Source organism: Nonomuraea sp. NPDC000554, from assembly GCF_040300065.1.
Lineage (GTDB): Bacteria > Actinomycetota > Actinomycetes > Streptosporangiales > Streptosporangiaceae > Nonomuraea.
Map to the genome: position 1 here is coordinate 1 of NZ_JBEPDC010000021.1, position 112612 is coordinate 112612.

Annotated in this window: 110 protein-coding genes and 2 pseudogenes (1 of these 112 cut by a window edge); 79 read left to right on the forward strand and 33 right to left on the reverse strand. The window is 70.9% G+C overall.

Annotated elements, in window-relative coordinates; genetic code table 11:
* Nucleotides 1-248, reverse strand: a 248-nt coding sequence (locus ABT294_RS33275; RefSeq protein WP_350810275.1) for a nuclear transport factor 2 family protein, incomplete at its 3' end; no start/stop codon positions are given.
* 683 nt (nucleotides 249-931) lie between these two features.
* Entirely contained in the window at nucleotides 932-2962 is a 2031-nt protein-coding gene (locus tag ABT294_RS33280) for a DUF1015 family protein (RefSeq protein WP_350810276.1), read from the reverse strand.
* 119 nt (nucleotides 2963-3081) lie between these two features.
* On the opposite strand from ABT294_RS33280, the gene ABT294_RS33285 reads away from it, so the two are divergent.
* A complete protein-coding gene (locus tag ABT294_RS33285; protein WP_502912183.1) occupies nucleotides 3082-3504 on the forward strand; it encodes a tetratricopeptide repeat protein in 423 nt (140 codons plus the stop codon).
* Nucleotides 3505-3727: 223 nt separating this feature from the next.
* On the opposite strand, the gene ABT294_RS33290 is transcribed toward ABT294_RS33285, so the two are convergent.
* Entirely contained in the window at nucleotides 3728-4654 is a 927-nt protein-coding gene (locus ABT294_RS33290; protein ID WP_350810278.1) for a LysR family transcriptional regulator, read from the reverse strand.
* 101 nt (nucleotides 4655-4755) lie between these two features.
* Here ABT294_RS33290 and ABT294_RS33295 point away from each other — a divergent pair, with 101 nt between their 5' ends.
* Nucleotides 4756-5157 carry a carboxymuconolactone decarboxylase family protein gene (locus ABT294_RS33295; RefSeq protein ID WP_350810279.1) on the forward strand — a complete coding sequence of 134 codons (402 nt, stop codon included), beginning with the start codon at nucleotides 4756-4758 and terminating at the stop codon, nucleotides 5155-5157.
* A gap of 136 nt (nucleotides 5158-5293) precedes the next feature.
* Here the strand turns inward: ABT294_RS33295 and ABT294_RS33300 are convergent, their stop codons facing one another.
* The 3 genes from ABT294_RS33300 to ABT294_RS33310 are packed head-to-tail and all read right to left on the reverse strand — an operon-like array spanning nucleotide 5294 to nucleotide 7354.
* Entirely contained in the window at nucleotides 5294-6154 is an 861-nt protein-coding gene (locus ABT294_RS33300) for a haloalkane dehalogenase (protein ID WP_350810280.1), read from the reverse strand.
* A 10-nt stretch (nucleotides 6155-6164) separates the two neighbouring features.
* On the reverse strand, nucleotides 6165-6542 hold the full coding sequence (locus tag ABT294_RS33305; RefSeq protein ID WP_350810281.1) for a pyridoxamine 5'-phosphate oxidase family protein: 378 nt from the start codon (nucleotides 6540-6542) through the stop codon (nucleotides 6165-6167).
* Nucleotides 6539-7354: an SDR family oxidoreductase gene (locus tag ABT294_RS33310; RefSeq protein WP_350810282.1), complete on the reverse strand. Its 816-nt coding sequence runs from the start codon at nucleotides 7352-7354 to the stop codon at nucleotides 6539-6541. Before ABT294_RS33310 ends, ABT294_RS33305 begins: the two co-directional genes overlap by 4 nt.
* 528 nt (nucleotides 7355-7882) lie before the next feature.
* Here ABT294_RS33310 and ABT294_RS33315 point away from each other — a divergent pair.
* Entirely contained in the window at nucleotides 7883-8887 is a 1005-nt protein-coding gene (locus ABT294_RS33315; protein WP_502912184.1) for an HAD-IIA family hydrolase, read from the forward strand.
* 216 nt (nucleotides 8888-9103) lie between these two features.
* Here ABT294_RS33315 and ABT294_RS33320 read toward each other — a convergent pair whose 3' ends face one another.
* Nucleotides 9104-9451 (reverse strand): SCP2 sterol-binding domain-containing protein, encoded by a 348-nt coding sequence (locus ABT294_RS33320; protein ID WP_350810284.1) that lies wholly within the window; start codon nucleotides 9449-9451, stop codon nucleotides 9104-9106.
* 130 nt (nucleotides 9452-9581) lie between these two features.
* Between ABT294_RS33320 and ABT294_RS33325 the strand changes: the two genes are divergently transcribed.
* The 15 genes from ABT294_RS33325 (at nucleotide 9582) to ABT294_RS33395 (ending at nucleotide 24789) form a co-directional block, all read left to right on the forward strand.
* The gene (locus tag ABT294_RS33325; protein WP_350810285.1) at nucleotides 9582-9740 is read left to right on the forward strand and encodes a hypothetical protein; all 159 of its coding nucleotides are present in this window, start codon (nucleotides 9582-9584) and stop codon (nucleotides 9738-9740) included.
* On the forward strand, nucleotides 9737-10549 hold the full coding sequence (locus ABT294_RS33330; protein ID WP_350810286.1) for a TlyA family RNA methyltransferase: 813 nt from the start codon (nucleotides 9737-9739) through the stop codon (nucleotides 10547-10549). Before ABT294_RS33325 ends, ABT294_RS33330 begins: the two co-directional genes overlap by 4 nt.
* Entirely contained in the window at nucleotides 10546-11445 is a 900-nt protein-coding gene (locus ABT294_RS33335) for an NAD kinase (protein ID WP_350810287.1), read from the forward strand. Before ABT294_RS33330 ends, ABT294_RS33335 begins: the two co-directional genes overlap by 4 nt.
* A 68-nt stretch (nucleotides 11446-11513) precedes the next feature.
* The gene (gene recN / locus ABT294_RS33340; RefSeq protein ID WP_350810288.1) at nucleotides 11514-13223 is read left to right on the forward strand and encodes a DNA repair protein RecN; all 1710 of its coding nucleotides are present in this window, start codon (nucleotides 11514-11516) and stop codon (nucleotides 13221-13223) included.
* A 73-nt stretch (nucleotides 13224-13296) separates the two neighbouring features.
* Entirely contained in the window at nucleotides 13297-14493 is a 1197-nt protein-coding gene (gene steA, locus ABT294_RS33345) for a putative cytokinetic ring protein SteA (RefSeq protein WP_350810289.1), read from the forward strand.
* Nucleotides 14490-15464, forward strand: a complete 975-nt coding sequence (locus tag ABT294_RS33350) for a copper transporter (RefSeq protein WP_350810290.1) — start codon at nucleotides 14490-14492, stop codon at nucleotides 15462-15464. The genes steA and ABT294_RS33350 overlap by 4 nt, the downstream gene beginning before the upstream one ends.
* 1 nt (nucleotide 15465) lies before the next feature.
* Nucleotides 15466-16326, forward strand: coding sequence for a hypothetical protein (locus ABT294_RS33355; protein ID WP_350810291.1), 861 nt, complete (start codon nucleotides 15466-15468; stop codon nucleotides 16324-16326).
* A 93-nt stretch (nucleotides 16327-16419) separates the two neighbouring features.
* Nucleotides 16420-18072 carry a murein biosynthesis integral membrane protein MurJ gene (murJ, locus tag ABT294_RS33360; RefSeq protein WP_350810292.1) on the forward strand — a complete coding sequence of 551 codons (1653 nt, stop codon included), beginning with the start codon at nucleotides 16420-16422 and terminating at the stop codon, nucleotides 18070-18072.
* A 61-nt stretch (nucleotides 18073-18133) separates the two neighbouring features.
* Complete coding sequence (locus tag ABT294_RS33365; protein ID WP_350810293.1) at nucleotides 18134-19240, forward strand: glycosyltransferase family 4 protein; 1107 nt, start codon at nucleotides 18134-18136, stop codon at nucleotides 19238-19240.
* A gap of 174 nt (nucleotides 19241-19414) precedes the next feature.
* Nucleotides 19415-20401, forward strand: coding sequence for a TerC family protein (locus ABT294_RS33370; protein WP_350810294.1), 987 nt, complete (start codon nucleotides 19415-19417; stop codon nucleotides 20399-20401).
* A 107-nt stretch (nucleotides 20402-20508) separates the two neighbouring features.
* Entirely contained in the window at nucleotides 20509-21153 is a 645-nt protein-coding gene (locus ABT294_RS33375) for a phosphatidylserine decarboxylase (RefSeq protein ID WP_502912185.1), read from the forward strand.
* The gene (pssA, locus tag ABT294_RS33380) at nucleotides 21140-21961 is read left to right on the forward strand and encodes a CDP-diacylglycerol--serine O-phosphatidyltransferase (RefSeq protein WP_350810296.1); all 822 of its coding nucleotides are present in this window, start codon (nucleotides 21140-21142) and stop codon (nucleotides 21959-21961) included. Before ABT294_RS33375 ends, pssA begins: the two co-directional genes overlap by 14 nt.
* A 37-nt stretch (nucleotides 21962-21998) precedes the next feature.
* Nucleotides 21999-22268, forward strand: a complete 270-nt coding sequence (locus ABT294_RS33385) for a hypothetical protein (protein ID WP_350810297.1) — start codon at nucleotides 21999-22001, stop codon at nucleotides 22266-22268.
* 117 nt (nucleotides 22269-22385) lie between these two features.
* A complete protein-coding gene (locus tag ABT294_RS33390) occupies nucleotides 22386-24029 on the forward strand; it encodes an IS1182 family transposase (RefSeq protein WP_350810298.1) in 1644 nt (547 codons plus the stop codon).
* A 199-nt stretch (nucleotides 24030-24228) separates the two neighbouring features.
* Nucleotides 24229-24789 (forward strand): GNAT family N-acetyltransferase, encoded by a 561-nt coding sequence (locus ABT294_RS33395; protein ID WP_350810299.1) that lies wholly within the window; start codon nucleotides 24229-24231, stop codon nucleotides 24787-24789.
* A 314-nt stretch (nucleotides 24790-25103) separates the two neighbouring features.
* On the opposite strand, the gene ABT294_RS33400 is transcribed toward ABT294_RS33395, so the two are convergent.
* The 4 genes and pseudogenes from ABT294_RS33400 to ABT294_RS33415 form a co-directional block, all read right to left on the reverse strand.
* Nucleotides 25104-25976, reverse strand: a complete 873-nt coding sequence (locus tag ABT294_RS33400; RefSeq protein ID WP_350810300.1) for a class I SAM-dependent methyltransferase — start codon at nucleotides 25974-25976, stop codon at nucleotides 25104-25106.
* 204 nt (nucleotides 25977-26180) lie between these two features.
* A pseudogene (locus ABT294_RS33405) lies at nucleotides 26181-27406 on the reverse strand (IS30 family transposase).
* 142 nt (nucleotides 27407-27548) lie between these two features.
* Nucleotides 27549-28205, reverse strand: coding sequence for an MBL fold metallo-hydrolase (locus ABT294_RS33410; RefSeq protein ID WP_350810301.1), 657 nt, complete (start codon nucleotides 28203-28205; stop codon nucleotides 27549-27551).
* A complete protein-coding gene (locus ABT294_RS33415) occupies nucleotides 28202-28978 on the reverse strand; it encodes a maleylpyruvate isomerase family mycothiol-dependent enzyme (protein ID WP_350810302.1) in 777 nt (258 codons plus the stop codon). The genes ABT294_RS33410 and ABT294_RS33415 overlap by 4 nt, the downstream gene beginning before the upstream one ends.
* A 218-nt stretch (nucleotides 28979-29196) precedes the next feature.
* Between ABT294_RS33415 and uvrA the strand changes: the two genes are divergently transcribed.
* Nucleotides 29197-32037, forward strand: a complete 2841-nt coding sequence (gene uvrA, locus ABT294_RS33420; protein WP_350810303.1) for an excinuclease ABC subunit UvrA — start codon at nucleotides 29197-29199, stop codon at nucleotides 32035-32037.
* A 59-nt stretch (nucleotides 32038-32096) separates the two neighbouring features.
* Here the strand turns inward: uvrA and ABT294_RS33425 are convergent, their stop codons facing one another.
* Nucleotides 32097-32852: a DUF2306 domain-containing protein gene (locus tag ABT294_RS33425; protein ID WP_350810304.1), complete on the reverse strand. Its 756-nt coding sequence runs from the start codon at nucleotides 32850-32852 to the stop codon at nucleotides 32097-32099.
* Between the two features lie 137 nt (nucleotides 32853-32989).
* Between ABT294_RS33425 and ABT294_RS33430 the strand changes: the two genes are divergently transcribed.
* From ABT294_RS33430 to whiA, 7 genes are all read left to right on the forward strand, one after another.
* Complete coding sequence (locus ABT294_RS33430) at nucleotides 32990-33424, forward strand: Rieske (2Fe-2S) protein (RefSeq protein WP_350810305.1); 435 nt, start codon at nucleotides 32990-32992, stop codon at nucleotides 33422-33424.
* Between the two features lie 106 nt (nucleotides 33425-33530).
* Entirely contained in the window at nucleotides 33531-33983 is a 453-nt protein-coding gene (locus ABT294_RS33435; RefSeq protein ID WP_350810306.1) for a Rieske (2Fe-2S) protein, read from the forward strand.
* A 44-nt stretch (nucleotides 33984-34027) separates the two neighbouring features.
* Complete coding sequence (locus tag ABT294_RS33440) at nucleotides 34028-34459, forward strand: Rieske (2Fe-2S) protein (RefSeq protein ID WP_350810307.1); 432 nt, start codon at nucleotides 34028-34030, stop codon at nucleotides 34457-34459.
* A 253-nt stretch (nucleotides 34460-34712) separates the two neighbouring features.
* Nucleotides 34713-36614: an excinuclease ABC subunit UvrC gene (gene uvrC / locus ABT294_RS33445; protein ID WP_350810465.1), complete on the forward strand. Its 1902-nt coding sequence runs from the start codon at nucleotides 34713-34715 to the stop codon at nucleotides 36612-36614.
* Between the two features lie 115 nt (nucleotides 36615-36729).
* A complete protein-coding gene (gene rapZ, locus ABT294_RS33450; RefSeq protein ID WP_350810308.1) occupies nucleotides 36730-37596 on the forward strand; it encodes an RNase adapter RapZ in 867 nt (288 codons plus the stop codon).
* A 53-nt stretch (nucleotides 37597-37649) separates the two neighbouring features.
* The gene (locus tag ABT294_RS33455) at nucleotides 37650-38618 is read left to right on the forward strand and encodes a gluconeogenesis factor YvcK family protein (protein WP_502912186.1); all 969 of its coding nucleotides are present in this window, start codon (nucleotides 37650-37652) and stop codon (nucleotides 38616-38618) included.
* 71 nt (nucleotides 38619-38689) lie between these two features.
* Nucleotides 38690-39670, forward strand: a complete 981-nt coding sequence (gene whiA, locus ABT294_RS33460; protein ID WP_350810309.1) for a DNA-binding protein WhiA — start codon at nucleotides 38690-38692, stop codon at nucleotides 39668-39670.
* 407 nt (nucleotides 39671-40077) lie between these two features.
* Here the strand turns inward: whiA and ABT294_RS33465 are convergent, their stop codons facing one another.
* Nucleotides 40078-40686, reverse strand: coding sequence for a hypothetical protein (locus ABT294_RS33465; protein ID WP_350810310.1), 609 nt, complete (start codon nucleotides 40684-40686; stop codon nucleotides 40078-40080).
* A gap of 184 nt (nucleotides 40687-40870) precedes the next feature.
* Between ABT294_RS33465 and gap the strand changes: the two genes are divergently transcribed.
* The 5 genes from gap to ABT294_RS33490 all read left to right on the forward strand — a co-directional run bounded on the left by gap (nucleotide 40871) and on the right by ABT294_RS33490 (nucleotide 44585).
* Nucleotides 40871-41875, forward strand: a complete 1005-nt coding sequence (gene gap, locus ABT294_RS33470; protein ID WP_350810311.1) for a type I glyceraldehyde-3-phosphate dehydrogenase — start codon at nucleotides 40871-40873, stop codon at nucleotides 41873-41875.
* Entirely contained in the window at nucleotides 41875-43062 is a 1188-nt protein-coding gene (locus ABT294_RS33475) for a phosphoglycerate kinase (protein ID WP_350810312.1), read from the forward strand. Before gap ends, ABT294_RS33475 begins: the two co-directional genes overlap by 1 nt.
* Complete coding sequence (tpiA, locus tag ABT294_RS33480; RefSeq protein ID WP_350810313.1) at nucleotides 43059-43841, forward strand: triose-phosphate isomerase; 783 nt, start codon at nucleotides 43059-43061, stop codon at nucleotides 43839-43841. Before ABT294_RS33475 ends, tpiA begins: the two co-directional genes overlap by 4 nt.
* Nucleotides 43842-43940: 99 nt before the next feature.
* Nucleotides 43941-44171, forward strand: a complete 231-nt coding sequence (gene secG, locus ABT294_RS33485; protein WP_350810314.1) for a preprotein translocase subunit SecG — start codon at nucleotides 43941-43943, stop codon at nucleotides 44169-44171.
* Between the two features lie 69 nt (nucleotides 44172-44240).
* Nucleotides 44241-44585, forward strand: a complete 345-nt coding sequence (locus tag ABT294_RS33490) for an RNA polymerase-binding protein RbpA (RefSeq protein ID WP_214636247.1) — start codon at nucleotides 44241-44243, stop codon at nucleotides 44583-44585.
* 260 nt (nucleotides 44586-44845) lie between these two features.
* Here the strand turns inward: ABT294_RS33490 and ABT294_RS33495 are convergent, their stop codons facing one another.
* On the reverse strand, nucleotides 44846-46450 hold the full coding sequence (locus ABT294_RS33495; protein WP_350810315.1) for an amidohydrolase: 1605 nt from the start codon (nucleotides 46448-46450) through the stop codon (nucleotides 44846-44848).
* A gap of 221 nt (nucleotides 46451-46671) precedes the next feature.
* Between ABT294_RS33495 and ABT294_RS33500 the strand changes: the two genes are divergently transcribed.
* The 4 genes from ABT294_RS33500 to ABT294_RS33515 all read left to right on the forward strand — a co-directional run bounded on the left by ABT294_RS33500 (nucleotide 46672) and on the right by ABT294_RS33515 (nucleotide 50370).
* On the forward strand, nucleotides 46672-47244 hold the full coding sequence (locus tag ABT294_RS33500) for an ACT domain-containing protein (protein ID WP_350810316.1): 573 nt from the start codon (nucleotides 46672-46674) through the stop codon (nucleotides 47242-47244).
* Between the two features lie 87 nt (nucleotides 47245-47331).
* Nucleotides 47332-48363 carry a GNAT family N-acetyltransferase gene (locus ABT294_RS33505; protein WP_350810317.1) on the forward strand — a complete coding sequence of 344 codons (1032 nt, stop codon included), beginning with the start codon at nucleotides 47332-47334 and terminating at the stop codon, nucleotides 48361-48363.
* 165 nt (nucleotides 48364-48528) lie between these two features.
* Complete coding sequence (locus tag ABT294_RS33510; protein WP_350810318.1) at nucleotides 48529-49089, forward strand: TetR/AcrR family transcriptional regulator; 561 nt, start codon at nucleotides 48529-48531, stop codon at nucleotides 49087-49089.
* Nucleotides 49090-49185: 96 nt separating this feature from the next.
* Entirely contained in the window at nucleotides 49186-50370 is a 1185-nt protein-coding gene (locus tag ABT294_RS33515; protein WP_350810319.1) for a cytochrome P450, read from the forward strand.
* A gap of 199 nt (nucleotides 50371-50569) precedes the next feature.
* On the opposite strand, the pseudogene ABT294_RS33520 reads toward ABT294_RS33515, so the two are convergent.
* Nucleotides 50570-50998: pseudogene (locus ABT294_RS33520) on the reverse strand (Clp protease N-terminal domain-containing protein); the annotation flags it as partial.
* A 72-nt stretch (nucleotides 50999-51070) separates the two neighbouring features.
* Here ABT294_RS33520 and ABT294_RS33525 point away from each other — a divergent pair.
* From ABT294_RS33525 to ABT294_RS33535, 3 genes are read left to right on the forward strand one after another with little or no spacing between them, the layout of a single operon-like run.
* Nucleotides 51071-51844, forward strand: coding sequence for a hypothetical protein (locus ABT294_RS33525; protein WP_350810320.1), 774 nt, complete (start codon nucleotides 51071-51073; stop codon nucleotides 51842-51844).
* Between the two features lie 44 nt (nucleotides 51845-51888).
* Nucleotides 51889-52758 carry an oxidoreductase gene (locus ABT294_RS33530; protein WP_350810321.1) on the forward strand — a complete coding sequence of 290 codons (870 nt, stop codon included), beginning with the start codon at nucleotides 51889-51891 and terminating at the stop codon, nucleotides 52756-52758.
* An 11-nt stretch (nucleotides 52759-52769) separates the two neighbouring features.
* On the forward strand, nucleotides 52770-53342 hold the full coding sequence (locus ABT294_RS33535; protein WP_350810322.1) for a TetR/AcrR family transcriptional regulator: 573 nt from the start codon (nucleotides 52770-52772) through the stop codon (nucleotides 53340-53342).
* On the opposite strand, the gene ABT294_RS33540 is transcribed toward ABT294_RS33535, so the two are convergent.
* A complete protein-coding gene (locus ABT294_RS33540) occupies nucleotides 53313-54083 on the reverse strand; it encodes a class I SAM-dependent methyltransferase (protein ID WP_350810323.1) in 771 nt (256 codons plus the stop codon). The two genes, ABT294_RS33535 and ABT294_RS33540, sit on opposite strands and share 30 nt — an antisense overlap.
* A 98-nt stretch (nucleotides 54084-54181) precedes the next feature.
* Between ABT294_RS33540 and add the strand changes: the two genes are divergently transcribed.
* Nucleotides 54182-55222 carry an adenosine deaminase gene (gene add / locus ABT294_RS33545; protein WP_350810324.1) on the forward strand — a complete coding sequence of 347 codons (1041 nt, stop codon included), beginning with the start codon at nucleotides 54182-54184 and terminating at the stop codon, nucleotides 55220-55222.
* Between the two features lie 16 nt (nucleotides 55223-55238).
* Here add and pgl read toward each other — a convergent pair whose 3' ends face one another.
* The 6 genes from pgl to tkt all read right to left on the reverse strand — a co-directional run bounded on the left by pgl (nucleotide 55239) and on the right by tkt (nucleotide 63449).
* Nucleotides 55239-56012 carry a 6-phosphogluconolactonase gene (gene pgl / locus ABT294_RS33550; protein ID WP_350810325.1) on the reverse strand — a complete coding sequence of 258 codons (774 nt, stop codon included), beginning with the start codon at nucleotides 56010-56012 and terminating at the stop codon, nucleotides 55239-55241.
* A gap of 159 nt (nucleotides 56013-56171) precedes the next feature.
* Nucleotides 56172-57086, reverse strand: coding sequence for a glucose-6-phosphate dehydrogenase assembly protein OpcA (gene opcA / locus ABT294_RS33555; RefSeq protein ID WP_350810326.1), 915 nt, complete (start codon nucleotides 57084-57086; stop codon nucleotides 56172-56174).
* Nucleotides 57086-58615 carry a glucose-6-phosphate dehydrogenase gene (zwf, locus tag ABT294_RS33560; protein WP_350810467.1) on the reverse strand — a complete coding sequence of 510 codons (1530 nt, stop codon included), beginning with the start codon at nucleotides 58613-58615 and terminating at the stop codon, nucleotides 57086-57088. The genes opcA and zwf overlap by 1 nt, the downstream gene beginning before the upstream one ends.
* Before the next feature lie 73 nt (nucleotides 58616-58688).
* A complete protein-coding gene (locus ABT294_RS33565; protein WP_350810327.1) occupies nucleotides 58689-60323 on the reverse strand; it encodes a phosphoglucose isomerase-related protein in 1635 nt (544 codons plus the stop codon).
* Entirely contained in the window at nucleotides 60323-61417 is a 1095-nt protein-coding gene (gene tal, locus ABT294_RS33570; RefSeq protein WP_350810328.1) for a transaldolase, read from the reverse strand. Before tal ends, ABT294_RS33565 begins: the two co-directional genes overlap by 1 nt.
* A gap of 1 nt (nucleotide 61418) precedes the next feature.
* Complete coding sequence (gene tkt, locus ABT294_RS33575) at nucleotides 61419-63449, reverse strand: transketolase (protein WP_502912188.1); 2031 nt, start codon at nucleotides 63447-63449, stop codon at nucleotides 61419-61421.
* Nucleotides 63450-63784: 335 nt separating this feature from the next.
* On the opposite strand from tkt, the gene ABT294_RS33580 reads away from it, so the two are divergent.
* Nucleotides 63785-64729 carry a heme o synthase gene (locus tag ABT294_RS33580; RefSeq protein ID WP_350810330.1) on the forward strand — a complete coding sequence of 315 codons (945 nt, stop codon included), beginning with the start codon at nucleotides 63785-63787 and terminating at the stop codon, nucleotides 64727-64729.
* A gap of 110 nt (nucleotides 64730-64839) precedes the next feature.
* Nucleotides 64840-66033 (forward strand): PrsW family intramembrane metalloprotease, encoded by a 1194-nt coding sequence (locus ABT294_RS33585; RefSeq protein WP_350810331.1) that lies wholly within the window; start codon nucleotides 64840-64842, stop codon nucleotides 66031-66033.
* Here ABT294_RS33585 and ABT294_RS33590 read toward each other — a convergent pair.
* Nucleotides 66009-66716, reverse strand: a complete 708-nt coding sequence (locus ABT294_RS33590; RefSeq protein ID WP_350810332.1) for a SanA/YdcF family protein — start codon at nucleotides 66714-66716, stop codon at nucleotides 66009-66011. The two genes, ABT294_RS33585 and ABT294_RS33590, sit on opposite strands and share 25 nt — an antisense overlap.
* Before the next feature lie 62 nt (nucleotides 66717-66778).
* Nucleotides 66779-67765, reverse strand: a complete 987-nt coding sequence (locus ABT294_RS33595; protein ID WP_350810333.1) for a COX15/CtaA family protein — start codon at nucleotides 67763-67765, stop codon at nucleotides 66779-66781.
* Between the two features lie 148 nt (nucleotides 67766-67913).
* Between ABT294_RS33595 and ABT294_RS33600 the strand changes: the two genes are divergently transcribed.
* From ABT294_RS33600 to ABT294_RS33635, 8 genes are read left to right on the forward strand one after another with little or no spacing between them, the layout of a single operon-like run.
* Nucleotides 67914-69053, forward strand: a complete 1140-nt coding sequence (locus tag ABT294_RS33600; RefSeq protein WP_350810334.1) for an NAD(P)/FAD-dependent oxidoreductase — start codon at nucleotides 67914-67916, stop codon at nucleotides 69051-69053.
* On the forward strand, nucleotides 69050-69331 hold the full coding sequence (locus tag ABT294_RS33605) for a (2Fe-2S)-binding protein (protein WP_350810335.1): 282 nt from the start codon (nucleotides 69050-69052) through the stop codon (nucleotides 69329-69331). Before ABT294_RS33600 ends, ABT294_RS33605 begins: the two co-directional genes overlap by 4 nt.
* Nucleotides 69328-70881: an FAD/NAD(P)-dependent oxidoreductase gene (locus tag ABT294_RS33610; protein ID WP_350810336.1), complete on the forward strand. Its 1554-nt coding sequence runs from the start codon at nucleotides 69328-69330 to the stop codon at nucleotides 70879-70881. The genes ABT294_RS33605 and ABT294_RS33610 overlap by 4 nt, the downstream gene beginning before the upstream one ends.
* Entirely contained in the window at nucleotides 70878-71771 is an 894-nt protein-coding gene (locus ABT294_RS33615; RefSeq protein WP_350810337.1) for a dihydrodipicolinate synthase family protein, read from the forward strand. The genes ABT294_RS33610 and ABT294_RS33615 overlap by 4 nt, the downstream gene beginning before the upstream one ends.
* Nucleotides 71768-72769, forward strand: a complete 1002-nt coding sequence (locus ABT294_RS33620; protein WP_350810338.1) for a proline racemase family protein — start codon at nucleotides 71768-71770, stop codon at nucleotides 72767-72769. Before ABT294_RS33615 ends, ABT294_RS33620 begins: the two co-directional genes overlap by 4 nt.
* Complete coding sequence (locus tag ABT294_RS33625) at nucleotides 72766-73737, forward strand: proline racemase family protein (protein WP_350810339.1); 972 nt, start codon at nucleotides 72766-72768, stop codon at nucleotides 73735-73737. The genes ABT294_RS33620 and ABT294_RS33625 overlap by 4 nt, the downstream gene beginning before the upstream one ends.
* Nucleotides 73738-73753: 16 nt before the next feature.
* Nucleotides 73754-74695 (forward strand): ornithine cyclodeaminase family protein, encoded by a 942-nt coding sequence (locus ABT294_RS33630; RefSeq protein ID WP_350810340.1) that lies wholly within the window; start codon nucleotides 73754-73756, stop codon nucleotides 74693-74695.
* 15 nt (nucleotides 74696-74710) lie between these two features.
* A complete protein-coding gene (locus ABT294_RS33635; protein ID WP_350810341.1) occupies nucleotides 74711-75388 on the forward strand; it encodes a GntR family transcriptional regulator in 678 nt (225 codons plus the stop codon).
* 6 nt (nucleotides 75389-75394) lie between these two features.
* Here ABT294_RS33635 and ABT294_RS33640 read toward each other — a convergent pair whose 3' ends face one another.
* The 3 genes from ABT294_RS33640 to ABT294_RS33650 form a co-directional block, all read right to left on the reverse strand.
* Nucleotides 75395-76312 carry an EamA family transporter gene (locus ABT294_RS33640; protein WP_350810342.1) on the reverse strand — a complete coding sequence of 306 codons (918 nt, stop codon included), beginning with the start codon at nucleotides 76310-76312 and terminating at the stop codon, nucleotides 75395-75397.
* Between the two features lie 138 nt (nucleotides 76313-76450).
* A complete protein-coding gene (locus tag ABT294_RS33645; protein WP_350810343.1) occupies nucleotides 76451-77218 on the reverse strand; it encodes an ABC transporter permease in 768 nt (255 codons plus the stop codon).
* A 58-nt stretch (nucleotides 77219-77276) separates the two neighbouring features.
* Nucleotides 77277-78185, reverse strand: a complete 909-nt coding sequence (locus ABT294_RS33650) for an ABC transporter ATP-binding protein (protein ID WP_350810344.1) — start codon at nucleotides 78183-78185, stop codon at nucleotides 77277-77279.
* Between the two features lie 205 nt (nucleotides 78186-78390).
* Here ABT294_RS33650 and ABT294_RS33655 point away from each other — a divergent pair, with 205 nt between their 5' ends.
* The 11 genes from ABT294_RS33655 (at nucleotide 78391) to ABT294_RS33705 (ending at nucleotide 89144) form a co-directional block, all read left to right on the forward strand.
* Entirely contained in the window at nucleotides 78391-79167 is a 777-nt protein-coding gene (locus tag ABT294_RS33655; RefSeq protein ID WP_350810345.1) for a VOC family protein, read from the forward strand.
* A 95-nt stretch (nucleotides 79168-79262) separates the two neighbouring features.
* Nucleotides 79263-80480 carry a multidrug effflux MFS transporter gene (locus ABT294_RS33660; protein ID WP_350810346.1) on the forward strand — a complete coding sequence of 406 codons (1218 nt, stop codon included), beginning with the start codon at nucleotides 79263-79265 and terminating at the stop codon, nucleotides 80478-80480.
* Nucleotides 80481-80571: 91 nt separating this feature from the next.
* Entirely contained in the window at nucleotides 80572-81273 is a 702-nt protein-coding gene (locus tag ABT294_RS33665; RefSeq protein WP_350810347.1) for a helix-turn-helix transcriptional regulator, read from the forward strand.
* Nucleotides 81270-82682: a Fe-S cluster assembly protein SufB gene (sufB, locus tag ABT294_RS33670; RefSeq protein WP_350810348.1), complete on the forward strand. Its 1413-nt coding sequence runs from the start codon at nucleotides 81270-81272 to the stop codon at nucleotides 82680-82682. The genes ABT294_RS33665 and sufB overlap by 4 nt, the downstream gene beginning before the upstream one ends.
* On the forward strand, nucleotides 82682-83803 hold the full coding sequence (sufD, locus tag ABT294_RS33675) for a Fe-S cluster assembly protein SufD (RefSeq protein ID WP_350810349.1): 1122 nt from the start codon (nucleotides 82682-82684) through the stop codon (nucleotides 83801-83803). The genes sufB and sufD overlap by 1 nt, the downstream gene beginning before the upstream one ends.
* The gene (locus ABT294_RS33680; RefSeq protein ID WP_350810350.1) at nucleotides 83800-84117 is read left to right on the forward strand and encodes a Rieske (2Fe-2S) protein; all 318 of its coding nucleotides are present in this window, start codon (nucleotides 83800-83802) and stop codon (nucleotides 84115-84117) included. Before sufD ends, ABT294_RS33680 begins: the two co-directional genes overlap by 4 nt.
* A 5-nt stretch (nucleotides 84118-84122) precedes the next feature.
* Nucleotides 84123-84869, forward strand: a complete 747-nt coding sequence (gene sufC, locus ABT294_RS33685; RefSeq protein WP_350810351.1) for a Fe-S cluster assembly ATPase SufC — start codon at nucleotides 84123-84125, stop codon at nucleotides 84867-84869.
* Nucleotides 84866-86140: a cysteine desulfurase gene (locus ABT294_RS33690; protein ID WP_350810352.1), complete on the forward strand. Its 1275-nt coding sequence runs from the start codon at nucleotides 84866-84868 to the stop codon at nucleotides 86138-86140. Before sufC ends, ABT294_RS33690 begins: the two co-directional genes overlap by 4 nt.
* A gap of 2 nt (nucleotides 86141-86142) precedes the next feature.
* Nucleotides 86143-86583, forward strand: coding sequence for a Fe-S cluster assembly sulfur transfer protein SufU (gene sufU, locus ABT294_RS33695; protein WP_350810353.1), 441 nt, complete (start codon nucleotides 86143-86145; stop codon nucleotides 86581-86583).
* Nucleotides 86580-86942 (forward strand): metal-sulfur cluster assembly factor, encoded by a 363-nt coding sequence (locus tag ABT294_RS33700; protein WP_350810354.1) that lies wholly within the window; start codon nucleotides 86580-86582, stop codon nucleotides 86940-86942. The genes sufU and ABT294_RS33700 overlap by 4 nt, the downstream gene beginning before the upstream one ends.
* A gap of 297 nt (nucleotides 86943-87239) precedes the next feature.
* Nucleotides 87240-89144: a DEAD/DEAH box helicase gene (locus ABT294_RS33705; protein WP_350810355.1), complete on the forward strand. Its 1905-nt coding sequence runs from the start codon at nucleotides 87240-87242 to the stop codon at nucleotides 89142-89144.
* Between the two features lie 333 nt (nucleotides 89145-89477).
* On the opposite strand, the gene ABT294_RS33710 is transcribed toward ABT294_RS33705, so the two are convergent.
* A complete protein-coding gene (locus tag ABT294_RS33710) occupies nucleotides 89478-90497 on the reverse strand; it encodes a LacI family DNA-binding transcriptional regulator (RefSeq protein ID WP_350810356.1) in 1020 nt (339 codons plus the stop codon).
* Nucleotides 90498-90683: 186 nt separating this feature from the next.
* Here ABT294_RS33710 and ABT294_RS33715 point away from each other — a divergent pair, with 186 nt between their 5' ends.
* From ABT294_RS33715 to ABT294_RS33755, 9 genes are all read left to right on the forward strand, one after another.
* Complete coding sequence (locus ABT294_RS33715; protein WP_502912187.1) at nucleotides 90684-90947, forward strand: phosphoribosyl-ATP diphosphatase; 264 nt, start codon at nucleotides 90684-90686, stop codon at nucleotides 90945-90947.
* A gap of 61 nt (nucleotides 90948-91008) precedes the next feature.
* Nucleotides 91009-91854, forward strand: coding sequence for an ATP phosphoribosyltransferase (hisG, locus tag ABT294_RS33720; protein WP_350810358.1), 846 nt, complete (start codon nucleotides 91009-91011; stop codon nucleotides 91852-91854).
* A gap of 123 nt (nucleotides 91855-91977) precedes the next feature.
* Nucleotides 91978-92553: a carbonic anhydrase gene (locus tag ABT294_RS33725; RefSeq protein ID WP_350810359.1), complete on the forward strand. Its 576-nt coding sequence runs from the start codon at nucleotides 91978-91980 to the stop codon at nucleotides 92551-92553.
* 69 nt (nucleotides 92554-92622) lie between these two features.
* Complete coding sequence (locus ABT294_RS33730) at nucleotides 92623-93507, forward strand: ABC transporter ATP-binding protein (RefSeq protein ID WP_350810360.1); 885 nt, start codon at nucleotides 92623-92625, stop codon at nucleotides 93505-93507.
* On the forward strand, nucleotides 93507-94241 hold the full coding sequence (locus ABT294_RS33735; protein WP_350810361.1) for an ABC transporter permease: 735 nt from the start codon (nucleotides 93507-93509) through the stop codon (nucleotides 94239-94241). The genes ABT294_RS33730 and ABT294_RS33735 overlap by 1 nt, the downstream gene beginning before the upstream one ends.
* The gene (locus ABT294_RS33740; protein WP_350810362.1) at nucleotides 94238-95383 is read left to right on the forward strand and encodes a sensor histidine kinase; all 1146 of its coding nucleotides are present in this window, start codon (nucleotides 94238-94240) and stop codon (nucleotides 95381-95383) included. Before ABT294_RS33735 ends, ABT294_RS33740 begins: the two co-directional genes overlap by 4 nt.
* A gap of 5 nt (nucleotides 95384-95388) precedes the next feature.
* On the forward strand, nucleotides 95389-95994 hold the full coding sequence (locus tag ABT294_RS33745) for a response regulator transcription factor (protein ID WP_350810469.1): 606 nt from the start codon (nucleotides 95389-95391) through the stop codon (nucleotides 95992-95994).
* Between the two features lie 58 nt (nucleotides 95995-96052).
* Nucleotides 96053-96634, forward strand: a complete 582-nt coding sequence (locus ABT294_RS33750; RefSeq protein WP_350810363.1) for a TetR/AcrR family transcriptional regulator — start codon at nucleotides 96053-96055, stop codon at nucleotides 96632-96634.
* Complete coding sequence (locus ABT294_RS33755; RefSeq protein WP_350810364.1) at nucleotides 96624-97016, forward strand: nuclear transport factor 2 family protein; 393 nt, start codon at nucleotides 96624-96626, stop codon at nucleotides 97014-97016. The genes ABT294_RS33750 and ABT294_RS33755 overlap by 11 nt, the downstream gene beginning before the upstream one ends.
* A gap of 25 nt (nucleotides 97017-97041) precedes the next feature.
* Here the strand turns inward: ABT294_RS33755 and ABT294_RS33760 are convergent, their stop codons facing one another.
* Nucleotides 97042-98058, reverse strand: coding sequence for an EAL domain-containing protein (locus ABT294_RS33760; RefSeq protein WP_350810365.1), 1017 nt, complete (start codon nucleotides 98056-98058; stop codon nucleotides 97042-97044).
* Between the two features lie 186 nt (nucleotides 98059-98244).
* Entirely contained in the window at nucleotides 98245-98805 is a 561-nt protein-coding gene (locus ABT294_RS33765; protein ID WP_350810366.1) for a helix-turn-helix domain-containing protein, read from the reverse strand.
* 62 nt (nucleotides 98806-98867) lie between these two features.
* On the opposite strand from ABT294_RS33765, the gene ABT294_RS33770 reads away from it, so the two are divergent.
* Complete coding sequence (locus tag ABT294_RS33770; RefSeq protein ID WP_350810367.1) at nucleotides 98868-100193, forward strand: erythromycin esterase family protein; 1326 nt, start codon at nucleotides 98868-98870, stop codon at nucleotides 100191-100193.
* A gap of 26 nt (nucleotides 100194-100219) precedes the next feature.
* On the forward strand, nucleotides 100220-100921 hold the full coding sequence (locus ABT294_RS33775) for an acVLRF1 family peptidyl-tRNA hydrolase (protein ID WP_350810368.1): 702 nt from the start codon (nucleotides 100220-100222) through the stop codon (nucleotides 100919-100921).
* 38 nt (nucleotides 100922-100959) lie between these two features.
* Here ABT294_RS33775 and ABT294_RS33780 read toward each other — a convergent pair whose 3' ends face one another.
* Entirely contained in the window at nucleotides 100960-101781 is an 822-nt protein-coding gene (locus tag ABT294_RS33780; protein WP_350810369.1) for an NAD(P)H-binding protein, read from the reverse strand.
* Nucleotides 101782-101862: 81 nt separating this feature from the next.
* On the opposite strand from ABT294_RS33780, the gene ABT294_RS33785 reads away from it, so the two are divergent.
* The 5 genes from ABT294_RS33785 (at nucleotide 101863) to ABT294_RS33805 (ending at nucleotide 107580) form a co-directional block, all read left to right on the forward strand.
* Nucleotides 101863-102459, forward strand: coding sequence for a TetR/AcrR family transcriptional regulator (locus ABT294_RS33785; protein WP_350810370.1), 597 nt, complete (start codon nucleotides 101863-101865; stop codon nucleotides 102457-102459).
* A 285-nt stretch (nucleotides 102460-102744) separates the two neighbouring features.
* Nucleotides 102745-104343 (forward strand): ABC-F family ATP-binding cassette domain-containing protein, encoded by a 1599-nt coding sequence (locus ABT294_RS33790; RefSeq protein ID WP_350810371.1) that lies wholly within the window; start codon nucleotides 102745-102747, stop codon nucleotides 104341-104343.
* Nucleotides 104344-104456: 113 nt separating this feature from the next.
* A complete protein-coding gene (locus tag ABT294_RS33795) occupies nucleotides 104457-104672 on the forward strand; it encodes a helix-turn-helix domain-containing protein (protein WP_020547488.1) in 216 nt (71 codons plus the stop codon).
* A 120-nt stretch (nucleotides 104673-104792) separates the two neighbouring features.
* Nucleotides 104793-105617, forward strand: coding sequence for an enoyl-CoA hydratase/isomerase family protein (locus tag ABT294_RS33800; RefSeq protein WP_350810372.1), 825 nt, complete (start codon nucleotides 104793-104795; stop codon nucleotides 105615-105617).
* A 76-nt stretch (nucleotides 105618-105693) separates the two neighbouring features.
* Complete coding sequence (locus ABT294_RS33805) at nucleotides 105694-107580, forward strand: ABC transporter ATP-binding protein (RefSeq protein ID WP_350810373.1); 1887 nt, start codon at nucleotides 105694-105696, stop codon at nucleotides 107578-107580.
* Here ABT294_RS33805 and ABT294_RS33810 read toward each other — a convergent pair.
* Entirely contained in the window at nucleotides 107552-108433 is an 882-nt protein-coding gene (locus tag ABT294_RS33810; RefSeq protein WP_350810374.1) for a sulfotransferase, read from the reverse strand. The genes ABT294_RS33805 and ABT294_RS33810 overlap by 29 nt on opposite strands.
* 30 nt (nucleotides 108434-108463) lie before the next feature.
* Between ABT294_RS33810 and ABT294_RS33815 the strand changes: the two genes are divergently transcribed.
* The 3 genes from ABT294_RS33815 to ABT294_RS33825 are packed head-to-tail and all read left to right on the forward strand — an operon-like array spanning nucleotide 108464 to nucleotide 111005.
* A complete protein-coding gene (locus ABT294_RS33815) occupies nucleotides 108464-109201 on the forward strand; it encodes an SIR2 family NAD-dependent protein deacylase (protein WP_350810375.1) in 738 nt (245 codons plus the stop codon).
* Nucleotides 109188-110081, forward strand: coding sequence for a S66 peptidase family protein (locus tag ABT294_RS33820; RefSeq protein ID WP_350810376.1), 894 nt, complete (start codon nucleotides 109188-109190; stop codon nucleotides 110079-110081). The genes ABT294_RS33815 and ABT294_RS33820 overlap by 14 nt, the downstream gene beginning before the upstream one ends.
* A 54-nt stretch (nucleotides 110082-110135) precedes the next feature.
* Nucleotides 110136-111005, forward strand: a complete 870-nt coding sequence (locus tag ABT294_RS33825) for a hypothetical protein (RefSeq protein WP_350810377.1) — start codon at nucleotides 110136-110138, stop codon at nucleotides 111003-111005.
* Here ABT294_RS33825 and ABT294_RS33830 read toward each other — a convergent pair.
* Nucleotides 111002-112612: the 3' portion of a glycoside hydrolase family 15 protein gene (locus tag ABT294_RS33830; protein WP_350810378.1), read on the reverse strand. 144 nt of this gene lie beyond the right edge of the window; the window shows 1611 of its 1755 coding nt (coding positions 145-1755); the start codon falls outside the window, past its right edge — the gene reads right to left on this strand; its stop codon occupies nucleotides 111002-111004. The genes ABT294_RS33825 and ABT294_RS33830 overlap by 4 nt on opposite strands.

A 112612-nucleotide genomic window follows, 5' to 3' on the forward strand; every position in this document is an offset into this window, starting at 1 on the left:
CGGGCCCACTCGTCAGGCATGTCTACCGCCGAGCAGCGCACCATCGTGCCGGTCCCCGCCGGGTGGCGCCGGATGTCCAGCACGAACCGCTCGACAGCCTCGATCCCTTCGCAGCGGCCCAACGGCCCCCAGAAGACCACGTCCGAGGTCAGGGCCTGGGAGAGCAGCGCAGTCACATAGCTGTCGTCCGAGGCGTTGAACGCGGAGATGAACGTGTCGATCGCGGACCGCGCGGTCTCTTCCTGCATATGCCAGTAATACCAGCCGCTTCGCGAAACGCGGTCGGCCCGTGAGCCGTCTCCCGATCACGGTGAACCATCCCGGTCACAGCACTAGCTGCCCCGCCGGCGCCAGCTTGGGGTGACCGATTCGCGATCATTTCGCCCGTACGGATGGTGCCCGTGTGCAAGGGGACAACCAGAGTGTCCGCTGGTTGACGCGGAAAGTGGCCTGCGAACGGGAAATGTCGTTGGCCCTCTGCGAGAACCGGGTTTCTGGGCGAGCGGCGGTCCAGTCACGGTCACTCCCGATGACGCTGGTGGTCGGCGCGAGTGTCCGTCGAACGTTGAAAGTGCTGGCGGACGTGGCGGTAAGGGGTCGGCAACCTGCGAGAACTCTCTTGTGAGTGAGCATCGGCGGATAGTCGGGCGGCCGGAGGGTCTTCACTCAGTCGGCTGCGCCTGCTGTGACGTCCGTAGGGCTGCTACGGACGCTGGCGCTACGGGTGCCGTCGGTGGGACGGCGCCGTTCGTGGATGTGTGGGCGTTGTCATGGGCCAGTGGAGTCATAGGCCGTTTACGGCCTCTGGAGAGGTGAAGGGCGGGGCGTTCGCTGTGCTCGGGAGGGAGACGGGGAGGTGTGAAGGGCGTTCGTGGTGGAACCGGGGTGAGGGGTCCGGTCGCGGGTGAACGGCTCAGCCGTGGGGAGGGGCTCAGTCGATTGCGAAGGTGCGCAGGACCAGGCCTGTTCGGGGCTTGGGGCCGAACGAAGTGGACTTGCGCGGTACCCGTTCCCCGCCCGCCGCGACTGCCAGCACGTCGTCAATGGCCAGCGGCTTGAGGATCACGGCGGTGCCGCCTGTCCGAACGGCCAGCTGTACGGCGGCTTCCGGGTCGTGGTGCACGATTCGTACGGTCTGCTCGTCGTCGTGCATCCCCCAGACCTTCGGCAGGACGAACTCACTCAGAATCGAGGTGTTCAGGGAGTTCCATTGGTCGGAGTGGTCGGCGGGCATGGCGTGGGCCAGCTGCACCGGGTCGGGGTCGGTGAGCAGGTGACTGCTGCTCTCACCGGCGAGCAGGAAGGCCGGCTCTGCGGCGTCGTGGAGCGCGGCCAGCCCTTCGGCGAGGTTGGCGTAGTCGTGCACACGCCAAGACCCCTTGGCCCGGGCGGTCGCCTCGGTGAGGGGCAGGCCCGGGATGACCCGGTGGATGGCTTTGAGGTCGGGTGGGTACGCGGTCGAGTCGACGAGCAGGGCGAGCCCGAAGTCCCACGGCCCGACCGGAGGCGCGGTGGGCTCTGTCAGCCTTGAGGAGATGCTTGGTGCTGCTGGTTCTTGAGGGGTGCCCGGGGTCGATGATCCTTCGACGATCTTCGGCCCAGTCGGTTCCGCGACCTCCCTCGGAGGCGTGGGTTGCTGCGCGCCTGCTGTCGGCTCTGTCGCCGTCTCTGGTGAAGTCGGGCTGAAGGTGGCGGCTGGAGAAGTTGGCCTGGGTGCGCCTGGTTCGAAGGCGGTGGCGTCCGATGGAGTCGGTCTTGGGGGCGTGACCGGTGTTGGTGGTTGCCCTGGAGTCTGCTGGGGCGTACTGGCGTCGCGGGCGGCGTGTTCCAGGCGTTGGAGCACACGGTACGTCGCGTAGCGATGGTGGCCGTCGGCGATCAGGGCCTGGCGGTCGTGAAGGTCGGCGTTGACGGCCTCGATCGCGGCCTGCTCCGTGACGGCCCACAGGCGGTGGGTGATGCCGTCCGCCGTGCGGGCGTTCACCAGCGGTGGCCATGTGGACGCGACGTCGTCCACCAGGCGGCTGGTACTGCCGTTGCCGCCGTCGTAGAGGAGGAAGATGGGCTCGAGGTTGGCTTGCGTCGTGCTCATGAGGGCCAGACGGTCAGCGATGGGGCCAGGGAGGACGTCCTCGTGGGGAAGGATGATCCGTTGGGCCGGGTCGGCGAGCCCGATGTCGCCGATGAGACCACGCTGTAGGACGTTTGGCCCGCTCTGCTCGTACACGTACAGCGCCGGGAGGTCGTCGGGTACCAGGACACCCGTCTCCAGCCAGGAACGCAGGGTCTCCCGGGCGTCGGCGTACCGCTCATCGGCCTGAATCTCGAAGGTCCAGGGGGTGTCGCCGATCGGCTTCCCGGGCGCTGCCGGCAAGTGACCGATCGTCGCCTTCGGCTGCTTCGAAGGTTCGGCGACGTGTTCGCTGGACGCCTGTGGGGGTTCGCCTCCCTGCGCTGGAGTCGCTGCAGGGCCGTCGACGCCTGGGGCTTCGGGGGATTCCAGGAGATCGTTCGCCCGTTCTGCGGACGTTCCGTGGATGTCCGCGGTCTCTGGGGTCTCGTGGGCGTTGCCATAAGGCTCGTCGGCGTTCGTGTCGGGGCGGCCCTGAGCAACGGGTGACGCGATGTGGACTTCGCCTGGCGAGTCGCTGGGTGCGGGGGGCTCGGTTGGCGCTGCGGGCTTGGTGAGCTCGGCAGGCGTGGTGAGCCCGGCGGGCTCGGTGGGTTCGGTGGATGCGTCGGGCTCGGTGGGCTCGATCGAAGGTGAGGGTGACGGCGCGCAGGGAAGGATGAGGCGGACGACGTTGTTGGGGTGGGTGTCCAAGAGGTCGCGGATGTCGCTGTTGCTGATCAGGTCGTAGGGCGGAGAGGTCACCTTGGCGGGGTCGTCCACAGCGAAACGGACGCCACGGAAGGGCCGCAGCACCAGTCCTTCGGGTACCGGCAGTTCAGGAGTCCCCATACCGGGCATGCTCCCATAAGTGGCCGAGTCTCCCGGAAGTCGCCCCAACGTCCCGGCGGTGCCCGAGCCCGTGACGGGTCGTGCGGAACCGTTGCCTGTCGATGAAGGAGCCCTCACGCATGGTCCAAGGTAGGAACGCCCACGATGATTCCCCCGGAACCCCTCGAGGCGACGTCTATGACTGGTATCAGCGAGGGGTGAAACTGCTGAAAGAGGGCAGTCCTGCGGCTGCGGCGGCGTTGCTGGAACGGGCCGCGGCGGCGGAGCCTGATTCCCGGAGTATCAGGGAGGCGCTGGCCAGGGCCCAGTTCAACTCGCGACAGTATGAGGAGGCCGCGGCCAGTTTCCGGCGGATCGTCGATGCGAATCCAGCCGAGGACTATGCCCATTTCGGCCTCGGTCTGTCGTTGTGGCGGACCGGAGACGTGGAGGGGGCGCAGGAGCCGCTCGCGATCGCGGTGGCCATGCGACCTGACGAGCGGCACTACGTGTCTGCCTTGAGGAACGTCCGAGCCACGTTGCGTGCTCGCCGCGAGATGTAGTCAGACGATTCGGATGCCGCCGCCACGCTGCGCGGCTGCTTCGTATCCGAGCGGAAGTGCATCCAGCCGCCCTTGGTGGAGGGAGTCGACACCAACCCGGGTCGGCTCGGTAGCTGCGTTGACAGCCGCGCACAGCGGTGCGGCTGGGTACGGCGGATCGCCGCACTGACCGGAGCGGCGTAGGCCACACCACGGGCGATGCGTCGGCAGCCCCGGCTGCCATTCAAGGATGGGCCTGCTCTGCGGCGCCGATGTGCTGCAGTTCGGCGACGACGTGGCGAACCCGTTCGAGCAGCGGGCTGGTGTCATCGGCTCGCCAGACCAGGTGCAGCACAGTTGAGGTGCCGGCCAGAGCCCGGGGTGTCACGCCGACGCGGCGCAGCGCGCGATGTGAGTCGGCCAGCACGGCTGCGCCGAATCCGGCCGCGACCAGTGCCAGCAGTGTCTGGACGCTGTGGCCTTCCGCGCCGACGCGCGGCACGACGCCGGCGTGGTGGCACAGGGCGATGATCTCGTCGTAGGAACGGGGAGAGACGTCGCGCGGCCACAGGACCAGGGGGATCTGGCCGAGTGCGGACAGCGGAGCAGGCTCTGTCCCGTATGCCAGCGGATGCCCCGCGGGCAGGAACAGCGTGAGCGGCTCGCGCCACCAGACCTGGGTGGCCAGGCGGGCATCTCGGATCGGCAGCCGCTGAACCGCGAGGTCGCACGTGCCGCTCAGCACGGCGGATGACATCTCGCTGTCGTTGAAGCTCTCCACCAGCCGTAGATCCACCCGGGGCAGTTCGCGGCGCAGCCGTCCCAGCGCTCCGCCGAGCGGTCCGTTGATGCCCGAGCCCGCGAACGTGATCGTGAGCTGTCCTGACAGCCCTTGGCCGGCCAGTCGTGCGTCGTCCAGCGCGGCCTGCGCCTCGGCGAGGACGCCACGCGCCCGTCGTACGAGAACCTGCCCGGCCGGGGTCGGTGTCAGCCCGCGGCCGTTGCGGGCGAAGAGCTCGGCGCCCACCTGTCGTTCCAGTTCGCGCAGCTGGCGGCTCAGCGTCGGCTGTGTCAGGTGCAGCCGCCTGGCCGCGCCGCTGATGCTCCCCTCCTCCGCGATCGTGACCACGTAGGTGAGCAGGCGCAGCTCCATCCCATACCTCCCAGGCATGGAAAGTATAGGTAAGTCGGCAGGTCAGGCAGACCTCGGCGCGGGAGGGGACAGGATGGAGTCGCTGAACCGGACAACTTGCACCAAATCGAGGAGAAGCGATGAACCGTCAGGAGCGTTACGAATACGGCATGAAGGTGCTGGAGCAGATCGACGGCGAGGCCGGGCAGCGCGTCGTGGACTCCCTCGCCGACGTCTCACCGGAGCTGGGCCACCAGGTGGTGGCGTGGGCCTTCGGCGACATGTACTCCCGTCCCGAACTGCCACCGCGTGAGCGGCAACTGGTCACCCTCGGCGTGCTCACCGCGCTGGGCGGCTGCGAGATCGAACTGGAGGTGCACGTCAACGCCGCGCTGAACGTCGGGCTCGCACCTGCGGAGATCTCCGAGGCGCTGCTGCACTCGGCCGTCTACTGCGGCGTGCCCCGCGCGATCAACGCCACTCTGGTGGCCAAAAAGGTCTTCAGCGAGCGTGGGCTTCTGCCGATCACCAACGTCGGCTGACGGCGCGATCTCGCCGGCGATGCGCCCGAGGTGGAACAGCCGGTGGTGACGTCCTTGCGCGACGCAGGCAGAAACCCCAGTCCGATTCGCTCAGCTGGGGTTTCTCCATACCCGGCCTCGTCGACCACGGCGGGTCTCACCGGAGTGCGTGCTCATCCGCCCAGGTCGCGATGGCCGTGGCGATCAGCTCGGGATGGTCTTCGGGAGTATGGTGCCCCGCGATCTCGTCGTACTGCCGGATCTCGAGGCCGGCCATGTTGGCCGCACACCAGTCGATCATGTCCTGGTGCATCATCGTGCCGGGCCCGGGTGCGAAGGTGAGCAGCAACTTCGGCACCTCCACACTGCTGGCCAGCCACGTGTCGTACGCCTCGACCCGGGCCACGACGTCTGCGGGCTCGCCGCCCAGCGGCATCGAGCGCGACCACTGCAGCAGCGGCAGGCGGCTTTCTCGAGTCGGGTACGGCTTGCGGTAGATGTCCAGGTCACCCTGGCTGATCGGGGTGGCAACGGTGCCCGGCAGCGCCTGTTCCAGGAAGGCGTTGTCGTCCAGGATCATCTTCTCGCCGACGCCCTCGGCTTTGATGGCCTGGAACAGCCGGCGGCCGCCGTCGGGGAACTCCTCCCAGGTCATCGGCTTGACGATGGTTTCGGTGAAGGCGATGCCGCGCACCCTGCCGGGGTGCCGGGAGGCCCAGTCGAAGGCCAGGGCGCCGCCCCAGTCATGGCCGATGAGGACCACGTCGTCGAGTTCGAGGGCGTCGAACCAGGCGTCCAGATAGCGGGTGTGGTCGGCGAAGGTGTAGTCGACGTCGGGTTTGCCGGACTCGCCCATGCCGATCAGGTCGGGGGCCAGGCGGCGGCCCTTGCCGACCGTCGGGAGGACGTCCCGCCACAGGTGGGAGGAGGTGGGGTTGCCGTGCAGGAAGACCATCGGTGCTCCGGAACCGAGTTCCCGGTAGGAGATGGTGGAGCCGAGTACGTGCTGAACGGGCATGACAGGTCCTTCAGATATTGAGGTTCATGATCCGGTCGACCGCGATCTCGATGACGATCCGGCCGGGCGGGTTGGGTGGTGGGGCGGCGTAGCGTTCGGCGTAGCGGCGGGCCGCGTCGCTGAGGCGCGCCGGGTCGGTGCGGATGGTGGCGGGGCCTTCGAGCGTGACCCAGCGGTACCCGGCCACCTGGCAGAGCGCGGCGCGGCCGCCGGGGTTGGCGGTCAGGTTCCTGGCCTTGCGCGAGGAGGCCACGGTCAACACGCGGGCCAGGCCGGCGTGCCGGTCCCAGGTGAACCGCACGGCGACCACGTGCGGCGAGCCGTCGGGCCGGAGGGTGGTCAGGGTCGCCACGTAGGGCTCGGCGAGGAATGCCTCGACCGGGCTCATGCGAAGGCGGCGACGTTACGGCCGGCCCAGTCGGCGAAGGAGCGGGGAGCACGCCCCAGGATCCGCTCGACGTCCGGGCTGACCTTCTGCTCGGCGTCCGTCGGCTCTCCCAGGATGGCCAGCGTCCCTTCGACGACCGGCTCGGGCATGAACCGCAGCATCTGTGTCCGAGCCTCCTGCCGGGTCTGCTCGATGAACCGCACCGGCTCGCCCAGTGCGGCGCCGAGCGCCGCCGCGCGTTCCCGTGGCGTGGTCAGTGCGGGGCCCGTCAGCTCATAGGTGCGGCCCGCGTGCCCGTCCTCGCGCAGGGCGGTCGAGGCGACCTCGGCGATGTCGGCCGGGTCGATGGTCGGCAGGCCGATGTCGCCGAAGGGGGCGGCGGCCGTGCGGGCCGCGCGGACGGACTCGGCCCAGGCGTAGGCGTTGGAGTGGAAGCCGCCGGGCCGCAGGATCGTCCACTCCAGGCCTGACCCGCGGACCGCCTCCTCGAAGGCCGCAGGGTGGCGGTAGACGTGCGGCCTGGTTCCGGCGCCCTGGGAGGACAGCAGGACGACCCGCCGGACACCGGCGTCCCGGGCGGCGTCAAGGATGGCCTGCGGGTCCTCGCCCGCCACCAGCAGGAACAGCGCCCGGACTCCGTCGAAGGCGCCCTTCAGGCTGGTGGGGTCGTCCAGGTCGGCCTGCACGTGCCGTACGCCCTGGGGCGGCTCTGCAGTCTGCCGGGACAGGGCGGTCACGCGCTCACCCGCGGCGGTGAGCAGCGAGACCAACTGGCCTCCGACGTTCCCTGTGGCACCCGTCACTGCGATCATGGTTCTGCTCCTCGAAGTGAGTTAGTTGACTGACTTAGAAGGACCATAGCGGCAAAACGGGACGGCTGTCTACAGTGAGTCAGGTGACTAACTCAAGAGCTCGGGGGAAGCGGGAGGGGCGAGACGTTCCCGACCGCGCTCGCGTACCGATCTCAGGGCCGGTCCGGTCGGTCCCCTTCGCCGCGGGCGAGGTCAGGGGCGCGGCGATCGTCCATGGTTGAACCCCCGTGCCAACAAGGGAATCCGCCGAGCCGGCGAGATCGTGGCCGAGTGTGCTCCATGGCCGCGGAGCGCCGCCGGCCCGCTGGTGCCTTGAGTTGCGGGCCGTGTTGTGTTTCTAGAGGTCGCCCAGGCCCCGGTGGATTTCACGGGTTCAGTCAGCGCGATGCTGTTCCCAGCCGTCATTGCCGCCCCGGCGGCGTGGTCGTCCGGGGTGAACGCGCCGGACAGTTCCGACCGCTGGGCGGGAGTGAGGGCGGGATTGATGGACAGTCCTTCTGTGGGGTTCGGCGGCGACGCTAAAGTCCCATGCGGTGTGAGAGTCAACCAGGAAGAGGCGCAGTGCTGATCGACGGCTATGACACCTTGCTGCTCGACCTCGACGGGGTGGTCTACCTTGGCAGCCATGCGGTGCCGTGCGCGCCGGAGGCGCTGGAGGAGGCGCGGGGCAGGGGAGTCCGGCTGGCATTCGTGACGAACAACGCTTCTCGGACTCCGGCCGCCATCGCCGCTCATCTCCGCGAGTTGGGTGTGTCCGCCACCTCAGCGGACGTCGTCACGTCGGCGCAGGCGGCTGCGCGGCTGATCGCCGAGCAGGTGCCCGCGGGGTCACCTGTGCTGGTGGTCGGAGGGTCGGGGCTGCGGCTGGCCGTACGGGACCGGGGGCTGAGGCCCGTCACCACGGCGAGGGAGACGCCGGTCGCGGTCGTGCAGGGGATCGCACCGGGGCTTTCGTACGGGTTGCTGTCAGAGGGAGCCCTGGCCGTGCGGCAGGGGGCGCTGTTCGTGGCGTCCAACAGTGACACCACGATGCCCACAGGGCGGGGGGAGTTGCCGGGGAACGGGGCCATGGTGCGGGTGATCGCCACCGCTACCGGAGTCGAACCCGTGTACGCGGGGAAGCCGGATCCGCCGTTGCATCGCGAGTCGATGATCCGTACCGGTGCCAGGCGACCGCTGGTCGTGGGGGATCGGCTGGACACCGACATCGAGGGCGCCACGAACGCGGGCGTCGAGAGCCTGCTGGTGCTCACCGGGGTCGCCACGCCGCTCGACCTGCTGACAGCCTCTCCCGGGCACCGGCCGACCTACATCGCCGAGGACCTGACCGCGCTGCACCTGCCCTATCCGGAGGTGCGGCAGGGCGCGTGCGGAGGGTGGCAGGCCCGGTGGGACGACGGCAGGCTGCGGCTCGACGGCGACGGCGCCCGGATCGACGGCCTGCGGGCCGCCTGTGACGCGTCCTGGACGGCCGCCGGCGACGGCCGCGCCGACGAGGACGCGGTCAAACCGGTCCTCGACCGTCTCAGGTGAGGGTCCTGAGGATCTTCTCGCACGCCCCGCCAAGCTCAGGGGCCTCAGGTTGACATGGTGGTCTGAGGGCGCGACATGCCGGGCAGGCGCTGCCACGGCAACGTTGACGTCGCCCAGCGGGCCCATCGGCGAGACCCGCGGGGCCGCCGGTCGGCGTTGAGGAGGAGACCCGTGTTCGCCCATGGCCGAACAGCGAACGACGTCGCCAGGCCCCGATCAGAGCAGGCGGCGCAGCCGCAGCAGGTCGCCGAAGCTGGCATCGATCTTCACCCGTCCCCCGAGCAGCGCCCGCGCCAGGTCCAGCTCCCCTTCGACCAACGCGATCAGGTCGGTGCTGACGATCGTCAGCTTCACGTCCGCCGGACGGCCGTCGACGGGCGGCTCCTCCTGGAACGGGTCGAGCCCGCCGTGGTGCAGACGGCCGTAGAAGATCACGTCGAGGTCGGAGATGCGGCAGCTGACCGTGCGCTCGACCACGTGCTTGGCCCTGGCCTCCGCGTCCAGCTCGTCGAACTGGGCGACGAGCTTGGCCAGTGCCACCCGGCACTCCTCGACACTTGCCATGGATGCGTTTCCCTTCTTTTCCCTTTACGGACGGTAGCGTTCCACACCGGCGGCACCGTCGCATGCCCGTTCAACGCGTGACACACCCGCCAAGGTGCCGGGCGCTCGCGCGAAGCGTTACGGTCGTGTCATGAGTGTGCTGCCGGAGGACACCGGCGACGAGCGGGTCGACGCGGTCCTCGCCGGGCTCGGCCGCCTGGCCGAACTGCCGGTGAGTGACCACGTCACGGTCTTCGACGACGCCTTCTCCGGCCTCGAGGCCACGCTCGCCGCCGTGGACGACCAGTGAGCCGCAGGGTCCGGCTGGACAGCGAGTTGGTACGGCGCGGCCTGGCCAGGTCGCGCGAGCAGGCGGCCCAGCTCATCGAGGCCGGGCGGGTCAGCGTGGGCGGCCGGCAGGCGGGCAAGCCCGCCACCCAGGTCGACACCGCCTCGGCCATCGTCGTGGCCGAATCGGCTGACGGGCCCGACTACGTCTCCCGTGGCGCGCACAAGCTGCTGGGCGCGATCGAGGCGTTCAAGGCCCTGCGCGTGGAAGGCCGTCGCTGCCTCGACGCGGGCGCCTCGACCGGCGGGTTCACCGACGTGCTGCTGCGCGGGGGCGCCGCGCACGTGCTCGCGGTCGACGTCGGTTACGGGCAGCTCGCCTGGTCCCTGCGCACCGACGAGCGGGTGACCGTGATGGAACGCGTCAACGTCCGCGACCTGACGTCCGAGATGGTCGGCGAGCCGCCGACGCTGGTCGTGGGCGACCTGTCGTTCATCTCGCTGCGGCTGGTGCTGCCCGCCCTGGCGGCCGTCGCCGCCGACAGCGCCGACTTCGTGATGCTGGTCAAACCCCAGTTCGAGGTGGGCAAGGAGCTTGTGGGGGCAGGAGGCGTGGTGCGCGACCCCGAGCTGCGGGCGCGGGCCGTCCGCGACGCCGCCGCCAAGGCGCGGGAGCTCGGCCTGACGGTGCGTGGCGTGACCGCCAGCCCGCTGCCGGGGCCGTCGGGAAATGTCGAATATCTGCTCTGGCTGGGCAAGGGAGAGGGCGAGCCGGCGGTCGCCGATCTCGACACCGAGATCCAGCGCGCCGTCGCGGAAGGGCCGCAATGAACCGGACCGTGCTGGTCACCGTCCACACCGGGCGTGAGGCCGCTGTCGAATCCGCCCGCCTGGTCGTGGGGCGGCTGCTCGACGCCGGGATCGCCGTCAGAGTGCTGGACGTGGAAGCCGGCGAGCTCGGCTGCCCCGACGTCGAGACGGTGCCCTGCGACCCCGCCGCGGCCAAGGACGCCGAGGTGATGATCGTGCTCGGCGGCGACGGCTCGCTGCTGCGCTCGGCCGAGATCGCCAGGCCCACCGGCACGCCGCTGCTCGGCGTCAACCTGGGCCACGTGGGCTTCCTCGCCGAGGCCGAGGTCGCCGATCTCGCCGCGGCCGTCGACAGCGTGGTCGCCGGGCACTACGACGTCGAGGAGCGCATGACGATCGACGTCATGGCCAGGCTGAACGGGCAGGTCATCGCCGACACCTGGGCGCTGAACGAGGCCAGCGTGGAAAAGTGCGACCGCATGCTGGAGGTGGTCGCCGAGATCGACGGCAGGCCGCTGTCGCGCTGGGGCTGCGACGGCGTCATCTGCGCCACCCCGACCGGCTCGACCGCCTACGCCTTCTCCGCGGGCGGCCCGGTGGTGTGGCCGGAGGTCGAGGCGCTGCTCATGGTGCCCATCAGTGCCCACGCGCTGTTCGCCAGGCCGCTGATGGTCTCACCGCGTTCCACGCTCGCCGTCGAGATCCTGCCCGACACGCCCGGCGGTGTTCTGTGGTGCGACGGCCGCCGCCGCTTCGACCTGCCGTCCGGCGCCCGCGTGGAGGTGCGCCGGGGCGGCCGTCCGGTTCGGCTGGCGCGGCTCCATGGCGTGGAGAGCACGGGCGCGCCGTTCACCGACAGGTTGGTCGCCAAGTTCGAACTGCCCGTTCAGGGGTGGCGCGGACGGGTGCGTCCCTGACTCAATTGGCTGTGGGGCGCGTAGGATCCTATGCGCACAGGTGTTCGGATGGACGACGGGAGTGGGCAGTGCGACCCAGGGTCGAGGAGGTCCGCATCCAGGGGCTCGGCGTCATCGACGAGGCCGTGCTCGAGCTTTCGCCGGGGTTCAACGTGGTCACCGGCGAGACCGGCGCGGGCAAGACGATGGTCGTCACCGGGCTCGGCCTGCTGTTCGGCGGCCGGGCTGATCCGTCGCGCATCCGTCCCGGAGCCGACAAGGCCACCGTCGAGGGCACGCTCGTGATCGAGTCCGGCGGGCGCGTCTTCCAGCAGGTCGAGGACCTCGGCGGCGAGGTCGAGGACGGCGAGCTCATCATCTCGCGCACCGTCTCCGCCGAAGGCAGGTCGCGCGCCTGGCTCGGCGGCCGCACGGTGCCCGTCGGCACGCTCACGTACCTGGCCGACGACCTGGTGGCCGTGCACGGCCAGATGGACCAGCAGCGGCTGCTCCAGCCCGCGAGGCAGCGCGCCGCGCTCGACCGCTACGCCGGCGACGAGCTGGTCAAGCCGATGCGCGCGTACGAGCAGGCGTACAAGAGGCACAAGCAGGTCGGCGCGCTGCTGCAGGAGCTGACCACCCGGGCCAGGGAGCGCGCGCAGGAGGCCGACATGCTGCGCTTCGGCCTGGAGGAGGTCGAGAAGGTCGATCCCAAGCCCGGCGAGGACACCGACCTGCGCGGCGAGGAGGAGCGGCTCTCGCACGCCGACGCGCTGCGCAGCGCCGCCACCAGCGCGCACACCGCGCTGCTCGGCGACCCCATGGAGGCCACCGGCGGCACGCACGACGTGATCTCCCTGCTCGGCGAGGCCCGCTCGGCCGTCGAGGCGGTGCGCGACTTCGACGAGCAGCTCGCCGGGGTGGCCGACCGGCTGGCCGAGGCGGGCTACCTGATCTCCGACGTCGCCACCGACCTGGCCGCGTACGCCGAGTCGATCGAGTCAGACCCGGCCCGGCTGGCCGCCGTGCAGGAACGCAGGGCCCTGCTGTCGGGGCTGATCCGGAAGTACGCCGAAGACAGCGCCGGTGTCCTGGCCTGGGCGCAGCAGTCGGCCGCCAGGCTGGCGGAGCTGGAGGGCGACGACGACCGCATCGAAGAGCTGACCCACGAGCACGACGAGCTCACCACCCGGCTCACCGACCTCGCCGCCGAGCTGACCCGGGTGCGCACTGCCGCCGCCGAACGGTTCGGGCAGGCTGTCACCGAGGAGCTGACCGCCCTGGCCATGCCGCACGCGCGGGTCGTCGTGCAGCTCACCCAGGCCGCCGAGTTCGGCCCGGAAGGCGTCGACGAGGTGGAGCTGCGGATGGCCGCCCACCCGGCGGCGCCGCCGCTGCCGCTGAACAAGGGCGCGTCCGGCGGCGAGCTGAGCCGCGTCATGCTCGCGATCGAGGTGGTGTTCGCGGGCGCCGATCCGGTGCCGACGTTCGTGTTCGACGAGGTCGACGCGGGTGTGGGCGGCAAGGCCGCGGTCGAGATCGGGCGCAGGCTGGCCAGGCTGGCGCGTACCGCCCAAGTGATTGTTGTCACTCATCTGCCGCAGGTCGCGGCCTTCGCCCACCAGCATCTGGTGGTAGAGAAGGCCAGCGACGGCAGCGTCGTCCGCAGTGGCGTTCTCGCCCTCAATCACGAGGGACGGGTGCGCGAACTCTCCCGCATGCTGGCGGGAATGGAAGATTCAGAACTGGGCAGGGCGCATGCGGAAGAACTGCTCGGATTGGCCGCTGCCGACAGGTGATCCTGTGTGACATAGCGGACACGCCGCGCAGTGCATGGCCTCCGAGCTGTTTCGCTCTGGCAGGATGGTCTTGATGAAGGTTCCGGGGAGAAACTTGCCGGGCCTCCGCGGCAGGAAGGTCGACGACCTTCCCGGTGTCACGGCAGTGGCGAGAATCGATCGGCGGACCAAGAGGCTCACCAAGCGCCTCCAGCCCGGTGAAATCGCGATTATCGATCACGTCGACGTCGACCGGGTCAGCGCGGAGGCGCTGGTCGCATGCGGAGTCGCGGCCGTCGTGAACGTCGCCGTGGGCATCAGCGGGCGCTACCCGAACCTCGGCCCGCAGATCCTGGTCGAGGCGGGCGTGCCGTTCGTCGACAACGCCAGCCACGAGCTGTTCGAACGCGTCCAGGACGGTGACGTCGTCCGGCTGCAGGACGGCGTCCTCTACCTCGACGAGGACGTGGTGGGCAAGGGCGACGAGCAGACATCCGAGGCCGTCGAGGCCGCCATGGCCGAGGCCCGGGCCGGGCTCACGGTGCAGATCGAGGCGTTCGCCGTCAACACCATGGAGTACGTCCGCGGTGAGGGCAGGCTGCTCATCGACGGCGTCGGGGTGCCGGAGATCCGCACCCCCATGGAGGGCAGGCACGTCCTCGTGGTGGTGCGCGGCTACCACTACAAAGAGGACATCGCCACACTGCGTCCCTACATCCGCGAGTACCGTCCGGTCCTCATCGGAGTCGACGGCGGGGCCGACGCGCTGCTGGAGGCGGGCTACCTGCCCGACGTGATCGTGGGCGACTTCGACTCCGTCTCCACCAAGGCGCTGAGCTGCGGCGCCGAACTCATCGTGCACGCCTACCGCGACGGCAGGGCGCCGGGCCTCGAACGGGTCCACCAGCTCGGCCGCGAGGCGGTGATCTTCCCCTCCACCGGCACCAGCGAGGACATCGCGATGCTGCTCGCCGACGAGAAGGGCGCCGAGCTGATCGTCGCCGTCGGCACCCACTACACGCTGGAGGAGTTCCTCGACAAGGGACGTGCCGGCATGGCGAGCACCTTCCTCACCCGGCTGCGCATCGGCAGCAAGCTCATCGACGCCAAGGGCGTGAGCCGGCTCTACCGCAGCCGCATCTCCACGCCCCAGCTCCTGCTGCTCGTGATCACCGCACTGATCACCATGAGCGTCGCGCTCTTCCTCTCGCCGATCGGCCAGACCTGGCTGAACGGCCTGCAAGACGCCTGGAACGCCTTCATCTTCTGGTTGGTCGGACTGTTCTCGTGATCGATTTCCGTTATCACCTCGTCTCCATCGTCGCGATCTTTCTCGCCCTGGCGGTGGGCATCGTCATGGGCACCACGCTGCTGCAGGAGCCCGCCATCGAGCTGGCGAAGAAGACCAGCGACGACCTCACCAAGGCCAACTACGGGCTGCGCACCGACCTCGACACCCTGCGCGGCCGCGAGGCGGCCAACGACGCGTTCATCACCTCGCTCACCCCCGAGGTCGTCGGGGGCGCGCTCACCGGCCAGCGCGTCCTGCTGGTCGACACGCCCGGCTCCAGCGCCGCCAACCGCGAGGCCGAGCAGCAGATCCTCGCCCAGGCCGGAGCCGCCTACGCGGGCCGGGTCACGCTGAGCGAGACGTTCCTCGACTCCCAGCGGTCCGGCGTGATCGAGAACCTGACCACCCAGCTCAAACCCGGCGCCATGACGTTCGCGCCGGCCGCCTCCGTCTACGACAAGGCGGCCGCGCTGCTCGGCGCCGCCCTCCTGACCACCGACCCGGCCCAGGCGGGCACGCCCAACAACGCCACGGCGGGCGTCCTCGACGGGTTCGAGCGCGCGAACCTGCTCACCGTCGACGGCGACCCCACCAAGCGGGCCACGGTGGCCGTCATGTTCGCGCCCGAGAAGCCGTTCGACGGCGAGCACGCCGAGATCCAGTCGGCCGCCCTGGTCTCGCTGGCCGGCGGCCTCGACGCGGCGGGCAAGGGCGTGGTGGTGGCCGGCACCGCCAGCACCGCCGCGGTCGCCGGCGGCTTGATCAGCGCGGTGCGCGACGACAGCGAGGCCGCCAAGCGCGTCTCCACCGTCGACACCGCCGATATGCCCGCGGGCCGCGTCGTGGTCGTCTACGCTCTTCGCGAGCAACTGAGCGGGCGCGCCGGCCAGTACGGCGTCGGCACCGGAGCCTCGGCCCCCCAGCCCGCCGCTCCCACCCCGACCGCATCCCCCACCCAGTCAGGGAGCTGACATGGCCCGTGGCCTGCTCTACGCCATCGCGGGCGCCGCGATAGGCGCCGCCGCCGCCCGTGCCGCCTACACCGCCTTCACTCGCAGGGCGCCGCAGCCAGGTGAGAAGGACCAGGGCCGCTGGACCCGCACCAACCACAGGGGCGAGCCGATCACGCTGCTGGAGGGCCCCGCGTTCGTCGCGGGCTCCGGCGTGGCGGCCGCGCTGGCGCCCGGCCTGCCGGTCCGCGCCCGGCTGGCGGCGCTGCTCGCCGGGGTCGGCAGCGGCGCGCTCGGCGCCTACGACGACCTGTACGGCACCACCTCCTCCAAGGGGTTCAAGGGCCATCTGACGGCGCTGACCCGAGGCGAGGTCACCAGCGGCGCGGTCAAGATCCTGGGCATCGGGGCCACCGGGCTCGGCGCCGCCGCGCTGGTCTCGCAGGGGCCCGTCGACACGCTGGTCAACGGCGCGGTCGTGGCGGGCAGCGCCAATCTGGCGAACCTGTTCGACCTGCGTCCCGGCCGGGCGATCAAGGTGGGGTTGCTCGCGGGAGGGCCGCTGCTGGCGGCGTCCGTGCTGCGCGACCAGCCGGTGTCCGCCGCGCTGGCGGCCGTTCCGCTGGGCGCCGCCGCGGCGCTGCTGCCCGACGATCTCGGCGAGCGGGCCATGCTCGGCGACGCGGGCGCCAACGCCCTGGGAGCGCTGCTCGGCCTGGCCGCGGTCACCCGGCTGCGACGTCCGGGCAGGCTCGTGCTGCTCGGCACCGTCGCCGCGCTGACCGCCGCGTCGGAGAAGGTGAGCTTCACCAAGGTCATCGCCGGCAACAAGGTGCTCAACAGCCTGGACATGCTGGGCCGACGTCCTGTCGATCCCGCCTGACCCGGGAAGCAACCCGGACGCGACTGTCGGTGCGGGCTGGCAGGATGTGACCGTGGCCGTGACAGAGACCGTGACCGTGCGCGAGGGCGCCGGATGGCTGTCATGACGTCGCGGCTCGCCCGGGGGGTCGCGGGCGGCGCGCTGCTCATCGGCGCGATCACGGTGCTCGCCCGCGTCACGGGGTTCGCCAAGCAGTACGCTCTCGCCCAGACCGTCGGCACCAACTGCCTGAGCACCGCCTACTTCACGGCCAACCAGATCCCCAACATCATCTTCGAGGTCGTCGTCGGCGGCGCCCTGGCCGGGATGGTCGTGCCGGTCCTGGCAGGCTCCGACGGCGAGCCGGGCGCGCGGGCGCGGGCGGGGCGGATCAGCTCGGCGCTGCTGACCTGGGTGGTGGTCGTGCTCGTCCCGCTGGGGGCGCTCACGGCGCTGCTCGCAGGGCCGATCACCGGCCTGTTCTTCCCAGACGCGATCAAGGGGTGCGACGCCGGCGCGGTCAGCGTGGTCGCCACCCGCATGCTGGTGGTGTTCGCCCCCCAGATCCCGCTGTACGGCGTCGCCGTCGTGCTGTACGGGGTGCTGCAGTCGCACAAGCGGTTCGCCGGGCCGGCGCTCGCCCCGCTGGTGTCCAGCATCGTGGTCATCGTCGCCTACCTGCTGTTCGTCCCGCTCAGCCACGGCGTGACCGACCCCGCCAAGGTGCCGGGCGCCGCCGAGCTGGCGCTGTCGGTCGGCACCAGCCTGGGCGTGCTGGCCCTCGTGCTCACCGTGCTCGGCCCGGTCGCCGGGCTGGGCCTGCGCTGGCGGCCCACGCTGCGCTTCCCCGAGGGCGTGGCGGCGCAGGTGCGCAGGCTGGCCCTGGCCGGGGTCGCCGCGCTTCTCGCGCAGCAGGCCGCCATGATCGTGGTGGTGGTGCTGTCGAACTACCAGATCGGCAGCGGGGCGATCGCCGTGTACAACTACGCATGGGCGATCTACCTGGTGCCGTACGCGGTGCTGGCCGTGCCGATCGCCACCAGCGCCTTTCCCCGGCTGGCCGCGCGCGCGGGCGAGGAGGAGGCGTTCGCGGCGCTGGCGGCGCGCACCACGCGGGCGGTGGTGCTCGTGTCGGGGCTGGCCGCCGGGGTGCTCGCCGCCGCGTCCGGGCCCGGCGCGGTGGTGTTCCTGAGCTTCAAGACGGACGTGCCCGCGCTCGGCCTGGCCAGGGCGATCACGCTGTTCGCGCCCGGGTTGATCGGCTACGGGCTCGTCGCCCACCTGAGCCGGGTGCTGTACGCGGCGGGGCGCGGCAGGGCCGCCGCCACGGGCACGGTGGCGGGGTGGGTCGTCGTGATGATCGCCCAGGCCGTCTTCGTGCCGGCCTTCCCCGATGACTGGAAGATCGCCGGGCTGGCGCTGGGCATGACCGCGGGCATGACCGTCGGCGGCGTCCTGCTGCTGGTCTCGGTGGCGCGGACGCGGGGGCGCGCAGCGGTCGCCGGGCTGGGGCGGGCCACGTTCGCGGCCGTGGCGGGCGGGATGGCCGGATACGTGGCAGGGGCGGCCGTCGCGGGCTGGCTCGACGCGCGCGGCGTCTGGCCCAACGTCCTGGCGGCCGCGGTGGCGGCGCTCGTGGCGCTGGTGGCAGGGGGCCTGGTCGTCGCGCTGGCGGACGGCCCCGACATCCGCGAGGTGGCGGGGCCGCTCCTCCGGGGCAGAACGGCCGACCGGCACCCGGCGGACGAGCCCGCCGACGGTCGCTGACGACAGGGCGCCGAAGGGCAACCGCGGTCCGAGAGGATCGCGCTGAGAGGGAGGAGAGGTCGTGCGGGTGGCATTCGTGCTGGGCACCACGTCGGGCGGCACCGGGCGGTACGTCCGGATGCTGGTCGAAGGGCTGGTCCGGCGTGGGCACCGGGTGCTGGTGGCCGGGCCGCGCAGTGTCGAGGAGCAGTTCTCGTTCGCGTCCGCCGGTGGCCGGTTCGCCGAGATCGCCGTCTCCGTCCGTCCGCACCCGCTCAACGACCTGCGTGCGGTGCTGGCGATCCGGCGCCTGATCCGCGACGCGGACGTCGTGCACGCCCACGGTCACCGAGCGGGCGCGCTCGCCGCCCTGGCCTGCGGGCCGCGACTCACCCGGCGCACGCGCGGTGGGCGGGCGCTGGTCGTCACGTTGCACAACGCGCTCACCGCAGGCGGGCTGATCGGGTTCGTCCACGGGGTGCTGGAGCGGATCGTCGCGTGGCGGGCCGATCACGTGCTGGTCGTCTCGCCCGATCTCGGTGCGCGGATGCGTGAGCTCGGCGCTCGCGACGTGCGGCCCGCCGTGGTGGCCGCGCCCCTGCTCAGGCCCGCCAAGCGGGCCGCGGCCGAGGTGCGGGCCGAACTGGGGGCCGGGGATCGGCCCGTCCTGCTGACGGTGGCCCGGCTGGCCCAGCAGAAGGGGCTCGAGAGCCTGCTCGACGCGTCCCGCGGGCCCTGGCACGGCGAGACTCCGCTGTTCGTGGTCGCGGGAGAGGGGCCGGCGCGTCCGTACCTGGAGCGCCGGATCGAGGACGAACGGCTGCCCGTGCTGCTGCTCGGCAACCGCGACGACGTCCCCGACCTGCTCGCCGCCGCCACCGCGGTGGTTTGGCCGAGCCGGTGGGAGGGGCAGCCGCTCAGCCTCAGCGAGACCCTCAAGGCCGGGAGGCCGGTGATCGCGACAGCCGTCGGCGGCGTCCCCGACCTGCTGGGCGGAGCGGGTGTGCTCGTCCCGTACGGTGACGCCGAGGCGCTGCGCGCCGCCGTGCGGGAGGTGGCGGGCGGCGCCGGGGCGGCGGAGAAGCTGGCGGAGGCGTCGGCGCGGCGCGGCACGGAACTGCCCGGGGCCGATGAGGCGCTGGAGAGCGTGCTCGATGTTTACGGCGTCCATAGCCGACTGCGCGATTAGGCGGGGCTTACGGGTTCTCGTATACTGCGGGGGTTAGGGAGGGGAGTATCCCTTCGCGGCAGCCTCGTCATCACGGTGTAGCCCCACTCCACGGGGCCCCCGGGGCTGCCGGTCCGCGTGTTCGGCGGGCGGGAGAGACCTCCGGCAGTCAGTTATGCATGCCGGAGGTTTGACATGAGCGTCCCCACGTGGGCCTGGATCGCCGTGATCGGCGGTCTTCTTGTTGTTCTCGCCATCGACCTCTGGATCGTGGATCGGGGCGAGGCCCGAGAGTTCTCCATGCGGCAGGCCGGATACTGGGTCACGTTCTACGTCATCCTGGCCGCCATCTTCGGCGCGTTGCTCTGGGCCACCTCCGGGCCCGACAAAGCTGGCGAGTTCTTCGCCGGTTACATCACTGAATACAGCTTGAGCGTCGACAACCTGTTCATCTTCTTCATCATCATGAGCAGATTCGCGGTGCCAAGGGCGTACCAACACAAGGTGTTGCTCGTCGGAATCCTGCTCGCGCTGGTCATGCGCGGCATCTTCATCGCCCTCGGCGCCGCCGCACTTGAGCGGTTCAGCTGGCTGTTCTACGTGTTCGGCGCCTTCCTCGTCTACACGGCGATCAATCTGGTTCGCCAGCACCTCAAGGGCGAGGAAGAGGAGTTCAACGAGAACATCCTGCTCAGGTGGGTGCGCAAGGCGTTCCCCACCACTGACGGGTACGTCGGCTCCAAGGTCACGGTGAAGGTCGACGGGCGGCGCATGGTCACCCCCATGCTGATCGTGATGGTCGCCATCGGCACCACCGACCTGCTGTTCGCGCTCGACTCCATCCCGGCCATCTTCGGGCTCACCAAGGACCCGTTCGTCGTCTTCACCGCGAACGCCTTTGCCCTGATGGGGCTGCGTCAGCTCTACTTCCTCCTGGGTGGGCTGCTTCAGCGTTTGGTCTACATCAGCTATGGCTTGGCGTTCATCCTGGGGTTCATCGGGGTTAAGCTGATTATGGAAGCCTTGCACGCCAGCGAGGTCTCCTGGGCGCCCGAAGTCCCGATCTGGGTGTCGCTCACGGTCATCGGCGTCACCATGGTCACCACCACCGTGGCCAGCCTGATCAAGGCCCGCATTGACGCGCGCGAGGGCGAGGAAACCACCCAGAGCAGGGCTAGCTAAACGGCTGTCGAGGCGCTTTGCTTGTGTAGTTTCGTCGTGTAATAGTTACGGATTCTTCTGTAACATCACGGCAAAGCGCCTTGTCCAGTCACCACCAAAGGTTGTTCGTGTCAGACGATTCTGCTAAGAAGGGCCGCCGCGTGCGGCTCGCGCGCGGGGTCTCCCCGTGGCTCCTCCCGACTGTCGCCGCCGCGGCGGCAACCGCGTTCCTGACGCGCCGGGACCGGCGCTGGGCGCTCGCGGCCGTGCCGCTGAGCGCGCTGACCGGTGGCATGCTCTGGTTCTTCCGCGACCCCGACCGCACCGCCGGCGAGGGCCGCGTCCTGTCGCCCGCCGACGGCGTGGTGCAGAGCATCGACCCCTGGCCGGACGGCCGCACCCGGGTGGCGATCTTCATGAGCCCGCTGAACGTGCACGTCAACAGGGCCCCCCTTGCGGGAAATGTCGCATCCGTGCAGCATGTGGCGGGTGGCTTCCTGCCGGCTTTCAACAAGGACAGCGACCAGAACGAACGTGTGGTGTGGCATTTCGAGACCGCGCTCGGCGACATCGAGATGGTGCAGATCGCGGGCGCGGTGGCGCGCCGGATCGTGCCGTACCTGAGCTCGGGCGCCAAGGTCGCGCAGACCGAGCGGATCGGCCTCATCAGGTTCGGCTCCAGAGTCGACATCTACCTTCCCGAAGGGATCTCGCCCGCGGTCTCCGTGGGGGAGAAGACGGTTGCGGGGGTGACCAGAATTGACCGCGGCTGACGCTGGCGGCTGGCAGGCGGATGAAGAAGAACCACGCGGCCCGGTCGGTAAGGCGTTCCGCCTGTCCGCTGCCGACTCTCTCTCGCTGGGCAACGCCATCTGCGGGTTCCTCGCGGTGTGCGTCCTGGCCTCATCGGCGATCCAGTCGCTCAGGGCGGGCGGCAACTTCACCCCCGCGCCGAGCTACTTCGCGACCGCCGTGGTGCTGCTGCTCATCGGTGCCACCTGCGACCTGTTCGACGGCCTGGTCGCGCGGCGCTTCCGCGCGTCCGCGATGGGCGCGGAGCTCGACAACCTCGCCGACGTGATCAGCTTCGGGTTCGCGCCCGCGTTCATGGTCGTGATCTGGGGTGGTTTCACCGACAAGGTGCCGTTCCCCGCGGTGGTCGCCGCCGCGGCGGCGGTGCTGGTCGCGGGCGTCGTGCGGCTGGCCAGGTTCGCCTGTGTCAAGACCAAGAGCGGTGACTTCATGGGCCTGCCCATCCCGATGGGCGCCATGACCGTCATCTCGATCGTGCTGCTGTTCCAGCCCAGCATCTGGTCCCTGCTCGCGGTGCTGGGCGTGGCCTGGCTGATGGTCAGCCGCATCGAGTACCCCAAGCCGAAGGGGCAGCTCGCCGCGGTCGTCCTCGGCTGGATCATGGTGAACGTGGCGTTCCTCACCTTCTGGGTCGCCTGGCCCGAGGGCGGCGACATGCCGATCAAGATCGGCGCGACCATGCAGATCGCGCTTGTGGCCGCGATCCCGCTGCGGGTGCTCTTCTACAAGCGCGAGCAGCGCAGGGAAGCCGAGCGCATCCACGGCTAAGGGCGATTTTTCGTCCCTCTTCGGTTTTGATGGAGGCATGTCAGCCCCGCGTGAGCACACCCGCACGTACTTCCTCGGCAAGCTGGCCAGGGAGCTGGAACAGCGCGGGCTGACCGCCACCCTGCGCGCCTATCCGCCCGCGCTGCGGGTCAGCGACCCCGACACCGCGATGCTCGCCGAGACCGTCGACTGCGTCCCGATGCAGGACGGCTGGTTCTACCGCTGGTCGTGGGGCGAGGTCGTGGGCCTCGCCGACGACCCGGCGCTGGCCGCCCAGCGGATCGCCCAGGTGCTCGCGGCGCGCTGACCCCCGCCTGCCGAATGGGACACCGTTGGCGAAGTAGATCAAAAAGCAGCGGCCTCGTGATCACGTCTGTGATCATGGGGCCGCTCTTGTCTTTCTTGCTCGCGGATGGAGTCGTGGGTGTCGCTGCGTTCGACTGATCCAGATCAGATCCCGGCGGCCACCCTGGCGGTGGCTCGGGCGGCATTCCCGAAGGGCAGCCTGGCGATCCGTATCCGAGATGCATTGGGTGTCCTGTTCCATGACGAGGCCTTCGCCGCGGCGTTCTCCACCCGTGGCCGCTCGGCGCTGTCCCCGGCTCGGCTGGCGCTGGTGTCGATCCTGCAGTTCGGTGAGGGACTGTCCGACCGGCAGGCGGCCGAGGCCGTGCGAGCGCGGATCGACTGGAAGTATGCGCTCGGGTTAGAGCTGACCGACGCCGGCTTTGACTACTCGGTGCTCAGCGAGTTCCGGGATCGCCTGATCGCAGGATCGCTTGAACAGAGCCTGCTCGACACGATCTTGGAGCGTGCCGTGACCGCCGGGCTGCTTCGAACTGGCGGTCGGCAGCGGACCGACTCCACTCACGTGCTCATGGCCATGCGCACGATGAATCGGTTGGAGCAGGTGCATGAGACGGTGCGCGCCGCGCTCAACGCGCTGGCCGCCGCAGCACCCGACTGGCTGCTGGCTCAGGCCGAGCCCGGATGGTTCGAGCGCTACGAGGCCCGCGTCGAGGACTATCGACTGCCGAAGAACAAGGCTGAGCGCATCCTGCTCGGCCACGAGATTGGTGCCGATGGGAATGGTGTCCTGCGTGCGGTTTACTCGCAGGACGCTCCTGGGTGGCTGCGTGACATCCCCGCGGTGCAGACGCTGCGCCATGTATGGATCCAGCAGTACGTCACCATCGACGGTCAACTGCGCTGGCGAGCCCCTGACGAGCAGCCGCCGGGCACGATCCGCCAGATCTCGCCCTACGACGGCGATGCCCGAGCCGGAACCAAGCGCGACTCGCACTGGGACGGCTACAAGGTGCATCTCACGGAGACGTGCGACACCGACGCGCCGCATTTGATCACCAATGTGATCACCGCTCCGTCGCCCGGCAGCGACTACGAGGCCACCGGCCTGGTTCAGGAGGCCCTGGCTTCGCGTGAGCTGACGCCGGCAGTGCATCTGGCCGACAAGGGTTACATGAGCGCGCACAACTTCGCTCGCGCCGATCGCCGCGGCATCGAACTGCTGGGGCCGATGATGCCCGACAACGCCTGGCAAAGCGCCGAGGGCAACGGCTTTGCCGTCAGTGACTTCCATATCGACTGGGACATCCGCGTCATAACCTGTCCCACCGGAGCCACCAGCTCGCCCTGGGCCAACGAAACCGATCAAGGCGGAACTCCGGTCGTCCGCGTGCGCTTTTCGATGCGTGACTGCAAGGCCTGTCCCAGCCGGGACCTGTGCACCTGCGGAGCCAAAGGGCGACGCATCACCCTGCGCCCACAGGAGGAGCACGAAGCCCTGCAACGCGCCCGGCAGAGGCAAAGCACGGACGAATGGCAGCAACGCTACGCCCACAGGGCCGGCGTGGAGGGCACCATCGCCCAAGGCGTCAAAGGCTTTGGCCTGCGCAGACCCCGCTACCGCGGGACCGCCATGACCCACCTCCAGCACCTCCTCATCGCCGCAGCGATGAACCTCACCAGACTCGACGCATGGCTCACCGGAACGCGGCTGGCTCCAACCCGCACTTCGCACTTCGCCGCCTTACGCCCTGCGGCGTGACCACCGAATGGTCGGCGCGTAGAAGAAGTGCAGCGGTTTACTCTTACGGTGAGCGCCGCAAACCAGGAGAATCGGTGCCCGGCGTGATCTTTTCAGCGGGTTGGTGCTCGTGGTGGTGGATGCCGTCGTGAGCAAGTTCGGTTGATCAATCACTCCAAACTTCGTGGACGTCTGTCGGACACTCTGCGACCATCGCACGGTGGCAGATGAAGCCGATCGCCAGACGTCGTTCCCCACCAGTCCGAAGCATGTGCGCTTTGTCGAGTTGTCGAGCACCGCGATGTCCGCTCTGCTCGATGGGGATCTGCCCACAGCCAGCAACACGGCTGGGGTCGCTCTGACTGAGTACTTCGTGACAGACAGAGCACAGTGGCTGTGGCGGATTCGGATCGACCAGATGGCCGCCGACCCCCGCCACGTACGGTGGATAGCGCGGCAAGCGGTAACCGGGCCCGAAGGTGTCGTCATCGGTCATGCCGGCTTTCACGGACCGCCCGATGAGGCGGGCATGGTCGAGATCGGCTACGCGGTCGCTCCTGACTTCCGTCGCCAGGGGTACGGCCGAGCCATCCTGATCGAGTTGCTGTGCCGGGCCGCGGCCGAACCGGCGGTCAAGACCGTACGGGCGACGATCAGTCCCGACAATGTGGCGTCCCTGGCCACGATCGCCGGCTTCGGCTTCGTCAAGGTCGGAGAAGACTGGGACGAAGAGGACGGTCTCGGACTCATCTTTGAAGTTCCTGCCAACCGCAGCTGCTAGATGCAAACCATCCTCGTTCCGAGCCCTGCCCTCATTCTGTTGCTTTCAGCGGTGAAGCTGGCTCGGCATACAGCTCCTAACACGGGAAAGGCCCCGTGATCACTGATGGCGCATTCCAGAGGCCGTCGCAACACAGTGATCACTTACTGGTGACGGCCAGCATAGCGAGTTGATCACCGCTGCGCGTCCTTCCAGGCCGGCCGGTCCGGCCCGGGAAGGACGCCCGCCACGCCCGCCACTCGACTTCCCGGCCAGGGAGCCACAGAGGAGCGATGCTGAACCCGATCACCTTGAGAGAGATCGAACTCACCCTTCTAACGCTGAAAGTGCCAGAACAGCATCGACGGCGTCCCGACGGTGGCCGCGTGTGCCGCCTCGGGCGCGAGGTCGCACAGGGCCCACGGCCACACATCCCACGGCTCCAGGACCTCAGTTCGCTCGCCAGGTTCCCCTGGCGAGTGCAGAGGCTCCTCGCAACGCCGTACCTGGAGTCCGGCCGCCAGCGCGGCTCGCAGGTAGTCGCCGACCAGGTGGCGGTAGGTGGCCACCCTCCCCGGCCGGCCGTCGGGCAGCCGCACGGGCGGGACCACTCCCCGGGCCACGCCCTCGGGATGGATGTCGGCGATCACCAGGTGCCCACCAGGCCGCAACACCCGGGCGAACTCGGTCAGCATCGGGCCCAGCGCGGGCACATGTGTCAACGCCAACGAGCAGACCACCAGGTCAACGGACCCGTCGGGCACCGGCAGCGACGACAGGTCACCCAGCTGGAACTCCGCCTGCGGCACCCGCCGGCGCGCCCACTCCAGCATGTCGGGCGAGCTGTCCACGCCGCGCACCCGATGGCCGCGCCCAGCCAGATAAGCCGCGATCCTGCCGGTGCCGCACGCCGCATCCAGCGCCTCGCCGACCGGTAGCGCGTCGACAATCTCCCGGATGAAGGGCTCGTCGAGGTCGAACGAAGCGTTGGGCCCGTCGTAGGTCTGCGACCAGATCCGGTAACCCTCCACGGTATCCACGGAGGCAACCTCGACAGCGGCGCCGGAAAGGGAGTCATCGTCGAGGAACTTGCGAATCTCGGTCAGGCGCTTCTCGATGAACGCGCGGTCGTGCTCGCCGGTGTAGGCCCGCATCAGAGCGATGCCCTCAAGTCCGAGCACGTACGCCAAAGGATGCTCGTAGATCACCGCGACACGGTAACGGCGGCTGCTGCGGGGAAGCTACCGAATTTCGAGCCGGACGGGGCATGTGAGATGCGCCATGGTCCCGCGACGGTGGCCTCCACCGCTTCGACTGACCCGCTTCACTTGAGCGGGCACCCCTTCAAAGATCGCTTTAAGGGATCAAAGACACCCTCTCAGAGCGATGCGGGCCGCACTGCCTTGTGCAGGTCAGCCGCAGGACACCAAGAGCTCCGCGAGGCGTTCCGCCGGGGTGTTCCAGCCGAGCGTCTTCCGGGGTCTGGCGTTCAACTCAGCGGCGACGGCGTCGAGTTCCTCGCACATGTGCACCGACAGGTCGGTGCCCTTGGGGAAGTACTGGCGCAGCAGGCCGTTCGTGTTCTCGTTGGAGCCGCGTTGCCACGGGCTGGCCGGGTCGCAGAAGTAGACCGGCATGCCTGCGGCGACGGAGAACTCATGGTGGCGTCCCATCTCGCTACCCTGGTCCAGGTGAGGGAGCGCCGGAGATGGGCCGGTAGCGTCGCGATGGTCTCCAGCAGGGCATCGCGCATGCTGACCGCGCTATGGTCGTGCGGCAGGTGAACGAGCATGACGTAGCGAGTGGTGCGTTCGACCAGGGTCCCGATGGCCGATGTCTGGTTCTTGCCGATGATGAGGTCGCCTTCCCAATGTCCGGGAACGGCCCGGTCGTCAACCTCGGCAGGCCGTTCGCTGAGCATGACCATGGGCGCGCTGTAGCGGGGCTGGCGCTGCTGGGCCAGGCGGCGCGGCTTGCGCATCGCGCGGCCCGTCCGCAGCGCCTTGGTCAGCTCGCGGCGCAGCTCGCCGCGGCCCTGGACGTAGAGCGCTTGGTAGATGGTCTCGTGGCACACATGCATCTCCGGCCGGTCAGGGAAGCTCCTGCGCAGGCTCTGGGAGATCTGCTCGGGACTCCAGCGTTTATGCAGGCAGTCCTGAATGTATGCTCGCAGCTCGGGGTTCTGGCCGATCTTGCCCGGTTTGGGCCGCGGCCGTCGTGCGTCCGCGCGGGCCTGTGCCGCGTACGGCCGATAGTCGCCGCTGGTCGGGTGGCCGTTGCGGCGGACTTCTCTGCTGATCGTGGACGGACTCCGTCCAAGCGTGGCGGCGATCGACCGGATCGATCCGCCCTCGCGCACCAGATCAGCGATGGTCAGGCGCTCCTCCTGGGATAAGTACCGAGAACGCGAAGAGGCCTGGGCCACCGACGCACGACGCGCCGGCGGCCGAGGCTTCTTCTTGCGTCCTTCAGGTCGCCCGTTGCGCCACTCCCGCCCGGTTCGCGGGTTGACGCCGACGATGCGACACGCCTCCTTGTTGCTCACGCCCTGCTGCACGAGAGCAAGGTAGTGCTCCCGCTCCTTGGCCAGCTTCTTGCGTCCCTGAGGAGATCGAATCTCCCGGATCTCGAAGTCCATCGCATCCCCTGAGGTGGGGTGTTGCGACGACCACTAGAACGAAAGGATTTTGTTGATCACGGGGCCTTTCCCGTTCGATCTACTTCGCCAACAGCGTCCCGATGGCGGGCGGGGGCGCCACGGCGTGTCGGCGCGGCCGGGGTCACCAGCCTCTGGCCCGCCATTCCCCCAGGTGCGGACGCTCGGCGCGCAGCGTGGTGTCCTTGCCGTGGCCCGGATACACCCAGGTCTCGTCGGGCAGCCGGTCGAAGATCCGCTCGACCACGTCCGTGTAGAGCCGGGTGAAGCGCTCGGGGTCCTTCTGCGTGTTGCCCACGCCGCCGGGGAAGAGCGAGTCGCCGGTGAACAGGTGCTGCTCGGCGCCTCCGCCGTCGTAGAGCAGCGCGATCGAGCCGGGCGTGTGGCCGCGCAGGTGGATGACCTCCAGCGTGACCGTTCCCACGGTGATCCGGTCGCCGTGCTCCACCGTGCGGTCGACCGGGACCGGCAGCGCGGGCGCGTCGAGCGGGTGCGCGAGCACCTGGGCGCCGGTCACCTTGGCCACCTGCTCGAGCGCCTGCCAGTGGTCGCCGTGCTGGTGGGTGGTGACGATCGAGCTGAGCGGCTGGTCGGTGACCAGGGCCAGCAGCCGGTCGGCGTCGGCTGCCGCGTCGATGAGCAGCCCGTCGCCGGTCTCGACGCAGCGCAGCAGGTAGGCGTTGTTGTCGTACGGCCCGACGGCCAGCTTGTTGATCGTCAGCTTGGGCAGCTCACGGACGTCGGCGGGACCGCCGACCTGGACGTCACCGGTGTAGGTCATGGGTAGTCCTCTGGAGGCGTCGCGGGCAGGTCAGCGGGGGCGGTCACGATCAGCCACGGTGGCGGCGCCGGGAGGGCCGCGGGGCCCGGTGTCATCGTCCGCCCCTCGGGCACCAGCCTAACCCCCTCGCCGCCGGACCTTCCCGTCAACCAGGCGAGCATGTCGGCCGGAGCGCCCTCGACCGATGGGCCGTCCTCGCCGACTTTCCACTCCGCTCCGGACAGCCGGAAGCTCCTGATCGGGCTGTTCTCGCGCGGCCAGGTGGCCGCGCAGTCGTGCAGCTCCCGCAGGACGAACGCCTCGGGCCAGTCGGAGGGGCCGTAGCCCGCGCCGAGGTCCACGTGGTGCATGCCCACTTCACGCAGCCGCCGGACCAGGCAGTACCAGGCGGGGTGGTCCGGCGGGCGCATGCCGGCCACCGAGGCCCGCCACGCCTGCTCGGGCAGGTCGCGGACGGCCGCGTCCAGGCGGGCGGCGCTGTCGCGCAGGTCGGCCAGGTGCTCGGCGGCGGGACGGGCCGCCTGGGCCTCGATCTCGGCCTCCCTGGACTCGGCCGTCGGGTACTGAGGAGTCTTGACGCCGGTCTTCGCCCAGGTCAGCAGACGGATGTGGCTGTCGGCGTTCCTGGCCACGTGGGCGAGCACGTGGCCCCTGCTCCAGCCGGGCAGACGGGAGGGGGCGGCGACGTCGTCGTCGGACAGGCCCGCCGTGGTGGCCAGCAGTCGGTCGGTCGCGGCGGCCAGCTCGGCCTGCAGCGCGGGAAGGACTGTCATGTGGCGATATTTCACCATCCTTGGTCGCGGGCCGGCGGCGGGGCATAAAACGGCAGGTCACGAGGTTCACAGCTAAAGGCCTCCTGCCTGGGTGGGAGCAGGCCGTAACCTGGGAGGGACGGATTTTCGGGGGCAGGAACGCGGGCCGCCGAAATTGTCGGAGCCCCCGTCTACCATCCCCCGTGGACCTATCCGCCTTTTTGACATCCGGGATCGCCGTGGCAGACCGCCTGATCGTGCGTGGTGCACGAGAGCACAACCTCAAGGACGTCTCGCTGGACCTACCGCGAGACTCGCTGATCGTCTTCACCGGCCTGTCCGGCTCGGGCAAGTCGAGCCTGGCCTTCGACACGATCTTCGCCGAGGGGCAGCGTCGCTACGTCGAGTCCCTGTCCGCGTACGCCCGTCAGTTCCTCGGCCAGATGGACAAGCCCGACGTCGACTTCATCGAGGGCCTGTCACCCGCGGTGTCGATCGACCAGAAGGCCACCAGCAAGAACCCCCGCTCCACGGTCGGCACGATCACGGAGGTCTACGACTACCTGCGGCTGTTGTGGGCGCGCATCGGCAAGCCGCACTGCCCCGTGTGCGCTCGCCCGATCGCCAGGCAGACCCCGCAGCAGATCGTCGACCGCGTGATGGACCTCGACGAGGGCACCCGGTTCCAGGTCCTGGCCCCCGTCATCAGGGGGCGCAAGGGCGAGTACGCCGAGCTCTTCCGCGAGCTGCAGACCAAGGGCTTCGCCAGGGCCAGGGTCGACGGCACGGTCGTGCGGCTGGAGGAGCCGCCGACGCTGAAGAAGTACGAGAAGCACGACATCGAGGTCATCGTCGACCGCCTGTCGGTCAAGGAGTCGGCGCGGCGCAGGCTCACCGACTCGGTCGAGACCGCGCTGCAGCTGTCCGGCGGCACCATCACGCTGGAGTTCGTCGACCTGCCGGAAGACGACCCAGGCCGCGAGCGGTTCTACTCCGAGCACCTCTACTGCCCCTACGACGACCTGTCGTTCGAGGAGTTGGAGCCGCGCTCGTTCTCGTTCAACTCGCCGTTCGGCGCCTGCCCCGAGTGCACCGGCCTCGGCACCAAGATGGAGGTCGACCCCGACCTCGTCGTCCCCGACCCCGAGCGGGCTCTCGGCGAGGGCGCGCTGCACCCCTGGTCGGGCGGGCACACGAGCGAGTACTTCGTCAGGCTGATCGAGGCGCTGGGCCACGCCATGGGCTTCACCCTCGACACGCCGTGGGAGAAGCTGGCCAGGAAGGCGCAGAAGGCGCTGCTGTACGGCCACGACGAGCAGGTCCACGTCCGCTACAGCAACCGCTACGGCCGCCAGCGCTCCTACTACACCACCTACGAGGGCGTCATCGCGTGGGTGCAGCGCAGGCACGCCGAAGCCGAGAGTGACTCGACCCGCGAGCGGTTCGAGGGCTACATGCGCGAGATCCCCTGCCCCGCCTGCAAGGGGGCCAGGCTCAAGCCGGTCACGCTGGCCGTCACGGTCGCCGACAAGTCGATCGCCGACGTGGCCGCCATGTCGATCGGCGAGTGCGCGAAGTTCCTGGCCGCGCTCAAGCTGTCCGACCGCGACATGCAGATCGCCGAGCGGGTGGTCAAGGAGATCAACGCCCGCATGGGCTTCCTGCTCGACGTCGGCCTCGACTACCTGACCATGGACCGAGCCGCCGCGACCCTGGCGGGTGGCGAGGCGCAGCGCATCAGGCTGGCCACCCAGATCGGGTCCGGCCTGGTCGGCGTGCTGTACGTGCTCGACGAGCCGTCGATCGGCCTGCACCAGCGCGACAACATGCGGCTGCTCGACACGCTGATCAGGCTGCGTGACATGGGCAACACGCTGATCGTGGTCGAGCACGACGAGGACACCATCGCCGCCGCCGACTGGGTGGTCGACATCGGCCCCGGCGCGGGCGAGCACGGCGGTCAGGTCGTCGTCTCCGGCACCGTCCAGGAACTGCTGGCCAGTGAGGAGTCGATGACCGGGCAGTACCTGTCCGGGCGCCGGAGCATCCCGATCCCCGCCAAGCGCCGCAAGCGCGACAGGAAGCGGCAGATCACCGTGAAGGGCGCGCGCGAGCACAACCTCAAGGGCGTCGACATCGACTTCCCGCTCGGCGTGTTCACCGCCGTCACCGGCGTGTCGGGGTCCGGCAAATCCACGCTGGTCAACGACATCCTCTACAACGCGCTGGCCAAGGAGCTCAACGGCGCGCGCACGGTGCCGGGGCGCCACTCCCGCATCAACGGGATCGACCTGGTCGACAAGGTGGTCCACGTCGACCAGTCGCCGATCGGCCGCACCCCGCGGTCCAACCCGGCCACCTACACAGGCGTGTTCGACCACATCCGCAAGCTGTTCGCGGCCACCACCGAGGCGAAGGTCCGCGGCTACCAGCCCGGGCGGTTCAGCTTCAACGTCAAGGGCGGGCGCTGCGAGGCGTGCGCGGGCGACGGCACGATCAAGATCGAGATGAACTTCCTGCCGGACGTGTACGTCCCGTGCGAGGTCTGCCACGGCGCCCGCTACAACCGCGAGACGCTGGAGGTCCACTACAAGGGCCGGACGATCTCCGAGGTCCTCGACATGCCGATCGAGGAGGCGCTGGGCTTCTTCGACGCGATCCCCGCGATCAAGCGGCACCTGCAGACCCTGCACGACGTCGGCCTCGGGTACGTGCGGCTCGGGCAGCCCGCCACCACGCTCTCCGGCGGCGAGGCGCAGCGCGTCAAGCTCGCCTCCGAACTGCAGCGCCGGCAGACCGGCCGGACGATCTACGTCCTCGACGAGCCGACCACCGGCCTGCACTTCGAGGACATCCGCAGGCTGCTCGGCGTGCTCGGCAGGCTGGTCGACGGCGGCAACACGGTGATCGTCATCGAGCACAACCTCGACGTCATCAAGACCTCCGACTGGGTCATCGACATGGGGCCCGAGGGCGGCTCCCGGGGCGGCACCCTGGTCGCCGCCGGAACCCCCGAGGACGTGGCCCTGGTCGACGACAGCCACACCGGGCGGTTCCTGCGCAAGATCCTGGAGCTCTGACACACCGGCGCCCTGATCCCCGTCCGGGAATCAAGGCGTCACCGATCAGACTCCGCTCGTCAGGCGGGCTGGTCCTGTGGGCCGGGTGTGGCACGGGCGAGGTGGGCGCGGCGGCGCTTGGCGGCGTCTCCGCGCTCCAGCCACCACTCGGCGAACAGCAGCGGCAGCACCCAGCCGAGCCACGCCGAGAGGCTGGCGACGGTCGCGGCGAACAGCGCCTCGTCCCCGTGGAAGGTCGTCTCCACCTCCGGGGCGAGGGTGATGACCCACACCGTGCTCCAGATCCGGTTCGAGACGATCGACATGGTGAGGGCGAAGCTGCGCACCATCCAGCGGCGGTGGTCCACGAAGCGGCGCTGCCTGGCCATCCGCCACCCGGCGAACGTGCAGCCCAGCCAGAGCAGCGCGAGCACCACGTGGCTGGCCCGCGCGACGTGGCCGAACGGCGTGGCCAGGCCCACCGTCAGGCCGAGCAGCCCGCCGGGCAGGCAGCCGCCGAACACGTACACCCGGCCGACCAGCCGGTGCACCCTGGGGTGGCGCCGGCGGAACCACGGCCAGATCTGCAGGCAGCAGGTGAGCATCGCCACCGTCCCGAAGAGCACGTGCAAGGAGAGCACCACGTAGTGCGGCGGGAAGAAGTCCGGCGCGGGCACCCGCGACAGGGCGGGGTCGAACGACACGTACGGCGGGAGCGAGAACGCGACGAACACCACCGCCACCACGGCCGGCGGCGCCACCCAGGGACGCCGCCACCAGCGCCGGCGAGACCGTGCGTGCGAGGACGATTGCGGGCGTTGCGCGGTATCAGTCATGCGCGCAGCCTGGCCGCCGTCGCTGACCGCTCACCTACCACCCGCTGACGGGACCGACGGGTGCCGCCAATAAGGTGAAGGAACGGTAACGGCCTGGCCAGCACAAGGTCAGGGACGACGGGGAAGGGTCGGGGAAAGTGACGGTAACGGAGCGGGGCTTCGCCATGCCCGGAATCGGCCGGCGCGAGGCACTGGGGGCGGCCGGGGTCGCGGCGTGCGGCCTGGCGCTCGCCGGCTGCGGCGCGTCGGGTGAGGGGCAGGCGGCAGCGGTCCCCGGCATCAAGGGGCAGGTCATCGCCAAGACGGCCGACGTGCCGGTGGGCGGCGGCGTGGTCGTGCAGAAGTGGAAGATCGTGGTCACCCAGCCCTCGGAAGGCGTCTACAAGGCGTACAGCGCGGTCTGCACCCACCGTGGCTGCGCGGTCGGCTCGCCCAAGGAGGGCGTCATGACCTGCCCGTGCCACGGCAGCGAGTTCTCCGCCGCCGATGGCAAGGCCGTGAAGGGCCCGGCGTCCGCGCCGCTGACGGCCTACCAGGTGAAGGTCGAGGGCGACGGCATCGTCGTGGTGTGAACCGGTAATGATGCGTGGTCCCGGGTTTTGGCCTAAGGAACGCTGAACCGGTGCGGCGGCGCCGGCCGTACCTGTAGTGAGAGCAGAGACCTGGGAGGACGCAACCATGACAGAAGCGACGCGCCGGGCGGTGGTGCTCGGAGCCGGAGGCACCGGGCTGGCGGCTGTGCTCACCGCGTGCTCGGGCTACGGCACGGCGACGACTCAGGCGAGCCAGGAGCCCGCAGCAGACGAGCCGTCGTCCGCGGCGCCGAAGAAGAAGGCGAAGGAGGCCAAGGCGCTCGCCGAGACCGCCGACATCCCCAAGGGCGGCGGGAAGGTCTTCGAGAGCGAGAAGGTGGTCGTCACCCAGCCCACAGACGGTGAGTTCAAGGCGTTCACCGCGATCTGCACCCATCAGGGGTGCACGGTCGCAAGCGTCTCGAACGGGACGATCAACTGCCCCTGCCACGGCAGCAAGTTCAAGATCGCGGACGGCTCCGTGGCCAACGGACCCGCCTCCGAGCCGCTCGCGGAGAAGAAGATCAAGGTCGCCGACGGCAAGATCTCCCTGGCTTAGCGGTCTTTCATCAATTTTTCACCTGCGTGCGCTTGGGTAGTCCCATGGGAGATGACCTTCAGAGCCGCAGGGCGGTGATCGCGGGCGTGGGCGTGGGTGGCCTGACGCTGGCGCTGACCGCCTGTGGCGGCAGCAGCGACAGCTCGGCCAGCGCCCAGCCCCCGGCCAACGAGTCCGGCGCGCCGGCGGGTGGCGGGCTGGGCAAGACCTCCGACATCCCCGTCGGCGGCGGAACCGTGTTCAAGGACCAGAAGGTCGTGGTGACGCAGCCCAAGTCGGGCGAGTTCAAGGCGTTCACCGCGATCTGCACGCACCAGGGGTGCACGGTCGCAAACGTCTCGAACGGGACGATCGACTGCCCGTGCCACGGCAGCAAGTTCAACATCGCCGACGGCTCGGTGGCCAACGGGCCCGCGAAGCAGCCGCTCGCAGAGAAGCAGATCAAGGTGGAGGGCGACCAGATCACGCTCGCCTGACCCGTGGCCCCGCCGTCCGGGCCGGTCGCGTCGCAGGCGGCCGCCGTGTGGACCGGCCGCGGTGCGGCTGGGACGGGCGGCGGCCGGCCTGTCCGTGGGGTTGGGTGGTCGGCTCTGTTGGGTTCTGGGTGGTCGGCGGGTTTCGTGAGGTCGGTCGGTGGGACGGTTGCTCCGCGGGGTTGGGTGGTCGGCGGGTCAGCTTGTCGGTGCGGCCTACTAGGCTTTGGGCGTGGCGAGATCAGCGGGCAGTCCCTTGAGCTTCCGGCCCAGACCGGGGTCGATTCCCGAGTCCCCGGGGGTCTACCGGTTCCGCGACTCGCACGGTCGCGTGATCTACGTCGGCAAAGCCAAGAGCCTGCGCCAGCGGCTCAACTCCTACTTCGCTGACTTCTCCGCCCTGCACCCGCGCACCCAGTCGATGCTGACCACGGCCGCCGACGTCGACTGGACGGTTGTCGGCACCGAGGTCGAGGCGCTTCAGCTGGAGTACTCCTGGATCAAGGAGTACGACCCGCGCTTCAACGTCAAGTACCGCGACGACAAGTCCTACCCGTACCTCGCCGTCACCATGGGCGAGGACTTCCCGCGCGTCCAGGTCATGCGCGGCGCCAAGCGGAAGGGCACGCGCTACTTCGGGCCCTACTCCCACGCGTGGGCCATCCGCGAGACCGTCGACCTGCTGCTGCGGGTCTTCCCCGTCCGCACGTGCAGCGCGGGCGTGTTCAAGCGGGCAGGGCAGATCGGCCGTCCGTGCCTGCTCGGCTACATCGACAAATGCTCGGCCCCGTGTGTCGGCCGGGTCACCCCCGAAGAGCACCGCGCGCTCGCTGAGGATTTCTGCGACTTCATGGCGGGCAACACCAGCCGCTTCATCAAGCGGCTGGAAAAGGAGATGCGCGAGGCCGCAGGCGAGCAGGAGTACGAGCGCGCCGCCAGGCTCCGCGACGACATCCAGGCGCTCCAGCGGGCGCTGGAGAAGCAGGCCGTGGTGCTCGGCGAAGGCACCGACGCCGACGTGATCGCGCTGGCCGAGGACCCGCTCGAGGCCGCCGTCCAGGTCTTCTACGTGCGCGGCGGGCGGATCCGCGGCCAGCGCGGGTGGGTGGTCGACAAGGTCGAGGAGACCACGCCGGGGGAGCTTGTCGAGCAGTTCCTCCTGCAGATGTACGGCGAGGCGGGGCCCGAGTCGATGCCCCGCGAGGTGCTCGTGCCCGCCCTGCCGCCCGACGCCGAGGCCGTCGCCGAGCTGCTGTCCGAGCAGCGCCAGGCCCGGGTCGAGGTGCGGGTGCCGCAGCGCGGCGACAAGAGGTCGCTGATGGAGACCGTCGAGCGCAACGCCAAGGAGTCGCTCGCACAGCACAAGATCCGCCGTGCCAGCGACCTGACCACCCGCAGCAAGGCGCTGCAGGAGATCGCCGACGCCCTCGACCTCGACCAGGCGCCGCTGCGCATCGAGTGCTACGACGTCTCCCACCTGCAGGGCGAGAACGTGGTGGCCTCGATGGTGGTCTTCGAGGACGGCCTGGCCCGCAAGAGCGAGTACCGCCGCTTCGCTGTCAAGACCAAGGAAGGCGACGTCGCCTCGATCCACGAGGTCATCACCCGGCGCTTCCGGCGCTACCTGGAGGAACGCTCGGCCACCGGCGAACTGGCCCCCGACGACGACTCCCACGGGCCCATCGACCCCGAGACAGGCAAGCCACGCAAGTTCGCGTACCCACCCAACCTGGTCGTGGTCGACGGCGCCGGCCCTCAGGCGGCGGCCGCCCAGCGGGCGCTCGACGAACTCGGCATCGACGACGTCTCGGTGTGCGGGCTGGCCAAGCGGCTGGAAGAGGTGTGGCTGCCGGGCGATGACCAGCCGGTCATCATGCCTCGTTCAAGTGAGGGGCTCTACCTGCTGCAACGGGTGAGGGATGAGGCGCACAGGTTCGCCATCACCTACCATCGTTCGAAGAGGTCCAAGACCGTGAAGGAGAGCGCGCTCGACAGCGTGCCCGGCCTCGGCCCGGCGCGCAGGCAGGCGCTGCTCAAGCACTTCGGCTCTGTCAAGAAGCTGCGAGAGGCCACGGCCGCCGAGATCTGTGAGGTCCAGGGCATCGGTCCGTCGATCGCCGAGGTGATCGTGTCCACGCTGAAGGGGGAGTCACCGTGAAGGTCCCGCAAGGGAGCGCCGGTGTCGGAGCCGTGGAACGCAGGGGGCGGAGCGTCTTGAGTGATGAGGGAGGGCGCCAGATCTCAGCGACCGAGGCGCCGAACGGAGTGAGGCAATGAGCACGGAGCCGGCGTTCGTCATCGTCACCGGCATGTCGGGGGCCGGGCGCAGCACCGCGGCCAAGGCGCTCGAGGACCTGGGCTGGTTCGTCATCGACAACCTGCCGCCCGGGCTGCTGTTCGCCATGGCCGAGGAGGCGGGCAGGGTCAAGCTGGCCGCCGACAAGGTGGCCGCCGTCGTCGACGTGCGGAGCCTGGCCTTCACCACCGACCTGAACGCCGCCATCGAGGAGCTGGAAGGGCGCGGCGTGCGGGTGCGCGTGGTGTTCCTCGAGGCCAGCGACGAGGAGCTGGTGCGGCGCTTCGAGAACGTCCGCCGTCCGCACCCGCTGCAGGGTGAGGGCAGGCTGGTCGACGGCATCACCCGCGAGCGCGGCATCCTGCGCGAGGTGCGGGCCAACGCCGACCTGGTCATCGACACCTCCTCGCACAACGTGCACGAGCTCCGCAACAAGATCGTCGCCTACTTCGGCGGTGAGGACCGGCCGGGGCTGCGGCTGAACGTGGTGTCGTTCGGCTTCAAGTACGGCCTCCCGGTCGACGCCGACCTGGTGGTCGACTGCCGTTTCCTGCCGAACCCGCACTGGGTGCCCGAACTGCGGCCGATGAACGGGCTGGAAGCGCCCGTCCGCGAGTACGTCCTGGGCCAGCCGGGCGCCAAGGAGTTCCTCGACGCGTACGAGGAGGTCCTGCAGGTGGTGGCCGCCGGGTACGCGCGCGAGGGCAAGAGCTACGCGACGCTGGCCGTGGGGTGCACGGGCGGCAAGCACCGCAGCGTCGCCATGGCCGAGCAGGTCGCCGCCAGGCTGCGTGATCGCGGTATGGAGGTCCAGGTGGGTCACCGGGATGTGGGCCGGGAGTGACCGATGAGCACGAAGACCCAGGCGAAGCGTGTCCGGTAAAGGCCTCCGGCGGGGTGGTGGCCGCCGAGGCGGCCCGGGCGGCCCGGTGGGCGCGCGGGCCGCGCGTGGTGGCGCTCGGCGGCGGGCACGGGCTGTATGCGTCGCTGTCGGCTCTGCGCTCGGTCACTGACGCGCTGACCGCCGTCGTGACCGTGGCCGACGACGGGGGGTCCAGCGGACGGTTGCGACGCGAGCTGGGCGTCCTGCCTCCCGGCGACCTGCGGATGGCGCTGGCCGCGCTGTGCGGCGACGACGAGTGGGGCAGCACCTGGAGCGAGGTCGTCCAGCATCGGTTCAGGAGCGAAGGCGAGCTGCACGGGCACGCCGTCGGCAACCTGCTGATCGTGGCGTTGTGGGAGCTGCTCGGCGACCCGGTGGCGGGCCTCGACTGGGTGGGGCGGCTGCTCGGGGCGCAGGGGCGGGTGCTGCCGATGGCGTCCGTGCCGCTCGACATCGTGGCCGAGGTGGAGCTCGACGGCGTCACCTCGACCGTGCGCGGGCAGGTGGCGTGCGCGCTGACGCCCGGGCGGGTGCAGGCCATCTCACTGGTGCCGGAAGACCCGCCCGCGCGGCCCGAGGCCGTCAAGGCCGTGCTCGACGCCGACTGGCTGGTGTTCGGGCCGGGGTCGTGGTTCACCAGCGTGTTGCCGCATCTGAAGGTGCCCGAGCTGGCCAGGGCGCTGCACGCGTCCCGTGCCAGGCGGCTCGTCACGCTGAACCTCGCGCCGCAACCCGGCGAGACGGACGACTTCTCCCCGCAGCAGCACCTGGAGGTGCTCAGGCAACACGCCCCCGATTTTTCGGTGGATGTCATCCTTGCCGACACCGGCGTGGTGGACGACCGCGACGCGCTGGAGAAGGCCGCCACGGCGATCGGCGGGCGGCTGGTCATGGCGGACGTGGCCGCCCGTGACGGGTCCCCCAGGCATGACCCACGACGTCTTGCCTCCGTCCTGGACGAGATTTTCCTCCAGAAGCGTTGATCCTGGTCGGCGCGGCGCAAAGGTGCGAGAGACTGCTGAGAGCCGGTCTGAATGGGGGAGGACTAACGCTTATGGCGATGACGGGTGTGGTGAAGGACGAGCTGAGCCGACTGCCCGTGCTCAAGCCCTGCTGCCGCAAGGCGGAGGTGTCCACGCTGCTGCGGTTCGCGAGCGGCCTGCACCTCGTGGGCGGGCGCATCGTGATCGAGGCCGAGCTCGACACCAACGCCACCGCACGACGGTTGATCAAGGACATCGGCGAGGTGTTCGGCCACAAGGCGGAGGTCCTCGTCTTGGCGCCGGCCGGGCTGCGTAAGGGGTCGCGGTACGTCGTGCGCGTCTACCGCGACGGCGAGGCGCTCGCCCGCCAGACGGGTCTGATCGACAACCACGGGCGGCCCGTGCGCGGCCTGCCCCGTCAGGTGGTGGCGGGGGCCGCCTGCGACGCCGAAGCCGCCTGGCGCGGCGCGTTCCTCGCCCACGGGTCGCTGACCGAGCCGGGGCGGTCGATGTCGCTGGAGGTGACCTGCCCGGGGCCGGAAGCGGCGCTGGCGCTGGTCGGCTCCGCGCGGCGGCTCAAGATCCACGCGAAGGCCCGCGAGGTGCGCGGCGTCGACCGGGTCGTGGTCCGCGACGGCGACGCGATCAGCGCCCTGCTCACCCGGCTGGGCGCGCACGACAGCGTCCTGGCCTGGGAGGAGCGGCGGATGCGCCGCGAGGTGCGGGCCACCGCGAACCGGCTGGCCAACTTCGACGACGCCAACCTGCGCAGGTCCGCGCGGGCCGCCGTCGCGGCCGGGGCGCGGGTGCAGCGGGCGCTGGAGATCCTCGGGGATGAGGCGCCCGACCATCTGGTGATCGCCGGGCGGCTGCGCGTGGAGCACAAGCAGGCGTCTCTGGAAGAACTGGGGCAGATCGCCGACCCGCCGCTGACCAAGGACGCCATCGCCGGACGCATCCGGCGGTTGCTCGCCATGGCCGACAAGCGGGCCACCGACCTGGGCATCCCCAACACCGAGGCCAACCTCACCGTGGACATGCTCGCCCCCTGACCGGCCTCCGTGTCGGTGTGCGCGCCGTTCTGGCGGCACGCGCGGGATGCCTGGCCTGGCCGCCTGCCTGGCTGGGGTGTCCGGCGCGGCCGTCTGCTCGGCTGGGATGCCTGGCTGGGCCGTCTGCCGGGTTGATGCGTACGTTCCTGTACGGCAGGCGGGCTGGGCGCGCACTCGCCGACGTGGGCGGGTGTCTGTCATGGCCGGTCGTGAAGGCTCACGGGGTGCTCGCCGTGACGTATCGCGTCCTTGGCCGCGTTCCGTGGATGCGGTCGGCCGCCGTCCGGTCGCGCCGGGGCCCGCCGTCGCGCTGCTCGCCGACCCGGCGCCTCGGACACCGACCCGGCGCCTCGGACACCGACCCGGTGGCCGGGACGCCGCGAACGGTGTGTCGGCGGTGTCGCTGGTTACTGCTGGGGGGTTCTCGGGGTGAAGAGGTCGGTGGGCGGGCGGTTGGGAGTCGGCGCGTTGAGGGGCTCGAAGGGGGCCCGGTACTCCGGCTCGGCGGGTTCCTCGTCCGGAGTCGGCTCCTCGAGCTTGGTACGGCGGCGCAGCCGCAGGACGCGCAGCAACGTGAGGAGGAAGGCTGGGCAGGCGGCGAGTGCGAGCATCAGCCAGAAACGCCACGAGGTCTTCAGAACGCTCCAGAAGACCGAGGCCTCGGACGTGACGACACGGCGGAACTCGTCCGCCGTGGCCATCGGGCCGCCCGTGTCCAGGGCCGAGGCGACGAAGGTGCCGAGGAAGCCCAGGAGCAGCGACGCGCAGGCGTACAGGGCCGCCACGAAGGGAAGGACAAGACTTCTGGGGCGCACCGCCCACAGCGCGAAGCCGACGACGAGGCCCAGCACGAGGCTGATCAGGCCGCCGAGCGGCACGGCGTCGCCGAACTGGCGGACCTCCAGCGGCAGGTGCGCACTGAAGTAGATCGCCGCGCCGAATCCCGCCGCGCCCAGTAGCGCCGCGAAGAAGCCGATGATCAGGCCTGCGAGCAGGCCGGATCGCTGTTGTGACATCTCAGCCCCCAGAGAATGTCGGGATTTACTCCGATGAGTCGGGCACTTTACTCGAACCGCACAAATTATGCCTTCGGAATGGGGATACGCTGGGCGGGGGCTGGCGTGGTCTAAACCAATTTAGGTCCGATAGTGTTCGGGGTGAGGTTTCAGCCCGCCATCACGTACGAGGAGATCGGTAACCGTGAGCATCCGCGTAGGCGTCAACGGCTTCGGCCGCATCGGTCGCAACTTCTGGCGCGCGGTCGCCGCCAGCGGCAAGGACATCGAGATCGTGGCGGTCAACGACCTGACCGACAACGCGACGCTCGCGCACCTGCTGAAGTACGACAGCATCCTCGGCCGCCTGCCGTACGAGGTGAAGGCCTCCACCGACGAGATCACCGTCGACGGCAAGGCGATCAAGGTCTTCGAGGAGCGCGACCCGGGCAAGCTGCCCTGGGGCGACCTCGGTGTCGACGTGGTGCTCGAGTCGACGGGCCTGTTCACCGACGCCGCCAAGGCCAAGGTGCACGCCGAGAACGGCGCCAAGAAGGTCATCATCTCCGCCCCGGCGAAGAACGAGGACGTCACGATCGTGATGGGCGTCAACCACGACGCCTACGACCCGGCCAGCCACACGATCATCTCCAACGCGTCCTGCACCACCAACTGCCTGGCCCCGATGGCGAAGGTCCTGCATGACACCTTCACCATCGAGAAGGGCCTGATGACCACCATCCACGCCTACACCCAGGACCAGAACCTGCAGGACGGCCCGCACAAGGACCTGCGCCGCGCCCGCGCCGCCGCGCTCAACGTGGTGCCCACCTCCACCGGCGCCGCCAAGGCCATCGGCCTGGTCCTGCCCCAGCTCAAGGGCAAGCTCGACGGGTTCGCGATGCGCGTGCCGATCCCCACCGGCTCGGCCACCGACCTCACGATCGACGTCAGCCGCGACGTCACGGTCGAGGAGGTCAACGCCGCGGTCAAGGCGGCCGCCGAGGGCCCGCTCAAGGGCATCCTGACCTACACCGAGGACGAGATCGTCTCCTCCGACATCGTCACCGACCCGGCCTCCTGCATCTTCGACGCCGGCCTGACCAAGGTCATCGGCAACCAGGTGAAGGTCGTCGGCTGGTACGACAACGAGTGGGGTTACTCCAACCGCCTCGCCGACCTGATCCAGCTGGTGGGCGCTGACCTCTGATGCGCACGATCGACGATCTCGACGTGAAGGGCCGGCGCGTGCTCGTGCGCGCCGACCTCAACGTCCCACTCGACGGTGAGACGATCACCGACGACGGGCGCATCAGGGCGTCCGTGCCCACGATCAAGGCCCTGGCCGGCCGGGGCGCGAAGGTCATCGTCTGCGCGCACCTGGGGCGTCCGAAGGGCGCGGTGAACCCCAAGTACTCGCTCCGGCCGGTGGCCAGGAGGCTGGGTGAGCTGCTCGAGGCCGACGTGGCCTTCGCCGAGGACGTCGTCGGGCAGAGCGCCCAGAGCACGGCGGAGTCGCTCCAGGAGGGCCAGGTCGCCCTGCTGGAGAACCTGCGGTTCGAGCCGGGGGAGGAGTCCAAGGACGACGCCGCCCGCCGCGCGTTCGCCGAGAAGCTGGCCGGGCTCGCCGAGCTGTATGTGGGCGACGGCTTCGGCGCCGTGCACCGCAAGCACGCCAGCGTCTACGACGTCCCCGAGCTGCTGCCGCACGCGGCGGGCGGGCTGGTCGTGGCCGAGGTCGAGGTGCTGCGGAAGCTGACGGAGGGAGCCGAGCGGCCCTACGCGGTCGTGCTCGGCGGCGCCAAGGTCTCCGACAAGCTGGGCGTCATCGCCAACCTGCTGACCAAGGTCGACCGGCTGCTGATCGGCGGCGGCATGGCCTACACCTTCCTGAAGGCCCAGGGCCACGAGGTGGGCAACTCGCTGCTCCAGGAGGACCAGCTCGACCAGGTGCGCGGCTTCCTCAACGAGGCCGCCAAGCGCGGCGTCGAGCTCGTCCTGCCCGTCGACGTGCTGGCGGCCACCCACTTCGCCGCCGACGCGCCGTACGAGGTGGTCGAGGCCACGGCCATCCCGGCCGACCGCGAGGGGCTCGACCTCGGCCCGCGCAGCCGCGAGCTGTTCGCCACCAAGCTGGCCGACGCCCACACGGTCTTCTGGAACGGGCCCATGGGCGTGTTCGAGTTCGAGGCGTTCTCCGGTGGTACCCGGGCGGTGGCGGAGGCGCTGATCGCCTCCGACGCCTTCACCGTGGTCGGCGGCGGCGACTCGGCGGCGGCCGTACGGCAGCTCGGCCTGCCTGAAGACGGGTTCTCGCACATTTCCACCGGTGGCGGGGCGAGCCTCGAGTATCTCGAGGGCAAGTCCCTGCCCGGACTCGCCGCCCTGGAGGGGTGACTGTGAGGAAGCCGCTCATCGCCGGCAACTGGAAGATGAACCTCAACCACCTTGAGGCGATCGCGCTGGTCCAGAAGCTGGCCTTCGCGCTCAACGACAAGGACTTCGACAAGGTGGAGGTCGCGGTCCTGCCGCCGTACACCGACCTGCGCAGCGTGCAGACGCTGGTCGACGGCGACAAGCTGCGCATCGAGTACGGTGCCCAGGACCTCTCCCAGCACGACGCCGGGGCCTACACCGGCGACATCTCCGGCATCCTGCTGGCCAAGCTGGGCTGCACGTTCGTGGTGATCGGGCACTCGGAGCGGCGGCAGTACCACCACGAGGACGACGACCTGGTCAACGCCAAGGTGCAGGCCGCCTACCGGCACTCGATCACGCCGATCCTGTGCGTGGGCGAGGGGCTGGAGGTGCGGCAGGCGGGCGAGCATGTGGCTCACACCGTGGCGCAACTCGAGGCGGCGTTGCGCAAGGTGCCGTCCGACCAGGCACAATCGATAGTGGTGGCCTACGAACCGGTGTGGGCGATCGGCACCGGCGAGGTGGCCACCCCCGAGGACGCCCAGGAGGTGTGCAGCGCGTTGCGTGAGCGACTCGCGGTGCTGTACGACTCCGAAGTGGCCTCGGCGATCCGTATCCTTTACGGTGGCTCGGTCAAGTCAGGCAACATCGCCGGGATCATGGCTCAGCCCGATGTCGACGGCGCGCTCGTGGGCGGTGCCAGCATCGACGCCGGGGACTTCGTCAAGATCTGCCGGTTTTCCGAGATGTCTGGCTAACTGAGCGGTTCAGGGGGTGCGATTTGACAACAGGCCGTACCCTCAAGAGGCAAGTTTGAATCGTCACGCGTAACAGAGCACTGAAGGAACAGGCATACCGTGGAAATCGGCATCTCCATCGCCCTCATCCTGGCGAGCGCGCTCATGATCCTGCTCGTCCTGCTCCACAAGGGCAAGGGTGGCGGCCTGTCTGACATGTTCGGCGGCGGTTTCTCGTCGAACTTCGGTGGTTCCTCCGTGGTGGAACGCAACCTCGACCGCCTGACCATCATCACCGGTGCGGTGTGGTTCGTCTGCATCATCGCTCTGGGCCTGCTCCTGAGGCCCTGAGCACAAGTCGACGCGTGACAGTGATTCTCCCCCCGTGTCTCGCGGGGCGATCGAGCGAGGAGTTCATCCGTGGGTAGTGGCAACGCGATCCGTGGCAGCCGAGTCGGCGCCGGCCCGATGGGGGAGGCCGAGCGTGGCGAGGCGGCTCCGAGAGTGCGGGTCTCGTTCTGGTGCGCCAACATGCATGAGACGCGCCCCAGTTTCGCCAGCGACGCGGCGGTCCCCGAGATGTGGGACTGCCCACGCTGCGGCCTCCCGGCAGGCCAGGACGAGCAGGCTCCGCCTGCGCCGCCCAGGAACGAGCCGTACAAGACGCACCTGGCGTATGTGAAGGAGCGCAGGAGCGACAAGGACGGCAAGGCCATCCTCGAGGAAGCACTGGAGCGCCTGCGTAACAACAAGTCCCCCTGGTGATCCGATCCTGAACGGCGGCTCCCCGCACCTGGTGCGGGGAGCCGCCGTTTTCGCATGCCGGGTGCGGGTTGCGCGGCTTCGGAACGCGCATCCGACGCCGTCGGGCCGCCGGGAGGACTGGCGTGACCTCCCGAACGGAGGAGGTCGCTCAGCCTCGCCGTACCCAGGGTGAACGCTGGGTGCGGCGCCTGGCGTGATCTCTCGAGTCGAGGAGGTCGCTCAGCCTCGCCGCGCCCAGGGTGAACGCTGGGCGCGCCGGGTCAACGCTGGTGGACGGGCTCGCCGTCGACGAACGTCAGGCGGACCTGGGTGGTCCAGATGTCCTGCTCGGGGAGCTCGAACGGGTCGCGGTCCAGGACGACCAGGTCCGCCGGGCGGCCCCGCTCGATCAGCCCGGCGGGCGACCGGTTGATCCAGGCCGAGCCCGCTGTGTACGCGGTGAGCGCGGTCGCCAGGTCGATGCGCTGGCGAGGCAGGAACGGGGTCTGCGCGGTGGGATACCCGGCGTGCACCGAACTGCCCGGCTCGGTGCGGTTGACCGCCACGTGCATGCCCTGCAGCGGGTCGGCGTTCGACACCGGCCAGTCGCTGCCGGCGCAGAACCGGGTGCCGTGGGCGAGCAGGTCGGCGAACGGGTACTGCCATGACGACCTGGGGTCGCCGAGGAACGGCAGGGTCAGCTCGTCCATCTGGGCGTGGTGGGTGGCCCACAGCGGTTGCAGGTTGGCGGTGACGCCGAGCTCGGCGAAGCGGGGGACGTCCGACGGCTCGATGATCTGCAGGTGGGCGATGTGGTGGCGGTTGGCGGGGTCGGTGCCCTCGAAGCTGTCGAGAGCCTCGCGCACGGCCCGCTCGCCGATCGCGTGGAAGTGCACCTGGAAGCCGAACCGGTCCAGTTCGGCCACGTACTCCTTGAGCTTGCCGGGGTCGACGTACGACAGGCCGGTGCCGCCGCACAGGCAGTACGGCTCCAACGTGGCGGCGGTGAAGTTCTCCGTGATGCCGTCCTGCATGATCTTGATGGAGGTGGCGCGGAAGCGGTCGAGGCCCTCGGCGGCGGCCCGCCTGGCCACCAGTCCCTCGATCTGGTCGAGGCCGCGCGTCCTGTCCCACCACAGGGCGCCGATGACGCGCGCCCTGAGCCTGCCCGAGCCCGCCGCCGACAGGTACGTGGGCAGCTGGTCCTGCGAGCCCGCGTAGGAGCCGACGATGGCGTCCTGCCAGCCGGTGATGCCGAGGGAGAACAGGTACTGCTCGGCCTCGGCCAGAGCGGCGTCGAGGTCCTGGGAGGTCGGGCGGGGGGTGAGCAGGCCGACGAGGTCCATCGCGCCCTCGTGCAGGACGCCGCTGGGCGTGCCGTCGGCGTCGCGCTCGATCCGGCCGTCGGACGGGTCGGGCGTGTCGGCGGTGATCCCGGCCCGTTCGAGGGCCCTGGTGTTGACCCAGGCGGCGTGGTGGTCGCGCTGGATCAGGTAGGCGGGACGGTCGAGGAAGTCGAGCTGCGACCGGTGCGGCAGACCGCCGGGGAAGGCGGACATGTCCCAGCCTCCACCGTCAATCCATGATTTTTCCGGATTCTTCGCGGCGTAGTCGGAGATTTCCGTTAGGTAGGCGTCCAGGCCGAAGACCTCGGACAGGTCGCACTTGGCCCGCTCGAGGCCCGCCTGCACCGGGTGGATGTGCGCGTCGGTGAACCCCGGCGCCAGCAGGCCGCCGTCCAGGTCGACCGTGTCGTGGGCCGGGGCCAGCCGTGCCAGCTCGCCCTCGCCGCCCACCGCGGCGATCACGCCGTCCTGGACGAGCACCGCCTCGGCGAACTCGCCCGTGGCGGTGAAGACGCGTCCGCCTCTGAAAAGAATGTTCATGTCACTCCTGGATCGCGGGATCAAAGGCCGGTGATGAGGTCGGCGAAGCGGACGGGCCGGAGCGGCACCGCGCCGCCGGCAGACCCGGACAACAAGGGAACAACCCCATTCATGGCCCCATATCCTGCTATATCCGTATATGTTGCCGCATCTCGCGACGAAATACGCGATGAAACACCGCGGTAGCGGAGGCGTAACAGCCGCCCGGCATCCTCCTGAGTATGGGATTCTTGCGCATCCGCACCGCCGTGGACGAACGGCCGGGACGCCTGGCCTCCCTCGCGTCGGCCTTGGCCGCCAGGGGCGGCAACATCCTCGGGCTGAGCGTCCAGTCCGACACCGGAGGGACGGTCGACGAGTTCGTCGCCGACATCCCCGCGACCCCCGAGAGCGTGCGCGCGGCCCTGGAAGCGGCCGGTGGCCACCAGGTCACGGTCGTGCCCGCCACCGCGCACGAGCTGACCGACGAGCCCACCCGGGCCCTGCTGCTGGCCGTCCGGGTCCGCGGCATGCCCTGGACGCTTCCGACGCTCCTGGCCGAGCTGCTCCACGCCGACGACGCGCGATGGATCTACGGTGAGGCGGGGAGCGATCGTTCCGACCGGACCCGGCTCGTCGTGCCGGTCACGTCCAGGCGGGCGATCCGGCTGCGCCGGGCGGGGCTGCCGTTCACGCTGACCGAGGCGGCCAGGGCGGCCTCGTTCGTCCGGCTCGCGGAGCAGGGCGGCGAGCGCCCGGCCTGGCACTGGGCCACTCCGGGCGTGCACCTCAAATCGGCCGTAATGGGCCTATGACGGCAAAAGAAACGGCTGGGCCATTACCCCGTAGCAGGGGCGTAACAGGTAGCCGCCATCCTGAAGCCATATCGGAGGGGAGCAAACATGGCATTTCTGCGGATCCGCACCACCGTCGACGAGCGACCCGGTCGGCTCGCCTCACTCACGGCCGTACTCGCCGAATGGGGCGGCAACATCCTCGGCCTGTCCGTCCAGCCTGACACCGACGGCACGGTCGACGAGTTCGTCGCCGAGGTGCCCGTGTCCGCCGAAGCCATCGCCGCGGCGATCGAGGCCGCCGGCGGCCGCCGCGTCCACGTGGTCCCCGCCGCCGCGCACGAACTCGCCGACGAGACGACCCGTGCGCTCCTGCTCGCCTGCCGTCTGGCCGAGCAGCCCTGGCGGCTGCCCGAGATCCTCGGGGAGTTGCTGCGCGCGGACACCACGGGTTGGCAATACGGTGATCAGGTGAGTGATCTTCCCGACCCGCACCTGCTCGTCGTGCCCGTCGCGCCCAAGCGGGCGATCCGGCTGCGCCGGGCGGGGCTGCCGTTCACGCTGACCGAGGCGGCCAGGGCGGCCTCGTTCGTCCGGCTCGCGCAGCCGGCGGCCGAGCCCGCCACGGTCGATCGTGCGCTGCGCCTGGACGACGGCGTCGAGGTCGAGGTGCGGCCGCTCACCGCGGGGTTCCGTGAGGCGGTGCGCGACCTGCACGACCGCTGCAGCCCCGAGTCGCGCCGGTTCCGCTACTTCACGTCCATGCCGGCACTGCCCGAGCGGGTCTTCGACCGGCTGCTCGACAAGGGGCGCGGGCAGTCGATCGTCGCCTGCCACGACGGGCAGGTCGTCGGCCTGGCCAACCTGATGTACTGCCCCGACCCGGGCGCGGCCGAGATGGCCTTCCTCATCGAGGACTCGTGGCAGGGGCGGGGCCTGGGCGGGCAGCTCGCCCGCATGCTCGTCACCGCGGCGCGTGACACCGGGTTCGCCGAGGTGCGGGCGACCCTGCTCAGCGACAACACGCGGATGCGCCGGCTGCTGATCAGCCTCGGCGCGACGCTGGGCTACACCGACGACCCCGGTGTGATCGAGGCGCGCATGCCCATCGGCAGGATGATCCCCGTCCCGCAGTCCTGACGGGACATCTTCGCCGCCGAGCTCGGACGGCCACGGGGGCGGGCTCGGCGGCGAGGCCGACCAACCCCGGCCGACCGCTCAGGTCCGATCAACGCCGGGCCGACCAACCCCGGCGGGCCACGCCGGCTGACCGCTCGTGACCGTACGGAGCCCTACACTCGGCGGGTGTCCAGAAGACAGGAGATCGCCGACGTGGCGATCAGGTTGCTCGCCGCGGAGGGCATGCGCGGCCTGACCCACCGCGCCGTCGACCGGGCGGCCGGCCTGCCCGAGGGCTCGACGTCGTACTACTTCCGCACCCGCCAGGCGCTGCTGCAGGCGACGGCGGAGCGCCTCGCCGAGCACGGCGCGGCCGAGATAGCCGCGCTCCAGGAGCAGGCGGAGTCGTCCGGGGGCGGTCAGGACGAGCTGGTCGACGCCGTGGCCTGGCTCGTCGGCGAGTGGCTCACCACCGGCCGTGACCGTCAGCTCGCCAGGTTCGAGCTGTCACTGGAGTCGACCCGGCGGCCGGAGCTGCGCCGGGTGCTCCTGGCCAACCGCGCCCGCCAGTGCACCATGATCGCCCGGCTGCTGGACGCCTCCGGCGTGCCCGACGCGGACCGGTGGGCCGGTGATCTCGTCGCCTACGGGGACGGGCTGGTCTTCGATCGCCTCGTCACCAGGGGCGACACCAGCGACCTGCGCACCAAGATCCGCGCGCTGCTGGCCACCGTCGGCGAGCACTGACCGATCATCACGCCCCCTCCGAAAGGGCCGACCCATGGCGCGGATACTCTACTGACGTAGAGCCTCTATAGGTGTAGAGGAATTCAAGGAGCGATCATGGTCGTCAGGTTCCCCACAGAGCGTCCGTCCCCGTTCGACCCGCCCGAGGAGCTGGGGCGCTGGCGGGAGGAAGCGCCCCTCAGTCCGCTGGCCTATCCGGGCGGCCATCAGGGCTGGCTGGTCACCGGTTACGCGGCGGCGCGCGCGGTGCTGGCCGACCCGCGCTTCAGCAGCCGGCTCGAGAAGCTGCGCTGGCCGATCGAGTGGGAGGGCTTCGAACCCGGCGAGCTCGCCGAGCCTCCGGGCTTCTTCATGCAGCTCGACCCGCCGGATCACACCCGTTTCCGCCGCCGGCTCGCCGCACAGTTCACCGTCCGCAGGCTGAAGGGGCTGGAGCCGGAGATCGAGCGGATCGCCAAGGACGTCCTCGACGCCATGGAACGCGGCGGGGCGCCCGCGGACCTGGTGCGGGAGTTCGCCCTGCCGGTCCCCTCCCTCGTGATCTGCGAGCTGCTGGGCGTGCCGTACGCGGACCGCGAACGGTTCCAGCACGACTCGGCGACGGCTCTGCGCATCGGGTCGACCAAGGAGGAGGTCGGCGCGGCGATGATGTCGCTGTTCGGATACCTGTGCGAGCTGGTCGGCAAGAAGCAGGAGCAGCCGGCGAACGACCTGCTCAGCGGCCTCGTGGCCGAAGGCGGGCTGACCCAGGAGGAGATCGCCGGAGCGGGCCTGCTGCTCCTGGTCGCCGGGCACGAGACCACGGCGAGCATGCTCGGCCTGGGGGCCTACGTGCTCATGGAGAACCCGGACCAGCTCGCCGCGCTGCGCGAGGACCCGTCCCTGATGGAGGGCGCCGTCGAGGAGCTCCTGCGCTACCTGTCCGTCGCCCACCTCGGACCGCTCAGGGCCGCGCTGGAGGACGTCGAGATCGCCGGGCAGACCATCAGGAAAGGCGAGGTGGTGACGCTCTCGATCCCGGCCGCCAACCGCGACCCCGGACGGTTCCAGGACCCGGAGCGACTCGACGTCACCAAGCCCACGCAGATCGGGCACCTGGCCTTCGGTCACGGCATCCACCAGTGCCTGGGCCATCAGCTCGCCAGGATCGAGATGCGCATCGCGTTCCGGGCGCTGTTCGAGCGCTTCCCCGGCCTGCGGCCGGCCGTCTCGCCGGAGGAGGTGCCGATGCGAACCGACATGACCATCTACGGCGTGCACAGTCTCCCCGTCACCTGGTAGACGGGCGGGCCCGGCGCGGCGAAACGGGGTGTCAGCCCGGGGCTGTCCCGGGCTCGTCCTCGGGGTCGCCGGCCGGTCTGCTGATCCCGAGGTGACGCTCGATGCGTTCGAGGCTCTCCTCGATCCGCGTGAGCCGCTCGGTGAGCGCGGTGGGCTCGCCGAAGTGGAACGCCTCGCCCGGTCTGAGCCGGGCGCGGCCGAGCTGCTCGAGCACGCGCCGGCGCAGCTCGGCCAGGTCCACGCCCGCGTGCACGAGCGCCTGCGCGGCGAGCCCCTGGCCCTCCTTGATCAGCCCGAGCAGGATGTGCTCGGTGCCGATGTGGTGGTGGTGCAACTGGAGGGCCTCGCGCAGCGAGAGCTCCAGCACCTTCTTGGCGCGCGGCGTGAACGGGATGCGCTGGGCGGAGTGCCGGCCCTCGCCCTGGCCCACCTCGCGCTCGACGAACGCGCGCAGCGCGTCCAGGTCGAGGCCGAACCCGTCGAGCGCCTGCGCGGTGACGCCGTCGTCCTCCTGCATCAGTCCGAGCAGGATGTGCTCGGTGCCGATGTGGTCGTGGTTCATCGTCCGCGCCTCTTCCTGGGCGAGGACGATGACCCTGCGCGCGCTGTCGGTGAAGCGCTCGAACACCTCCGGCCTCCGTTCGAGTGGGCTGCTTCCACTATGCGCTAGAAACCGCCCGATGTGGGGTATCTGACCAGCGTGGATCTTGACGAGGCGGCGGGCCGCCTCTACGCGCTCCCACCGTCCGAGTTCACCGCCGCCCGCGCCGCCGAGGCCCGCGCCGCCAAGGACGGCGGCGACGCGGCGCTGGCGCGCGAGATCGCCGGCCTGCGCAAGCCGACCGTGTCGGCGTGGGCCGTCAACCGGGCCGCCCGCGACCACCCGGACGAGTTGCGCGAGCTCCTCGACCTGGGGGAGCGGCTGCGCGCGGCCTGGCAGCGGCAGGACCCCGACGCGCTGGCCGAGCTGACGCGACGGCGCGGCGCGGTCTCCGCCAAGGTCTCGCGGCTGATCAGGGAGAGCGCCCGGCTGTCGCCCGCCGCCGCCACCGAGGTCGACCAGACGCTCGACGCCGCCATCGTGGACGCCGACGCCGCCGAGCGGGTACGCCGAGGGCTCCTGGACAGGTCGCTCAACTACACCGGCTTCGCCCCCGCCCCCATCCCGCGCGGCAGACCCGCGAGGAAGAAGCCCTCCGCCGGGGACCAGGCCGCCGAGGCCGGGCGGCGAGAGGAGGCCAGGAGACAGGAGGAGGCCAGGAGAGCCAAGGAGAGGCGGGCGGCGGAGGCGGCCCACCAGGAGTGGCGGCAGGCCCTGCAGGAGGCCGTCCAGGAGCACGACAGGCGCGCGGAGAGGGTCGCTGAGCTGGAGCGGAAGCTGTCGGAGGCGCGCAAGAAGCTGGAGGAGAGCCGGCAGCGTCTGGACGTGACCCGGCGGGAGGAGCGGCACGCGCGGCAGCGCCTGGAGGGCTAGGTTATGGTGTACGAAACGGTTCCGTACACTTGTTAGGAGCGCCGATGACCACCTGGACCCCCGCCGACATGCCCGACCTCACCGGAAAGACGGCGATCGTCACCGGCGCCAACAGCGGCATCGGCCTGCCCACGGCGCTCGAACTGGCCAGGCACGGCGCGCGGGTCGTGGTGGCCGCCCGCTCCGCCGAGAAGGGCGAGGCCGCCGTCGCCCGGCTCCGGCAGGCCGTGCCGGGAGCCGAGATCTCCTTCGGCCGGCTCGACCTGGCCGACCTCGCCTCCGTCAGGACGTTCGCCGCGGGCGTCGACCGGGTCGACCTGCTGATCAACAACGCGGGCATCGGGATGATCGGGCGCGCAGAGACCAAGGACGGCTTCGAGCTGCAGTTCGGCACCAACCACCTGGGCCACTTCGCGCTCACCGGGCTGCTGCTCCCGCTGCTCGTCGCCGTCCCCGGCGCCCGCGTGGTGACCGTGTCCAGCGACGCGCACACCATCGGCAAGCTCGACTTCGACAACCTCGGGCTGGAGCGCGGCTATGGCCGGATGACCGCCTACGGCCGGTCCAAGCTGGCCAACCTGCTGTTCACGCTCGAACTGCACCGGCGCGCCCAGCGGGCGGGCCTCGACCTGCTCAGCGTCGCCACCCACCCCGGCGCCACCGCCACCGGCTTCGTCAAGCTCGGCCCTTTGCAGTGGCTGCTGGGCGTGTTCCTGCAGAAGGCCGAGGCGGGCGCGCTGCCGTCCCTGTACGCCGCCACCTCGCCCGCCATCCGCGGCGGCGAGTTCGTCGGGCCCAAGGCCAAGCTGCTCACCCCGTCGGAGACGGCCCGCTCCGCCGAGGTGGCCGCCCGGCTCTGGGACGTGTCCACCGAGCTGACCGGCGTACGATTCGAGGAGATCTCCCACCACTGAAGGACGTGCACGTGGCTCCACTCGACCCCTCCAGGGAGAAGGCCATCCTCGACGCCACCCTGGAACTGCTGTCGGAGGTGGGCTATGACCGGATGTCGGTCGACCAGGTCGCCAGGCGCGCCAAGGCCAGCAAGGCCACCATCTACCGGCGCTGGGCGGGCAAGCCCGAGCTGGTGGTCGACGTCATCTGCAACCGCTTCGACCTGGACACCCCCGCGGTCGAGGACACCGGGTCGCTCAGGGGCGACCTGTCGTCGCTGTTCCGGGGGCTGTGCGAGGTGGTGGAGCGCAAGCACACGGTCATCATGGGGCTGTCGTCCGCGCTGGTCTCGCACCAGGAGCTGGCGCGGACGCTGCGCGCGCACCTGCCCACCCGCGACCTGCACGACGTGGAGGCGCTGCTGGAGCGGGCGGCGGCAAGGGGCGAGCTGGCCGGGAAGGTGGCCCCGGCCCGCCTCTTCGCCCTGCTGGAGGCGCTGGTCTGGCATCGCATGATCTTCATCGGGCCGCTCTTCGACGAGCCGTTCGTGACGGAGTCGGTCGACGAGGTCCTGCTACCGCTGGTCCGGGTCTGGGCCGGCTGACCTCTCCGCGTGGGCCAGGTGGGCGCAGACGGGGAAGGCGCCGCCGTAGCGTCCCGCAAGCCTGAGGTAGTGGCTCCTGATGCGGGCGGACGTCTCCGGCGGCTGTTCCGCGATGATCGCGAAGCGCGGGCCGCCCGCCTCGATGACGTCGCTCCACCATGCGGACGGGTCCACCTCGTGGCGCCACCTGAGGGTGTCCACGGTCACGCCGGAGAAGCCGGCGTCCGCGAGGAGGGCGGCGAACAGGGGCGGGGTGTCGTGGGCGGTGAAGGGACGCACGGGCGGGACGTTCCGGACCCCGGCCTCCGTGATGGCCTCGACGAAGACGTTCGTGGCCGCCATCTCGTCCGATTTCCACCAGCTCAGGGCGAGCGTGCCGCCCGGGCGTAGGACTCGGTGGAACTCTGACAGGGCTGCCGCGGTGTCAGCCAGGTGATTGATAACGAAATTTCCGGCTATCGCATCAAATTCCGCGTCCGCGAACGGGAGGTGGGGGAGCGTCGCCCGCCGCACCGTGGCACGCGGGTGGCGGCGGGACGCCAGCTCCAGCATGGCCGGGTCGGAGTCCACGGCGGTGACCTCGGCGCCCATGGCGAGGGCCGCGGCGGTCACCACGCCGGTGCCGCATCCGGCGTCCAGGACGCGCCGGGCGCGGTTGCCGCGGGCCGTGGCGAGCAGCGCGTCCACGGTGTGGGAGCTGAGCCGGGCGAAGCCGCGCTCGTACGCTTCGGCGTCCGTCATGGTGATCAGCTTATCGACGAGGCTAATCTTACATTTTTGTGTGAAATTTCGGCTCAAACTCTGTTTGTATGGGAAATGTCGGGCTTATGGTCGTCGGCATGACCGCTGAAACCCCCTTCGACGCGTCCCTCGACGCCTTCATCGACGCGCTGCCCAAGGTCGAGCTGCACGTCCACCTGATCGGGTCCGCCTCCGTGCCCACCGTCCTGGAACTGTCGCGCCGCCACCCCGGCAGCGCCGTCCCCGCCGTGGAGGAGGAGCTTCGCGCGTTCTACACCTTCCGCGACTTCCCGCACTTCGCCGAGGTCTACAAGGCGGTCAACGCCCTGGTGCGCGACCCCGAGGACGTCGCCACCCTCGTCCTCGGGCTGGCCCGCGACCTCGCGAGCCAGGGCGCCCGATACGTGGAGCTGCAGGTCACGCCGTACGCGCACCACATCGTCGGGATGCCGATGCGCGAGGTCACGCAGGCGCTCGACCTGGCCGCGAGCCGATCGCTCGCCGACCACGGCGTCGAGATGGCCTACATCTTCGACATCCCGGGCGAGTGCGGCGAGGAGGCCGCCAAGGTCACGCTCGACCACGCTCTGCAGGAACCTCCCGCCGCTTTGGTAGGTTTCGGGATCGGCGGCATCGAGCAGGACCGCGCCCAGTACCGTGACGCCTACCGCGACGCGTTCACGGCGGCGCGTGCCGCGGGCCTGCACAGCGTCCCGCACGGCGGGGAGATGAGCGGGCCGGAGACCATCTGGGAGGTCATCGACGGCTACGGCGCCGAGCGCATCGGCCACGGCATCAACTGCCTCGCCGACGAGCGGCTCGTGGCGCACCTGCGCGAGACCCAGCTGCCGCTGGACGTCTGCCCCACCTCCAACGTCTGCACCGGCCAGGTGGGGCGCATCGAGGACCACCCGCTGCCCAGGCTGCTGGAGGAGGGGCTGTTCGTCACGCTCAACAGCGACGACCCGCCCATGTTCGCCACCACCCTGGCCGGTGAGTACCGCGCCGCGGCCCGGGCGCTGGGGCTGGGCAGGCAGGAACTGGCGGGGCTGGCCCGCAACGGGGTCCAGGCGTCCTACCTGCCGGAGGAGCGCAAGAAGGCCCTCCTCGCCGAGATCGACACGCTCGCGACCGCCTGACGAAGGCGTCGCGGGGTCAGGGGGAGGCGATGCGGCCCAGGCCGGGCGGGATCTTGCCGGCCGCCGCCCGGTCGAGCAGGAACAGCGTGCGGAGCCTGCCATGGGCGCCGGCCGCGGGGACCTGCACATGGCCCGACTCCGACAGGGCCAGGCGGACGGCGCCCGACTTCTCCTCACCCGCCGCGACCACCCACACCTCGCGCGAGGCCTGGATGGCCGGCAGGGTGAGGGAGATGCGCGTGGGTGGCGGCTTCGGCGAGCCGTGCACCGCCACCACCGGCCGCGTGTCGTACAGGGCGGGCATGCCGGGGAACAGCGACGCCACGTGGGCGTCGGGGCCCATGCCGAGCAGCGTCACGTCGAAGCTGGGCACCGGGCCGTGGTCTTCGGGCCTGGCCGCCTTCTGGAGTTCGGCCGCGTACGCCTCGGCCGACTCCTCGGCCGACAGCCCGGAGTCGGGGCCGAGCATGACGTGCACCCGCTCGGGGTCGACGTCCACGTGGTCGAGCAGCGCCTGACGGGCACCGGTCTCGTTGCGTTCCGGGTCGCCGGTCGGGAGGTAACGTTCGTCGCCCCACCAGATGTCGAGGTGGCGCCAGTCGACGGCGTCGCGGGCCGGGGTCGCGGCGATGGCCGCCAGCGTGGCGATGCCGACCGTGCCTCCCGTCAGCACCAGCGACGCCGAGCCCTTGGCCGCCTGCACGTCGACGAGCCGGGTGATGATCCGCGCCGCCACGGCCTTGGCCAGGATGTCGGCGTCGCGGTGGACGACTACGTTGGGAACACTCACGCGCCTAGTCTTTCATGATTGGTTCGCGCCCAGCCCCAGGCGCCCCGGCCCGGCGGGGGCGCCTGGGGCTGGGCGCCGTTGGGCGAGCATCAGCGGCGCCCCGCGTGGTGGGGCGCCGCTTTAGCGTGATATTTCAGCGCTTGATGTCAGGGCTTGATGTCAGGGCTTGTAGGTACGAGCCAGCCGCTTGAGCGCCGCCTCGTAGATCTCGTCGGAGTCCAGCCGCCGCAGCTCCTCCGCCAGCAACTCGGACGTCTGCCGCCGGGCCAGCGCGACGTTCCTGTCGGGCTGCCCCGGTCGCGACAGCTTCGCCAGCCTGGAGTCGCTCCTGGACACCACCAGGTCGCCGTCGGAGGTCGCCAGCCGCACCGACGTCAGCCCAGGCCCGTTGGAGTCGGCGACCTTGATCTGCGCGCCGAGCCGCTCGGACAGCCACGCCGCCAGCAGCGGAGCGCTCGGGTGGGCCGTCGCCGCCTCCACGATCCCCCTGCGGACCTTCCCGACAGGCTGGTCGAACGCCGCCGCGAGCAGGCTGCGCCACGGCGTCAGCCGCGCCCACGCCAGGTCGGTGTCGCCGGGCGCGTACCCCTTCGCCCTGGCCGCCAGCGCGGCGATGCCGCCGCCGTCGCTGTCCTTGGCGTCGGTGATGCGGCGCAGGCACAGCTTCCCGATCGGGTCCTTGGACGGCACAGCCGGAGCCGTCCCCGGCCACCAGGCGACGACCGGCGTGTCGGGCAGCAGCAGCGGGCTGACCACGGAGTCGGCGTGGTCGGTGAGCTCGCCGTACAGCCGCAGCACCACCACCTCGCCCGGCGTGTTCTCCCCGATGCGCAGCTCGGCGTCGAGCCGGTTCGCCTCGTCGGGCTCACGCTTGATCACGACCAGGATGCGCGACGGGTGCTCGCGGGCCGCCTCGGTGGCGGCGCGCAGGGAGTCGTACTGGTCGCGCTCGTCGCAGACCACGACCAGCGTCAGCACCATGCCGATCGCGGGGGCGCCCATCTGGTGGCGCAGCAGCGTGAGCTGTGCCGAGATCTTGCCGGCGGTCGTGTCCGTCAGCATGAACGTGGTCATCAGAGTCTCCTCCAGACCCGGCCGTCGCGGGCCATCATCGCGTCAGCCGACTCGGGGCCCCACGACCCCGAGGGGTAGGACTCGGGCTGGCCCTGGGTGGCCCAGAACTCCTCGATCGGGTCGAGGATCTTCCACGACAGCTCGACCTCGCGCTGGTGCGGGAAGAGCGGCGGGTCGCCGATCATCACGTCCAGCAGCAGCCGCTCGTACGCCTCGGGGGACGACTCCAGGAACGACTCGCCGTAGGCGAAGTCCATGGAGACGTCGCGCACCTCCATGGCCGTGCCCGGCACCTTGGAGCCGAACCGCACGGTGATGCCCTCGTCGGGCTGCACCCTGATCACCAGCGCGTTCTGGCCGAGGATCTCGGTGTCGTCCTTGGAGAACGGCAGGTGCGGCGCCCGCTGGAACACCACCGCGACCTCGGTCACCCGGCGGCCCAGCCGCTTGCCGGTGCGCAGGTAGAACGGCACGCCCGCCCAGCGCCGGTTGGCGATCTCCACCTTGATGGCGGCGTAGGTCTCGGTGATGGAGGCGGCGGGGATGCCCTCCTCCTGCAGGTAGCCGACGACCTTCTCGCCGCCCTGCCAGCCCTCGGCGTACTGGCCGCGGGCGGTGTTGAGCGCGAGGTCCGACGGCAGCCGGACGGCCTTGAGCACCTTCTCCTTCTCCCGCCGCAGCGAGGACGCCTCGAAGGAGGTGGGGTCCTCCATCGCGACCAGCGCGAGCAACTGGAGCAGGTGGTTCTGGATGACGTCGCGGGCCGCGCCGATGCCGTCGTAGTAGCCCGCGCGCCCGCCGATGCCGATGTCCTCGGCCATGGTGATCTGCACGTGGTCGACGAAGCTGCGGTTCCAGATCGGCTCGTAGAGGTTGTTGGCGAACCTCAGCGCCAGGATGTTCTGGACGGTCTCCTTGCCGAGGTAGTGGTCGATCCGGAAGATCGAGCTCTCGGGGAAGGCCGAGGTGGTGATCTCGTTCAGCTCGTGCGCCGACTTCAGGTCGTGCCCGAACGGCTTCTCGATGACCACCCGCCGCCACGCCCCGGGAGGCGCGTCGGACAGGCCGGTGCGCTTGAGCTGCTCCACCACCACGGGGAAGAACTTCGGCGGCACCGACAGGTAGAACGCATAGTTGCCGCCCGTGCCACGGGTCTGGTCAATCTCCCTCAACGCCATCGCCAGCGCGTCGAACGCCCCGTCGTCGGAGAACTCGCCGGGAACGAAGTGGATGCCCTCGCGGATCTGCTTCCAGACCTCCTCGCGGAACGGGGTCCGGGCGTGCGCCTTGACGGCGTCGTGCGTCAACTGGGCGAAGTCCTGGTCCTTCCAGTCGCGCCTGGCGAAGCCGACCAGCGAGAAGCCGGGCGGCAGCAGCCCCCGGTTGCCGAGGTCGTAGATCGCCGGTAGCAGCTTGCGCTTGGCAAGGTCCCCCGTCACGCCGAACAACACCAGCACACACGGTCCGGCCACCCTGGGCAGCCGCTTGTCGCGCGGATCGCGCAACGGGTTGGAGTCCACCACCGCCATCGTCGTGGATGTGCCCGCGACGGCGGCGGCCACCTGGACGGCCTCCTCCGCGGGCGCTGCCGGGTCTGTCATGTCAAACCTCCTGTGCGGCTGCGAGCAGGCGCGCGACTCCGGCCGCGCGGTCGGTCAGGTGCAGGCGTACGGCTGGACGTTCCCGGTTCAGGAGCGCCCCGAGGTCTCCGAGCGCCTGGGCGAGCTGGAGCCTGCCCAGGGTGTACGGCCTGCCGGGCACCGGGACGTCGTCGGTGACGGCACCGGTGATCTGCAGGAACACCCCGTTCTGCGGGCCGCCCTTGTGGTACTGCCCGGTGGAGTGCAGGAAGCGCGGCCCCCACCCGAAGGTCACGGGCCGTTCGGTGCGCATGGCGAGCAGAGCCCGCAGGGTGGCGGCGTCGGCGGCCAGCCACGCGTCGGTCATCTGCTCGAAGTCGGCTCCTTCGGGCACCGGCGCGTCGAAGGCGGCCAGCCGGTCGAGGAAGGCCGTGACGGCCAGATAGCCGTCGTCGGGGATCGAGTCGAGCAGCTCGGTCAGCACCCCGGACAGGTCGCGCGCCCGGGTGCTGCCGTGGACCTCGACGGGCCCGTCGACCAGCACCGGCTCACCGACGGGCAGCTCGGGCAGGTCCAGCAGCGCGGCCGTGTTCAGCTTCGACTCGGCCACGTTCGGCTGGTCGAACGGGTCGACCTCCAGGGCCAGCCCCGCGACGGCCGTGGCGTACTCCCAGACGAGGAACTGCGCCCCCAGCGGCCCGTCGACGCGGACGTCGCCGTCGTGCGCCCCGTCGGAGTCGATCGCGACCACCAGTTCGTCGGCGGCCCCTCTCGGCTCGGCGGCGACGACCGGCAGGATGCCCTTGCCGTCCTTGCCGGTGGACTCGGCGACGAGCTGCTCGATCCAGTCGGGCAGCCCGTTGAGGGAGGAGAGCTGGTCGTCCAGGATCAGCTTGTCGCGGCCGCCGAGCGCGGCCGCGCCGAGGGCCGCCCCCAGCAGCAGGCCGGGGTTGCCGGCCTCCTTCGACAGCAGCGGCAGCACCTCGTCGGCGTCGTCGAGCAGCCGCTCGACGTCCACGCCCGCCAGCGCGCTCGGCACCAGGCCGAACGCCGACAGCGCCGCGTAGCGCCCGCCCACGTCGGCCGGGGCGGGCACGAGCCGGTAGCCGCGCTCGACCGCCTCCTGCTCCAGCGGCGAGCCGGGGTCGGTGACGACCACGATCCGGTCGGCGGGGTCGATCTCCGCCTCCTCGAACAGCTGGCGGTAGACGCGCAGGTGGCTGTCGGTCTCCACGGTCGAGCCGCTCTTGCTCGCCACGACCAGGACCGTGGCGTCGAGGTTGTCGGCCAGCGCCCTGCGCACCTCGGCCGGGTCGGTCGTGTCGAGCACGGTCAGCGGCACGTCGGCGGTCGCGCAGATCACCTCGGCCGCCAGCGAGGAGCCGCCCATTCCGGCGAGCACCACGTTGGTCAGCCCCTCCGCGCGGGCCCATCCGGCCAGCCTGCCCAGCTCGGGAAGCAGCTCGCGCGAGGTACTCGGCAGGGTCAGCCACCCCAGCCTGGCGGCCGCGCCGGCCCCACCCTCCGGTGAGGCGCCCGCGCCCCACAGGGTGGGGTCGCCACCCGCGAGCCGCGCGGGCACGCCGGCCTCGACGAGCCGCCCCGCGAGGGAGGAAGCGGCCGCGGCCACCTCCTCCTCGCGGTAGATCACGTCCATCAGCGAACCAGGTTCTTGGTGACGCTCTCGAGCAGCTCGTTCCAGGACGCCTCGAACTTCTGCACGCCCTCGTCCTCCAGGACCCGCACCACGTCGTCGTAGTCGACCCCGGCCTCCTTCAGCGCGGCCATGGTGTTCCAGGCCTGCTCGTAGAAGGGGCGGACGGTGTCGCCGGTGACGGTGGCGTGGTCGGCCACCGCGTCGAGCGTCTTCTCCGGCATCGTGTTGACGGTGCCGGGCGCGACGAGCTCGTCGACGTACATGGTGTCGGAGTACTCGGGGTTCTTGACGCCGGTCGAGGCCCACAGCGGACGCTGCGGACGGGCGCCCGCGGCGCGCAGCCGCTGCCACCGCTCGGAGCTCATGACCTCCTCGTACGCGGCGTAGGCCAGGCGCGCGTTGGCCACGCCCGCCTTGCCCTTGAGCTCCGGCTTGCCCAGCTTGTCGAGCCTCTTGTCGATCTCGGTGTCGACGCGGCTGACGAAGAACGAGGCCACCGACTCGATCGTGGCCAGGTTGAGGCCCTTGGCCTGCGCGGCCTCCAGGCCGGCCAGCCAGGCGTCCATGACGGCGCGGTAGCGCTCCAGCGAGAAGATCAGCGTGACGTTGACGCTGATGCCCTCGCTGATCGCCTGGGTGATCGCGGGCAGGCCCTCCAGGGTCGCCGGGATCTTGATGAACAGGTTCGGCCTGTCCACCAGCCACCACAGGGCGCGGGCCTCGGCGATGGTCTTCTCGCTGTCGCGCGCCAGGCGCGGGTCGACCTCCAGCGACACCCGGCCGTCGACGCCGGACGTGCCGTCGTAGACCGGGCGCAGCACGTCGGCCGCCCAGCGGATGTCGTAGGCGGTGATGGCGCGTACCGCCTCGCCCACGTCGACGCCGCGGACGGCCAGGTCGTGCAGTTGGGCGTCGTAGGCGTCGCCCTTGCTCAGCGCGCCGGCGAAGATGGTCGGGTTGGAGGTGACCCCCACCACGTTCTTCTCGCGGATCAGCTGCTCCAGGTTGCCGCTGCGCAGCCGCTCGCGGCTGATGTCGTCCAGCCAGATGGACACGCCCTGGCCGGACAGCTTGTTCAGAATCTCGCTGCTCATCTCAGTTTCCCGTCGTCTCGCCCTTGTCATGCCCCAGCTTGGCCAGGCTGGACTTGGCCGCCGCCGCGACGCGCTCGGCCGTCAGCCCGAACTGCTCGTACAACGTGCGGTACGGCGCCGAGGCGCCGAAGTGCTCCAGGCCGACGACCTCGCCGCACTCACCGACGAACTCGTGCCAGCCGAGCGCGATGCCCGCCTCGACCGCGACCCGGGCCGTGACCGACGGCGGCAGAACGGTGTGCCTGTAAGCGATGTCCTGCCCGTGGAACCACTCGACACACGGCATCGACACCACGCGCGTCGCAATGCCCTGCGCCTCCAGCAGCTCCCGGCCGTTGACGGCGATTTCCAGCTCGCTGCCGGTCGCGATGATGATCACCCGCGGCTGGCCGTCGGAGGCCTCGCGCAGGATGTAGCCGCCACGGGCCACGCCCTCGGCGCTCGTGCCCTCGAAGACCGGCAGGTTCTGCCTGGTCAGGGCGAGCGCGGCGGGCCTGTCGGTGTGCTCCAGGACGGCCTTCCACGCGTAGGCGGTCTCGTTGGCGTCGCCGGGGCGCACCACGTCCAGGCCGGGGATGGCGCGCAGCGCCCACAGGTGCTCGATCGGCTGGTGGGTCGGGCCGTCCTCGCCCAGGCCGATGGAGTCGTGGGTCCACACGTAGGTGACCGGCAGCTTCATCAGGGCCGCCAGCCGCACCGACGGCCGCATGTAGTCGGAGAAGACCAGGAACGTGCCGCCGTACGGGCGGGTGCCGCCGTGCAGCGCGATGCCGTTCAGGATGGCGCCCATGGCGTGCTCGCGGATGCCGAAGTGGAGGGTCCGGCCGTAGCGGTTACCGGGGAACTCCTTGGTCTGGTACTCCTCGGGGATGAAGGACGGCTCGCCCTTCATCGTGGTGTTGTTCGACTCGGCCAGGTCGGCGGAGCCGCCCCACAGCTCGGGCAGCACCCTGGCGAGCGAGCTGAGCACCTCGCCGGACGCCTTGCGGGTGGCCATCGAGCCGCCCGTCTCGAACTGCGGCAGCGCGGTGGACCAGTCGGCGGGCAGGCGGCGGCGGGAGATGCGGTCGTACTCGGCGGCGCGCTCGGGGTTCGCCTGGCGCCACTCCAGGTAGCCGCGCTCCCACTTGGCGTGCTCCTCGTGGCCGCGCCGCGCGACCTGGCGGGCGTGCTCCAGCACGTCGGCCGGCACGTCGAAGGTGGCGCCGTGGTCCATGCCCATGACGCGCTTGGTGGCGGCCACCTCGTCCTCGCCCAGCGCGGAACCGTGGATCTTGCCGGTGTTCTGCTTGTTCGGCGCGGGCCAGCCGATGATCGTGCGCAGCCGGACGAACGACGGCCTGTCGGTCTCGGCGCGGGCCTCCTCCAGGGCGGCGTGCAGCGCCTCGACGTCCTCGACGTACTCGCCGGTCTTCGTCCAGTCGACGCTGACCGTGTGCCAGCCGTACGCCTCGTACCGCTTGACCACGTCCTCGGACTTGGCGATCAGCGTGTCGTCCTCGATGGAGATGTGGTTGTCGTCGTAGATGACGGTGAGGTTGCCGAGCTTCTGGTGGCCGGCGAGCGAGCTGGCCTCGTGGCTGATGCCCTCCTCGATGTCGCCGTCGCTGACGAGGCACCAGATGTGGTGGTCGAAGGGGGACTCGCCGGGGGCGGCGTCGGGATCGAACAGGCCGCGCTCGCGGCGGGCCGCCATCGCCATGCCGACCGCGTTGCCCAGGCCCTGGCCGAGCGGGCCCGTGGTGGTCTCGACACCGACCGTGTGACCGTGCTCGGGATGGCCGGGGGTAAGGCTGTCCCACTGGCGCAGGCGCTTGAGGTCATCGATCGTCAGCCCGTAGCCGGACAGGAACAGCTGGATGTACAGCGTCAGGCTGGAGTGCCCGCACGACAGGACGAAACGGTCACGGCCCAGCCAGTCGGCGTTGGTGGGGTCGTGGCGCATCGTCCGCTGGAACAGCAGGTATGCGGCGGGGGCCAGGCTCATGGCGGTGCCGGGGTGACCCGAACCCGCCTTCTCCACTGCGTCCATCGCCAGGGCTCGAACGACGTCGACCGCTCGCTTGTCGAGGTCGGTCCATTCGAGGGCTGGCACGAGTTCGGTGCTCAAGTGCTCGATCTCCGCAATCTAGTTGTCATTGGTGGTGCCGGTTGGCATATCCCGCCCACACGGGACCTTAACCGAGTGGACCTGGCGAACGATTCCCCTTCCACCCGTGCGGGCCCGTAGATGGCTCAAGCCCCCCATTGGCCGGACCGGCCGTCCCTGCTACTACAGTTTGGTTGTTCGCAAGGGCGTCACGGCGCCCTCCACGGATCCGCTCTAATCAGAGGTTACGCGTTGACTCCGCACGTGCTGGAAGCGCCTTGACGGTGCTGACGAACAGGCAGGCGACGGCCCCCGCCCCCGCGGCCGCGGCGCCGCGCACGATCGGCATGGTCGTCAAGGCCTACATCGCGCTGACCAAGCCGCGGATCATCGAGTTGCTGCTGATCACCACCCTGCCGGTGATGTTCCTCGCGGCCGGCGGGCTGCCGCCGCTGTGGACGTCCATCGCGGTCATGGTGTTCGGCACGCTGTCGGCGGGCAGCGCCAACGCGCTCAACTGTTACGTCGACCGCGACATCGACGTGAAGATGCGCCGCACGCGGAAGAGGCCGCTGGCCCGGCACCAGGTGTCGCCCAAGGGGGCGCTCGTCTTCGGCATCGTGCTGGGGATTTTGTCGACCCTTGGGCTGTGGCTGACCACCAACTGGCTGGCGGCCGTGCTGTCGACCGGCGCGATCCTGTTCTACGTGCTCGTCTACTCGATGATCCTCAAGCGGCGCACCGCGCAGAACATCGTCTGGGGCGGCATCGCGGGCTGCATGCCGGTGCTGATCGGCTGGGCCGGCATCACCGAGCGGGTCGACTGGGCGCCGCTGGTGCTGTTCGGCGTGGTGTTCTTCTGGACCCCGCCGCACACCTGGACCCTCGCCATGCGCTACAAGGAGGACTACGCGGCGGCCGAGGTGCCGATGCTGCCGGTGGTGGCCACCGAACGGCGGGTCATCCTCGAGTCGATCGCCTACACCTGGGCGACCGTGCTCTGCTCGCTGGCACTGTGGCCGGTGGCCCACACGACGCTGTTCTACCCGATCGTGGCCGGGGCGCTCGGCGCCTTCTGCCTGTGGGAGGTCCACCGCCTGCTGGCCAGGCTGAACTCCGGCAAGTCCGGCGTCGCGCTCCGGCCGATGCGCTTCTTCCACTGGTCCAACGCCTACCTGGCGCTGCTCTTCCTCGCCGTCGCCATCGACCCGCTGCTGTCCTGAGCCGCCGTACCCAGGCCGCGCATCGCGCCGCGTCGCGGACGCCGCCAGGACCCGGCCGGACCTCGTCACCTTGGAAGGACACCGGGTTTCTGATCCGTTATCGTCACCTTATGGCGTCCCGTGATCCACGCTGGGTGTTCAGAGACCGCCCGTCGTTCGCGTTGATCACCGGGCTGGTCCTCACCGGCATCTGCGCGCTCGTCTCGTTCTCCTTCGACGTGCTCAACGGCGAGCCGGTGCAGTTCTTCATCGCGCTGATCCTCGCCCTCGCCCCGGTGCCGCTGCTGCTGGCCGGGGTGCTCGCGCTCGACCGCATGGAGCCGGAGCCGCGCTCCAACCTGGTCTTCGCCTTCGCGTGGGGGGCGGGCATCGCGGTGCTGGTCGCCGGCGTGGTCAACTCGCTCAACCTGCACTACATCATCGACACGGCCAAGCTGTCGGAGGCCAGCGCCCGCAACATCGCGGCCACGTTCGGCGCGCCCGTGGTCGAGGAGACGATGAAGGGGCTGGTCCTGCTCGGGCTGCTCAAGTTCCGCAGGGCCGAGCTCGACGGGCCGACCGACGGCGTCATCTACGCCAGCATGGTCGGCCTGGGCTTCGCCATGAGCGAGAACGTCAGCTACTACCTGGCCGCGCTCAACTCCGAGCAGGGCGTCAAGGGGCTGGCCGTCACGGTGGTGCTGCGCGGCATCCTGTCGCCGTTCGCGCATCCGCTGTTCACGTCCATGATCGGAGTGGCGGTGGCCTACGCCGCCACCCGCCGTGGGCCCGAGCGGGTCTTCTACATCATGGCCGGTTGGGTCGGGGCGATGGTGCTGCACGGGTTGTGGAACGGGCTGGCCTCCTACGGCAGGTTCCCCGGGCTGATCATCGCCTACCTGGTGCTGCTCGTGGTGCTCCTGGTGCTGATCGCGGTGGTCTTCAAGGACCGGCGGCGGATCGTCGCGCTGATCCAGCGCTACCTGCCCGCGTACGAGCCGACCAAGCTGGTCAACCAGGCTGACATCTTCATGCTCTCGGCGCTGTCGCGGCGCAGGCAGGCCAGGCAGTGGGCCAGGGCGCACGGGGGCAAGCGCGGGTTGCACGCGATGAGCGACTACCAGCTCGCGGCCACCGAGCTGGGCCTGCTGCACGAGCGGGCCGCGCGGCGGATCGTCGACGAGCAGACCTTCCACGAGGAGCAGCGGGCGCTGCTGGAGTGCATGGCCGCCGCCCGCGCCGCGTGGCCGATCCCGCCCGCGCACGCCCAGGCCATGACCAGGGGAACACCGCCGCCGGGCTACGCGCCCGGCGCTCCGGGCTGAGCGAGGATCCGCCTGAGCGAGGTTTCGACGGGCCCCGGATAGACCGGCTCGGAGTTCAGCACCAGGGCGTCGGCGACGGCCTTGCCGGTGGCGAAGAACTCGCGCGTGGCGGAGGCGTACGTGGTGACGGCCCACTGCTTGGTGGAGTCGTCGCCCACCCCGAACGCGTCCAGGCCCGCCGTCCGGCACAGCGACACGGCCCTCGGCAGGTGGAAGACCTGTGTCACCACGGTGAGCCGCTGGGCGCCGAACACCCTGCGGGCCCGCACGCAGGAGTCCCAGGTGTCGAAGCCGGCGTAGTCGAGCACCATCACGCCGCCGGGCACGCCCTTGGCCAGCAGGTAGTCGCGCATGGCGGTCGGCTCGTCGTAGTCCTTGCGGCTGTTGTCGCCGGACAGCAGCAGCGCCCTGACCTTGCCCTCCCGGTAGAGCTGGGCCGCGATGTCGAGCCTGCGGGCCAGCATGGGGGACGGGCGTCCGCCGAACAGTCCGGCGCCGAGCACCAGAGCCGCCTGCGACGACGGCACCCGTCCGAGCCAGCCGTCGGTGTCGGCCACCACGCGGTGGTCCGAGCTGTCGAGCCAAGCCCACGTCATCGGTGCCAGCGCGAGCACGCTGACCAGCATCAGCGCCTGGAAGGAGCGGCGGAGGGCACGCCGAGAGGAGCGGACGAATCGCGGCAAAACGCACCTCTCATCGGTGGGGGGAGTGGCGGACCAATCACCCCACACCCTGACACAGATGATCAGACGGCGGCGGCCATTTCGGTGGGGGAGGGGGTGCGCGGGGCCGGCGCGGAGCCGCGGGTGCGCAGCGAGGTGACCGCCCTGAGCGCGGCGATCCAGACCAGCGTCGAGCCGAGCGCGTGCAGGCCCACGAGGAAGGCCGGGACGGCCAGGAAGTACTGCGTGTACCCGATCACGCCCTGGGCCAGCTCGACCGCGAACAGCGCCAGCGCCGCCCGGCGTGCGGCCCTGGGCGAGTCGGTGACGTGCAGCGCGAACAGCAACGCGAACGTCAGCCCGAGGACGATGTAGACGATGTCGGCGTGCAGCCGGGCCACGCTCTCGATGTCGAGGTCGAGGCGGCCGGCCTGCGCGTCGCCCGAGTGCGGGCCGGTGCCGGTGACCACGACGCCGGCGACGAGCAGCACGAACACCGCCGCGAGCAGGACGTGCCCGAGCCTGCGGATGTCGCGGTGCACCAGCCGCCTGGCCGGCTCGTCGCCTTCGCCCGCGCGCTTGTACAGCGCCCAGCAGGCGGCGATCAGGCCGATGGAGATGAGGAAGTGCATGCCGACCGTGAGCGGGTTGAGCACGCTCTTGACGACCAGGCCGCCCCAGAGGGCCTGCGCGATGATGCCCACCGGCTGCAGCCACGCCAGCAGGAGCAGCGAGCGGCGGCGCGGCGCCAGCCGCATCGCCGAGAGCAGGCAGGCGACGCCGAAGGCGAGGACGAGGAACGTCACCAGCCTGTTGCCGAACTCGACGGCCATGTTGACCGGCGAGATCTCGGGGTGCGCGACGGGGATGAAGCTGTCGGGCGTGCATTTCGGCCAGGTGTTGCAACCCAGCCCCGAGCCGGTGACGCGCACGGCCACTCCGGTGACGGTGGCGCCCGCGTTCACCACCACTGACGCCAGCGCCCAGCCACGCATCGTCTCCACCGTAGGCGCCCAGAAGGAGAAGAGTCGCCTGATGAGGGGATTGGCGTGGTCGGTGGGTAGCTTCACGTCATCGATGGTACGGGCGGGTCCGGTCGGTCCCCGAATCGGGGGAACGCGCCTGCCGAAGCCGGAGTATGGGCGTTTTGTCCCGTCATACGGAATGTGACTTTTCAATCAGTGTGAGTATGTGACATATTACTGTCAGGAGGTGTGCATGTCCGACGTGATCGTCGTCGGCGCGGGAGTCGTGGGCGCGGCGTGCGCCTACTACGCCGCGCGAGCGGGCCTGGACGTGACCGTGCTCGACCGGGGCCCGGTCGCCGGCGGGACGACCGGCTCGGGCGAGGGCAACATCCTGGTCTCCGACAAGGAGCCGGGGCCCGAGCTGGAACTGGCGCTGCTGTCGAACCGCCTGTGGCGGGAGCTGTCGGCCCTTGGCGGCTTCGAGTTCGAGGCCAAGGGCGGCCTCGTCGTCGCCGAGACGGACGAGATCCAGCGGCAGCTCGTCGAGCTGGCGTCCAAGCAGGACGTCGAGCACGCCGTGGTGGCAGGGGACGCGCTGCGCGACTACGAGCCGCACCTGGCGGCCGGGCTCGCGGGCGGTGTGCACTACCCGCAGGACGCCCAGGTCCAGCCCATGCTGGCGGCGGCCAAGCTGCTGGAGCACGCGGCCGAGAGCTACGGGCACGGCACGGTGCGCCTGCGCACCGGCGTGACCGTCACCGGTTTCACCCTGTCCGGCGGCCGGGTCACGGGCGTCCGCACCGACCGCGGCGACCTCCTCGGCGGCGCGGTGATCAACGCGGCCGGCACCTGGGGCGGCGAGGTCGCCGCGATGGCCGGTGTCGAGCTGCCCGTACTGCCCAGGCGCGGCTTCATCCTCGTCACCGAGCCGCTGGCCGAGCCCCTGATCAGGCACAAGGTCTACACCGCCGCCTACGTCACGAACGTGGCCAGCGACTCGGCGGGGCTGGAGACGTCTGCCGTGGTGGAGGGGACCCCGGCGGGGACCGTCCTCATCGGGGCCAGCAGGGAACGGGTCGGGTTCGACCGCACCACCTCGCTGCCGGTGCTCGGACGGCTCGCCGCGCAGGCGGTCGCGCTCTTCCCCGCGCTGCGGGACGTGCGCGCCATCAGGTCGTACTGCGGATTCCGTCCGTACTGCCCCGACCACCTGCCCGTCATCGGGGAGGACCCCCGCGTGCCCGGCCTGTACCACGCGTGCGGCCACGAGGGCGCGGGCATCGGGCTCGCCCCGGCGACCGGCCACCTGCTCGCGCAGCTGCTCACCGGCGCCGGACCGGATCTCGACCTGCGCCCCTTCCGCCCCGGCCGCTTCCAGGAGTCGTCGTGACCCAGCCCTCCCCGGACTTCCACATCACCGTCGACGGCCGCCCGGTGCCGGTCGCCGCCGGGCAGACGATCGGGGCCGCGCTGCACGCGGCCGGCGTCCGCTCCTGGCGCACCACCCGGTTCGGCGGGCGCCCGCGCGGGCTGTTCTGCGGCATCGGCGTCTGCTTCGACTGCCTGGTCACGGTCAACGGCCGCCCTCCCGAGCGCGCCTGCCTGCTGGAGGCCGAGCCAGGCGACGCGGTCACGACCGCGCCGGTCGAGGAGGCGGCGGGCGCATGACGGACACCTACGATCTCGCGGTGATCGGCGGCGGCCCGGCCGGAGTGGCGGGAGCCCTCGCGGCGGCCCTCGGCGGGCTGCGCGTCGCGCTCGTCGACTCGGGCGCCCGCCTCGGCGGCCAGTACTTCCGCCACCCCGCCGACCCCGGCGCCGGGCACGCCCCGGCCGGATTCGACCGGTTCCTCCGGCAGGGACGGGCCCTCGGCGAGCGCGCCGACCTGCTGCTCAAGCACCAGGTGTGGGCCGTGTCCAGGCAGGACGACGGGGTGTTCGCCGTCCAGTGCGTCACGTCCACCGGCAACGTCGCCGTCCTGTGCCGGGACCTGCTGATCGCCACCGGGGCGCACGACCGGCCGCTGCCGTTCCCCGGCTGGGACCTGCCCGGCGTCCTCACGGCCGGCGGCGCGCAGGCATTGCTCAAGGGCGGCAACGTCGTCGCCGGCAGGCGGATCGTCGTGGCGGGCACCGGGCCGTTCCTGCTGCCCGTCGCGGCGGGCCTCGCCGGGGCGGGCGCCGACGTGCTGGGCGTGTACGAGGCCAACGGGGGGCTCGGCCTGGCCAGACACCCGGTGCTGGCCGCGGGCAAGCTGGGCGAGGCCGCCGGATACGGCCTTGAGCTGGTCAGGAGGCGGGTGCCGTACCGGACCCGCCAGGCGGTGGTCGCCGCGCACGGCGAGCACGAGCTGGAAGGCGTCACCATCGCCCGCCTGGACCCCAGCTGGAAGGTTCTCGCCACCCGCGAGCTGGAGTGCGACACGCTGGCCATCGGGTACGGCTTCGTCCCGCAGATCGAGCTGGGCGTCCAGCTCGGCTGTCGCACCCGCGCCGACGTGGACGGCAGCCCCGTCCTGGACGTGGACGCCACCCAGCGGACCTCGGTGGACGGGGTCTGGGCGGCGGGCGAGCCCACCGGCGTCGGCGGCAGGCACCTGGCGGAGCTGGAGGGCCGCATCGCCGGCCTGGCCGTCGCCGCCGCCCGAGGGGGAGCCCCCGGGCCGCTCCCCGGCCTGCTGACGCGCAGGCGGCGCAGGTTGCGCGCGTTCGGCGAGGCGCTCCAGCGGGCGTACCCGGTCAGATCAGGCTGGCAGGGGTGGCTGCGCGACGACACGCTGGTGTGCCGGTGCGAGGAGGTGCCGCTATCGCGCATCCGCGAGGCGCAGGCGCTCGGCGCCACCGACGCGCGGTCGATCAAGCTGCTCGCCCGTCCGGGCATGGGCTGGTGCCAGGGCCGCATCTGCGGCCACGCCGTCGCCTGCCTGGCCGGAGAGCCGCCCCAGCCGCCCCGGAGTCCCATCGCCCAGCCCGTCAGCCTCGGCGCGCTCGCCGCGCTGGACACCGGCCCTCACGCCGGCACCGGCGCCCGCGAAGACGCCGGCTCCCACGAGGACATCAGCCCCACCGCCGACATCAGCCCCACCCCGGATCAGCCCACCCCCGACATCAGCCCCACCCCCGACACCAGCACCCCCCACATCAGCCCCACCCCCGACACCAGCACCCCCCACATCAGCACCCACAACAAACCCCGTAACGGAGGACCTGTTTCATGACGGATCGGATCAAGCCCTGGCACGGCGTCATGGTCGCCACCGCGCTGCCGCTGCGCGAGGACCTGTCGGTCGATTTCGACGGCTACGCCGGGCACTGCCGATGGCTGGTGGAGAACGGCTGCGACGGCGTGGTGCCGAACGGGTCGCTGGGCGAGTACCAGACCCTCACCGCCGACGAGCGGGCGCAGGTGATGCGGACCGCCGTCGAGGCCGTCGGCGGGCGCAACGTGATGCCCGGCGTGGGCGCGTACGGCGCCGACGAGTCGCGCCGCTGGGCCGAGCGGGCGGGCGAGGCGGGCTGCGGCTCGGTGCTGCTGCTGCCGCCCAACTCCTACCGCGCCGACGAGCGGGCCGTCCTGGAGCACTACCGCGAGGTGGCCAAGGCGGGCGTGCCGATCGTGGCCTACAACAACCCCTACGACACCAAGGTCGACCTCACCCCCGCCCTGCTGGCCAGGCTGTTCGACGAGGGCCTGATCGTGGCGGTCAAGGAGTTCACCGGCGACCCGCGCCGCGCCTACGAGATCGCCGAGCTGGCCCCCGGCCTGGACCTGCTGATCGGCTCCGACGACGTGCTGCTCGAACTGGCGCTGGCCGGGGCCGTCGGCTGGATCGCCGGGTACCCGAACGCGCTGCCCGCCTCCAACGTCGCCCTGTACCGCGCGGCCGTCGCCGGCGACCTCGACACCGCGCTGCCGCTCTACAAGAAGCTGCACCCGCTGCTGCGCTGGGACTCCAAGACCGAGTTCGTCCAGGCCATCAAGCTGTCCATGGACCTCGCCGGCCGGCACGGCGGCCCCAGCCGCCACCCGCGAGTGCCGCTGACCGGGGAGCAGGCGGCGACCGTCCGCGCCGCGACGGAGAAGGTGCTGGCGGAGGGCCTGCGATGAGGACCCGCCGGGTCTTCCACGCCGTCGACTCCCACACCGAGGGCATGCCGACCCGCGTGATCACCGGCGGAGTCGGCGTGATCCCCGGCACCAGCATGGCCGAGCGGCGCGTCTACTTCCGCGACAACCTCGACCACATCCGCAGGCTCCTGATGAACGAGCCGCGCGGCCACGCCGCCATGAGCGGCGCCATCCTCCAGCCGCCCACCAGGCCCGACGCCGACTGGGGAGTGCTGTTCATCGAGGTGTCGGGGCTGCTGCCGATGTGCGGCCACGGCACGATCGGCGTGGCCACCGTGCTGGTCGAGACCGGCATGGTGGAGGTGGTCGAGCCCGTCACGACCGTGCGGCTGGAGGTCCCGGCGGGCCTGGTCGTGGTGGACGTGGCGGTGCAGGACGGCATGGCCATGTCGGTGACCCTGCGCAACGTCCCCGCCTACAGCGACCGGCTGGACGCGGAGGTCGAGGTGCCCGGGTTCGGCCGCGTCCGCTACGACCTGGCCTACGGCGGCAACTTCTACGCCATCGTCGACCTGGACGCGTACGGGCTGCCGTTCGACCGCAAGGCCAAGAACGAGATCCTGGCCGCCGGCCTGGCGACCATGGACGCCATCAACGCCGCCGACGAGCCCGTCCACGCCGAGGACGAGCGGATCCGCGGCTGCCACCACGTCTACTTCGCCGCGCCCGGCTCCGACGCGCGCCACTCCAGGCACGCGATGGCGATCTTCCCCGGCTGGTTCGACCGCTCGCCGTGCGGCACCGGCACCAGCGCCCGCATGGCCCAGCTGCACGCCCGCGGCGAACTGGACCTGGGCAGCGACTTCGTCAACGAGTCGTTCATCGGCACCCGCTTCGTCGGCAGGCTGCTGGAGGAGACCACCGTCGGGGGCAGGCCCGCGGTCGTCCCGTCGATCACCGGCCGCGCCTGGGTCACCGGAACCGCCCAGTACTTCCTCGACCCTCGCGACCCCTTCCCGGAAGGGTTCGAACTGTGATCACCACGATCGACTACCACACCGCCGGTGAGCCCTTCCGGGTCGTCACCGGCGGCGTGCCGGAGATCCCCGGCGCCACCGTCCTCGACCGCCGCGCCAACGCGGCGGACCCCACCGTGGACCCCGCCGTGGACGCCGTCCGGCGGCTGCTCTGCCATGAGCCGCGCGGCCACGCCGACATGTACGGCTGCTTCCTGGTGCCGCCCGACGACCCGGGCGCCCACCTCGGCGTGCTGTTCTGGCACAAGGACGGCTACTCCACCGCCTGCGGCCACGGCACGATCGCGCTCGGCGTCCACGCCGTCCAGGAGGGCCTGGTCAAGGCGGACCCCGAGGGCGAGACCGACGTGGTCATCGACGTCCCCTCCGGCCGCGTCACCGCCAGGGTGCGCAGCTCGGGCGGGCGCATCGAGTCCGTCACGTTCGTGAACGTCCCGTCGTACGTGATCGCCCGTGGCGTCCCCGCCGGCGGGACCACGGTGGACCTGTCGTACGGCGGGGCCATCTACGCGTCCGTGCCCGCCGCCGCGCTCGGCCTGAGCATGCGGCCCGGGCACCTGACGGAGCTGATCGCGCACGCCCGCCGCATCAAGGCGGACCTCGCGGGCCACCCGGCCTCGCGGCACCCGGACGACGACCGGCTGTCGGGCGTCTACGGCGTGATCTTCTACGACGAGCTCGACGGCGACGGCCACCAGCGCAACGTCACGGTGTTCGCGGACGGCGAGGTGGACCGCTCGCCGTGCGGCTCGGGCACGGCCGCCAGGCTCGCCCTGCTGCACGAGGACGGCTTCCGTGGCACCCTGATCCACGACGGCATCGTCGGCACCACCTTCCGCGCCCGCGTGACCGGCGTGGCCGAGCGGGGCGTGATCCCCGAGATCGAAGGCATGGCCTACCGCACCGGCAGGCACGCCTTCGAGCTCGACCCCGACGACCCCATCGGCACGGGCTTCACCCTCCGCTGACCCCGACCTGGATGCGATGAACTCCCTGCCCTACCTCGACGCAACCGCCATCGAGCGGCTGGTACCCGTGGCGCGCGCCGTCCAGATCCTGGAGGCCGCGCTGCGGGCCGGGCTCGACCCGGAGGACACGCCGCGGCGGCCCATCGTCGAGCTGCCCGCCGGACAGCTCCTGCTGATGCCCGCCGCGGCCGGACGGTACGCCGGGCTCAAGGCCGTCACGGTCGCGCCCGCCAACCCCGGCCGCGGCCTGCCGCGCATCCAGGGCACGTACCTGCTGCTCGACGGCGAGACCCTCACCCCGCTGGCGGCCATGGACGGCCTCGCGCTCACGTCACAGCGCACCCCGGCGGTCTCGGCGCTCGCCGTCCGCCACCTGGCCGCCCCCGACGCCCGCGACCTGCTGGTCTTCGGCACCGGCCCGCAGGCGTGGGGCCACGTCCTGGCCCTGGCGGAGGTCCGCCCCGTCGAGCGGGTCACCCTCGTCGGCCGCGACCGCGCACGCGCCGAGTCCCTGGCCGGCCGCTGCCGCGCCCGCGGCCTGGAGACCCTCGTGCTGCCCGCCTCCGGCGAGCAGGTCGGTGAGGCGGTCGCCAGGGCGGACCTGATCGCCTGCTGCACCACCGCCAGAGAGCCGCTCTTCCCAGGTAAACTCGCCCGCGACGGCGTCACCGTGGTGGCGGTCGGGTCGCACGAGCCGGACGCCCGCGAGCTCGACGACGACCTCGTCGCCCGCGCCACGCTCGTCGTCGAGGCCCGATCGGCGGCACTGGCCGAGGCCGGCGATGTCGTCATTCCACTGCGCCACGGTACGATCACCACCGATCACCTCGCCGGGAACCTCGCCCAGCTGGTCGCTGGGCAGGTGGCCGCGGGGGTCGGGCCCCGCGTCTTCAAGAGCACAGGCATGGCGTGGGAGGACCTCGTGGTCGCCGCCGCCGCATACGAGGCGTGGACGTAGGGAGGGGATGGGCCGATGGCTGTCGAGGGCCGGCTGGACCTGCCGATGGTGGGGGAACGGCAGAGCCTGCGCGAACAGGTGGCGCACGCGCTCCGTGCCGCGCTGGTCGCGGGGGAGATGCGCCCGGGAGTGGTGTACTCGGCGCCGGTGCTCGCCGGGCAGTTCGGCGTGTCCGCGACGCCTGTCCGCGAGGCCATGCTCGACCTGGCCAAGGAGGGCCTGGTCGAGGCGGTGCGCAACAAGGGCTTCCGGGTCACCGAACTGTCCGACCGCGACCTGGACGAGCTGACCGAGATCCGCCAGCTCATCGAGGTGCCGACCGTGGCCCGCCTGGCCGACGCCGCGCGGGCCGACGACTTCGAACGGCTGCGGCCCTTCGCCCAGGAGATCGTCGACGCGGCCGAACGCGGCGACCTGCTCGCCTACGTCGACGCCGACCTGCGCTTCCACGTCGAGCTGCTGACCCTGTCGGGCAACGCCCACCTGGTCGCCGTGGTGCGCGACCTGCGCAACAGGGCCCGCCTGTACGGCCTGTCGCAGCTCTCGCAGCGCGGCACGCTCACCGACTCGGCCAGAGAGCACCTGGCCCTGCTCGACGCGCTCAAGAGCGGCGACGGCGGGGCGGTCAGGCACATCATGGGCGAGCACATCCAGCACGTCCGCGGCATCTGGGCCGACCCCGACGCGGAGTAGCCGCCCTTACCCCTTCTTGGCCCTGCGGGTGGAGCCCAGGCTCGCGGCCACGATGCACACGATCGCCGCCCACTGCTGCACGTGCAGAAGCTCGCCCAGCACCAGCACCCCGATCAGCGCCGCCACCGCGGGCTCCAGGCTCATCAGGATGCCGAACACCTCCTTGGGCATCCGCCGCAACGCCTGCATCTCCAGCGAGTACGGGATCACCGACGACAACAGGCCCACGCCCAGCCCGATCAGCAGCAGGTGCGGCTGCAGCAGGTCGGCGCCGCCCGTCGTGATGCCGACGGGCGCGATCAGCACGGCCGAGACGATCATCGCGAACGACAGCCCGGACGTACCGGGAAAGCGCCGCCCGGCCGCCGCCGACAGCAGGATGTACGTCGCCCAGCCGGCGCCCGCCACCAGGGCGAACCCGATGCCGACCCAGCTCACCGACGCCGCCTCGCCCCACGGCGCGAGCAGGGCCACGCCGGCCGCCGCGAGCCCGATCCACAGCAGGTCGATCCGGCGGCGCGAGGCCGCCACGGCCACCCCGAGCGGCCCGAGGAACTCGATCGCCACCGTGATGCCCAGCGGCAGCCGCGACAGCGCCTCGTAGAACGAGAGGTTCATCACCGCCAGCGTCGCGCCGAAGCCCAGGCCGATCGCCCAGTCGCGCCAGGACAGCCCCTTCAGCTTCGGCCGCGCCACCGCGCCCATGATGAGCGCGCCGGCCGCGATGCGGACGAACACCACCGCGCTCGGCGGCAGCGCCGCGAACAGCTCCTTGGCGAACCCCGCGCCGAGCTGCACCGAAACGATCGCCAGCAGCACCAGCCCGGACGGCGGGATGGAGTCGGCGGCCGTGCGGAGCAGGCTGCCCGGCCGGGGCAGGCCGGAGCGCCGGTCGAACGGATCGTCAAGGGCGAAGGCGGTCACGGAACTCCTCACTGGCCAGGAACTACGCAGAGGGTACTGAACCCCGCCGACATACCCGCCACCGAGGTCCACGTCGGCCGGATCGGTGTGAGAGGGGTACAACGGATGCCTGCCTGCTGGGGGCCGCGTCCGTCGCGGCTACTCCCAGCGGAACGTGCGTGAGGCCAGGCCCAGCGTCAGGGCCGCCCAGCAGGCCAGGATCGCCAGCGCCCCCAGCGGCAGGGTGCCCCCGCCCGCCAGGACCGTGCGCAGGCCGCTCGTCAGCGCCGAGATCGGCAGCAGCTCCAGCACGTGCCGCAGCCCCGAGGGGAACTTCGACAGCGGGAACATCACGCCGCCGGCCCCCAGCAGCACCAGGTAGACCAGGTTGGCCGCGGCCAGGGTCGCCTCGGCCCTGAGGGTGCCCGCCATCAGCAGGCCCAGGCCGGAGAACGCCGCGGTGGCCAGCAGCACGAGCAGCGCGGCCGCCAGCGGCGAGCCGTGCGGATGCCAGCCGAGCGACAGCGCCACCACCACGACCACCACGACCTGGACGGCCTCCACCGCGATCACCGCGACGGTCTTGGCCAGCATCAGCCCCGCCCTGGACAGCGGGGTCGCCCCCAGCCGCTTCAGCACGCCGTACCGGCGCTCGAAGCCGGTCGCGATCGCCTGCCCCGTGAACGCCGTGGACATGACGGCCAGCGCGAGCACTCCCGGCGCCAGGAAGTCCACCCGGCTGCCGCCGCCGATGTCGATCAGCGGCGCCAGCGAGAAGCCGACCAGCAGCAGCACCGGGATGACCAGGGTGAGCAGGAGCTGCTCGCCGTTGCGCAGCGTCGCGCGCACCTCGGCGCCCGCCTGCGCGAGCACCATGCGCGGGAACGGCGCGGCTCCCGGCGCGGGCGTGAAGTCGAGGGCGGTCATCGCGGTTCCCTGCCTGTCGGTTCGAGCCTGCCTGTCGGTTCGAGGAGGACGAGGGCGGTCATCGCAGTTCCCTGCCGGTCAGTTCGAGGAAGACGTCTTCCAGCGTGCGGCGCTCGATGCTCAGGTCGTCGGCCGCGACGCCCTCGGCGGCGCACCAGGCGGTGGCGGTGGCCAGCAGCTCGGGCCCCACGTGGCCCTCGATGATGTAGTGACCCGCAGGGGACTCCTTGGCCGCGCTGCCCGCGGGCAGCGCGTTCAGCAGCTCGTCCAGCGCCAGCCCTGGACGCGCCCGGAAGCGCAGCTGGCGGGCCGCCCCCGTGAGCGACGCCGGGCTGCCCTCGGCGACGACGCTGCCCCGGTCGATGATGACCACCTGGTCGGCCAGCCGCTCGGCCTCGTCCATGTGGTGCGTGGTCAGCACCACGGACACGCCCGCCGAGCGCAGCTCGCCCACGAGCTCCCAGCAGGCGTGCCTGGCCTGCGGGTCGAGCCCGGCTGTCGGCTCGTCGAGGAAGACCAGCTCGGGCCGGCCGATCACGGCCGCGGCCAGCGACAGCCGCTGCTGCTGCCCGCCGGACAGGCGGCGGTACGGGGTGCGGGCGTGCTCGTCGAGGCCCAGCCGCGACAGCAGCGCCCGGGCGTCGAGCGGGTGCGCGTAGAAGCGGGAGACCAGCGACAGCCACTCGGCGCAGCGCATCGCGGGGGGCACGCCGCCCGCCTGCAGCATCACGCCGACCCGCGGCCGCAGCTCGGGCTGGGTGGGCGGCAGGCCGAGCACCCGCACCGTGCCGCCGTCGGGCCTGCGGAACCCCTCGCAGATCTCCACCGTGGACGTCTTGCCCGCGCCGTTCGGGCCGAGGATGGCGGTCACCGCGCCGCGCGCGGCGCGCAGCGACAGGCCGTCGACCGCGGTCGTGCCGCCGTATCGCTTGACCAGTCCGATGGTCTCGACGGCTGGGGATTCCATGGCCACGAGTCTAGGGACTGCGGGCAGTGGTCATGCTGGCAGGCCGCGGCAGTGCTGGGCGGGTGTGCTGGGCGGGTGTGACCGCGACGCTGGAACGGCGCTGAAAGGGTGGCCGGATATGGACAGGTGTTGACCATGTGTTTCCCCGTGAGCCGGTGAGAGGGGTGAAAGTCTGAAATGAAGCTCAAGGCCACAGGAGGTTGACATGTCACACCACAGGGGATTCGCGTCAGGCGTCCCGTCGTGGGTGGATCTGTCGAGCACGGACGTCGACGCGTCCGTGCGGTTCTACGGACGGCTCTTCGGCTGGCAGGCCGAGATGATCGACGACCCCGAGGCCGGGGGCTACGGCCAGTTCGTGTACGACGGCGACAAGGTCGCGGGCGTCGGCCCGGTCAGCGGCGAGGGCATGCCGTCGGCGTGGAACACCTACGTCGCCACCGACGACGCCGCGGTCACCGCCGACCGCGTCAAGAACGCCGGCGGCACCGTCGTCATGGAGCCGATGCGGATCTTCGAGGAAGGCACGATGGCCATCTTCCAGGCTCCCGACCAGTCGTTCGTGTCGGTCTGGCAGGCGGGCAACCACAAGGGCGCCCAGCTGGTCAACGAGCCGGGCGCGTTCTGCTGGAACGAGCTGGTCTCGCGTGACGTCCCCGCCGCCGAGCGGTTCTACTCCTCCGTCTTCGGCTGGACGCCCAACACCCAGGACATGGGGGGCATGCGCTACACCGAGTGGCAGCTCGGCGGCGACAGCATCGGGGGCATGATCGAGATGCCGGGCGACTACCCGCCTGACACGCCGTCCTTCTGGATGGTGTACTTCGCGGTCGCCGACCTGGACCGCGCCGTCGGCGACGCGCGCCGCCTCGGTGCGAATGTGCTCGTCGAGTCCATGGACACGCCCGCTGGACGGTTCGCGATGTGCGTCGACCCGCAGGGCGCGCCCTTCTCCATGATCCAGCTGAGCGAAACCGTATGAAATATCTGATGACCGGGAATTCGGAGGACCTTATCCCGGTTTGATCCCTCGGCCCTCATGGGTCACACGAGCCTGTGAGGGAGAGGGGTCCACGCATGTCCGTGGCAGAAGCCACGCCACCCGTCGTGACCGGAAAGAGCCGCCGCGGACTGCTTCTGCTCATCCTGGGAGCGCTGTCGGCCATCGGCCCGCTCTCCATCGACATGTACCTGCCCGCGCTGCCCGCCATCACCGGCGAGATGCTCAGCGCCCCGGCCCAGGTGCAGCTCACCCTGACCGCCTGCCTCATCGGCGTGTCGGTCGGCCAGGTGGTCGCCGGGCCCGTCAGCGACGTGCGCGGGCGCAGGACGCCGCTGATCGTCGGCGTCGCCGGGTACGCGCTGGCCTCGCTGCTGTGCGCGTTCGCCCCCTCGGTGCCCGCGCTGATCGTGCTCCGCCTGCTCCAGGGCGTCCTCGGCGGGGCCGCCCTGGTCATCGTCCGCGCCGTGGTCCGCGACCTGTACGAGGGGGCGGCCATCGCGCGCATCTTCGCCACGCTCATGCTCGTCAGCGGCCTGGCGCCGATCCTGGCCCCGATCGCGGGCGCCCAGCTGCTCGCCTTCACGTCCTGGCGCGGCGTGTTCGTCGCGCTGAGCATCGCCGGGGTCGTGCTGCTGCTGGCGGTGCTGGGCGGGGTCCGCGAGACGCTGCCCGCCGAGCGGCGGGAGGGCGGCGGGCTCGGGCACACCGTGCGCACCTTCTGGCAGCTCCTGCGCGACCGCGCGTTCATGGGCAGCGCGCTCACCGCGGGGCTGGCCTTCGCCGCCATGTTCGCCTACATCTCCGGCTCGCCGTTCGTGCTGCAGGAGGTGTACGGGGCCACGCCCCAGCAGTACTCGCTCATCTTCGGCCTCAACGCCTTCGGACTGACGATCATGGCCCAGCTCGGCGGGCGGTTGTCCGGACGGGTGGCGCCGGCCCGGCTCGTCTCCATCGGCCTGGTCATCGCGGCGGCGGGAGGCGTGCTGCTGCTGGTCGCCGCGGCCACCGGCCTCGGGCTCGGCGGCATCGTCGCGGCCCTGTTCGTCATCATGTGCGGCCAGGGCCTGGTGCTACCCGGCACCGGCGCGCTCGCCCTGGCCGGCCAGCCGCAGCAGGTCGCCGGGGCGGCGTCGGCGCTGCTCGGGGTGCTGCAGTTCGCGCTGGGCGCGCTCGCCGCGCCCCTCGTGGGCCTCGTGGGATCGGGGACGGCCCTGCCGATGGCCACGGTCATGCTGGGCCTGTTCGCCTGCTCGGCGCTCACGTTCACCCTGCTCGGACGCCGTATTAGGTAAGGCTTACCTGCGTGAGAAATTGCATTGACCGTCTTCCTGGATCCATTTGTGAACCGGGAAGGAATTACGGCACACTGATGTTGTGAAAAACGTGCCCACGTCGATCGAGCATGGCAGCGAGCGCAGCACCCGTGCGCGCGTCGCCAGGCTGATCCTTGAGCACGGTCCCGTCGCGGCCGCCGCGCTGGGCGAGCGGCTCGGGCTCACGCCCGCCGCCGTCCGCCGTCATCTCGACGCGCTGCTCGCCGACGGGATGATAGAGCCCCGGACGGTGCGTCCGCGCGGGCAGCGCGGGCGCGGACGGCCGGCCAAGCTGTTCGCCATCACCGACGCGGGGCGCAGTGCTTTCGAGCACGCCTATGACGACCTGGCCGGGAGCGCGCTACGCTTCCTGGCCGAGCGCATGGGCGAGGAAGCCGTGGCCGACTTCGCCCGCTCGCAGGTCTCCGGCCTGCTGAGACGGCTGGAGCCGATCATGCGGACGGTGCCGGCAGACCAGCGGGTAGAAGTGCTGGCGCAGGCGCTGTCGGCAGAGGGGTACGCCGCCTCGGCCAGCAAGGCCGTGTTCGGCGGCGACCAGCTCTGCCAGCACCACTGCCCGGTGGCGCACGCGGCGGCGGAGTTCCCGCAGCTGTGCGAGGCCGAAACGGAGGCGTTCGCGCAGCTCCTCGGCACCCCGGTGCAACGCCTGGCCACCATCGCCCACGGCGACGGTGTCTGCACGACGCATGTGAGCCCGCAATCGCTGGGTGATCCCGCACATAGAGACAAGAGCAAGGAGACCGGAAGGTGACTGTCACCGACCGCCCGGAGCTGGAAGGCCTCGGGAATTACAAGTTCGGCTGGGCCGACCCGGATGCCGCGGGCGCCGCGGCCAAGCGAGGCCTGTCCGAGGAGGTCGTCCGCGACATCTCCGCGCTGAAGAACGAGCCGGAGTGGATGCTCGACCTTCGCCTGAAGGGCCTCCGCCTGTTCGACAGGAAGCCGCTGCCCACCTGGGGCTCTGACCTCAGCGGCATCGACTTCGACAACATCAAGTACTTCGTGCGGTCCACCGAGAAGCAGGCCGCGTCCTGGGACGAGCTGCCCGCCGACATCAAGAACACCTACGACAAGCTCGGCATCCCGGAGGCGGAGAAGCAGCGCCTCATCGCCGGTGTCGCCGCCCAGTACGAGTCCGAGGTCGTCTACCACAAGATCCGCGAGGACCTCGAGGAGAAGGGCGTCATCTTCGTCGACACCGACACGGGCCTGAAGGAGCACGAGGAACTCTTCAAGGAGTACTTCGGCTCGGTCATCCCGGTGGGCGACAACAAGTTCGCCGCGCTGAACACCTCCGTGTGGTCCGGTGGCTCGTTCATCTACGTGCCGCCGAACGTCGAGGTCGAGATCCCGCTGCAGGCCTACTTCCGGATCAACACCGAGAACATGGGCCAGTTCGAGCGGACCCTGATCATCGTCGACGAGAACAGCTACGTGCACTACGTCGAGGGCTGCACCGCGCCGATCTACTCGTCCGACTCGCTGCACTCCGCGGTCGTCGAGATCATCGTGAAGAAGAACGCCCGCTGCCGTTACACGACCATCCAGAACTGGTCGAACAACGTCTACAACCTGGTCACCAAGCGCGCCGTCGCCTACGAGGGCGCCACCATGGAGTGGATCGACGGCAACATCGGCTCCAAGGTCACGATGAAGTACCCGGCCGTCTACCTGATGGGCGAGCACGCCAAGGGCGAGACCCTGAGCGTCGCGTTCGCGGGCGAGGGCCAGCACCAGGACGCCGGCTCCAAGATGGTGCACCTGGCTCCCAACACCAGCTCCAGCGTCATCTCCAAGTCGGTGGCGCGCGGCGGCGGCCGTACCTCCTACCGCGGTCTCGTGCAGATCGAGGAGGGCGCGCACGGCAGCGCCAGCACCGTCAAGTGCGACGCGCTGCTCGTCGACCAGATCAGCCGCTCCGACACCTACCCGTACGTCGACGTCCGCGAGGACGACGTGCGCATGGGCCACGAGGCGACGGTCTCCAAGGTCAGCGAGGACCAGCTCTTCTACCTCATGAGCCGCGGGCTCGACGAGGACGAGGCGATGGCCATGATCGTGCGCGGCTTCGTGGAGCCGATCGCGCGTGAGCTGCCCATGGAGTACGCGCTCGAGCTGAACCGGCTGATCGAGCTGCAGATGGAAGGAGCCGTCGGCTGATGGGCCTGAACGAGAAGCCCCTGTCGACCCTGCACGAGAAGGCGTCCTACGACCTGGGCGACTTCGACGTCCCGACCGGGCGCGAGGAGGCGTGGCGCTTCACCCCGCTGTCGCGGCTGAAGGGCCTGCACAACGGCACGGCCAGCGCGGCCGGGCACGTCGTGGTGGACGTCGACGCCGCCCCCGAGGTCACCGTCGAGACCGTCGGGCGTGACGACCCCCGCGTCGGCCAGGCGTACGTGCCCGCCGACCGGGTCAGCGCGCAGGCGTACAGCAGCTTCGAGAAGGCGACCGTCGTCACGGTGCCGCGCGAGGCCGTCACGTCCAAGCCGACCGTGCTCACGCTCACCGGCACCGGCGATGGCGCCGCCTACGGCCACATCGTGGTCCGGGTGGAGCCGCTGGCCGAGGCCGTGCTGGTGCTCGACCACAAGGGCAGCGCCGTCTACGCCGACAACGTCGAGTTCGTCGTCGGCGACGGCGCCTCGCTCAAGGTCGTCAGCCTTCAGGACTGGGACGACGACGCCGTCCACGTCTCGCACCACCACGCCCAGCTGGGCAAGGATGCCACCTTCCGCGGCTTCGCGGCGACGCTCGGCGGCGACCTGGTGCGGCTGTCGCCCAGCGTGTCCTACACCGCCCCCGGCGGCGACGCGGACCTGTCCGGCGTCTACTTCGCCGACGCGGGCCAGCACCTGGAGCACCGCCTGCTGGTCGACCACTCCCAGCCCAACTGCAAGAGCAACGTCGACTACCGCGGCGCCTTGCAGGGCGCGGACGCCCACACGGTGTGGATCGGCGACGTGATCATCAGGGTCGAGGCCGAGGGCACCGACACCTACGAGCTCAACCGCAACCTGCTCCTGACCGACGGCGCCCGCGCCGACTCGGTGCCGAACCTGGAGATCCTCACCGGCGAGGTGGCCGGCGCGGGCCACGCCAGCGCCTCCGGCCGCCTCGACGACGAGCACATCTTCTACCTGCAGGCCCGCGGCATCCCCTACGACGAGGCCCGGCGCCTGGTCATCCGGGGCTTCCTCGGCCAGCTCATCGAGAAGATCCAGATCGAGGAGATTCGCGACCGCGTGCTCGCGGCCGTGGAGGCGGAGCTCGCGCGATGAGTTTCGAGAAGGTGTGCAGGGTCGAGGACATCCCCGACGGAGGCGTCATCGGCCTCGAGGTCGGCGATACCCCGGTCGCGCTGGTGCGCAAGGGCGAGGAGGTCTTCGCCCTGCACGACGTGTGTTCCCACGCCGAGGTGAAGCTCAGCGAGGGAGAGGTCTACGACGGAACCCTGGAGTGCTGGCTGCACGGCTCGTGCTTCGACGTACGCTCCGGCAAGCCGACAGGCCCGCCCGCGACCAAGCCCGTGAACGTCTACACAGTCAAGATCGACGGCGATGACGTCCTCGTCTCGCTCTCGAAGGAGTCATAAAACACATGTCCACCCTTGAGATCCGTGACCTGCAGGTCGCCGTCGAGGACAAGCAGATCCTGCGCGGCGTCAACCTGACCGTGAAGTCCGGCGAGACCCACGCCATCATGGGCCCCAACGGCTCCGGCAAGTCGACCCTCGCCTACGCGATCGCCGGCCACCCCAAGTACACGATCACCGGCGGCCAGGTGCTGCTCGACGGCGTCGACCTGCTCGACCTGTCCGTCGACGAGCGCGCCCGCGCCGGCCTGTTCCTCGCCATGCAGTACCCGGTCGAGGTTCCGGGCGTGTCGGTGTCGAACTTCCTGCGCTCGGCCGTCACGGCCACCCGTGGCGAGGCGCCCAAGCTGCGTGAGTTCGCCAAGGACCTCAAGAACGGCATGGACGCGCTGTCCATCGACGGCGCCTTCGCCCAGCGCAACCTGAACGAGGGCTTCTCCGGCGGCGAGAAGAAGCGGCACGAGATCCTCCAGCTCGAACTGCTCAAGCCGAAGATCGCGGTGCTCGACGAGACCGACTCCGGCCTGGACGTCGACGCGCTGCGCGTGGTGTCGGAGGGCATCAACCGCTTCCGCGCCTCCGGCGAGACCGGCGTGCTGCTGATCACGCACTACACCCGCATCCTGCGCTACGTGAAGCCCGACTTCGTCCACGTCTTCGCCGGCGGCCGGATCGTCGAGGAGGGCGGGCCGGAACTGGCCGAGAAGCTCGAGGCCGAGGGCTACGAGCAGTACACGAAGGCGTCTGCATGATTTCCACCAGCTTGGACGTGGAGAGGATCAGGAAGGACTTCCCGGTTCTCTCCCGCGAGCTGCCCGGCGGGCGCCCGCTCGTCTACCTGGACTCGGGCAACTCCTCGCAGAAGCCCACCCCGGTCATCGAGACCATGCGTGAGCACCTGGCGATGCACTACAGCAACGTCGGGCGGGCCATGCACGTGCTCGGCTCGGAGTCGACCGAGGCGTACGAGGGCGCGCGCGACAAGGTCGCCGCGTTCATCGGCGCCCCGTCGCGCGACGAGGTGATCTTCACCAAGAACGCCTCCGAGGCGCTCAACCTGGTCGCCTACTCCTTCGGGCAGCACCTGTGGGCCTCCAGCGAGGCGGACCCGCGCTTCGCGCTCGGCCCGGGCGACGAGATCGTCATCTCCGAGATGGAGCACCACTCCAACATCGTGCCGTGGCAGCTCCTCGTGCAGCGCACCGGCGCAACGCTGAAGTGGTTCGGCGTCACCGACGACGGCAGGCTCGACCTGTCCAACCTCTCGGAGCTGGTCACCGAGCGGACGAAGATCGTCTCCATCGCGCACCAGTCGAACGTGCTCGGCACCGTCAACCCGGTCGCCGACGTGCTGCGGCGGGCCCGCGAGGTGGGCGCGCTCGTCATGCTCGACGCCTCCCAGTCCGTGCCGCACCACCCGGTGAACGTCGCCGAGCTGGGCGTCGACTTCGTGGCCTTCACCGGCCACAAGATGGTCGGCCCCTCGGGCATCGGCGTGCTGTGGGGGCGGGCCGAGCTGCTCGACGCCATGCCCCCGTTCCTGGGCGGCGGTGAGATGATCGAGGCGGTCTGGATGGACCACTCGACGTACGCGGCCGTCCCGCACAAGTTCGAGGCGGGCACCCCGCCGATCGTCGAGGCGATCGGCCTCGGCGCGGCCGTCGACTACCTCACCGGCGTCGGCATGGACGCCATCGAGGCGCACGAGCGCTCGCTGACCGCGTACGCGCTCGACGCGCTGCGCGAGGTGCCCACGCTGCGCCTCATCGGCCCCGACTCGCTGGAGCGGCGCGGCGGCACGCTGTCGTTCACGCTCGAGGGGATTCACCCGCACGACGTCGGGCAGATTCTCGACGACAGTTTCGGCATCGCCGTCCGCGTCGGGCACCACTGCGCACGCCCCCTGCACCTGCGCTTCGGAATACCGGCGACCACACGGGCGTCGTTCTACCTGTACAACACCACGGGCGAGATCGACGCCCTGGTGCGCGGCCTCCACCACGTTCAGAAGGTGTTCGCATAGCCATGATCGGCGAGTCGATGTACCAGGAGCTGATCCTGGAGCACTACAAGCACCCGCAGGGGCGGGGGCTGCGCGAGCCGTACGACGCCGAGGTTCACCACGTGAACCCGACGTGCGGCGACGAGATCACGCTCAGGGTCAAGGTGGGCGACGCCGGTAAGATCGAGGACGTCTCCTACGACGGCCAGGGCTGTTCCATCAGCCAGGCCGCCGCCTCCGTGCTGCACGAGCTGACCACCGGTTCGACGGTCGAGGAGACCCTGTCCGTGGTCGACGAGTTCACCCGCCTCATGCAGGGCAGGGGGCAGGTGGAAGCCGACGAGGACGTGCTCGGCGACGCGGTCGCGTTCGCGGGCGTGGCCAAGTTCCCTGCGCGCGTGAAGTGCGCGCTGTTGTCCTGGATGGCCTACAAGGACGCTGTGGTGAGGAGTGCTGCGCGATGAGCAAGCCGGTGGAGACCCCGACGGCCGCATTCGACGGTGACATCACCGTCGAGGAGGTCATGGAGGCGCTCAAGGACGTCGTCGACCCCGAGCTCGGCATCAACGTCGTCGACCTCGGCCTGATCTACGGGCTGAACCTCGACCCGGCCGACGGCGGCCAGCCCGTGGCGACCATCGACATGACGCTGACGAGCGCCGCCTGCCCGCTGACGGACGTCATCGAGGACCAGGCGCACTCGGCGCTCGACGGCATGGTCTCCGACGTCAAGATCAACTGGGTCTGGCTGCCGCCGTGGGGCCCCGACAAGATCACCGATGAAGGTCGCGAGCAGCTCCGTATGCTAGGCTTCAACGTCTGATCTTTGAGCTGTACGGCTGACGCATCGGCGTCAGCCGCTTCAGCGTGCCAAGGGTTTCCGGAAGGTCCGGGTCCTGTCGCGGGAATACCCGTAACAATTCCCGCGTTGGCACCACGTACACCTGACGCCTCATCGCGCGTCACACGCCGCCTGCGGCCGGCGCTCTGGTGTACCCCCTCCCCTCCCGTCCCGATGGCGGGCGCACCTAAACGTGTACGGCACCGCGCCGTACGTCCCGGCTCGTCCTTTCGCAGAAGTGACGCGCCACTTCGACTGAAAGGCACGAACTTCGTGACCATGCTTGACGCTGCCATGCCCGAGATCGAGACCGCCCCTTCGGGGCCGTCCGAGTTCGAGCTTCTGGGCCTGCCGAAGCCGCTCGTCACCGGGCTGGCCAAGCAGGGCATCGACAGCCCGTTCCCCATCCAGAGCGCGACCATCCCCGACGTACTCGCCGGCGCCGACGTCCTCGGCCGCGGCCAGACCGGCTCCGGCAAGACCCTCGCCTTCGGCCTGCCCACCATGGCCCGCCTCGCCGGCACGCGCCCCGCGCCCGGCCGTCCGCGGGCGATGATCCTGGTCCCCACCCGCGAGCTGGCCCTTCAGGTGCACGACGCGCTCGAGCCGCTCGGCCGCGGCCTCGGCCTGCGCATGAAGGTCGTCGTCGGCGGCATGTCCATGGGCAAGCAGATCGAGGCGCTGCGCCGCGGCGTCGACATCGTCATCGCCACCCCCGGCCGCCTCGGCGACCTCATCCGCCAGGGTGAGTGCTCGCTGTCGGACGTCGAGGTCAGCGTCCTCGACGAGGCCGACCACATGTGCGACCTCGGCTTCTTCCCCGTCGTCACCGACCTGCTCGCGCAGACCCCCGCCGACGGGCAGCGCCTGCTGTTCTCCGCCACGCTCGACGGCGACGTCGACAAGCTCGTGCGGCGCTTCCTGAAGGACCCGATCACGCACTCCGTCGCCCCCGCGACCTCCCCGGTCGACACGATGGAGCACCACGTGATGCAGGTGACCCGCGACGACAAGTTCGACGTCACCGCCGAGATCGCCAACCGCGAGGGCCGGACCATCATCTTCGTCCGCACCCAGCACGGCGTCGACCGGCTGTGCAAGCAGCTCGCCAGGGTCGGCGTCAAGGCCGGCGGCCTGCACGGCGGCAAGCGCCAGAACCAGCGCACCCGCATCCTCGCCGAGTTCCGCGAGGGCGCGATCAACGTCCTGGTCTGCACGGACGTCGCCGCCCGCGGCATCCACGTCGACAACATCAGCCTGGTGCTGCACGTCGACCCGCCGCAGGACCACAAGAGCTACCTGCACCGCGGCGGCCGCACCGCCCGCGCCGGGGAGAAGGGCACCGTCGTCACGCTGGTGCTCCCCAGCGAGCGCCGCTCCACCGACCAGCTCACCCGGCGGGCGGGCATCCACCCGTTCCGGCTCAAGGCCACCCCGGGGCACCCGCGGGTCGCCGAGGTGACGGGCGCCCGCGCCCCGAGTGGCGAGGCCATCCCGGTCTGGGAGCCCGACGTCCGCAAGCCGCTGCGTCCCCGCCGCGAGGGCGGCTCCGAGCGCCGTGGCCGCCGTCCGCGCCGTGAGTTCGACGGTGAGCGCCGTCCGCGCAGGCACGACGACGGCGAGCGCCGCTTCGCCTCCGGCGACGACCGCCGCCCCCCCAGGCGCCACGAGGACGGCGACCGTCCTGCGCGTCGTCACGACGACAGTGACCGTCCTGCGCGTCGTTACGACGACAGCGACCGTCCGGCCCGGCGTCACGAGGACGGCGGGCGTCCGTTCACCGCACGGCGTCGAGAGGACGGCGACCGGCCGTTCGCCGCGGGCGACGACCGGCGTCCGCGCCGGCACGACGGCTCGCAGGAGCCGCGCACGTTCGGCGACGACCGCGGCGCCCGTCGCGACGACCGCGGCCAGCGCGGCGGCTTCCGCTCCGACGACCGCCCGTTCCGTGACGGCGACCGTTCCCGCGGCTTCCGCCGTGACGACCGTGGCCAGAGCGGCTTCCGCTCCGACGAGCACGGCGCCCGCGACCGGGGCCGCCCGTTCTCGGCCGACCGCGACCGCGGTGGCTACCGCGCCGACGACCGCCCGCGCGACGGCTACCGCTCCGGCGGCTACCGCGCTGAGGGCCGCGGCAACGGAAGCTACCGCTCCGGCCAGGGCGACCGTCGCTACGGCCGCTGACCGGGCTCCGGCCAGGTCGTTCACGCCACCTCCTGCCGCCGGGGCCGCGGCCCCGGCGGCTACCGCTCCGGTCAGGGCGTGACCACACCGACCTCACTGCCCGCCGCACCTCGTCCCGACGAGGTGCGGCGGGCAGCGGCGTTTCCGGGGATATCCGATCTGTCGGTCGGATGAGCGCCTGATTTCCGTCTCCCGGGCATGCGGATGTGCGGGGCATCCCACGAGCGGCGCCCACATTCCATAAACGGGTAAGTTGCGATAGCCAGCGATCGGGATTGCTGGAATGTCCGCCCCCGGGCCGTCCCCTTGGGGGCGCGGAGTCCGTGAAGCGGTTCAGGCGCCCGGCGCGGGGGCGGTGCTGCCCCGGGGCAGCAGGCGCGCGGCCGGGTCCTCCACGCCGGCCACCTCCTCGCCGCCCACGATCCGCAGCAGGCACCGGGCGGCGTGCGCGCCGCAGGCGGGGATGTCGCGGGTCAGCGCCGTCAGCGGCGGCCGCACCACCTGCGAGAGCGGCGAGTCGTCCCACGCCGCGATGGACAGGTCGGCCGGGACGTCCAGCCGCATCTCCTGGGCCACCGACAGCCCCGCCAGCGCCATGAGGTCGTTGTCGTAGACGATCGCCGTGGGCCTGGCCCGCGAGCTGAGCAGCCGCCTGGTCGCCCTGGCGCCCTCCTCGCCGGTGTGGTCGGTGTGCACGACCGGATGCTCGCTCACTCCGAGCGCCGCGCAGACCTCCGTGAACGCGGTGTCCCGGATCTGGGTGTGGAGCAGGCCGGGCAGCCCGGCCACCCTGGCGACGCGCCGGTGGCCGAGCGCCGCCAGGTACTCGACCGCCTCGCGCATCGCGGCGCCGTCGTCGGACCACACCGCCGGCAGCGACCCCGCGCCCGACGGATGCCCGACCACCACCGCCGGCATGCCGAGCCGCTCGACCACCGGCACCCGCGGATCGTCGGCGTGCAGGTCGACCAGGATCGCCCCGTCGACCCTGCCCTCGCCCCACCAGCGCCGGTAGACCGCGATCTCGGCCTCGTGGTCGGGCACCACCTGCAGCATCAGCGCGGACGAGCTCGCCGCCAGCTCGCCCTCGATGCCGCTGATCAGCTCCATGAAGAACGGCTCGACGCCGAGGAAGCGGGCCGGACGGCACACGACCAGCCCGATGGCGTCGGCCCTGGCGCCGCTGAGCAGGCGTGCGGCCAGGTTGGGACGCCAGCCGATCTCCTGGGCGATCGCCTGGATGCGCGCCCTGGTCTCCTCCGAGACGCCGGGCTGACCGTTGAGCGCGTACGAGACGGCCCCCTTGGACACGCCGGCCCGCCTGGCGATGTCGGCGATCGTCGGCCTCTTCACCCGGCGCCCCTCCCTGCCCGGTAACCTTCACTGAACCGTATCAGCGCTTTTTTGCGGTTCCATGGTCACACGCTTACCCGGTTCATTGGGCCAGGCGTGCCGTCTCGGGTGGCGGACGCCGGGCCGGACGACCCTGGCGCGCAGACTAGGCTTGTCATGCACGTCAGCCGACCGACGAGAGAGACCATGAAGACCTTCGAAGAGCTGTTCGCCGAGCTGTCAGAGAAGGCGCAGACCCGGCCCGCGGGCTCGGGCACTGTGGCCGCGCTCGACGCCGGCGTCCATGCCATCGGCAAGAAGGTCGTCGAGGAGGCCGCCGAGAGCTGGATGGCCGCCGAGCACGAGTCGAACGACCGCGCGGCCGAAGAGATCTCGCAGCTCCTCTACCACGTGCAGGTGCTCATGCTCGCCAAGGGCATCGAGCTGGACGAGGTGTACAAGCATCTCTAGGGCGCCACGCGCCCGCCGCCGCCAGCCGGTAAACCCAGCGAGACCCGAGGAAACCACAGACATGCTGCGTCTGGCCGTACCGAACAAGGGCGCTCTCAGTGAAGCCGCCCAGACCATGCTCAAGGAGGCCGGTTACCGGCCCCGCACCGACAGCAAGGAACTCGTCGTCGTCGACGAGGAGAACGGCTGCGAGCTGTTCTTCCTGCGCCCGCGCGACATCGCCGTCTACGTCGGCGAGGGCACCCTCGACGCCGGCATCACCGGCCGCGACATGCTGATCGACTCCGGCGCCCCCGTCGAGGAGATCATGCCGCTCGGCTTCGGCGGCTCCACCTTCCGCCTGGCCGCCCGGGCGGGCGCGATGACGTCGGTCCAGGATCTCGACGGGCTGCGCATCGCCACGTCCTACGCGGGCCTGCTCGACAAGTACCTCTCCGACCAGGGCGTCGACGCCCGGGTGATCAAGCTTGACGGCGCCGTCGAGACGGCCATCAGGCTCGGCGTCGCCGACGCGGTGGCCGACGTCGTGGAGACCGGCACGACCCTGCGCAACGTCGGCCTGGAGGTGTTCGGCGAGCCGATCATGCGCTCCGAGGGCGTGCTGATCAAGCGGCAGGGCGCGCCGCAGGAGGCGGGCCTGGAGCAGCTCGTCCGCCGCCTCCAGGGCGTCGTGCACGCCCGCGACTTCGTGATGATGGACTACGACATCCGCGCCGAGCGGATCGAGGAGGCCATCGCGATCACTCCCGGCATGGAGGGCCCGACCGTGTCGCCGCTGCACCGCGAGGGGTGGGTGGCCGTGCGGGCGATGGTCCGCCGCAAGGGCCACCAGCAGGTGATGGACCAGCTCTGGGACCTCGGCGCAAGGGCCATCCTGGTCACCGACATCTACGCCTGCCGCCTCTGACATCTGCCCGCGAGGTCATATCCGGGCAAGCCTCGCACAGGGCATGAATTAGCTGTGCGTGACGAACTGATTGCCCGCCGTTGTCCGACCTCCGGGCGAGCGCGTCCCGGAGCGTCCGAGAGCGTGCCGGAGGAGCGTCCCGCCACCGCCGAGCAGGCGTGGGCGGCGCTGGAGGACGGCAACAGGCGCTGGGCGGCGGGCACGCCCCGCCGCCCGCGCCAGGACCCCGAGCACCGGAGGCGGGTGGCGGCGGACCAGTCGCCGTACGCGGTCGTCCTGTCGTGCATCGACTCGCGGGTGCCGCCCGAGGTCGTGTTCGACGCCGGGCTCGGCGACCTGCTGGTCGTCAGGACCGCCGGGCACACCGTCGACCGGCTGGTCACCGCCGCCGTCCAGTACGGGCCGCAGGCCCTGAGCGCGCCGCTCGTCGTCGTCCTCGGCCACCAGCGGTGCGGCGCGGTGACGGCGGCGGCGCAGGCGCTGCGCGAGCAGGCCGCCTTACCCGGCGAGCTGTCCCGCATCGTGGCCGCGCTGGAACCCGCCTACGAGGGCTCCGGCGGGGACGTGGAGGCGATGATCAGCGCGCACGTCGTCCGGACGGTGTCGCTGTTACGCGACGACGGGCTGCTGCGCGGCAGGGCGGCCGTGATCGGCGCCCGCTACAGCCTCGACACCGGCCTGGTCACCCGGCTCGTCTGACAAATGTCACGGTGAACGCCGGAAGGAAGGCACTAACCGGGCGACAGGCCCGCCCCTAGCGTTGACGACATGAACGCCATCGTGTTCGACCAGGTCAGCAAGGACTACGGCGAAGTTCTCGCAGTCGACGACCTGTCCCTCAGCATCGAGCCCGGCAGGACCGTGGCTCTGCTCGGCCCCAACGGAGCCGGCAAGTCGACCTCCATCAACATGCTGCTCGGCCTGCTCAAGCCGACCTCGGGCACGATCTCCGTGCACGGCAGGACCCCCGACCAGGCCGTCGCCGCCGGCGCGATGGGCGCGATGCTGCAGAGCGGCGCGCTCATCCCCGAACTGACGGTCAAGGAGCTCATCGACCTGATCCGCAGGCTCTACCCGCAGCCCCTGGACCTGGCCGAGATCGTCAAGCTGGCCGACCTCGGCGACCTGGTGAAGCGCCGGGCCAACAAGCTGTCGGGCGGGCAGGCCCAGCGGGTCAGGTTCGCGCTGGCCATCGCGGGCGCCCCCAAGATCCTCCTGCTGGACGAGCCGACCGCCGCCATGGACGTGGAGTCCAGGCTGCGGTTCTGGGAGAGCATGCGCGACTACGCCGCCGGCGGCCGGACCGTGCTGTTCGCCACCCACTACCTGGAGGAGGCCGACGAGCACTCCGACCGGGTCATCGTCATCGCCAAGGGCAAGGTCGTCGCCGACGGCACCGCCGCCGAGATCAAGGCCGGCGTCGGCGGGCACACCGTCCGCTTCGCCATCGGCGAGCAGCCCGCGGCCGGGCTCGACCGGCTGCCCGGCGTCACCGCCGTCGAGATCGTCGCCGGGACGGCCGCGCTGCGCACCTCCGACACCGACGCCACGCTGAACGCCCTCTACCGCGCCACCTCGCTCGAGGTGCGCGGCCTCACCCTCACCGGAGCCGACCTCGAGGACGCCTTCCTCGCCCTGACCAGGGAGCCGTGATGCTGTACTACGCGAGGACCGAGGCGCTGCGGATGCTCCGCAACCGCCGCTACATCATCTTCGTCGTGCTCTTCCCCGTGGTGTTCTACCTGATCAACGCCAACATCTACGGCAACCAGACGGCCGAGGGCGGCGTCCGGGTGGCCGTCTACCTGATGGTGTCGATGGCCGCCTACGGGGCGCTGTCGGCGTCCATGATGAGCTCGGCCGTGCCGTGGGCGCAGGAGCGCCAGACGGGCTGGCTGCGCCAGCTCCAGATCACTCCGCTGCCCGGCTGGGCGATCATCGTCACCAAGCTGGGCGCCGCGATGCTGCTGGTGCTGCCCTCGCTGGTGCTCGTGTTCGCGGTCGCCGTGCTCCAGCAGGGCGTCACGCTGCCGGTGAGCCGGTGGGTGCCGCTGCTGCTGGCGCTGTGGCTCGGCACGATCCCGTTCATCGCGCTCGGGCTGGCCATCGGCTCGCTCCTGGCGCCCGACGCGGCCCAGCCCGTCGCGATGATCTGCATGTTCGCCCTGGCGCTGCTCGGCGGCCTGTGGTTCCCCGTCGAGGTCATGGGCGGCACCATCCGCACGATCGCCGAGCTCATGCCCTCCTACCGGTACGCCGACCTGGGCTGGAACATCGTCGCGGGCAAGGGCCTGCCGCTGACGGACGTCCTCGTGGTCGCGGGCTGGGCGGTCGTGCTCGGCGCGGCGGCGACGCTCGCCTACCGGCGGGCTACTGTTCGGGCATGAGCTTCGCCAACCTGCTGACGTTCGGCGGGGCGGACGGCGTGCCGTCCCGCAAACGCCGGTTGTTCGGGATCTCGTTCGGGCTCGTCTACATGTTCTTCCCGATCGCGGAGATCGCGTCCGGCGAGATCAGCGGGACGAGGGCCGTCTGGGCGTCCCTGTCGCTGGTCGTGTTCCTGGTGTCGTACCTGGCGACCGTGCTCAGCCCGGGCTCCTTCAACGAGCGCGGCCGGTGGACTCTCGCGCTGCTCGCCCTCACCACGGTGATCGGGGTCGGCTCGTCGCTGATCTTCGGCGGGTCCTGGCTCTGCCTGCCCGTCTACACCGTGGTGCTGTACTGCATGAACTTCCCGCCGCGCCAGGCGTTCTTCAGCATCGGTGGCATGCTGGCGGCGGTCATCGGCAGCGGCCTGATCACCGGCACCGACCCCGGCTCGGTCACGGTTCTCGGAGTGCAGGTGGTCACGATGGGCATGCTGTTCATCGGCGTGCGCAACACCAGGCTGCTCGCCCAGCAGTTGCGCGACGCCGAGGGCGAGATGGCCAGGCTCGCCGCCACCGACGAGCGGCTGCGCATCGCCCGTGACCTGCACGACCTGCTCGGCCACAGCCTCTCGCTGATCGTGCTCAAGGCCGAGCTGGCCGGCCGGCTGGCGGAGGGCTCCCCGAAGGTCCTCAACGAGATCGGCGACATCGAGTCCGTCGCCAGGCAGGCGCTGGTCGAGGTGCGCGAGGCGGTCACCGGCTACCGGCAGCGCACCATGGCGGAAGAGCTCGACAGCGCCAGGTCGGCGTTACGGGCGGCCCGTGTGGCGGCGCAGGTGCGGGTCTCGGGCACGCCGCTGCCCGGCCTGCTCGACGGGCTGCTCGCCTGGGCGGTCCGCGAGGGCACCACCAACGTCATCCGGCACGCGGAGGCGTCCCGGTGCGAGATCAGCGTGACGTCCGACATGAACCACGCCACCCTGGACATCGTGGACGACGGACGCGGCACGGGGCCGTACGAGATGGGCAGCGGCCTGCAGGGGCTCACCGAGCGGATCCGCGCGGCGGGCGGCGAGGTGGAGACGGGGCCGGCGCCGCGAGGCGGCTTCCGGCTGCGCGTGCTCGTCCCGGTGGCCGTGCGGGCGGAGGCCGGGTCGTGAGCCCGGTGATCCGTGTGATGCTGGCCGAGGACCAGGCCATGGTACGTGGCGCGCTGGCGTCGCTGCTCGGCCTGGAACCCGACATCGAGGTGGTCGGCGAGGCCGCCAACGGCGAGGAGGCCGTCGCCGTCGCCGCCAAGGAGCAGCCGGACATCGCGCTGCTCGACATCGAGATGCCCGCCATGGACGGCATCACCGCGGGCGGCAGGATCGCCGCGCAGGTGCCGGGCTGCCGGGTGATGATCCTGACCACGTTCGGCAGGCCCGGCTACCTGCGTACCGCGATGGAGGCGGGAGCGGTGGCGTTCCTGGTGAAGGACAGCCCGGCCCGCGAGCTGGCCGCCGCGATCCGCCGGGTGCACGCGGGGGAGCGGGTCATCGACCCGGGGCTGGCCGCGGCGGCGCTCAGCGCCGGGCCCAACCCGCTGTCGTCGCGCGAGCGGGACGTGCTGGCCGCGGCGGCCGACGGCTCGACGATCGGCGACATCGCCACGTCCCTGCACCTGTCGGTGGGCACCGTGCGCAACTACCTGTCGTCGGCGATCCAGAAGACGCGGGCGCGCAACCGCATCGAGGCGGTGCAGCGGGCGCAGTCCCAGGGCTGGCTCTAGCCGCGTCTCAGGCGGGTCGCGTGGCCCGCTGGGCGGGCCGGGCCGCTACCGTGCCGGCATGGCCAGACCAGCGAAGTTCGACGCCGACCAGATTCTCGACGCGGCCGCGGCCGTCGCCGCCGAGAGTGGGCAGGGCGCGGTGACGGTCACCGCCGTCGCCGCCAGGCTCGGCGCGCCCAGCGGCTCGATCTACCACCGCTACGGCTCGCGCGACCTGCTGCTCGCCCACCTGTGGATCAGGACGGTCCGCCGCTTCCAGGAGGGTTTCCTGCACGCCGCGGAGACCGGCAACCTGGCCGAGGCGGTGCGGCGGGCGGCGGCGCACACCGTGCGCTGGTCGGCCGAGCACCCCGACGAGGCCCGCCTGCTGCTCCGCTACCACGTCGAGGACCTGCGCCTGGCCTGGCCGCAGGAGCTGGGCGAGGAGCTGTCGCGGCTCAACACGGCGTCGGTCGAGGCCATGCGACGGCTGGCGGAGCGCAGCGGCCACGGCGATCTGGAGCGCGTCGTCTTCGCGCTGGTGGACATCCCGCTCGCGGCCGTCCGGCGGCACCTGTCGAGAGGCGGGGCCATCCCCGAACGGGCGGCCCGGATGGCGGAGGCGGCAGCGCTCGCGGTAGTTTTAGAGAGTGACCTCTAAAACTGTTCGACAGCTCTACGACGCCTTCGCCGCCGGCGACGCGGACGCGCTCGTCGCCCCCCTCCACCCCGACCTCGTCCTGAAGGTCAGCGCCGGCATGCCGCTGGGCGTCGGAGGCGAGCACAACGGCCCCCAGGGCGCGCTCTGCGGCTGCTGGAGCGTCATCTTCCGCACCTACCAGACCGCCCCGGTGCCCGAGGAGTACGTGTGGTCGGGGCCGGACCGGTGCGTCGTCCTCGGCCACTACCGCGGCACCGTCCGAGCCACCGGACGCCCCTTCGAGGCCGCCTTCGCCCATGACCTGACGCTGCGCGACGACCTGATCGTGAACTTCGTCCAGATCACCGACACCGCCGAGTGGGCGCGAGCGCTGGCGTCATGAAGCCCGCGCCGGCGCGGTCAGGCGTTCAGCCCTTGACCGCCGTCAACTGCCTGATCAGGTCCGAGACCCGCACGATGCCCAGGCAGCGGTTGAGCTCGTCGATGACCACCAGGTCGTCGTAGACGCGTCCGGAGTCCCGGCCCGCCGCCTGCATCGCGGCGATGGCCGGGGTGGTCCTCGGCACCGTGCGCGGCGGGTCGGCGAGCCGCCTGGCGGGCTTGGCGCCGTGCAGCGCGTGCCCGTAGCGGGCGGCGAACGACAGCAGGAAGCGGCTGCGGTCGAGGCTGAACTTGGGGCGCTGGTACTCGTCCACCAGGATGACGCTGGTGATCGACGGCTCGTGCCCGAACGCCGCCACCACCTCCTCCGCCTTGGCCTCCGCGGGAAGCGTCACGGCGGGCAGCAGCAGCTCCTGCACGCGGGGGCCGAGCGAGATCGCGGGCTCGTCCTCGACGGCGGGGAGAGGGACCCGCACCAGCCCGTCGGGGCCCGGGGCGAGCAGCGGGCCGTGCGCCAGCCGCACCTCACAGCCGCGTACGGCGGCGAGCTGCGCCTCGTACTCGATCGCGGGGGCGAGCACGTGCGCGCCGACGCCGCGCGCCAGGCTCACCACGGCCCGTGCCACCGCCGAGGCCCGGTGGTCGCGCGGGATCCGCGCGACCACCTCGGGCGCGAGGGCGAGGAGGTACGGCGCGGCGTCCGCGATCATGTCCAGCGGCACGCTCTCCGCTCCCAGCCCGGCGAACCCCAGCAGGTAACCCAGATTGCGCAGCCCGTCGAGCTGCACCTTGATCATCGGACGGTCGGCCTGCCCGAACGGGCCCGTCAGCAGCAGGATGGCCTCGCGCGGATGTCTGGCCGATCGCCTGAGCGCCTCGTGCAGCGGCGCCAGCGCGCCGGCGCCGGACAGCACCACGTGGACGGGCAGGTCCAGCACCATCGGCAGCGGCGCCGCGCGGAGGTAGCCGGAGGAGTCCACGATGGCGGGGCGGGCGATGACGGCGCCCGTGTCGAGATCCACTACGGGACCGGTGAGGGACACGTTGCGATGATGGGGGCGTTCCGGCCTCGGCAGAAGGCCCACGAAACGAAATTCACTGACATTTCCCGCCCAATTTTCCGCTCCGCAGGTGGGGAATCCGGACAACCGGCTGGTCGCGTTCGAGGACCACGCGCCCGGGTGGGCGTCGCCGTGGGGGCGCCGGACTCGCTGGAGCCGTGCGCGGGCTCACGGGCGGTGGTCGGCTTGCGGGTCGGGCCCGGCCTGGTCCGCCGGGAAGAGGATCACGCTCAGCAGGTGGGGGCTGCGGCCCGGCGCGGGTTTGTTGCGCGACCTGGACACGACCACGTCGCGCAGCACGTCGACCATCTCGGCGAGTTCCTCGGGGCTGAGCCAGACGGTGCCCTGCCGGTAGCCGACGGAGTCGGCGGTGGGGTCGGCTCCGTCGCGGTCGAGGTAGGCGTTGAACTCCGCGTGCAGGGCGGCCATGGCCGCGGCGAACCCGCTGCGGTGGTCGTCCAGGGACATCGACGCGGCCGCGTCGGCGTCGATCACCGTCCGCTCGCGGCGTAGCCGGTAGTGGCGTTCGACGGCGCCGTGGACGCGCTGTTCGTCGGCGACCTCGAGCACTCCCGCCTCGGCCAGCAGGCCGACGTGCCGGTACACGGTGGTCTTGGGGACGTCGGGCAGGCCGGCGCACAGGTCGGACGTGGTGCGGGTGTGCCCGCCGGACATGGCGTGGACGATGCGCAGCCGGACCGGGTGGAGGAGCAGTTCGAGGGTGTCCATCCCCATACGTTCCCATATCTGGTACCGTCCCCAAAATTGGGAATGCAACGGGAAGGCTTGAGATGACCGGGAAAACCTCGACGGTTCGGCTGAGCGACGAGGCGGTGGTGCCGCTGCGCACGCTCGATCCGAGCGGGCCACTCGACGACCTCGCCTGGCTGGACCGGGCGATCGGCGACGCGCGGGTGGTGGCGATCGGCGAGAGCGCGCACTACAACCGCGAGTTCTTCCAGCTCCGCCACCGCCTGCTGCGCTACCTGGTCGAGCGGCACGGGTTCAGCGCCTACGCGATGGAGACCGGCTTCGTCGAAGGGTGGCAGGTCGACAACTGGGTCCGAGGTGGCGAGGACGACCTCGGCCAGGTCATGGCGAACGGCATGACGTCACTGATGGGGCTGTGGACGCAGATGGGCGCCCATCTGCGGTGGATGCGGGAGCACAACCGCACCGCCGCGCACCCTGCCGGCTTCTACGGGATCGACCTGCCCGGCTCGATGGTGTCCCTGCTGCCCGGTCTGGACGCCGTGCTCGCCTACCTCGCGAAGGCCGATCCCGGCTTCCGGGCCGACCCGGGCATCCGGGAGACGGCCTCCGCCTTCGCGGTGTCGTCCGCGTTCTCCGCGCCCGCGGCCCTCGCCGCGTACGGGAACCTCGCACCCGAGGCCAAGGACGCGCTCACGGCGGGTCTCGCCGGCCTCGCCGCGCGCATGACGAGCCGGCGCCTGGACTACGTCCGGCGGACCACCGCCGACGCCTACGAGCGTGCGCTCCGTTCGCTGCGCGTCACGGTCACCCTCGACGTCGTCGCCCGCGAGCTGGCCCGCGGAGACCACCCGGCGGCGATGGTCACCCGCGACGCCGAGATCGCGGACACGGTCGAGTGGATCCTGCGCAGGGAAGACCGGATCGTCCTGGCCGCACACAACGGCCACATCCAACGCTGGCCCGTCACCCTTCCCGGCATGCCTGCGATGACCTCGATGGGCATGCACCTCGCCGACCGGCTGGGTAGCGACTATCTCGTCATCGGCACGACCTCGGGGACCGGCCAGATCCTCAACACAGGAGCCGGCTTCTACGCCGGCGAACTCTTCACGGCCATGCAGGCGCCCGAGCCCGGCAGCCTCGAGGCGCTCATGGCGGCGAGCCACGACGGACCCTTCGCGACCGACCTGCGGCGGCTGTCGCCGGCCGACGCCACGACCGTCCGCGCCGCCTCCCGGCAGCGCGCCGGCACCGGCGCCTTCTACGCCGAGCAGAGCCCGCTCGACGCCTTCGACCTCGTCGTCCACCTCCCGTACGTCACGGCGGCCGAACCCGACCCCGCCGCCCTCGCCCACTCGCCCCACGACGTGCGGGAGCCGTTCTCGCAGTGGACGCCGAAGTGACGCGCGGGCTGGGTTAGCCTTCCCGCATGAGTGGGCGACCCGCCAAAGGGGGCGGGCGGTGGGTGTCGGTGGTGCCCGAGAGGGTCCATCCGTGGATCGACGGGTTCGCCGGGCGGCACGGCCCGTTCGAGGCGTCCGGTGACTCCCGCGTCGTGCGGCTGCTGGCCGCCGACGGGGCGGTGGCGGAGCTGCACGTGCCGTTTCCGCCGATGAAGCCCGGCCCGCCGCACATCACCCGGCTCGTCGCGCACGCCGCGGCCGAACGGCGCGTGGGAGTCGTGCTGGTGCGGCTCGGCGGGTACGCGGCCGGGGTGTTCGAGGGGGACGTGCTGGTGGCGTCCAAGGTCGGGTCCCGGCTGGTGCAGGGACGGACGGCGGCGGGCGGCTGGTCCCAGCAGCGTTTCGCCAGGCGCAGGCAGAACCAGGCGGGCCAGGCGTTCGAGGCGGCGGCGGAGACGGCGCTGCGCGTGCTGTCGCCGCACCTCGCCGGCCCGGACGCCGGCCCGGACGCCGAACCGGACGACGGCCTGGACGCCGTCGTGTTCGGCGGCGACCGCAGGGCGGTGGACGCGCTGCGCGCCGACCCCCGGATGGCGCCGCTGCTGGCCCTGGAGGCGGAGCCGTTCCTGGTCGTGCCGGACCCGAAGCTGGCGGTCCTGAAGGAGGCCCCGAAGCAGTTCCGGGCGGTCCGGATCCGCGTGGTGGACCCGCCCTCCTCGACGGGCTGAGCCGCCGCGCCGGCAGGGCGGCGCAGGTGGTGGGGTGGCTAGGGGTGGAAGGCAGTGGCGTGGTCGGCGAGGAAGGTGGCGAGAGTGCGCGGTGGACGGCCGGTGACCTCCTCGACCGTCGAGGTGAGGCTTGACCAGCGCGCGTCCCCCATCTCCGCCATGAGGGTGGCGAACTCGAGGGCGACGGGCCCGGGGAGGCCCCTGCGTTCCGCGTGGGCCGCCATCTCGGGGATCGGCAGGTCGACGTACGAGACCTCCCGGCCGAGGGCGGCGGTGATGGCGGCGGCGATCTCCGCGTGCGTCGGGGACTCGGGGCCGGTGAGCACGTAGGTCGCGTCCGCGCCGACCGGGCGTGTCAGGAGGGCCGCGGCGACGTCCGCGATGTCCCTGGTGTCGATGTAGTTGACCTTGGCGGAGCCGTACGCGCCGTAGAAGCGGCCCTCGCGCACGTCGGCGAGCAGGTTCTGCATGAACCCGGTCGGCTCCAGGATCGACCAGGGCAGGCCGGAGCGCCTGAGGTGGGCGTCGATCTCGCCGTGGGCGCCGCCGCCGAGGGGCGCGCCCGGCCTGGCGTCGCGCACCGAGACCGACACCACCTGCGCCACCCCCGCCTCCCGCGCCAGGTCGATGACGGCCTGCTGGGCGGTGACGACGCCGGGCCAGAGGGAGCTGTTGAGGAACAGCCGGTCGCCGGCCGACAGCACCTTCCCGATCGTCTCCGGCCGGTCGAAGTCTCCCAGGACGTACTCGCAGCCGAGGTCCACGGGACGGCGCACCACGGCCACGACCTCCTCGCCGCGCAGCGTGTCGATGAGCGCCCTGCCGATCGAGCCGGTGGCGCCGGTTACCACGATCATCATGTCCTCCTAAGCGGAAGATTGGATTCCGGTTAGCCGGACGGTACACTAACCGGAATCGATTCGTCCACTTTGGAGTCGTAGGTGCGCGCGGATGCCAGGCGGAATCTGGACAAGATCGTCGAAGCGGCTGCCGCCGTCATGGCCGAGCGCGGCGTCGGAGCACCCATGGAGGCGATCGCCCGCCGCGCGGGCGTCGGCGTCGGCACCCTCTACCGCCGCTTCCCTGACCGCAACGCGCTGATCGCGGCCATCGGCGAGCACTACGTCCACTCCCTGGCCGAGGCGCTGCTCGAGGCCGCGGCGAACGCGCCCGACGCCTGGAGCGGGCTGCGCGGCTTCGTCCTGTGGGCCGCGAACCCCGGCCGGGCCGCGCTCGCCGCCTCGCTCGCCGAGCTGCCCGACGAGACGTTCCTGGACATGGCCGAGTTCGCCGTCGCGCGCACGCGCTGGCTGGAAGGGCTCGACGAGCTGGTGCGCAGGGCCCAGGCCGAAGGCGGGATGCGCGCCGACGTCGACACCGAGGACGTGGTGTCGCTGATGAGCCTCTTCGCCTGTCATCCCGCGGATCTGCCCGCGCACGTGGCCGCCCAGCCGGTGCGCTTCCTGCACCTGATACTCGACGGCATGCAGGCGAGCGCCGCCACCCGGCTGCCCGGTGACCCGCCGGAGAGCGTTTGAGCCGATTCAAAACCAGCGCGAACCAGACTGGCGTGCCACCCGTCCTGGAGGCGCCGCACGTGCTCGCCCCCGTGCTGGACGCGTCGTTCGTCTCGACCGGCGACGCCGCGCAGTACGCCCTGGCCGCGATTCGGAACCTGCGCTGGTCGGCGAACACCTGCCCGAGGACTGACCTGAGGTGGGACTCCCGCCTGGGGCCATACACTGATCCGTATGCACACTCCCGATTGACCGGCGCAGCACGCCCCAACCCTCGTTTCCTAGCCCGGGAGTGTTCGTCCAACCATGATCATCGCCAGTGACATCGAGCTGCGCGCGGGCGCGCGGCTGCTCATCGAGAAGTCGTCCTTCCGGGTCAACCCGGGCGACAAGATCGGCCTCGTCGGCCGCAACGGCGCGGGGAAGACCACGCTGACCAAGGTGCTGGCGGGCGAGGGCCTGCCCGCCGCGGGCACCGTCACCACCTCGGGCAACGTCGGCTATCTGCCGCAGGACCCGCGCACCGGCGACCTGCAGGTGCTGGCCCGCGACCGCATCCTGTCGGCCAGGGGCCTGGATGAGGTGCTGCGCAAGCTGCGCGAGGCCGAGCTCGCCATGTCGTCCGCCGACGAGCGCACCCGCGAGAAGGCGGTCAGGCAGTACGGCCGCCTGGAGGATCAGATGCACGTCCTCGGCGGCTACGCGGCCGAATCCGAGGCCGCGTCGATCTCCTCCAGCCTCGGCCTGCCCGACCGGGTGCTCGGCCAGCCGTTGGAAACGCTTTCCGGCGGGCAGCGCAGGCGCGTCGAATTGGCGCGCATTCTTTTCAGCGGTGCGGAAACTCTCCTACTTGACGAGCCGACAAACCACCTAGATGCGGACTCAATCGGGTGGCTTCGTGATTTTTTGCGATCGCATCAGGGCGGCTTGGTGATCATCAGTCACGATGTCGGTCTTCTTGAAGCCACGGTCAACAAGGTCCTGCACCTCGACGCCAACCGCAGCGTGATCGATCACTACAATGTCGGCTGGAAGGCCTACCTCGCCCAGCGCGAGACCGACGAGAAGCGCAGGAAGCGCGAGCGCGCCAACGCCGAGAAGCAGGCGGGCGCGCTGCTGGCCCAGGCCGACAAGATGCGCGCCAAGGCCACCAAGGCCAAGGCCGCCCAGGACATGATGCGCCGCGCCAACCGCCTGCTCGCCGGAACCGAGGAGGAACGCCAGGGCGACAAGGTCGCCAAGCTCCGCTTCCCCGAGCCGCAGCCGTGCGGCCGAACCCCGCTGACGGCCGAAGACCTGTCCAAGTCGTACGGGTCGCTGGAGGTGTTCACGGACGTCAGTGTGGCCATCGACCGAGGTCACCGGGTTGTCATCCTGGGGCTCAACGGCGCCGGCAAGACCACGCTGCTGCGACTGCTCGGCGGGATCGAGACGCCCGACACCGGCGCGCTCAAGCCCGGTCACGGTCTGAAGATCGGCTACTACGCCCAGGAGCACGAGACCCTCGACAGCGGCCGCACCCTCCTGGAGAACATGCAGTCGGCGGGCGGCACGTTCACCGACACCGAGTTGCGCAAGGTGCTCGGCTCGTTCCTGTTCACCGGCGACGACGTCGACAAGCCCGCCGGAGTCCTGTCAGGTGGCGAGAAGACCCGGCTCGCGCTTGCCATGCTGGTGCTGTCGAGCGCCAACGTCCTGCTGCTCGACGAGCCCACGAACAACCTCGACCCGGTCAGCCGCGAGCAGGTCCTCAACGCTCTGAGGTCCTATTCAGGAGCAATCGTCCTGGTTACGCATGACGAGGGTGCCGTTGACGCCCTTTCACCGGATAGGGTGATCTTGCTGCCAGACGGAACTGAAGACGCTTGGAGCGATGAATTTTCCGATCTGGTGGCACTTGCCTGATCTTAATTTGAGTGGGTACGGATCTTTTCCCGTGGAGTAGGTAGCCGATCCCGCTGAAATGACTGATCATGGCGGAGTAACGCTGCGGAAGTCCGGCACTACAGGAGGTACTCGTGGCCGAGACACTGAAGAAGGGCACCCGGGTCACCGGGGCCGACCGGGAGAAGCTGGCCGGTGATCTCAAGAAGCGCTATGCCGCGGGCGAGAGCATCCGCGCCCTGGCGGCTTCGACCGGTCGGTCCTACGGGTTCATCCACCGCATCCTGAGCGAGTCCGGCGTGACTCTGCGCGGGCGCGGAGGGGCGACCCGAGGCAAGTCCAAGCGCTGACGGCCGCCTCGGAACGTGCGACCGCAGCCGCTCGTCCCCAGTCAGCCACCGTCGCGCCCGAGCCGGCCAGAATCATATTCTGTAGGCTCGGGCGCGACGGGCAGCTAAAGGGAGTGAGCGATGGCGGGAGCGGCGGCACCACAACAGCGCGGGGGGAACGCGGAGGACGTCTCAGCCGAAGCACTGGCGGAGATCGGCCTGCGCTACGAGGTGGACGGTGAGATCGCGACGATCACGCTGAACCGGCCGGACAAGCGGAACGCCCAGACGTTCGCCACCTGGTCGGCACTGGCCGACATCGGTGGCAACCTGCCGGAGCAGATACGTGTCGTCGTCGTGAAAGGTGAGGGACCGTCCTTCTCAGCAGGGATCGACCTGCGGATGTTCACACCAGAAGGAGTGCCCGGGCAGGGCTCGTTCAGCTCGGCCGCCGCACTTGAAGGCCCGGCCTTCGAGGAGCGGCTACGACAGGCCCAGCAAGGGTTTCTGTGGTTGCGTCGACCGGAGATCGTCTCCATCGCGGCCGTACAGGGGCACGCGATCGGCGCCGGATTCCAGCTCGCACTGGCCTGCGACCTGAGAATCATCACGAATGACGTCAAGTTCTGTATGAAGGAGCCGGCCCTGGGGCTGGTGCCCGACCTGACGGGAACCAAGCCGCTGGTCGAGCTGGTCGGACTGGCCAAGGCGATCGACCTCTGCCTGACAGCCCGTACCGTGGAGGCCGACGAGGCCATGCGCATCGGCCTCGCCGAGAAGGTGGTCGCCAGGAGCGACCTGGCGAAAGCCGTGCAAGACAAGATCGCGGAGTTGCTGTCGACCAACAGGGACGCGGCGGCGGCTACCAAGCGACTGCTCCAGGGCGCGAGGGGGCGCACCCTGGAGGAGCAGAGTGCGGCAGAAGGAGCGGAACAGGCCAAGCGGCTCAGAGCGCTGTTCGGTTGAGAACGGTCTTACGCCCTGAGCTGACCGGGGAATCGTCCGGCGGCCCCGCGACGCTCATACCGGGGGAGGACCCCGAATGGCGATGATGGGAGGGGGCTTCGGCCCCCACGTGTGGACGTCGTTGCGGCGCGACGGCTCGGTGACCAAACAGCGGCTCGCGCCCGGCACGGTCAGGCGCATCGCGCGCTACGCCAGGCCGCACACCAAGCAGATCACCGCGTTCCTGCTGCTCGTGGTGGCGGGCGCGGTCATCGTGATCGCCAACCCGCTGCTGATGAAGGCGATCATCGACGACGGCATCCTGCCCCGCCGGGCCGGCGTCGTGGTCGGGCTGGCGCTGGCGATCGGCGCGCTCGCGCTGCTCGACGCCGGGCTCACGCTGATGCAGCGGTGGTTCTCCGCGCGCATCGGCGAGGGGCTGATCTACGACCTGCGCACCGAGGTGTTCGACCACGTCCAGCGCATGCCGGTCGCCTTCTTCATGCGGGCGCAGACCGGCGCGCTGGTCAGCAGGCTCAACAGCGACGTGATCGGCGCGCAGCGGGCGCTGACCAGCACGCTGTCGTCGGTGGTGTCGAACGTGGTCAGCCTGGTGCTGGTGCTGGGCGCGATGCTCGCGCTGTCGTGGCAGGTGACCCTGGTCGCGCTGGTGCTGCTGCCGATCTTCATCGTCCCGGCCAAGTGGGTGGGGCGGCGCATGTCGGCGCTCACCCGCGAGCAGATGCAGCTCGACGCCGAGATGAGCTCGGTCACCACCGAGCGGTTCAACGTGGCGGGCGCGATGGTCGCCAAGCTCTACGGCAGGCCGGAGGACGACGCCGAGGTGTTCGGCAGGCGCGCCGCCAGGGTGCGCGACGTGGGCGTCACGGTCGGCATGTACGGGACGGTGTTCCGCGTGGCGCTGGGGCTGGTCGCGGCGCTGGCCACCGCCCTGGTCTACGGCATCGGCGGCGTGCTGGCCGTGGGCGGCGTGTTCGAGCTGGGCACGCTGGTGGCGCTGGCCGCGCTGCTGATGCGGCTGTACGGCCCCCTCACGTCCCTGTCGAACGTGCACGTGGACGTGATGACCGCGCTGGTCAGCTTCGACCGCGTCTTCGAGATCCTCGACCTGCGGCCGATGGTGTCGGAGCGGCCGGACGCCGAGCCGGTCCCCGACGGGCCGGTGACGATCGAGTTCGACGACGTCCGCTTCCGCTACCCGGCGGCCGAGGAGGTGTCGCTGGCCTCACTGGAGTCGGTGGCCAGACAGGACACCGGCCCCTCGCACCCGGTGCTCAAGGGCGTCTCGTTCACCGCCAAGCCCGGCCAGCTGATCGCGCTGGTCGGCCACTCGGGCGCGGGCAAGACCACGATCACCTCGCTGGTCTCGCGGCTCTACGACGTCAACGAGGGCGCGGTGCGGATCAACGGGCTCGACGTGCGCGAGGCCACCCTCGCCTCGCTCCGCGACACCGTGGGCGTGGTCATGCAGGACGCTCATCTCTTCCACGACACGATCGGGGCCAACCTCCGCTACGCCAGGCCCGGGGCCACCGACGAGGAGGTCTGGGAGGCTCTCAGGGCCGCGCAGATCGGCGAGCTCGTCGAGGCGCTGCCCGAGGGGCTCGACACCGTGGTCGGCGACCGCGGCTACCGGCTGTCGGGCGGTGAGAAGCAGCGCCTCGCCCTGGCCAGGCTGCTGCTGAAGGCGCCGCGCGTGGTCGTCCTGGACGAGGCCACCGCGCACCTCGACTCGGAGTCGGAGGCGGCGGTGCAGCAGGCGCTGAAGACGGCGCTGCAGGGGCGCACCTCGCTGGTCATCGCGCACCGGCTGTCGACGATCAGGGAGGCCGACGAGATCCTCGTCGTGCAGGACGGCCGCATCGCCGAGCGCGGCGGCCACGACGAGCTGCTGGCGCGCAGCGGCCTGTACGCCGAGCTGTACCGCACCCAGTTCAGCTCTTCAGGTAGCCCAGCCGGTTGAGCTCCTCCCTGGCGACCTTCTCCACGAGCTGGAGGTCGCCGGGGCGCAACCGGGTGCGCCAGGAGCCGGCCTCGGCGCTCCTGCCGTACAGGGCGACCTTGGAGACGCGGGTCTCCAGGAACTCCGCCAGCGTCGCCACCGACTGGGCGGGCCGCAGCACCAGGTCCTCGTAGCGCAGGGTGAGGAGCTGGTCTTCCGGCAGGTCCTTGCGCAGGGTGGCGCTGAGGCGCACGGCGCTGCGCCAGCGCAGGGCGCACTTGCCCGCGATCGGCATGCCCTTCCACCTGTCGCGGTGCTCGTCGCGGTTGACGCCCAGGAACGCGTTGGGGAACTCGGTCTGCTCGCCCAGCATCCCCGGCTTGAACCAGGCCAGGCACGCCGGGTCGGCGAGCATGTCCGCGGTCACGTCGCGGCCGTCGCGGATGAGCTGCACGAACCGGGCGTCGGGGAAGGCCTGCAGCAGCACCTGCGCGCTGTAGAGCAGGTCGGGGCCGGCGTCGCCGAACCGGGTCACCTCGCCGGTGGCCACGCAGGGGCCGGCGGCGGTGACGCCGCCCGCCTCCCTGCACGACTCGGCGCACTGCCCGCACGAGCCGGGCAGCACCTGCCACGACTCCGACAGCGCGTCGCGCAGCACCCGGGTCGCCCCGGTGGTGCGGGCGATCGACGGCTTGCGGGCGAAGGCGTACACCACGTGCGCCACGCACGCGCGGCCCATCGTCACGTGGAAGCCGGGGGACCGTTTCAGGGCGCGGCCGAGCAGGTCCGCGCCTGAATGCGGTGCTCCGAGCAGGAAGACCGGCCGGCGGACCTTGATGCCGTTGACCACGAGGATGTGGGGCGGAAGTCGCATACCGCATGCAAGTGTGACACCGTTTGCCAGGTGAACGAGCCATCCGCGGTGACGGTGCTCACGGGCGCGGGCATCTCCACCGACTCCGGGATTCCCGACTTCCGCGGGCCGCAGGGCGTGTGGACCAAGAACCCCGCCGCCCAGGCCCTCGTCACGCTGGAGAGCTACCTGGCAGACCCCGACGTCAGGCGCAGGTCGTGGCTGGCCAGGCGCGACCATCCGGCCTGGAACGCCGAGCCCAACGCCGGGCACCGCGCCCTGGTCGAGCTGGAGCGCGCCGGGCTGCTGCGGGCTCTCGTCACGCAGAACGTCGACGGGCTGCACCAGCGCGCGGGCTCGGTTCCGGAGAAGGTCATCGAGATCCACGGGACGCTCTTCCGCGTCGAGTGCGTCTCCTGCGACCTGATCACGCCGATGCGCGAGGTGCTCGACCGGGTGGCCGCCGGCGAGGACGACCCGCCCTGCCCGCGCTGCGGCGGCGTCCAGAAGGCCAACACGATCTCCTTCGGCCAGTCGCTCAAGCCGGACGTCCTGGAGGCCGCGCTCGACGCGGCCCGCTCCTGTGAGGTGTTCCTGGCCGTCGGCACCTCGCTGACCGTCCATCCCGCCGCGAGCCTGTGCGGCGAGGCGCTCGACGCCGGAGCCCGGCTGGTGATAGTCAACGCCCAGCCCACGCCCTACGACCCCTTCGCCGACCAGGTGATCAACGAGCCGATCGGCGAGGCTCTGCCCACGCTCGTCAAGGAGTTGATCGATGCAGCCAGGTGACACCGTCGCGATCGTCTCGCCGTCAGGCACACCCGACCCCGACCAGCTCAGGCGCGGAGCCGAGCGCCTGGAGGGGCTCGGGCTGAAGGTGGTGCTCGGCCCGCACGCGCTCGACCGGCAGGAGCTCGACTACCTGGCGGGCTCCGACGCCGCCCGCGCCGCCGACCTACAGGCCGCCTGGTGCGATCCGGACGTCTCCGCGGTGTTCTGCTCCAGGGGCGGGTACGGCGCGGCCAGGCTGCTCGACCTGCTCGACTGGGACGCCATGCGCGCGGCGGGGCCGAAGGTGCTGCTGGGATCCAGTGACATCACGGCGCTGCACCACACGTTCGGGATCGAGCTGGGCGTGCCGACCCTGCACGGGCCGATGCCCGCCTGCGGCGAGATGGCCGGCGGGCAGGGGCCCGAGCCGCGCGGCTGGGAGCACTTCCAGGCGGCCCTGTTCGGCACGCCGCAGCCGGTCCCCGGCGACCGCGTGCTGTCACCGGGCACGGCCGAGGGGGTGCTGACCGGCGGTAACCTGTCGTTGCTCGCCTCGATGTGCGGCACCCGCCACCACCCGTCGTTCGACGGGAAGATCGTCCTGCTGGAGGACATCGGCGAGGAGCCGTACCGGATCGACCGCATGCTCACCCAGCTGCTGCAGGCGGGCGCCTTCACCGGCGTGCGCGGCATCGTGCTCGGCTCGTGGGTCGACTGCGGCGATCCCTACCCGGTGCTGCGCGACCGGCTGCTGCCGCTCGGCGTGCCGATCCTGGCGGGCCTGCCGGTCGGTCACGGCACCCCGCAGCTGAGCGTGTGGCTTGGGGCTCTTGGGGTTATCGATACCGAATCGTGCTCGCTGTCTGGTCAGTTCCGCGACGAGCAGCAGGCAAGGTAGAGAGACAGACGGACAGGGACAAATCGGACAGAACCGGTAGAAGGGACGCGGCGCGTGAACGTGTTCAAGCGTGACCGGGAACCCTCACGCAGGCCGATCGAGGACGTCGACCTCGACTCGCTTCTCGCGCTCGTCGCCGAGTCCCTCGGGCACAGCTGCTCCTTCGCTCCCGACGGCGCCTCCCTGACGCTCGGCGGCGGCCGGCAGATCCGCGTCATGCTCACCGGGCTGCGCCGCGAGGCCGGGCGCAGGGCCAGGGAGGACTGGCCGATGCTGGTCTCCGAGCACCTCGCGCACGTCGTGGCCACCGCCGACGAGCAGTTCGACGTCTGCGACCTGGCTCAGGCCGGGCCGCTGCTGCGCACCCGGGTCGAAGCGGTCGACGAGGTGCCCGACCTGACCAGGGTCGTGGGGCGTCACCTCAACGCCGACCTGGTGGAGCTGCTGACGTCCGGCTCCCGGCTGGTGCGTCCGGAGGAGGCCGGGTGCTGGCCGGTGCCGTCGGCGGAGGCGCTGGAGCAGGCCGTCGCCAACGTCCGGCGCGACGAGCCGCTGTCGGTCGAGACGATCGAGCTGTCGGGCACCCCCGTCACCCGCCTGACCGGCCACACCCCGTCGGCCGCCACGCACCTGCGCTGGCTCGGGGAGTACCTGACGGTGCCGCCCGACGGCGTCCTCGTGGTGCTGCCCGACCCCTACACGCTGATCGTGCACCCGGTCGACGGCATCGGCGTGGTCAGGGCGCTCGAACGGCTGCGCGTGCACGCCGCCCGCACCGACGGGCTCAGCCCCCAGGTGTACTGGTGGCATCAGGGCCGCCTGACCCTCATCAGGGCCGACATCGTGCTGCAGGCGGGCCAGACCCGGCTCGTCGTGGCGCCGCCGCCCGAGTTCGCCAGAGTCCTGGCCCGCCTGGCCGTCTAGGACAGGGCCCGGGCCGCGAGGATGAGCGGCACGTGTGAGAACGCCTGCGGGAAGTTGCCGACCTGCCTGCCGTAGCGCGGGTCGAACTCCTCGGCCAGCAGCCCCACGTCGTTGCGCAGCGCGAGCAGCCGCTCGAACAGCTGCGTGGCCTCCTCCTTGCGGCCCTGCTTGGCCATCACCTCGACCAGCCAGAAGCTGCACGCCAGGAACGCGCCCTCGCCGCCCGGCAGCCCGTCGACGTCGTTGTCGGCGGCCACCGGGTAGCGCAGCACGAAGCCGTCGGACATCAGCTCCTTCTCGATCGCCGCCACCGTCCCCCTCACCCGGGGGTCGTCAGGGGGCAGGAAGCCCACGCTCGGCATCATCAGCAGCGACGCGTCCAGCTCGGTGGACCCGTACGACTGGGTGAAGGTGTTGCGGCGGGGGTCGTAGCCCTTGTCGCAGATCTCGGCGTGGATGGTGTCGCGCAGCGCCAGCCACCGGTCGACCGGGCCGGTGCGGCCGAACTCCTGCACGTACTTCACGGCGCGGTCCAGAGCCACCCAGCACATCATCTTGGAGTGGGTGAAGTGCCTGCGCGGGCCGCGCACCTCCCACAGGCCCTCGTCGGGCTCGTGCCAGTGGTCCTCCACGTAGTCGAGCAGCTCGCGCTGGATCGACCAGGCCCGGTCGTCGGGCGGCAGCCCCATCGCCCTGGACTCGTAGAGGCAGTTCATCACCTCGCCGTAGACGTCCAGCTGAAGCTGGTTGACCGCCTGGTTGCCGATCCTGACGGGGCGTGAGTCCTCGTAGCCGTCGAGCCAGCCGAGCTGGAGCTCGGTCAGCCGCCGCTCGCCCGCGACGCCGTACATGATCTGCAGGTCCTGGGGCCTGCCCGCGATCGCGCGCAGCAGCCAGGCGCGCCAGGCCGCCGCCTCGTCGAGGTAGCCGGAGCCGATCAGCGCGTCGAGGGTCATCGTCGCGTCGCGTAGCCAGCAGTAGCGGTAGTCCCAGTTGCGCACGCCTCCCAGATCCTCGGGCAGGGACGTCGTGGGAGCCGCCACGATGCCGCCGGTGGGGGCGTAGGTAAGCGCCTTGAGGGTGATCAGGGAGCGGACCACGGCCTCGCGGTACGGCCCCTCGTAGGTGCACCGGGCGACCCAGTCGGCCCACATCGCCTCGGTCTCCTCGAGCTGGTTCTCGCAGTGGATCTGCGCCGGCATCGGCTCGTGGGACGGGTGCCAGGTGAACACGAACGACAGCCGCTCGCCCTCCTTGACGTGGAAGGTCGCGCGGTGGGCGTAGTCGCCCCCCTTGAGCGGGACGGGGGAGTGCATCCAGGCCGAGTCGGGCCCTCCGATGGCTTGCAGGTGCCCGTCGGTGCGCCGCACCCAGGGGACGATGCGGCCGTAGTCGAAGCGGACCCTCAGGGTGGTGGAGACCTCGACCGTCCCGGAGACGCCCTCCACGATGCGCACCACGTCGGGGTTGACGTCGCGTGGCGGCATGAAGTCGATCACGCGCAGGGTGCCGGTGGGGGTGTCCCACTCGCTTTCCAGGATGAGTGTGTCGGGCCGGTAGCGGCGGCGGGTGGCGGGCTGCCTGCCGGTGGGACCGAGCCACCAGTG

Excerpts from the sequence above, each read along its gene's own strand:
- ABT294_RS33280 (WP_350810276.1), bottom strand. The coding sequence starts at position 2,962 with ATGGGGACTCCTGAACTGCCGGTACCCGAAGGACTGGTGCTGCGGCCC.
- ABT294_RS33285 (WP_502912183.1), top strand. The coding sequence starts at position 3,082 with ATGGTCCAAGGTAGGAACGCCCACGATGATTCCCCCGGAACCCCTCGA.
- ABT294_RS33290 (WP_350810278.1), bottom strand. The coding sequence starts at position 4,654 with ATGCCTGGGAGGTATGGGATGGAGCTGCGCCTGCTCACCTACGTGGTC.
- ABT294_RS33295 (WP_350810279.1), top strand. The coding sequence starts at position 4,756 with ATGAACCGTCAGGAGCGTTACGAATACGGCATGAAGGTGCTGGAGCAG.
- ABT294_RS33300 (WP_350810280.1), bottom strand. The coding sequence starts at position 6,154 with ATGCCCGTTCAGCACGTACTCGGCTCCACCATCTCCTACCGGGAACTC.
- ABT294_RS33305 (WP_350810281.1), bottom strand. The coding sequence starts at position 6,542 with ATGAGCCCGGTCGAGGCATTCCTCGCCGAGCCCTACGTGGCGACCCTG.
- ABT294_RS33310 (WP_350810282.1), bottom strand. The coding sequence starts at position 7,354 with ATGATCGCAGTGACGGGTGCCACAGGGAACGTCGGAGGCCAGTTGGTC.
- ABT294_RS33315 (WP_502912184.1), top strand. The coding sequence starts at position 7,883 with ATGCGGTGTGAGAGTCAACCAGGAAGAGGCGCAGTGCTGATCGACGGC.
- ABT294_RS33320 (WP_350810284.1), bottom strand. The coding sequence starts at position 9,451 with ATGGCAAGTGTCGAGGAGTGCCGGGTGGCACTGGCCAAGCTCGTCGCC.
- ABT294_RS33325 (WP_350810285.1), top strand. The coding sequence starts at position 9,582 with ATGAGTGTGCTGCCGGAGGACACCGGCGACGAGCGGGTCGACGCGGTC.
- ABT294_RS33335 (WP_350810287.1), top strand. The coding sequence starts at position 10,546 with ATGAACCGGACCGTGCTGGTCACCGTCCACACCGGGCGTGAGGCCGCT.
- steA (WP_350810289.1), top strand. The coding sequence starts at position 13,297 with ATGAAGGTTCCGGGGAGAAACTTGCCGGGCCTCCGCGGCAGGAAGGTC.
- ABT294_RS33355 (WP_350810291.1), top strand. The coding sequence starts at position 15,466 with ATGGCCCGTGGCCTGCTCTACGCCATCGCGGGCGCCGCGATAGGCGCC.
- murJ (WP_350810292.1), top strand. The coding sequence starts at position 16,420 with ATGGCTGTCATGACGTCGCGGCTCGCCCGGGGGGTCGCGGGCGGCGCG.
- ABT294_RS33370 (WP_350810294.1), top strand. The coding sequence starts at position 19,415 with ATGAGCGTCCCCACGTGGGCCTGGATCGCCGTGATCGGCGGTCTTCTT.
- ABT294_RS33385 (WP_350810297.1), top strand. The coding sequence starts at position 21,999 with ATGTCAGCCCCGCGTGAGCACACCCGCACGTACTTCCTCGGCAAGCTG.
- ABT294_RS33410 (WP_350810301.1), bottom strand. The coding sequence starts at position 28,205 with ATGACCTACACCGGTGACGTCCAGGTCGGCGGTCCCGCCGACGTCCGT.
- ABT294_RS33415 (WP_350810302.1), bottom strand. The coding sequence starts at position 28,978 with ATGACAGTCCTTCCCGCGCTGCAGGCCGAGCTGGCCGCCGCGACCGAC.
- ABT294_RS33425 (WP_350810304.1), bottom strand. The coding sequence starts at position 32,852 with ATGACTGATACCGCGCAACGCCCGCAATCGTCCTCGCACGCACGGTCT.
- ABT294_RS33435 (WP_350810306.1), top strand. The coding sequence starts at position 33,531 with ATGACAGAAGCGACGCGCCGGGCGGTGGTGCTCGGAGCCGGAGGCACC.
- ABT294_RS33440 (WP_350810307.1), top strand. The coding sequence starts at position 34,028 with ATGGGAGATGACCTTCAGAGCCGCAGGGCGGTGATCGCGGGCGTGGGC.
- rapZ (WP_350810308.1), top strand. The coding sequence starts at position 36,730 with ATGAGCACGGAGCCGGCGTTCGTCATCGTCACCGGCATGTCGGGGGCC.
- whiA (WP_350810309.1), top strand. The coding sequence starts at position 38,690 with ATGGCGATGACGGGTGTGGTGAAGGACGAGCTGAGCCGACTGCCCGTG.
- ABT294_RS33465 (WP_350810310.1), bottom strand. The coding sequence starts at position 40,686 with ATGTCACAACAGCGATCCGGCCTGCTCGCAGGCCTGATCATCGGCTTC.
- ABT294_RS33475 (WP_350810312.1), top strand. The coding sequence starts at position 41,875 with ATGCGCACGATCGACGATCTCGACGTGAAGGGCCGGCGCGTGCTCGTG.
- ABT294_RS33495 (WP_350810315.1), bottom strand. The coding sequence starts at position 46,450 with ATGAACATTCTTTTCAGAGGCGGACGCGTCTTCACCGCCACGGGCGAG.
- ABT294_RS33500 (WP_350810316.1), top strand. The coding sequence starts at position 46,672 with ATGGGATTCTTGCGCATCCGCACCGCCGTGGACGAACGGCCGGGACGC.
- ABT294_RS33505 (WP_350810317.1), top strand. The coding sequence starts at position 47,332 with ATGGCATTTCTGCGGATCCGCACCACCGTCGACGAGCGACCCGGTCGG.
- ABT294_RS33515 (WP_350810319.1), top strand. The coding sequence starts at position 49,186 with ATGGTCGTCAGGTTCCCCACAGAGCGTCCGTCCCCGTTCGACCCGCCC.
- ABT294_RS33530 (WP_350810321.1), top strand. The coding sequence starts at position 51,889 with ATGACCACCTGGACCCCCGCCGACATGCCCGACCTCACCGGAAAGACG.
- ABT294_RS33540 (WP_350810323.1), bottom strand. The coding sequence starts at position 54,083 with ATGACGGACGCCGAAGCGTACGAGCGCGGCTTCGCCCGGCTCAGCTCC.
- add (WP_350810324.1), top strand. The coding sequence starts at position 54,182 with ATGACCGCTGAAACCCCCTTCGACGCGTCCCTCGACGCCTTCATCGAC.
- opcA (WP_350810326.1), bottom strand. The coding sequence starts at position 57,086 with ATGACCACGTTCATGCTGACGGACACGACCGCCGGCAAGATCTCGGCA.
- zwf (WP_350810467.1), bottom strand. The coding sequence starts at position 58,615 with ATGGCGGTGGTGGACTCCAACCCGTTGCGCGATCCGCGCGACAAGCGG.
- ABT294_RS33565 (WP_350810327.1), bottom strand. The coding sequence starts at position 60,323 with ATGGACGTGATCTACCGCGAGGAGGAGGTGGCCGCGGCCGCTTCCTCC.
- tal (WP_350810328.1), bottom strand. The coding sequence starts at position 61,417 with ATGAGCAGCGAGATTCTGAACAAGCTGTCCGGCCAGGGCGTGTCCATC.
- tkt (WP_502912188.1), bottom strand. The coding sequence starts at position 63,449 with ATGGACGCAGTGGAGAAGGCGGGTTCGGGTCACCCCGGCACCGCCATG.
- ABT294_RS33585 (WP_350810331.1), top strand. The coding sequence starts at position 64,840 with ATGGCGTCCCGTGATCCACGCTGGGTGTTCAGAGACCGCCCGTCGTTC.
- ABT294_RS33600 (WP_350810334.1), top strand. The coding sequence starts at position 67,914 with ATGTCCGACGTGATCGTCGTCGGCGCGGGAGTCGTGGGCGCGGCGTGC.
- ABT294_RS33610 (WP_350810336.1), top strand. The coding sequence starts at position 69,328 with ATGACGGACACCTACGATCTCGCGGTGATCGGCGGCGGCCCGGCCGGA.
- ABT294_RS33615 (WP_350810337.1), top strand. The coding sequence starts at position 70,878 with ATGACGGATCGGATCAAGCCCTGGCACGGCGTCATGGTCGCCACCGCG.
- ABT294_RS33620 (WP_350810338.1), top strand. The coding sequence starts at position 71,768 with ATGAGGACCCGCCGGGTCTTCCACGCCGTCGACTCCCACACCGAGGGC.
- ABT294_RS33630 (WP_350810340.1), top strand. The coding sequence starts at position 73,754 with ATGAACTCCCTGCCCTACCTCGACGCAACCGCCATCGAGCGGCTGGTA.
- ABT294_RS33635 (WP_350810341.1), top strand. The coding sequence starts at position 74,711 with ATGGCTGTCGAGGGCCGGCTGGACCTGCCGATGGTGGGGGAACGGCAG.
- ABT294_RS33645 (WP_350810343.1), bottom strand. The coding sequence starts at position 77,218 with ATGACCGCCCTCGACTTCACGCCCGCGCCGGGAGCCGCGCCGTTCCCG.
- ABT294_RS33650 (WP_350810344.1), bottom strand. The coding sequence starts at position 78,185 with ATGGAATCCCCAGCCGTCGAGACCATCGGACTGGTCAAGCGATACGGC.
- ABT294_RS33655 (WP_350810345.1), top strand. The coding sequence starts at position 78,391 with ATGTCACACCACAGGGGATTCGCGTCAGGCGTCCCGTCGTGGGTGGAT.
- ABT294_RS33660 (WP_350810346.1), top strand. The coding sequence starts at position 79,263 with ATGTCCGTGGCAGAAGCCACGCCACCCGTCGTGACCGGAAAGAGCCGC.
- sufD (WP_350810349.1), top strand. The coding sequence starts at position 82,682 with ATGGGCCTGAACGAGAAGCCCCTGTCGACCCTGCACGAGAAGGCGTCC.
- ABT294_RS33680 (WP_350810350.1), top strand. The coding sequence starts at position 83,800 with ATGAGTTTCGAGAAGGTGTGCAGGGTCGAGGACATCCCCGACGGAGGC.
- sufC (WP_350810351.1), top strand. The coding sequence starts at position 84,123 with ATGTCCACCCTTGAGATCCGTGACCTGCAGGTCGCCGTCGAGGACAAG.
- ABT294_RS33690 (WP_350810352.1), top strand. The coding sequence starts at position 84,866 with ATGATTTCCACCAGCTTGGACGTGGAGAGGATCAGGAAGGACTTCCCG.
- sufU (WP_350810353.1), top strand. The coding sequence starts at position 86,143 with ATGATCGGCGAGTCGATGTACCAGGAGCTGATCCTGGAGCACTACAAG.
- ABT294_RS33700 (WP_350810354.1), top strand. The coding sequence starts at position 86,580 with ATGAGCAAGCCGGTGGAGACCCCGACGGCCGCATTCGACGGTGACATC.
- ABT294_RS33705 (WP_350810355.1), top strand. The coding sequence starts at position 87,240 with ATGCTTGACGCTGCCATGCCCGAGATCGAGACCGCCCCTTCGGGGCCG.
- ABT294_RS33715 (WP_502912187.1), top strand. The coding sequence starts at position 90,684 with ATGAAGACCTTCGAAGAGCTGTTCGCCGAGCTGTCAGAGAAGGCGCAG.
- hisG (WP_350810358.1), top strand. The coding sequence starts at position 91,009 with ATGCTGCGTCTGGCCGTACCGAACAAGGGCGCTCTCAGTGAAGCCGCC.
- ABT294_RS33730 (WP_350810360.1), top strand. The coding sequence starts at position 92,623 with ATGAACGCCATCGTGTTCGACCAGGTCAGCAAGGACTACGGCGAAGTT.
- ABT294_RS33735 (WP_350810361.1), top strand. The coding sequence starts at position 93,507 with ATGCTGTACTACGCGAGGACCGAGGCGCTGCGGATGCTCCGCAACCGC.
- ABT294_RS33740 (WP_350810362.1), top strand. The coding sequence starts at position 94,238 with ATGAGCTTCGCCAACCTGCTGACGTTCGGCGGGGCGGACGGCGTGCCG.
- ABT294_RS33750 (WP_350810363.1), top strand. The coding sequence starts at position 96,053 with ATGGCCAGACCAGCGAAGTTCGACGCCGACCAGATTCTCGACGCGGCC.
- ABT294_RS33765 (WP_350810366.1), bottom strand. The coding sequence starts at position 98,805 with ATGGACACCCTCGAACTGCTCCTCCACCCGGTCCGGCTGCGCATCGTC.
- ABT294_RS33770 (WP_350810367.1), top strand. The coding sequence starts at position 98,868 with ATGACCGGGAAAACCTCGACGGTTCGGCTGAGCGACGAGGCGGTGGTG.
- ABT294_RS33775 (WP_350810368.1), top strand. The coding sequence starts at position 100,220 with ATGAGTGGGCGACCCGCCAAAGGGGGCGGGCGGTGGGTGTCGGTGGTG.
- ABT294_RS33780 (WP_350810369.1), bottom strand. The coding sequence starts at position 101,781 with ATGATGATCGTGGTAACCGGCGCCACCGGCTCGATCGGCAGGGCGCTC.
- ABT294_RS33790 (WP_350810371.1), top strand. The coding sequence starts at position 102,745 with ATGATCATCGCCAGTGACATCGAGCTGCGCGCGGGCGCGCGGCTGCTC.
- ABT294_RS33800 (WP_350810372.1), top strand. The coding sequence starts at position 104,793 with ATGGCGGGAGCGGCGGCACCACAACAGCGCGGGGGGAACGCGGAGGAC.
- ABT294_RS33805 (WP_350810373.1), top strand. The coding sequence starts at position 105,694 with ATGGCGATGATGGGAGGGGGCTTCGGCCCCCACGTGTGGACGTCGTTG.
- ABT294_RS33810 (WP_350810374.1), bottom strand. The coding sequence starts at position 108,433 with ATGCGACTTCCGCCCCACATCCTCGTGGTCAACGGCATCAAGGTCCGC.
- ABT294_RS33820 (WP_350810376.1), top strand. The coding sequence starts at position 109,188 with ATGCAGCCAGGTGACACCGTCGCGATCGTCTCGCCGTCAGGCACACCC.